Origin of the sequence: Amycolatopsis solani, from assembly GCF_033441515.1 — a bacterium.
Lineage (GTDB): Bacteria > Actinomycetota > Actinomycetes > Mycobacteriales > Pseudonocardiaceae > Amycolatopsis > Amycolatopsis solani.
Genome location: NZ_JAWQJT010000001.1, coordinates 3,688,450 through 3,802,748, shown reverse-complemented (window position 1 = coordinate 3,802,748; position 114,299 = coordinate 3,688,450). Strand labels below are relative to the sequence as shown.

99 protein-coding genes, 3 rRNA genes and 1 pseudogene (1 of these 103 running past the window's edge) are annotated in these 114,299 nt (G+C 71.0%); 57 read left to right on the top strand and 46 right to left on the bottom strand.

Translation table 11 applies throughout. The annotated features are described in order from the left end of the window. Positions 1 to 239 carry the end of a winged helix-turn-helix transcriptional regulator gene (locus tag SD460_RS18090; RefSeq protein ID WP_290056285.1) on the top strand. Its footprint begins 460 nt before the window's first position, so the window shows 239 of its 699 coding nt (coding positions 461-699); its start codon lies off the left edge, out of view; its stop codon occupies positions 237 to 239. An 82-nt stretch (positions 240 to 321) separates the two neighbouring features. Here SD460_RS18090 and SD460_RS18085 read toward each other — a convergent pair whose 3' ends face one another. Both SD460_RS18085 and SD460_RS18080 read right to left on the bottom strand, forming a co-directional pair. Then, positions 322 to 1,539, bottom strand: coding sequence for an RNA polymerase sigma factor (locus SD460_RS18085; RefSeq protein WP_290056284.1), 1,218 nt, complete (start codon positions 1,537 to 1,539; stop codon positions 322 to 324). Beyond that, positions 1,536 to 1,919, bottom strand: a complete 384-nt coding sequence (locus tag SD460_RS18080; protein ID WP_290056282.1) for a YciI family protein — start codon at positions 1,917 to 1,919, stop codon at positions 1,536 to 1,538. The genes SD460_RS18085 and SD460_RS18080 overlap by 4 nt, the downstream gene beginning before the upstream one ends. Before the next feature lie 127 nt (positions 1,920 to 2,046). Here SD460_RS18080 and SD460_RS18075 point away from each other — a divergent pair, with 127 nt between their 5' ends. Continuing rightward, positions 2,047 to 2,712: a maleylpyruvate isomerase family mycothiol-dependent enzyme gene (locus tag SD460_RS18075; RefSeq protein ID WP_290056281.1), complete on the top strand. Its 666-nt coding sequence runs from the start codon at positions 2,047 to 2,049 to the stop codon at positions 2,710 to 2,712. Between the two features lie 6 nt (positions 2,713 to 2,718). Here the strand turns inward: SD460_RS18075 and SD460_RS18070 are convergent, their stop codons facing one another. Beyond that, the gene (locus SD460_RS18070) at positions 2,719 to 3,339 is read right to left on the bottom strand and encodes an L-threonylcarbamoyladenylate synthase (protein ID WP_290056279.1); all 621 of its coding nucleotides are present in this window, start codon (positions 3,337 to 3,339) and stop codon (positions 2,719 to 2,721) included. Between the two features lie 601 nt (positions 3,340 to 3,940). Between SD460_RS18070 and SD460_RS18065 the strand changes: the two genes are divergently transcribed. Then, positions 3,941 to 4,456: a DUF899 family protein gene (locus tag SD460_RS18065; protein WP_290060675.1), complete on the top strand. Its 516-nt coding sequence runs from the start codon at positions 3,941 to 3,943 to the stop codon at positions 4,454 to 4,456. A gap of 179 nt (positions 4,457 to 4,635) precedes the next feature. Continuing rightward, the gene (locus tag SD460_RS18060) at positions 4,636 to 7,047 is read left to right on the top strand and encodes a sensor histidine kinase (protein ID WP_318306405.1); all 2,412 of its coding nucleotides are present in this window, start codon (positions 4,636 to 4,638) and stop codon (positions 7,045 to 7,047) included. A 45-nt stretch (positions 7,048 to 7,092) separates the two neighbouring features. Here SD460_RS18060 and SD460_RS18055 read toward each other — a convergent pair whose 3' ends face one another. Together SD460_RS18055 and SD460_RS18050 are read right to left on the bottom strand one after the other, a co-directional pair. Continuing rightward, on the bottom strand, positions 7,093 to 7,698 hold the full coding sequence (locus SD460_RS18055) for a response regulator transcription factor (protein WP_086860969.1): 606 nt from the start codon (positions 7,696 to 7,698) through the stop codon (positions 7,093 to 7,095). Between the two features lie 315 nt (positions 7,699 to 8,013). Then, positions 8,014 to 8,415, bottom strand: a complete 402-nt coding sequence (locus SD460_RS18050; protein ID WP_290060677.1) for a hypothetical protein — start codon at positions 8,413 to 8,415, stop codon at positions 8,014 to 8,016. Between the two features lie 229 nt (positions 8,416 to 8,644). Between SD460_RS18050 and SD460_RS18045 the strand changes: the two genes are divergently transcribed. Then, entirely contained in the window at positions 8,645 to 9,397 is a 753-nt protein-coding gene (locus tag SD460_RS18045) for a helix-turn-helix domain-containing protein (RefSeq protein ID WP_290060679.1), read from the top strand. A gap of 262 nt (positions 9,398 to 9,659) precedes the next feature. After that, complete coding sequence (locus SD460_RS18040) at positions 9,660 to 10,265, top strand: response regulator transcription factor (protein ID WP_290060681.1); 606 nt, start codon at positions 9,660 to 9,662, stop codon at positions 10,263 to 10,265. A gap of 186 nt (positions 10,266 to 10,451) precedes the next feature. Here SD460_RS18040 and SD460_RS18035 read toward each other — a convergent pair whose 3' ends face one another. The 3 genes from SD460_RS18035 to SD460_RS18025 all read right to left on the bottom strand — a co-directional run bounded on the left by SD460_RS18035 (position 10,452) and on the right by SD460_RS18025 (position 15,514). After that, on the bottom strand, positions 10,452 to 11,642 hold the full coding sequence (locus tag SD460_RS18035) for a sensor histidine kinase (RefSeq protein WP_318306404.1): 1,191 nt from the start codon (positions 11,640 to 11,642) through the stop codon (positions 10,452 to 10,454). A gap of 68 nt (positions 11,643 to 11,710) precedes the next feature. Beyond that, entirely contained in the window at positions 11,711 to 13,156 is a 1,446-nt protein-coding gene (locus SD460_RS18030) for a SagB/ThcOx family dehydrogenase (RefSeq protein ID WP_290060685.1), read from the bottom strand. Between the two features lie 51 nt (positions 13,157 to 13,207). After that, positions 13,208 to 15,514: a TOMM precursor leader peptide-binding protein gene (locus SD460_RS18025; RefSeq protein ID WP_318306403.1), complete on the bottom strand. Its 2,307-nt coding sequence runs from the start codon at positions 15,512 to 15,514 to the stop codon at positions 13,208 to 13,210. 300 nt (positions 15,515 to 15,814) lie between these two features. On the opposite strand from SD460_RS18025, the gene SD460_RS18020 reads away from it, so the two are divergent. From SD460_RS18020 to SD460_RS18010, 3 genes are all read left to right on the top strand, one after another. Continuing rightward, complete coding sequence (locus SD460_RS18020; protein WP_290060690.1) at positions 15,815 to 16,507, top strand: winged helix-turn-helix transcriptional regulator; 693 nt, start codon at positions 15,815 to 15,817, stop codon at positions 16,505 to 16,507. 151 nt (positions 16,508 to 16,658) lie between these two features. Further along, positions 16,659 to 17,234 carry a hypothetical protein gene (locus SD460_RS18015; protein WP_290060692.1) on the top strand — a complete coding sequence of 192 codons (576 nt, stop codon included), beginning with the start codon at positions 16,659 to 16,661 and terminating at the stop codon, positions 17,232 to 17,234. Further along, a complete protein-coding gene (locus SD460_RS18010) occupies positions 17,231 to 18,553 on the top strand; it encodes a copper resistance CopC/CopD family protein (protein ID WP_318306402.1) in 1,323 nt (440 codons plus the stop codon). Before SD460_RS18015 ends, SD460_RS18010 begins: the two co-directional genes overlap by 4 nt. 63 nt (positions 18,554 to 18,616) lie before the next feature. Here SD460_RS18010 and SD460_RS18005 read toward each other — a convergent pair whose 3' ends face one another. Beyond that, positions 18,617 to 19,291, bottom strand: a complete 675-nt coding sequence (locus SD460_RS18005) for a maleylpyruvate isomerase family mycothiol-dependent enzyme (RefSeq protein WP_318306401.1) — start codon at positions 19,289 to 19,291, stop codon at positions 18,617 to 18,619. A gap of 110 nt (positions 19,292 to 19,401) precedes the next feature. On the opposite strand from SD460_RS18005, the gene SD460_RS18000 reads away from it, so the two are divergent. The 3 genes from SD460_RS18000 (at position 19,402) to SD460_RS17990 (ending at position 22,310) form a co-directional block, all read left to right on the top strand. After that, a complete protein-coding gene (locus SD460_RS18000) occupies positions 19,402 to 20,121 on the top strand; it encodes an MgtC/SapB family protein (RefSeq protein ID WP_318306572.1) in 720 nt (239 codons plus the stop codon). A 119-nt stretch (positions 20,122 to 20,240) separates the two neighbouring features. Then, positions 20,241 to 21,083, top strand: a complete 843-nt coding sequence (locus tag SD460_RS17995) for a DivIVA domain-containing protein (RefSeq protein WP_290062914.1) — start codon at positions 20,241 to 20,243, stop codon at positions 21,081 to 21,083. A gap of 519 nt (positions 21,084 to 21,602) precedes the next feature. Next, a complete protein-coding gene (locus SD460_RS17990; protein ID WP_290062774.1) occupies positions 21,603 to 22,310 on the top strand; it encodes a CPBP family intramembrane glutamic endopeptidase in 708 nt (235 codons plus the stop codon). On the opposite strand, the gene SD460_RS17985 is transcribed toward SD460_RS17990, so the two are convergent. From SD460_RS17985 to SD460_RS17975, 3 genes are read right to left on the bottom strand one after another with little or no spacing between them, the layout of a single operon-like run. Further along, complete coding sequence (locus tag SD460_RS17985; protein WP_290062773.1) at positions 22,311 to 22,592, bottom strand: metal-sensitive transcriptional regulator; 282 nt, start codon at positions 22,590 to 22,592, stop codon at positions 22,311 to 22,313. 55 nt (positions 22,593 to 22,647) lie between these two features. Next, entirely contained in the window at positions 22,648 to 24,765 is a 2,118-nt protein-coding gene (locus tag SD460_RS17980; protein WP_290062772.1) for a heavy metal translocating P-type ATPase, read from the bottom strand. Continuing rightward, a complete protein-coding gene (locus tag SD460_RS17975; RefSeq protein ID WP_290062771.1) occupies positions 24,765 to 24,971 on the bottom strand; it encodes a heavy-metal-associated domain-containing protein in 207 nt (68 codons plus the stop codon). Before SD460_RS17975 ends, SD460_RS17980 begins: the two co-directional genes overlap by 1 nt. A gap of 78 nt (positions 24,972 to 25,049) precedes the next feature. Between SD460_RS17975 and cobF the strand changes: the two genes are divergently transcribed. After that, positions 25,050 to 25,817 (top strand): precorrin-6A synthase (deacetylating), encoded by a 768-nt coding sequence (gene cobF / locus SD460_RS17970; RefSeq protein ID WP_318306400.1) that lies wholly within the window; start codon positions 25,050 to 25,052, stop codon positions 25,815 to 25,817. Between the two features lie 53 nt (positions 25,818 to 25,870). On the opposite strand, the gene rrf is transcribed toward cobF, so the two are convergent. From rrf to SD460_RS17955, 3 genes are all read right to left on the bottom strand, one after another. Beyond that, positions 25,871 to 25,987 (bottom strand): 5S ribosomal RNA (gene rrf, locus SD460_RS17965). A gap of 71 nt (positions 25,988 to 26,058) precedes the next feature. After that, a 23S ribosomal RNA gene (locus SD460_RS17960) occupies positions 26,059 to 29,175 on the bottom strand. A gap of 311 nt (positions 29,176 to 29,486) precedes the next feature. Then, a 16S ribosomal RNA gene (locus tag SD460_RS17955) occupies positions 29,487 to 31,006 on the bottom strand. The 16S, 23S and 5S rRNA genes sit together here, the layout of an rRNA operon. A 445-nt stretch (positions 31,007 to 31,451) precedes the next feature. On the opposite strand from SD460_RS17955, the gene SD460_RS17950 reads away from it, so the two are divergent. Further along, positions 31,452 to 32,240: an alpha/beta fold hydrolase gene (locus SD460_RS17950; protein WP_290058367.1), complete on the top strand. Its 789-nt coding sequence runs from the start codon at positions 31,452 to 31,454 to the stop codon at positions 32,238 to 32,240. Then, the gene (locus SD460_RS17945; protein ID WP_290058368.1) at positions 32,237 to 32,995 is read left to right on the top strand and encodes an SDR family oxidoreductase; all 759 of its coding nucleotides are present in this window, start codon (positions 32,237 to 32,239) and stop codon (positions 32,993 to 32,995) included. The genes SD460_RS17950 and SD460_RS17945 overlap by 4 nt, the downstream gene beginning before the upstream one ends. On the opposite strand, the gene SD460_RS17940 is transcribed toward SD460_RS17945, so the two are convergent. Beyond that, complete coding sequence (locus SD460_RS17940; protein ID WP_290058383.1) at positions 32,980 to 34,515, bottom strand: IS1634 family transposase; 1,536 nt, start codon at positions 34,513 to 34,515, stop codon at positions 32,980 to 32,982. The two genes, SD460_RS17945 and SD460_RS17940, sit on opposite strands and share 16 nt — an antisense overlap. A gap of 153 nt (positions 34,516 to 34,668) precedes the next feature. Between SD460_RS17940 and SD460_RS17935 the strand changes: the two genes are divergently transcribed. From SD460_RS17935 to SD460_RS17915, 5 genes are all read left to right on the top strand, one after another. Further along, complete coding sequence (locus tag SD460_RS17935; protein WP_290058369.1) at positions 34,669 to 37,266, top strand: bifunctional FO biosynthesis protein CofGH; 2,598 nt, start codon at positions 34,669 to 34,671, stop codon at positions 37,264 to 37,266. 91 nt (positions 37,267 to 37,357) lie between these two features. Further along, positions 37,358 to 37,888, top strand: coding sequence for a DUF4232 domain-containing protein (locus tag SD460_RS17930; protein ID WP_290058370.1), 531 nt, complete (start codon positions 37,358 to 37,360; stop codon positions 37,886 to 37,888). A 112-nt stretch (positions 37,889 to 38,000) separates the two neighbouring features. Further along, positions 38,001 to 38,855, top strand: coding sequence for a HalD/BesD family halogenase (locus SD460_RS17925; protein WP_290058371.1), 855 nt, complete (start codon positions 38,001 to 38,003; stop codon positions 38,853 to 38,855). Between the two features lie 19 nt (positions 38,856 to 38,874). Beyond that, entirely contained in the window at positions 38,875 to 39,696 is an 822-nt protein-coding gene (locus SD460_RS17920) for a class I SAM-dependent methyltransferase (protein ID WP_290058372.1), read from the top strand. Beyond that, positions 39,693 to 41,456 (top strand): choline/carnitine O-acyltransferase, encoded by a 1,764-nt coding sequence (locus tag SD460_RS17915; RefSeq protein WP_290058373.1) that lies wholly within the window; start codon positions 39,693 to 39,695, stop codon positions 41,454 to 41,456. The genes SD460_RS17920 and SD460_RS17915 overlap by 4 nt, the downstream gene beginning before the upstream one ends. 109 nt (positions 41,457 to 41,565) lie before the next feature. Here the strand turns inward: SD460_RS17915 and SD460_RS17910 are convergent, their stop codons facing one another. Continuing rightward, positions 41,566 to 42,489, bottom strand: a complete 924-nt coding sequence (locus SD460_RS17910; protein WP_318306399.1) for an alpha/beta hydrolase fold domain-containing protein — start codon at positions 42,487 to 42,489, stop codon at positions 41,566 to 41,568. After that, positions 42,486 to 43,268 carry a class I SAM-dependent methyltransferase gene (locus tag SD460_RS17905; protein WP_290058376.1) on the bottom strand — a complete coding sequence of 261 codons (783 nt, stop codon included), beginning with the start codon at positions 43,266 to 43,268 and terminating at the stop codon, positions 42,486 to 42,488. The genes SD460_RS17910 and SD460_RS17905 overlap by 4 nt, the downstream gene beginning before the upstream one ends. A 198-nt stretch (positions 43,269 to 43,466) precedes the next feature. Here SD460_RS17905 and SD460_RS17900 point away from each other — a divergent pair, with 198 nt between their 5' ends. The 9 genes from SD460_RS17900 (at position 43,467) to SD460_RS17860 (ending at position 57,345) form a co-directional block, all read left to right on the top strand. Next, positions 43,467 to 45,704: a discoidin domain-containing protein gene (locus tag SD460_RS17900; protein ID WP_290058377.1), complete on the top strand. Its 2,238-nt coding sequence runs from the start codon at positions 43,467 to 43,469 to the stop codon at positions 45,702 to 45,704. Between the two features lie 6 nt (positions 45,705 to 45,710). Then, the gene (locus SD460_RS17895) at positions 45,711 to 47,891 is read left to right on the top strand and encodes a discoidin domain-containing protein (protein WP_318306398.1); all 2,181 of its coding nucleotides are present in this window, start codon (positions 45,711 to 45,713) and stop codon (positions 47,889 to 47,891) included. Positions 47,892 to 47,993: 102 nt separating this feature from the next. Then, positions 47,994 to 48,668 carry a winged helix-turn-helix domain-containing protein gene (locus SD460_RS17890; protein ID WP_290058379.1) on the top strand — a complete coding sequence of 225 codons (675 nt, stop codon included), beginning with the start codon at positions 47,994 to 47,996 and terminating at the stop codon, positions 48,666 to 48,668. Further along, positions 48,665 to 50,059, top strand: a complete 1,395-nt coding sequence (locus tag SD460_RS17885; protein ID WP_290058380.1) for a sensor histidine kinase — start codon at positions 48,665 to 48,667, stop codon at positions 50,057 to 50,059. Before SD460_RS17890 ends, SD460_RS17885 begins: the two co-directional genes overlap by 4 nt. 1,116 nt (positions 50,060 to 51,175) lie before the next feature. Then, positions 51,176 to 52,183, top strand: coding sequence for a LacI family DNA-binding transcriptional regulator (locus SD460_RS17880; RefSeq protein WP_290058381.1), 1,008 nt, complete (start codon positions 51,176 to 51,178; stop codon positions 52,181 to 52,183). A gap of 355 nt (positions 52,184 to 52,538) precedes the next feature. Then, positions 52,539 to 53,915: an ABC transporter substrate-binding protein gene (locus tag SD460_RS17875; protein WP_290058382.1), complete on the top strand. Its 1,377-nt coding sequence runs from the start codon at positions 52,539 to 52,541 to the stop codon at positions 53,913 to 53,915. Continuing rightward, positions 53,893 to 54,867 (top strand): carbohydrate ABC transporter permease, encoded by a 975-nt coding sequence (locus SD460_RS17870; protein WP_318306397.1) that lies wholly within the window; start codon positions 53,893 to 53,895, stop codon positions 54,865 to 54,867. Before SD460_RS17875 ends, SD460_RS17870 begins: the two co-directional genes overlap by 23 nt. Then, entirely contained in the window at positions 54,864 to 55,733 is an 870-nt protein-coding gene (locus SD460_RS17865; RefSeq protein WP_290060487.1) for a carbohydrate ABC transporter permease, read from the top strand. Before SD460_RS17870 ends, SD460_RS17865 begins: the two co-directional genes overlap by 4 nt. Positions 55,734 to 55,767: 34 nt before the next feature. Continuing rightward, entirely contained in the window at positions 55,768 to 57,345 is a 1,578-nt protein-coding gene (locus tag SD460_RS17860; RefSeq protein WP_290060486.1) for a glycoside hydrolase family 13 protein, read from the top strand. A 50-nt stretch (positions 57,346 to 57,395) separates the two neighbouring features. Here the strand turns inward: SD460_RS17860 and SD460_RS17855 are convergent, their stop codons facing one another. Next, complete coding sequence (locus SD460_RS17855) at positions 57,396 to 57,851, bottom strand: VOC family protein (RefSeq protein ID WP_290060485.1); 456 nt, start codon at positions 57,849 to 57,851, stop codon at positions 57,396 to 57,398. Between the two features lie 131 nt (positions 57,852 to 57,982). Between SD460_RS17855 and SD460_RS17850 the strand changes: the two genes are divergently transcribed. Then, complete coding sequence (locus SD460_RS17850) at positions 57,983 to 58,813, top strand: helix-turn-helix transcriptional regulator (RefSeq protein WP_290060484.1); 831 nt, start codon at positions 57,983 to 57,985, stop codon at positions 58,811 to 58,813. Here the strand turns inward: SD460_RS17850 and SD460_RS17845 are convergent. After that, on the bottom strand, positions 58,803 to 60,137 hold the full coding sequence (locus SD460_RS17845; protein ID WP_318306396.1) for an LVIVD repeat-containing protein: 1,335 nt from the start codon (positions 60,135 to 60,137) through the stop codon (positions 58,803 to 58,805). The two genes, SD460_RS17850 and SD460_RS17845, sit on opposite strands and share 11 nt — an antisense overlap. Before the next feature lie 104 nt (positions 60,138 to 60,241). On the opposite strand from SD460_RS17845, the gene SD460_RS17840 reads away from it, so the two are divergent. From SD460_RS17840 to SD460_RS17835, 3 genes and pseudogenes are all read left to right on the top strand, one after another. Continuing rightward, entirely contained in the window at positions 60,242 to 61,690 is a 1,449-nt protein-coding gene (locus SD460_RS17840) for a peptide ABC transporter substrate-binding protein (RefSeq protein WP_318306395.1), read from the top strand. Next, positions 61,591 to 61,806, top strand: a pseudogene (locus SD460_RS46975) (hypothetical protein); the annotation flags it as partial. The gene SD460_RS17840 and the pseudogene SD460_RS46975, both read left to right, overlap by 100 nt. Before the next feature lie 121 nt (positions 61,807 to 61,927). After that, entirely contained in the window at positions 61,928 to 62,071 is a 144-nt protein-coding gene (locus tag SD460_RS17835) for a hypothetical protein (protein WP_290060481.1), read from the top strand. Between the two features lie 104 nt (positions 62,072 to 62,175). Here SD460_RS17835 and SD460_RS17830 read toward each other — a convergent pair whose 3' ends face one another. Further along, positions 62,176 to 63,054 (bottom strand): LysR family transcriptional regulator, encoded by an 879-nt coding sequence (locus SD460_RS17830; RefSeq protein ID WP_290060480.1) that lies wholly within the window; start codon positions 63,052 to 63,054, stop codon positions 62,176 to 62,178. A 71-nt stretch (positions 63,055 to 63,125) separates the two neighbouring features. Between SD460_RS17830 and SD460_RS17825 the strand changes: the two genes are divergently transcribed. Then, positions 63,126 to 64,145 (top strand): SDR family oxidoreductase, encoded by a 1,020-nt coding sequence (locus SD460_RS17825; protein WP_290060479.1) that lies wholly within the window; start codon positions 63,126 to 63,128, stop codon positions 64,143 to 64,145. Here the strand turns inward: SD460_RS17825 and SD460_RS17820 are convergent. Both SD460_RS17820 and SD460_RS17815 read right to left on the bottom strand, forming a co-directional pair. Then, positions 64,142 to 67,099, bottom strand: a complete 2,958-nt coding sequence (locus SD460_RS17820) for an NACHT domain-containing protein (protein ID WP_318306394.1) — start codon at positions 67,097 to 67,099, stop codon at positions 64,142 to 64,144. The genes SD460_RS17825 and SD460_RS17820 overlap by 4 nt on opposite strands. 120 nt (positions 67,100 to 67,219) lie before the next feature. Continuing rightward, positions 67,220 to 67,954 (bottom strand): SDR family oxidoreductase, encoded by a 735-nt coding sequence (locus SD460_RS17815; protein WP_290060477.1) that lies wholly within the window; start codon positions 67,952 to 67,954, stop codon positions 67,220 to 67,222. Positions 67,955 to 67,975: 21 nt separating this feature from the next. Between SD460_RS17815 and SD460_RS17810 the strand changes: the two genes are divergently transcribed. Next, positions 67,976 to 68,605, top strand: a complete 630-nt coding sequence (locus tag SD460_RS17810) for a class I SAM-dependent methyltransferase (RefSeq protein ID WP_290060476.1) — start codon at positions 67,976 to 67,978, stop codon at positions 68,603 to 68,605. A 45-nt stretch (positions 68,606 to 68,650) separates the two neighbouring features. Here the strand turns inward: SD460_RS17810 and SD460_RS17805 are convergent, their stop codons facing one another. The 4 genes from SD460_RS17805 to SD460_RS17790 all read right to left on the bottom strand — a co-directional run bounded on the left by SD460_RS17805 (position 68,651) and on the right by SD460_RS17790 (position 73,465). Further along, positions 68,651 to 70,555, bottom strand: coding sequence for a S8 family serine peptidase (locus tag SD460_RS17805; RefSeq protein ID WP_290059808.1), 1,905 nt, complete (start codon positions 70,553 to 70,555; stop codon positions 68,651 to 68,653). Between the two features lie 222 nt (positions 70,556 to 70,777). Then, the gene (lpdA, locus tag SD460_RS17800; protein WP_290059809.1) at positions 70,778 to 72,169 is read right to left on the bottom strand and encodes a dihydrolipoyl dehydrogenase; all 1,392 of its coding nucleotides are present in this window, start codon (positions 72,167 to 72,169) and stop codon (positions 70,778 to 70,780) included. Positions 72,170 to 72,218: 49 nt separating this feature from the next. Next, on the bottom strand, positions 72,219 to 72,983 hold the full coding sequence (locus tag SD460_RS17795; protein ID WP_290059810.1) for a lysophospholipid acyltransferase family protein: 765 nt from the start codon (positions 72,981 to 72,983) through the stop codon (positions 72,219 to 72,221). Between the two features lie 77 nt (positions 72,984 to 73,060). Beyond that, positions 73,061 to 73,465 carry a nitroreductase family deazaflavin-dependent oxidoreductase gene (locus SD460_RS17790; RefSeq protein ID WP_290059812.1) on the bottom strand — a complete coding sequence of 135 codons (405 nt, stop codon included), beginning with the start codon at positions 73,463 to 73,465 and terminating at the stop codon, positions 73,061 to 73,063. A gap of 217 nt (positions 73,466 to 73,682) precedes the next feature. On the opposite strand from SD460_RS17790, the gene SD460_RS17785 reads away from it, so the two are divergent. The 10 genes from SD460_RS17785 to SD460_RS17740 all read left to right on the top strand — a co-directional run bounded on the left by SD460_RS17785 (position 73,683) and on the right by SD460_RS17740 (position 84,307). Continuing rightward, a complete protein-coding gene (locus SD460_RS17785) occupies positions 73,683 to 74,723 on the top strand; it encodes a LacI family DNA-binding transcriptional regulator (RefSeq protein WP_318306393.1) in 1,041 nt (346 codons plus the stop codon). A gap of 83 nt (positions 74,724 to 74,806) precedes the next feature. Further along, positions 74,807 to 75,940 carry a DUF993 family protein gene (locus tag SD460_RS17780; protein ID WP_290059816.1) on the top strand — a complete coding sequence of 378 codons (1,134 nt, stop codon included), beginning with the start codon at positions 74,807 to 74,809 and terminating at the stop codon, positions 75,938 to 75,940. After that, positions 75,940 to 76,752, top strand: coding sequence for a sugar phosphate isomerase/epimerase family protein (locus SD460_RS17775; protein ID WP_290059818.1), 813 nt, complete (start codon positions 75,940 to 75,942; stop codon positions 76,750 to 76,752). Before SD460_RS17780 ends, SD460_RS17775 begins: the two co-directional genes overlap by 1 nt. A gap of 166 nt (positions 76,753 to 76,918) precedes the next feature. Next, positions 76,919 to 77,590 (top strand): IclR family transcriptional regulator, encoded by a 672-nt coding sequence (locus SD460_RS17770; RefSeq protein ID WP_290059819.1) that lies wholly within the window; start codon positions 76,919 to 76,921, stop codon positions 77,588 to 77,590. Between the two features lie 47 nt (positions 77,591 to 77,637). Then, positions 77,638 to 78,348: a response regulator transcription factor gene (locus SD460_RS17765; RefSeq protein ID WP_290059821.1), complete on the top strand. Its 711-nt coding sequence runs from the start codon at positions 77,638 to 77,640 to the stop codon at positions 78,346 to 78,348. A gap of 2 nt (positions 78,349 to 78,350) precedes the next feature. After that, positions 78,351 to 79,670: a sensor histidine kinase gene (locus SD460_RS17760; protein WP_318306392.1), complete on the top strand. Its 1,320-nt coding sequence runs from the start codon at positions 78,351 to 78,353 to the stop codon at positions 79,668 to 79,670. A gap of 74 nt (positions 79,671 to 79,744) precedes the next feature. Beyond that, positions 79,745 to 81,136 (top strand): amino acid permease, encoded by a 1,392-nt coding sequence (locus SD460_RS17755; RefSeq protein ID WP_290059825.1) that lies wholly within the window; start codon positions 79,745 to 79,747, stop codon positions 81,134 to 81,136. Continuing rightward, positions 81,133 to 81,873 carry a carbon-nitrogen hydrolase family protein gene (locus SD460_RS17750; protein ID WP_290059827.1) on the top strand — a complete coding sequence of 247 codons (741 nt, stop codon included), beginning with the start codon at positions 81,133 to 81,135 and terminating at the stop codon, positions 81,871 to 81,873. Before SD460_RS17755 ends, SD460_RS17750 begins: the two co-directional genes overlap by 4 nt. Next, positions 81,870 to 83,561: a flavin monoamine oxidase family protein gene (locus SD460_RS17745; RefSeq protein WP_290059829.1), complete on the top strand. Its 1,692-nt coding sequence runs from the start codon at positions 81,870 to 81,872 to the stop codon at positions 83,559 to 83,561. The genes SD460_RS17750 and SD460_RS17745 overlap by 4 nt, the downstream gene beginning before the upstream one ends. An 80-nt stretch (positions 83,562 to 83,641) precedes the next feature. Continuing rightward, on the top strand, positions 83,642 to 84,307 hold the full coding sequence (locus SD460_RS17740; RefSeq protein WP_290059831.1) for a TetR/AcrR family transcriptional regulator: 666 nt from the start codon (positions 83,642 to 83,644) through the stop codon (positions 84,305 to 84,307). 115 nt (positions 84,308 to 84,422) lie between these two features. On the opposite strand, the gene SD460_RS17735 is transcribed toward SD460_RS17740, so the two are convergent. Further along, on the bottom strand, positions 84,423 to 85,148 hold the full coding sequence (locus SD460_RS17735) for a TetR/AcrR family transcriptional regulator (RefSeq protein ID WP_290059833.1): 726 nt from the start codon (positions 85,146 to 85,148) through the stop codon (positions 84,423 to 84,425). 67 nt (positions 85,149 to 85,215) lie between these two features. Here SD460_RS17735 and SD460_RS17730 point away from each other — a divergent pair, with 67 nt between their 5' ends. Together SD460_RS17730 and SD460_RS17725 are read left to right on the top strand one after the other, a co-directional pair. After that, positions 85,216 to 86,082, top strand: a complete 867-nt coding sequence (locus SD460_RS17730; protein ID WP_290059835.1) for an alpha/beta fold hydrolase — start codon at positions 85,216 to 85,218, stop codon at positions 86,080 to 86,082. Between the two features lie 81 nt (positions 86,083 to 86,163). Continuing rightward, positions 86,164 to 86,547 (top strand): hypothetical protein, encoded by a 384-nt coding sequence (locus tag SD460_RS17725; RefSeq protein ID WP_318306391.1) that lies wholly within the window; start codon positions 86,164 to 86,166, stop codon positions 86,545 to 86,547. Here the strand turns inward: SD460_RS17725 and SD460_RS17720 are convergent. Continuing rightward, complete coding sequence (locus SD460_RS17720) at positions 86,544 to 87,386, bottom strand: SGNH/GDSL hydrolase family protein (RefSeq protein WP_290062492.1); 843 nt, start codon at positions 87,384 to 87,386, stop codon at positions 86,544 to 86,546. The genes SD460_RS17725 and SD460_RS17720 overlap by 4 nt on opposite strands. Positions 87,387 to 87,497: 111 nt before the next feature. Between SD460_RS17720 and SD460_RS17715 the strand changes: the two genes are divergently transcribed. Continuing rightward, complete coding sequence (locus tag SD460_RS17715) at positions 87,498 to 88,733, top strand: PucR family transcriptional regulator (RefSeq protein WP_290062485.1); 1,236 nt, start codon at positions 87,498 to 87,500, stop codon at positions 88,731 to 88,733. Here SD460_RS17715 and SD460_RS17710 read toward each other — a convergent pair whose 3' ends face one another. The 5 genes from SD460_RS17710 to SD460_RS17690 all read right to left on the bottom strand — a co-directional run bounded on the left by SD460_RS17710 (position 88,734) and on the right by SD460_RS17690 (position 94,590). Continuing rightward, positions 88,734 to 89,252: a pyridoxamine 5'-phosphate oxidase family protein gene (locus SD460_RS17710; protein ID WP_290062486.1), complete on the bottom strand. Its 519-nt coding sequence runs from the start codon at positions 89,250 to 89,252 to the stop codon at positions 88,734 to 88,736. A gap of 2 nt (positions 89,253 to 89,254) precedes the next feature. Further along, positions 89,255 to 90,238 (bottom strand): LLM class F420-dependent oxidoreductase, encoded by a 984-nt coding sequence (locus tag SD460_RS17705; protein WP_290062487.1) that lies wholly within the window; start codon positions 90,236 to 90,238, stop codon positions 89,255 to 89,257. Further along, positions 90,235 to 91,422, bottom strand: a complete 1,188-nt coding sequence (locus SD460_RS17700) for an acetyl-CoA acetyltransferase (RefSeq protein ID WP_318306390.1) — start codon at positions 91,420 to 91,422, stop codon at positions 90,235 to 90,237. The genes SD460_RS17705 and SD460_RS17700 overlap by 4 nt, the downstream gene beginning before the upstream one ends. Before the next feature lie 4 nt (positions 91,423 to 91,426). After that, a complete protein-coding gene (locus SD460_RS17695) occupies positions 91,427 to 93,040 on the bottom strand; it encodes a class I adenylate-forming enzyme family protein (protein WP_438860831.1) in 1,614 nt (537 codons plus the stop codon). Positions 93,041 to 93,114: 74 nt separating this feature from the next. Beyond that, entirely contained in the window at positions 93,115 to 94,590 is a 1,476-nt protein-coding gene (locus SD460_RS17690) for a carotenoid oxygenase family protein (RefSeq protein ID WP_318306388.1), read from the bottom strand. A gap of 139 nt (positions 94,591 to 94,729) precedes the next feature. On the opposite strand from SD460_RS17690, the gene SD460_RS17685 reads away from it, so the two are divergent. Both SD460_RS17685 and SD460_RS17680 read left to right on the top strand, forming a co-directional pair. After that, positions 94,730 to 95,686, top strand: coding sequence for a winged helix-turn-helix transcriptional regulator (locus SD460_RS17685; RefSeq protein WP_290057551.1), 957 nt, complete (start codon positions 94,730 to 94,732; stop codon positions 95,684 to 95,686). Between the two features lie 71 nt (positions 95,687 to 95,757). Beyond that, positions 95,758 to 95,943, top strand: coding sequence for a DUF5302 domain-containing protein (locus SD460_RS17680; protein ID WP_086858770.1), 186 nt, complete (start codon positions 95,758 to 95,760; stop codon positions 95,941 to 95,943). Between the two features lie 51 nt (positions 95,944 to 95,994). Here SD460_RS17680 and SD460_RS17675 read toward each other — a convergent pair whose 3' ends face one another. After that, positions 95,995 to 96,918, bottom strand: a complete 924-nt coding sequence (locus tag SD460_RS17675; protein WP_290057550.1) for an MBL fold metallo-hydrolase — start codon at positions 96,916 to 96,918, stop codon at positions 95,995 to 95,997. A 90-nt stretch (positions 96,919 to 97,008) separates the two neighbouring features. Here SD460_RS17675 and SD460_RS17670 point away from each other — a divergent pair, with 90 nt between their 5' ends. Beyond that, positions 97,009 to 97,956, top strand: a complete 948-nt coding sequence (locus SD460_RS17670) for a LysR family transcriptional regulator (RefSeq protein WP_290057549.1) — start codon at positions 97,009 to 97,011, stop codon at positions 97,954 to 97,956. 45 nt (positions 97,957 to 98,001) lie between these two features. Here SD460_RS17670 and SD460_RS17665 read toward each other — a convergent pair whose 3' ends face one another. The 5 genes from SD460_RS17665 to SD460_RS17645 form a co-directional block, all read right to left on the bottom strand. Continuing rightward, complete coding sequence (locus SD460_RS17665; RefSeq protein ID WP_290057548.1) at positions 98,002 to 98,811, bottom strand: serine hydrolase; 810 nt, start codon at positions 98,809 to 98,811, stop codon at positions 98,002 to 98,004. Further along, the gene (locus tag SD460_RS17660) at positions 98,808 to 99,881 is read right to left on the bottom strand and encodes a Glu/Leu/Phe/Val dehydrogenase dimerization domain-containing protein (RefSeq protein WP_290057547.1); all 1,074 of its coding nucleotides are present in this window, start codon (positions 99,879 to 99,881) and stop codon (positions 98,808 to 98,810) included. Before SD460_RS17660 ends, SD460_RS17665 begins: the two co-directional genes overlap by 4 nt. 193 nt (positions 99,882 to 100,074) lie before the next feature. Beyond that, a complete protein-coding gene (locus SD460_RS17655) occupies positions 100,075 to 101,268 on the bottom strand; it encodes a kynureninase/PvdN C-terminal domain-containing protein (RefSeq protein WP_290057546.1) in 1,194 nt (397 codons plus the stop codon). Further along, positions 101,265 to 102,059 carry a tryptophan 2,3-dioxygenase gene (locus tag SD460_RS17650; RefSeq protein ID WP_290057545.1) on the bottom strand — a complete coding sequence of 265 codons (795 nt, stop codon included), beginning with the start codon at positions 102,057 to 102,059 and terminating at the stop codon, positions 101,265 to 101,267. The genes SD460_RS17655 and SD460_RS17650 overlap by 4 nt, the downstream gene beginning before the upstream one ends. After that, a complete protein-coding gene (locus SD460_RS17645; RefSeq protein ID WP_290057544.1) occupies positions 102,056 to 102,871 on the bottom strand; it encodes a PaaX family transcriptional regulator in 816 nt (271 codons plus the stop codon). Before SD460_RS17645 ends, SD460_RS17650 begins: the two co-directional genes overlap by 4 nt. A 48-nt stretch (positions 102,872 to 102,919) precedes the next feature. Between SD460_RS17645 and SD460_RS17640 the strand changes: the two genes are divergently transcribed. From SD460_RS17640 to SD460_RS17625, 4 genes are read left to right on the top strand one after another with little or no spacing between them, the layout of a single operon-like run. After that, positions 102,920 to 103,672, top strand: a complete 753-nt coding sequence (locus SD460_RS17640) for a creatininase family protein (protein ID WP_290057543.1) — start codon at positions 102,920 to 102,922, stop codon at positions 103,670 to 103,672. Further along, positions 103,665 to 105,176 carry a benzoate-CoA ligase family protein gene (locus tag SD460_RS17635; RefSeq protein ID WP_318306387.1) on the top strand — a complete coding sequence of 504 codons (1,512 nt, stop codon included), beginning with the start codon at positions 103,665 to 103,667 and terminating at the stop codon, positions 105,174 to 105,176. Before SD460_RS17640 ends, SD460_RS17635 begins: the two co-directional genes overlap by 8 nt. Continuing rightward, positions 105,173 to 105,865, top strand: a complete 693-nt coding sequence (locus SD460_RS17630) for an SDR family NAD(P)-dependent oxidoreductase (RefSeq protein WP_290057541.1) — start codon at positions 105,173 to 105,175, stop codon at positions 105,863 to 105,865. Before SD460_RS17635 ends, SD460_RS17630 begins: the two co-directional genes overlap by 4 nt. Continuing rightward, entirely contained in the window at positions 105,862 to 106,689 is an 828-nt protein-coding gene (locus tag SD460_RS17625; protein ID WP_290057540.1) for an enoyl-CoA hydratase family protein, read from the top strand. The genes SD460_RS17630 and SD460_RS17625 overlap by 4 nt, the downstream gene beginning before the upstream one ends. On the opposite strand, the gene SD460_RS17620 is transcribed toward SD460_RS17625, so the two are convergent. Continuing rightward, complete coding sequence (locus SD460_RS17620; protein ID WP_290057539.1) at positions 106,686 to 107,249, bottom strand: TetR/AcrR family transcriptional regulator; 564 nt, start codon at positions 107,247 to 107,249, stop codon at positions 106,686 to 106,688. The two genes, SD460_RS17625 and SD460_RS17620, sit on opposite strands and share 4 nt — an antisense overlap. A gap of 50 nt (positions 107,250 to 107,299) precedes the next feature. Here SD460_RS17620 and SD460_RS17615 point away from each other — a divergent pair, with 50 nt between their 5' ends. Next, a complete protein-coding gene (locus SD460_RS17615) occupies positions 107,300 to 107,962 on the top strand; it encodes an SDR family NAD(P)-dependent oxidoreductase (protein ID WP_290057538.1) in 663 nt (220 codons plus the stop codon). On the opposite strand, the gene SD460_RS17610 is transcribed toward SD460_RS17615, so the two are convergent. Genes SD460_RS17610 through SD460_RS17595 form a run of 4 tightly spaced genes read right to left on the bottom strand, consistent with a single transcriptional unit; the run spans position 107,963 to position 111,351 of the window. Next, positions 107,963 to 108,880, bottom strand: coding sequence for an SMP-30/gluconolactonase/LRE family protein (locus SD460_RS17610; RefSeq protein ID WP_318306386.1), 918 nt, complete (start codon positions 108,878 to 108,880; stop codon positions 107,963 to 107,965). Between the two features lie 10 nt (positions 108,881 to 108,890). After that, positions 108,891 to 109,547: a histidine phosphatase family protein gene (locus tag SD460_RS17605; protein WP_290057536.1), complete on the bottom strand. Its 657-nt coding sequence runs from the start codon at positions 109,545 to 109,547 to the stop codon at positions 108,891 to 108,893. Then, complete coding sequence (locus SD460_RS17600) at positions 109,547 to 110,602, bottom strand: phosphotransferase family protein (RefSeq protein ID WP_290057535.1); 1,056 nt, start codon at positions 110,600 to 110,602, stop codon at positions 109,547 to 109,549. The genes SD460_RS17605 and SD460_RS17600 overlap by 1 nt, the downstream gene beginning before the upstream one ends. Further along, the gene (locus tag SD460_RS17595) at positions 110,599 to 111,351 is read right to left on the bottom strand and encodes an SDR family oxidoreductase (protein WP_290057534.1); all 753 of its coding nucleotides are present in this window, start codon (positions 111,349 to 111,351) and stop codon (positions 110,599 to 110,601) included. The genes SD460_RS17600 and SD460_RS17595 overlap by 4 nt, the downstream gene beginning before the upstream one ends. 359 nt (positions 111,352 to 111,710) lie before the next feature. Here SD460_RS17595 and SD460_RS17590 point away from each other — a divergent pair, with 359 nt between their 5' ends. Further along, entirely contained in the window at positions 111,711 to 112,634 is a 924-nt protein-coding gene (locus tag SD460_RS17590) for a hypothetical protein (RefSeq protein ID WP_290057533.1), read from the top strand. Between the two features lie 17 nt (positions 112,635 to 112,651). On the opposite strand, the gene SD460_RS17585 is transcribed toward SD460_RS17590, so the two are convergent. Further along, entirely contained in the window at positions 112,652 to 114,286 is a 1,635-nt protein-coding gene (locus tag SD460_RS17585; protein WP_318306385.1) for an acyl-CoA synthetase, read from the bottom strand. Positions 114,287 to 114,299: the final 13 nt, after the last annotated feature.

Sequence of the window (114,299 nt, the reverse complement as noted above, 5' to 3'; positions counted from 1 at the left end):
TCGTCGAGGACGGCGCGGTCAAGGTCGGCGAGGGCCGGTTCGCGGGTGCCGACCTGGTCATCAAGGCCGTGCACGGCGCGGCGCTGCTGGACCTGATGAGCGGCCAGCTCCCCGCGCCGACGGCACTGCGCTCGGGCAAGATCGCGATCGAGGGCGAGCTGTCCGACCTGGAGCTGTTCGGCCGGCTGTTCCACGTCCCGGCGGCCCCGGAGCCGGCGACCGGCATCGTGGTCCGCTGACGTCCACATCGGACACCGCCGGCCCGCCCCGATGCCGTGAATGACTCATTCCTGTCGCCGGACGACAGGAATGAGTCATTCACTACATCCCGGGGCCGAGCCGCGCCGCTTTCGCTTGCAGGTAACGGCGTTCCGGGTCGCTCTCGGTCCGCTTCGCCGCCCGCAGGTAGAACTCCCGTGCCTCCGCCGCGCGGCCCGCGTCCTCCAGCAGGTGCGCGCGGACCGCGTCGGCCCGGTGCGCCACGTCGACGCCGTCGAGCAGCTCCAGCGCGGCTTCCGGGCCCGACACCTGCGCGACGGCCACCGCCCGGTTCACCGTGACCACCGGGCCCGGCATCAGCTCGCCCAGCACGCCGTAGAGCTCGACGATCTGCGGCCAATCCGTCGTTTCCGTACTCGGCGCTTCGTCGTGCAGCGCCGCGATCGCCGCCTGGACCTGGTACGGCCCGATCGGGCCGCGGCCGAGCACCGCACGGACCAGCTCGACGCCCTCCGCGATCATCGCCGCGTCCCAGCGGCCGCGGTCCTGCTCCGGCAGCGGGACCAGCTCGCCCTCCGGGCCGGTGCGCGCCGCCCGCCGCGCGTCCGTCAGCAGCATCAGCGCCAGCAGCCCGGCGACTTCGCCTTCGCCCGGGAGCAGGGCGCGCACCGCGCGCGTCAGCCGGATCGCCTCCGCCGCGAGCTCGACGCGCAGCAGGTGCTCCCCCGACGTCGCCGTGTACCCCTCGTTGAAGATCAGGTACAGCACCTGGAGCACCACGCGCAACCGCTCCGGAAAGTCCGCGGGCGACGGTTCGCTGAACGTCGAGCCCGCCGCCGCGATGCTCTCCTTCGCCCGGGTGATCCGGCGCGCCATGGTCGCCTCGGGCACCAGGAACGCGCTCGCGATCTGCGCCGTGGTCAGGCCGCCGACCGCGCGCAGCGTCAGCGCGACCTGCGACGGCGGCGAAACCGCCGGGTGGCAGCACAGGAACAGCAGCGACAGCGTGTCATCGGACTCGGCGGGCCGCTCCTCCCCGGGACCGGCGACGACGGCGGCCGGCTCGCGCACAGCGACCGTCTCTTCGCGACGGCGACGGGCGCTTTCGCTGCGCCAGAGGTCGGTGAGCCGCCGGGTGGCGACCGTGACGAGCCAGCTGCGCGGGTGGTCCGGCACCCCGTCGACCGGCCACTGCTCGCTCGCCGCGAGCAGGGCCTCCTGCACGGCGTCCTCGCAGGCGTCGAACTGGCCGTACTTGCGGACGAGCACGCCCAGCACCTGCGGCACCAGCGGCCGCAGGACCTCGGCGACGCCGCTCACGCCATGGGGACTTCGGTTTCGGCGTCGGCGAAGAAGACGACCTCGCGCACTTCGATGCCGAGGCCGTCGACGGCGGCGTCGGGGATCAGCGCCGCGAGCTCGACGGCGCGGTCCTTGCTCGCGCACTCCACGAGGTAGTAGCCGGCGAGGAATTCCTTCGATTCCAGGAACGGCCCGTCGGTGACCGCGGGCAGGCCCGAGCGCACCCGCACGACGGAGCTGTCGGCGACCGCGCCGAGCGCCTGCGTGCTGATCATCTCGCCGGATTCCCTGATCGTGCGGATGAAATCCTGGTGCCCGGTCATGATGGTGTCCATCTCGGCCTCGGACAGGTTCGCCATCACGTCGGGGTTCAGGTACATCGCCAGCAGGTACTTCACGCCCGCTCCCTTCGTCCGTGCGGATGAACATAGCCGAGGCGGACGTCGCAACCGCGGAGTGGAGCCCCCGCGAGCCCGCCTGCCAGCCTGGACCCGGGCAGTCCCGGACCCCAGGAGGGCGGCACCGATGGCCGACGTGTTCACGGACCTGCAGACCGAGACGGAGGCGCTGGCCGAGCTGGCCGAACGCCACGGGTACGGTCCCGGCCCGAACATCACCGGGCACTTCGCCCGGTTGACGTCGACCGCGCGGCTGGTCCGGCTCAGCGTCGAAAACCCGGGCGCCTTCGGCGTCACCCCGCAGATCTCCTACGACTCGCTCGACGAGGCCATCCTGATCTGGCTGATCGAGCAGCGGAAGGCCAACGCGCTGCTGGCCTCGGCCCCACCGGAGCCGGAGCTGCCGTGGAGCGACGGCCCCCTGCGCCCGTCGGTCCTCGCCGCGGCCGTGCTGACCGAGGTCTTCGCCGGCGGCCAGGACATCGCCGACCTGTTCGGCGTCCACCCCCAGCGTGACGACGCCATCGGCCACGTCGCGTACTACGGCGTCCGGACCAGGGATCGGGCCTACCGGCGCCACCAGGAGACGCCGCCCGCGAAGCCGTTCCGCTTCGAGCTGACCGCCCCGTCGGGAACGCGCTGGGACTTCGGCCCGGAGAACGCGACCGACCGCGTGAGCGGACCGGCGGAGGACTTCTGCCTGCTGGTGACCGGCCGCCGGTTCGCCGAAGAGCTGGACCTGACGTTCACCGGGCGCCACACCGCCGAATGGCTGGAACTGCTGGAGAGCTGACCGCCGTCACTCGAACGGGGCAGGGTCACCGGCGCCGACGCGCAGGATCTCCGCCTCGCCCGAGGAGAAGTCCACCACGGTCGTCGGCTCGACCCCGCAGTCCCCCGAGTCGAGGACCGCTTCGAGCTGGTTGTCCAGCTCTTCCTTGATCTCCCAGCCCTGCGTCATCGGCTCGCCCTCGCCGGGCAGCAGCAGCGTGCTCGACAGCAGCGGTTCACCGAGCTCGGCGAGCAGCGCCTGGGTGACGCGGTGGTTCGGGATGCGCACGCCGACGGTCTTCTTCTTCTCGTGCATCAGCCGCCGCGGCACCTCCTTCGTGGCGGGCAGGATGAACGTGTAGCTGCCGGGGGTCGCCGCCTTGATCGCGCGGAAGACCGCGTTGTCGACGATGACGAACTGCCCGAGCTGCGCGAAGTCCTGGCAGACCAGCGTGAAGTGGTGCCGGTGGTCCAGCTTGCGGATGCTGCGGATCCGGTCGAGCCCGTCCCGGTTCCCCGGCCGGCACCCGAGCGCGAAGCACGAGTCGGTCGGGTAGGCGATCAGCCCGTCGCCGCGGAGGATTTCGACGACCTGGCCCAGCGACCGCTTCTGCGGGTTCTCCGGGTGCAGGTCGAAATAGCGTGCCATGGGCCGAGCCTAGGGTCGCCGGCCCACACCGGCACGGCGGGCCCGCTCCACCCGGCACGCGTTCGGCCCCGCGGGACGCCACACCCCGCACGCCGGGTGGTCGCTTACCGGTCGAGGGGGTCGCGAATGACTCATTCGGGACCACCGAAGCCCCCAATGACTCATTCGCGACCCCCACCACCGACCAGCACCCCGCGCAAGCCCGCCACGCCCGGCCGCAGCCACCACACCCCGCGCGCCCAGGTGGCACCTCGCCAAGCCCAGGGTCGCGAATGACTCATTCGGGACCACCGAAGCCCCCAATGACTCATTCGCGACCCCCACCACCGACCAGCACCCCGCACCCGACCCCCGCGACACCACACCCCGCACGCCCGGCGCCCCCTCGCCAAACGTCGTGAATGACTCATTCCTGTCGTCCGACGACAGGAATGAGTCATTCACGTCATCCGGAGCCGGAGCCCGCAGCCGCGCCCGACCAAGCGAGCAGCGACACGCGGGTCCGCGTCTCCTAAGGTGCGGTTCCCCGCCCGAACGCTGGGCTCCCGCACCGGCACCGGCTCACAATCCGCTGTGGGACCACAGCCAGGGAGGACGAGTCATGACGGAGCTGACCGTGCCGGAGCTGGATCGCCCCCGCGTCGTCGCCGGGGCCGAGTACCTGTTCGAGGGGGCGCGGGGCCGGGTTTCGCTGGCCGGGCTGTTCGGCGGTCACCAGCGCCTGGCCGTGCACCACCCGATGGCCGACCACAGCGGACCCGCCGACCTGGTACCGACCGCCGACGTCGCGGCCGCGCTGGACGATCCCGGCCTGCTGCTGGTGCTGGTGTCCCGCGCGCCCTACGCCAAGGTCGAGCAGTACCGGCGGCACCTCGGCTGGGACGTCGCCGCGTTCTCGGCCGCGGGCACCCGGTTCACCGACGACTTCCCGGCGACCCGGCACATCCCCGGGGCCGCGGGTGGCGACTCGTGGGACGACGACGAGTCCGGGCTGAGCTTCTTCCGGCTGGCACAGGGTTCGGTCCTGCACACCGGGTCCGTCGCGGTGCCCCGCCTCGACTTCCTCGGGCTGCTCGCGCACGCCTTCGGGTTCCCGCCCGCACCGGGCGGCCGCTGAGCGTCCGTCCACTCCGTTTCCCGGCGTCCGAACGGCCGCCGGGACCGTTCTGCGCGCTTTCGCACCGTTTTCGGCGCGCTCCCGTGAGTTAGGATCTACCGCACGCCATGCACACCGCGTCCAGGTTCCGGCCTCCCGAGCGGACCGGCCGCCGCGCAGACTCCGGGGGGTCCGCACTGATGTCTCCGGTCGCCGCACTCGAGCCCCCCACCGGGCGCTCAGCGACCGCCGAACCGCGCGGGACCACCGCGGCGGACCGGCGTCCACGGCTGGCCACCTACCTGGCCGCGGCCATCGTCGTCGTGGTCGTCGCCGGGTTCGGCGTGGTCGGCGTGGTGAACCTGCTGCCGACGTCGGTCGACGGCCTGCACGCGGTCTACGCGATCGCCGCCGTCGCCGGGCTGCTCGCGATCCAGCTGCTGTGGTTCAGCCGCCCCGGGGCCCAGCTCGACTCGGCGACCAGCCGGGTCCTGCTCGGCGTCATGGTCGTGCTGGCCTACCTGCCCATCCTGACCTTCGGCGTCTACTGGGCGGACATGCCGGACTTCGTCGGCGGCGCGGCCCTGCTCGTGCTGCCGCCCCGGTGGGCCTGGCCCACGCTCACCGCGGTCTGCCTCAGCGTCGTCTTCGTCTACTGGTTCTTCGACGCCCCGCCGCTGTCGGCGATCTACAACGGGCTCGCGGCCGCCTTCTACAGCTTCCTGTTCTACCTGCTGGCCCGGCTCGTCCGGCTGGTCAACGAACTGCACCAGGCCCGCACCGAACTGGCCCAGCGCGCGGTCGCCGAGCAGCGCCTCGCCTTCGCCCGCGACCTGCACGACCTGCTCGGGCTGAGCCTGTCCGCGATCGCGCTCAAGGGCGAGCTGGTGCACCGCCTGATGCGCAAGTCCGCCGACCGCGCCAAAGCCGAGCTCGCCGAGATCACCGCCACCGCGCAGCGCACGCTCTCCGACGTCCGGGCCGTCTCCCACGGCTACCGGGAGCTTTCGCTGGAAAAGGAGTCGCGGACGGCCGAGACGCTGCTGTCGGCCTCCGACATCGCCGTGCAGATCCACCTCGACCAGGGCGACCTGCCCGTCCAGGCCCGCACGCTGCTCGCCCGGGTGCTGCGCGAAGGGGTCACGAACGTCCTGCGCTACAGCGAAGTCGAGCACTGCGAGATCGACGTCCGCCACCACGACGGCAAGGTCACCCTCGAAATCGTCAACGACGGGGTCACCGCGGACGAGGCGGCGCTCGCCCCGGACAGCAAGCTGACCGCCCTGCCCGACGAGGTCGCCGCGCTCGGCGGCACGGCCACCGTGAAGGCCGGCGCGGACGGCCGGTTCCGGCTGCGCGTCGAGCTCCCGGTGGCCGACCGGACCGTGCGACCTACCGCGCCCGAAACGAAGCGGTCGGCGAGCGAGTCGAAGCGGATCCGCTGGCTGCTGCCGGCGTGCATGGCCATCATGGGGTGCGGCGCGACCGTGCACGTGCTCCAGCTGACCACCCAGGCGTGGGAGGTGGCGCTGGTCGTCGGCTGCGTGGTGGCGTTGCTGGCCCTGCAGTTCTCGTACTTCAACCGGCCCGCGACGCAGCTGCGGTCGGGCCAGAGCTACGGCATGCTCTTCGTCCAGGTCTGCCTGACCTACCTGCCGCTGCTGCCGCTGGGCGCGAACTGGGTCAGCGTGCCCGGGCTGCTGATCGGCAGCGGGCTGCTGGTCCTGCCGCCGGTGGCGGGCTGGGCGTTCTTCGCGGTGAACATCGCCGCCTACGCGGAGATCCAGCGGTTCTCCGGCGCGGACATCACCTCCACGGTCTTCTACACCGCCGCGACCGTGATGACGGGGCTGGCGGTGTTCGGGCTGCTGTGGCTGGTGCGGCTGGTGACCGAGCTCGACAACACCCGCCGCCGGCTGGCCGAGATGGCGCTGGCCGAAGAGCGGCTGCGGTTCGCCCGCGACCTGCACGACCTGCTCGGCATGAGCCTGTCCGCGATCGCGCTGAAGAGCGAGCTGACCGCGCGGGTGCTGCCACTGGACCGCGGCCGCGCCGCCGAGGAGCTGACCGAAGTCCTCGGCCTGACGCGGCAGGCCCTCTCCGACGTCCGGTCGGTCGCCAGCGGCTACCGCGAGCTGTCCCTCGACAGCGAGTCCCGCACGGCGAAGTCCGTGCTGGTGGCCGCCGACGTGCGGGTGCGGATGGAGATGCTCGAGGACGAGCTGCCGATGCCGGTGCGGACGGTGCTGGCCGTCGTCCTGCGCGAAGGCGTCACGAACGTCCTGCGGCACAGCCGGGTGGAGAGCTGCGAGATCGCCATGCGCCGCACGGACAACGGGATCTGCCTCGACATCGTCAACGACGGCGTCGAGCGCAACGGCGACGGGCCCCGCCCCGCGAGCCGCGAGACCGAGGAGGCCGCGGTACCGGAAGAACCCGGCCCCGCGGTGCCCGAACCGCGGCGCCCGCGGGCCGTCGCGGCGCCGCGGGACACCTCGCCGGGCAGCGGGATCGGCAACCTGTCGCACCGGGTCGCCGACCTCGGCGGCGAACTCACCGCCGGGGTCGAGCCGGACGGCCGCTTCCGGTTGCGCGCGGTCGTACCGGTCTGAACCACGGAAATACTGGTCTGTACCTTTTCCCCGGACCGCGGGCGGTCAGAGCCAGCCGGACTCCTCGGCGATGCGGATGGCGTCGACCCGGTTGCGGGCGTTGAGCTTCGCGACGACGGTCGTCAGGTAGTTCCGGACCGTGCCGGCCGAGAGGTACAGGCGCGCGGCGACTTCGACGGTCCCGTAGCCCTGCGCGGTCATCCGCAGCACGTCGAGCTCGCGGCCGGTGAGCGGGCAGTCCACCGTGTCCCAGGCGGCGAGCGCCAGGTCGCCGTCGACCATGCGGCGGCCGGCGAGGACCCCGCGCACGGCGTTGGCCAGCTTGTCGGGCGGCGCGTCCTTCAGCAGGAAACCGCCCACTTTGGCGTCCAGGGCGCGCCGGAGCGTCCCCGGCCTACCCAGGCTGGTCAGGATGAGGGTCCGGCACTCCGGGAGCTGTTCGTGCAGCTCACCGGCCGCGGTGAGACCGTCCTTGCCCGGCAGGTCGATGTCGATGACCGCCACCTGCGCCTGCTTCGCCTTGGCGGTGGGCAGGATCTCCAGCCCCGACGCGACCTCCGCGACGACCTCGATGTCGGGCTCCAGCCGCAGCAGGGCGACCAGCGCGCCCCGCACGATGTGCATGTCCTCGGCAACCAGCACTCTGATCACGGGTGCCTCCGCACTCACGATTCCCCAGAAGCTCAGTTAAACATTCTGCTTGACGAATCGGTTGCACCATTCGGGCACCACTTTGCCGCCGCCGCCGCGGAAATACACCGGCACTGGTAAGCGCCAGGTTAAAAATGCCGCGTCGCGACCGGACGGCTACCGGCCGTGACGAGCGGACCGGCGGTACGGTTGGAAAGTCCCCCGCCGGCGACTGTGGACACTCGGGCCCTCCACATGCGACGAGCCGGTCGCGCCGGACGCGGGAGGCATCCGCCGGGACCGGCTCGGCACCGTCAGGAACAGGGCAAACACTCCTCAGGCCGCTTCGAGGAGGTCCATGTTGCAGATGGTGCCCATGACGGGGCGGACGTCGGCGCCGCGGTTGCTCCACTGCTCGAAGCGGTCGATGGCCAGATCGGTCACGGTCTTCTCGAACTCGATTCCCATATCGGCGAAAAGCGCGCGGACGTCAGCAGAAACCTGTGCGGACATTTTTGCTCCCAGTGGCGAAGATGATTGCTTCACGTGCCATAAATCGTCGCCGACGGACGCAACGACAGCCAGTGCCCGCATCATCGGGGCGCTGTGGCTTACACATGGTCCGTGCGGTTCCGGGGAGAGGGCCGAACGGCCTAACAAGAAGTCGAAAGAGGAGCGGATCACGCCGATTTCGTGACCAAGCGCGGTCAGTCGACTGCGCTTTGCCATCACCTTCACGGGTGACGCATGCCCGGCACACCCCGGCTACCCCCGCCGGAGCCGCGCAAACGGGGCATGTGCAAAACGCATGTCGACCACCGGCGAAATCCACGTCGACCGGTGCACAGAGCACTTAAGAAGTAGACGCCAACGGATCTACAGTTTTAGCCGAAATCAATTCCCGCACCGGGTGCCTTCGCCGGGAAGGCGATCGGGCGGCACTCCTCGACCGGAGGGACGGCCCACCATGGATGAGATCGTCCGGCAAGCCGTGGCACGAGCCATCGTGACCATGCGAGACAACCTGGGCGAGCGGCTCACGATCGACGACCTCGCCCGCGCGGCCATGTTCAGCAAGTTCCACTTCACCCGCGTGTTCCTGCGGGTCACCGGGCTCTCGCCCGGCCGGTTCCTCTCGGCCCTGCGGCTGGCGGAGGCGAAACGCCTGCTCGCGACCACCGTCATCTCGGTGGCCGACATCAGCCACCAGGTCGGGTACAACAGCGTCGGCACCTTCAGCGCGCGGTTCAGCGGCAGCGTCGGCGTCTCGCCGTCCGGTTACCGCCAGCTGCACGGCATGGCGCCGCGGATCGCCGACCGGCAGGCCGAGCCGGGTTCGGGCGCCACCGTGCGCGGGCAGCTGCGCCTCTCCTCGCCGGCCGACGTCGGGCCGGTGTTCATCGGGCTCTTCAGCGCCCGCATCGCCGAGGGCACCCCCGCCCGGCACGTGGTCGTGCCCGGTCCCGGGCCATACGCGCTGGCAGACGTGCCGCTCGGGTCATGGTACGTGCTGACGCACGCGTTCGGGACCTGCGCGCTGGACGGCAACCAGGCGTTGCGGCCGTTCACCGGCCTCACCGGGCCGGTGCACATCCAGCGCGGCGTCACGGCGAGCCTGGCCGACGTGCGGCTGCGCCCGCGCCACGGCTTCGACCCGCCGGTCCTGCTGGCCCTGCCCGACCTGCGCCAGGCCGCCGTTTCGCGGTCGCTGGCGAGCTGAAGGACGAACTGGGGAGTCGCCGCCCCGCCGGGTCCGGGGGCGGCGTGATCGACTGGGGAGCACCCGCGGCCGTTCGGCCCAAGCTGCCGTCATCGGCCGCGGGATTGCGGGCACGTGCCTATCTCGGGTAAGTGCGCAGGAATTGAGGGGCATTCTCCCGCGGTGCGCGATCGGGGTTTCACTTCCGGGAAACTCCGGCGATGCCGGGCAATGGCGTACAATTACCGTTCGGAGTCGTCGGACTGGGGTGCGAGGTACCGTCGTGATCAAGGTGTTGCTGGCCGAGGACATGCACATGGTCCGCGGCGCGCTCGTCGCCTTGCTGAACCTCGAATCCGACATCGAGGTCGTCGCCGAGGTGTCCACGGGGGATCAGATCCTGCCCGCCGCGAAGTCGGCCCAGCCCGACGTCGCGATCATCGACATCGACCTGCCGGGCAAGGACGGCCTGTCCGCCGCGATCGAAATCCACGAGAGCCTGCCGGACGTCCACACGCTGATCCTGACCAGCCTCGGCCGGCCGGGCACGGTGCGCCGGGCGCTGGACGCCAAGGTGAACGGCTTCCTGCTCAAGGACTCGCCGTCGGACAAGCTGGCGAACGCGGTCCGGTCGGTCGCGATCGGACGCCGGGTCATCGACAGCGAACTGGCGCTCGCCGCCTGGGAAACCGACGACTGCCCGCTGACCCCGCGCGAGATCGAGATCCTCTCGCTGGCGGCACGCGGGCGCACGGTCGCCGACATCGCGTCCGAGCTGTTCCTGTCCGCCGGAACGGTCCGCAACTACCTGGCCGCCGTGGTGACGAAGCTGAACGCCCGCAACCGGGTCCACGCCATCCGCATCGCCACCGAAGCCGAGTGGCTCTGACCACCCCGGTCCCGGAAAGCGCTTTCGCCCGCCCGCTCGCCCGCTCTCCCCGAGCGCCCCAATGTGGCCTTCGGTGCGTCTGACGCACCGAAGGCCGCCTTGGGTGCGTCTGACGCAACCAAGGCCACATTGGGGCGCTTGGGGCGGAGCGGAGGCGGCGAAGCGAGCGAAGCGGCGGAGCGGGCGTTAGCTTGCGCGGGGGCGTTCCTGCCGTAGCGAGCCGACCGGGATGGCCACCAGCAGGCGGTGGGTGCCGTCCGGGCCCACCTCCGTGGTCAGCGTGCCGTTCATCGCCTCGACGCGGTCGCCCAGGTTGCGCAGGCCCGCGCCCGAGCCCTCGCCGCTGCCCGCGCCGTTCGCGCCGTCGTTGACGATCTCCAGCCAGGCCGTGCCGTCCTCGGTGCTCACCGAGAACGCGCACCAGCTCGCGGTGCTGTGGCGCACCACGTTCGTCACCCCTTCGCGCAGCACCGTCCCCAGCGTCGTGGCCACCGGCGGGGGCAGCTCGCCGATGCCGGACCGGGCGACCGTCACGCGGGTGCCCGCCGCGCTCAGGACGTCCGCCGCCGCGCGGCACTCGTCGTCCAGCGACAGCTCGCGGTAGCCCGCCGCGATCGTGCGGACGTCGGCCAGCGCGCGCCGGGACATCACGAGCAGTTCGGCCAGTTCCGCCTTGGCCAGCTCCGGCTTCCCGGGCACGAGGCGATCCACGAGTTCACCCTTGAGGGTGATGGCCGAAAGGCTCAATCCCAGCAGGTCGTGGAGGTCTCGGGAGAAGCGCATGCGTTCCTCGGCGATGGTCCGGCGCTTCAGCTCGCAGACCTCCCGCGCCCGGCCGGCGACCACCCGCGCGGCCGTCCCGAGCCCGAACAGCGACAGCGCCGCCACGCCGGCCGACACCGCACCCCCGACTCCCGCGTCGAACAGGCCTGCAGGCCAGCCTGGCACCGCCGAAACGATCCCCGCGACGACGCACGCGAGCAGCGCCCAGGGAACCGCTCTGGCCGGCGGGGACACCAGCAGCAGGCCGCCGGCGAAGAACCCGCTCGCGGTGCTCCACGGCTCGCCCAGCCACAGCAACGGCCCGAACCCCAGCGTGGCCTGCACGGTCAGGGCCAGCCACGGGCGCCGGGCGCGGCCGCGGGCGAACCAGCGCAGGTGCCCGGCCACCAGCCCCGCCGCACACGCCAGCGCGACCGGCCGCAGGAACCACGCTTCGGCACCGGTGAGCACGGGCAGGACAGCGAGCAACGCCACGCCGGCGGCGGCCGCGGCCTGCGCGCCGAGCACGAGCGCGCGGGAGTCCCGCCGCTCGTCCGCGAGCGGCGCGGCCCGCCTCCGAAAGCGCAGCCCGCGCACCCGCACCGGATAAACCACGGCCCCTCCCGCGTCACCCCGCACCCCAGTGTCACCAAGGTAACAGGGCGAACCCCCGGATTCAGGGGTCAACCGACCCCGGGGAAGTCGAGGACGCACTCGCCGACGCTCACTTCGGCGGGCCACTCCAGCTTCAGCGACCGGTCGACGCGGTCGCCGGCGTCGACCGGCACGGCGTGCGCGGCGAGCCCCATCGCCTTCGCCGTGAGGTACAGGACCTGCTGGAGCGCGCCGACGTGCAGCAGCGTCGTCGCGTACGCGGCGCTGCCGAGCACCCACGCGATCCGCGACATCCGCGCGGTCATCGTCAGCAGCACCGACGGCCGGCGGTGGCTGCCGGCGCCGATCATGGCCAGGTCCAGCATGCCGTCCAGGGCCACCGCGTCGTCGTTGATGAGCGTCAGCGTGTGCCACAGCGGGTCGTAGTGGTAGATCCCGCGGCCGAGCCCCGCGCACCGGTTGACGGCGACGTAGATTTCGAGCTCGTACAGGCAGGCGACGCTGAAGTACGGCCGCTGGGACGCCTCGTGGCCGGGCCCGCCGGGCAGGTAGGTCGGCCCGATCGACCGGACCCGCGCGGCGCGGAAGAGGAACTCCCCGATCTGCTCGGCCGACAACGCGCGTTCGGTGACCTCGGGGCACACGTGGTCTTCTTCGAGCAACGTGCTCAGCGTCGGGTCGGTCGCCTTGAGCACCGCCGGGTCCGGGCGGTGCAACGGGAAGGTCGGGCCCGCGCTGATCTGCTTGACCACCGGCGGCTCGGCGCCGGTCCGGCGTGGCCCCGGTTCCGACGGCCCGCCCTTCTGCCACGTCCGGCTGCGCGCGTGGAACATCAGGTCGTCGGGTGACCAGGGGGCGAGGTCGTCGTCGCCGTCTTCGGCGAACTCCGCCCAGTCGTCGGCCGCCAGCACCACGCCGGCCGCCACCAGGAACGCCGCGATGTCGGCCACCACCGCTTCGGCCAGCCCGGTGGTCTCGGCGACCTGGGCGACGGTGACCGGCCGGGCCAGCGACGACGCCACCGTCACGGCCGGCGGGCGCAGCAGCGCGACCCGGTAGCGGGCGCGGGGCGACTCGAGCAGCAGCCCGCCGCTGTCCGGCCGCATCGCCGAGAACCGCGAAAGCTTGATGAGCCTGCCGGGCGGCACCGGATCGGTCGAGAAGACCGGGAACTGCGTCACCGGGATCGCCGACAGCAGCGGCCCGCGGCCGTCGTTGAGCGCCAGCGAGTGCACGACCGAGCCCGACAGCCGGTTGAGGGCCTTGCGCAGCGCGCCCGCCCAGGCTTCGGCGCCACCGGCCGCCGACGAGGCGAGGTTGCCCATCGAGACCGGGCCGAGCACCATCCGGCCCAGTGACTCGCGGACCGGGCCGGGAATGCCCGCCAGTTCGTACTCACCCCACCAGGTGATCGCGACGATCGTGTCGTCGTCCCCCGCCTCCAGCAGGGTGTCTTCGGTGAGGGACCAGAGCCGGACGGTGTCCGGGATCCCCTCCGGGCGGTCTGCAGGCAAGGCCAAACTCCTCAAGCGGACAACGAACAACGAGCTCCCGCACGGGGGCGCTCACAGGAACATCGGGAACGGGTTGAGCCGCTCGTAGGGGGTCGGCGCCGCCAGCCTGCCCAGCGCGACCGGGACGTCGAAGAGCCGGCCGGGCGCGAACCGGGCCCAGAACGGGCGCAGGCCGGGGACGAGCACCTTGACCACGGGGATGCCGACGTCGGGGCGGGTCTGGTCGAGCACCAGCAGTTCCAGGCCGGCGCGGTCGAACACCCGGCCCAGCGCTTCGACGTCGTCGCGGACGTCGGGCCGGTTGACGAACGGGAAGTCCGCGGCGGTCCGCATCCGCTCCCCTGCGGCCGGCCGCAGGTACGGCTGGTTCGCGACGGTCGCGTAGGCGAGCCAGCGCCGCGCGTCCGGGTCGTCGAGCCCGTGCCCCGACTGGTGCACCACCGGCAGCATCTGGTTGAGCTCGGTCACCGCGCGGCGCACCGCGATCCGCGGGTCGAGGTGCGCGCCGAAGCCCATCATGATGTCTTCGTGCGGGCCGTCGGTCCGCCGCGAAAGCGCGACGGTCACCGGGATCCCCAGGTCGGCGGTCACGTCGAGGACCCACATCTCCCGGCCGATCGCCGCGTAGTTGCCCGCCATCTCCTCCAGCCACGCGTCGGAGAAGGACGCGAGGTCGACGCCCGGCACGGGGGTGCGGTTGTACCACCACAGCGCCACGGCGTCGCGTTCGACGAGCTCGAGCGCGCCCTGCAGGATCGCGTCCTCCAGGCTGCTGCCCGCCGCCGCGCCGTTCGAGTCGGCGCGCACCCCGGCCGTCGCGCTCTCCCGCGGCGTCCCGTAGTACAGGTAGGACGTCGGCAGGAGCCGACGGCGGCCGGACGTCGACCACACCGGCGTCCAGTCGGTGCGGGCCGCCGGGTCGAACGGCTCGGGGACGTGCTGGAAGTCCGCGTGCGCGCGGTTCCAGGCGGCGCGGTCGGCGTACTGCCGTCCGGCGAACAGCATGCAGTCGTTGGGGTGGACGGCTTGCTCGCCCAGCTCCTCGTAGGAGCCGCGGATGCGCAGCTCGTCGCCCTGGTAGTTGCCCGAGAACCGTTCCGCCGCCTCGCAGAGCGCGCTGACCTCGGCGTCGAGCGGGCTGACGCCCTTGCCGCCGTTCTCGCAGCGCAGCCCGGCGCGCAGCGCGGCCATCCCGGTGATGCCGCGGGCGACGTTGGGCCCGGAGCGGTAGGCGTTGGCGAACGGCGGCGCGGCCGGGTCCGGCTGGATCTCCTTGATGATCCCGGTGACCGGGCTGATCAGGTGCCGGTGCCGTTCGAGCATCTGCGACGGCGTCGCCGTGCGGTGCCCGCCGCCCCCGGTGGTCGCCTTCTTCGCCGGTTGCAGCGTCACCGGGCGGACCGAGCGCCACGCGACCTGCCACGGGTCGCCGCAGCCGGGGCACTGCGGGCGGCGGCGCAGTTCGTGGAGCCTGCCCTGCAGGTCCAGGGTGTCGAGCGTCCACACGCACTGCTGGCCGTGGTAGCGGTACCCGGCCACCCACTTGGCGGCCTCCAGCGCGACGAGGTGTGCCGCGGCCGAGGTGAGCGGCGGCAACGCCGGCATCGGGCGGCGGGCCGGGCCGGCGTGGCCCAGCTCCTCCTGCACGCACGCTTCGGCGTGCCGGTGGCCCCACAGCCGGTGGGTCAGGCAGTGCCAGCAGGCCCCGGCCGGCTGCAGCACCGGGCCGATCCACACCTGGGCCCCGAACGGGCGCGCCAGCAGCCACGGCCGCCCGGCCCGCCGGTGCTCGGCGTCGACCACGGCCAGCCGCGGGTCGAGGTAGTCGGCGCACAGCACGACCGACAGGTCGGCGGAGCCGGCGGCGGTGCGCACCACCCCGAGCCCGGCACCGGCCAGTGCCCGCTCGACCGCACCCGGGTCGACGCCGTCGGCGCTGTCGCCGACCGCGGTCAGCCGCACGGTGCCCTGCCGTGCGGCGACGAGGTCGGCGTCCACACCGCACGCGTCCCAATAGGCCAGTGCGCGTTCGTCACCGAGCCGGTCTTCGTCGCTCTGGCTGCGCAACGTCACCAGCCCGGCGTCGACCAGCTGCGCCAGCAGCGCGGCGACCTCTTCCGGTGCCATCCCGCCGGGCCGGTCACGGAGCAGCCCGTCGAGGTCGTGCGTACCGTCCAGCAACGCCGCGAGCGACTCGATCTTCGCCCCGCGCATCGCGATCACGCCCTGTTCGGAGAACAGGTACGCGCCCTTGCCCGCCCTGACCTCGGCCCGCAGGTGGCGCCGGAAGGCCGGGGCCCGCGCCGGCACCGCGCCGCCGTCTTCCGGGACCCGTGCGTTGACCGCTGTCGTGCGCATGGGTTCTCCTGCCGGTAGCCGGATGGAGCGGGACGAGAATCTGAATCCTGCTCCACCCGAGGTCTACTCAGCCAGTGCGGCAAACACGGAGAAGTCATGCGAAACGCATGGGTTGACATGGGAAACGCACGGTGGGCCGGTGCGGGACTCACTGGCCGCGCACGGCGCTCAACCGTCACCGTAGACAGCGACGCCCGCGGCGGAACGGTGCGTCACGGGGCACCGTAACCGACCTCGCGGCCCTGCGCGATTCGGGGGTGGTGCCCGGTCTGGCACCCCGACACAAGTGAGGACCCGAGTATGCCTACCTCTGCTCGCACCTACGGACAGTTCTGCGGCCTGGCCCGGGCGCTCGAGATCGTCGGCGAGCGCTGGTCGCTGCTCGTCGTCCGTGACCTCATGCTCGGGCCGAAGCGGTTCACCGATCTCCAGCGCACCCTGCCCCGCATCCCGGTGAGCATCCTGACTTCGCGGCTCAACGAGCTCGAAGAGTCGGGTGTGGTCCGCCGCCGGGTGCTCTCGCAGCTGGACGCGGGCGTCGTCTACGAGCTCACCGAGTACGGCACCGAGCTCGACCACATCGTGCTCGACCTCGGCCTGTGGGGCTCGCGGTCGCTGACCTACCCGAAGCCGGACGAGGTCTTCACGCTCGACACCGCGATCATCTCGCTCTACACGACCTTCCAGGAGGAGGCCGCCTCGGGCGTGCACGTCAACTACGAGCTGCACCACCCGGGCGACATGGTCGTGCACGCGATGGTCGACGACGGCGCGCTCAAGGCGTCCGCGGGCGCGCTGCCCGCCGCCGACCTGGTGATCGAGCCGCAGGGGCCGGCGCTGCTGGACCTGCTGAACGGCAACCTCTCGGCGCCGGACGCGATCGCCAGCGGCAAGGTCCGCGTCGAGGGCGACCCGGCGCACCTGGACCTGTTCACCCGCCTGTTCCGCGTCCCGCCGGCGCCGGACCGCCCGACCGGTCTCGTCGCGCACTGACCGGGTGCGCGCCGCCGGCCCCGCCCGCGGCGCGCAATCGGCCCATCGGCGTGGTTTCCCTGGTGGAATGCGCAATCCGGAGTAACGGATATCGCCCCGCGGACGGCTATCGTCGACGCACACCTTCGCCTTCGGAAGACCTGGGGTTCGCATGTCGACGTCCGAAATCGCCCGGCCGACCGGGTTCTTGGGCGGCCTCAACAGCCGCTACCACAACCGCGCGCTGGCGGTGTTCATGCTGATCGTGCTGGCCCACTGGGCCGAGCACATCGTCCAGGCCGTCCAGATCTACGGCTTCGGCTGGCCGACCTCGAAAGCCCGCGGCGTGCTCGGCATGCCGTTCCCGTGGCTGATCTCGCAGGAATGGCTGCACTACGGCTACGCGCTGGTCATGCTGGTCTTCCTGTGGGTCCTGCGGCACGGGTTCGCCGGCCGGTCGCGGCAGTGGTGGAACCTCGCGCTGGGCATCCAGTTCTGGCACCACATCGAGCACCTGCTGCTGTTCATCCAGGCGCAGAGCGGCTGGCGGCTGGCCGGGCAGAAGGTGCCCACCAGCATCATCCAGCTGCTGGTGCCGCGGGTGGAGCTGCACCTGTTCTACAACACGATCGTCACCATCCCGATGATCGTCGCGGTCATCCTGCACCGGCGCGCCTCGGCCGCCGAGCGCGAGATCACCGGCTGCTACTGCGGCGCGCCGAGGCGGCCCGAGCTCGCCGCGTCGTGAAGCGCGCGCTGGCCCTGCTGGCCTTCCTCGCCGGCTGGCTGCTGCTCAGCGCCACCCCCGCTTCGGCGCACGTCGAAGTCGTTTCGTCGACCCCCGGGGACGGCGCCCGCCTGAGCGCGGCGCCGCCGGCGGTGTCGGTCACCCTCTCGGAGAACATCGGGATCCAGCCCGGGTCCATCAAGGTCGTCGACCTCGCGGGGAACCAGGTCGACGCGGGACCGGTGTTCCAGCCCGGCGAGGACCCCGAGCAGGTCGCCGTGAAGCTGCGGCCGGACGTCCCCGACGGCAGCTACCTGGTCGAATACGCGTTCGTCTCGGCCGACTCGCACCCGGTCCGCGGCACGTTCGCGTTCGTGGTCGGCACCGGCCCGCTGGTGACGTCGGCGGGCGCGGTGTCCGCGGCCACCGGCACCGACGGCGTCGTCGACGCGGCCTCGACGTCGGTGCGCTGGCTGGCCTACCTCGGCGTCGTCCTCCTCGGCGGCGCGGCGTTCCTGGTCCTGTGCCGCCCGGCCGGCCGCACCGACCGCCGGGCCCGCCGCCTGCTCACCGCCGGCGCGGGCCTGGTCGCGGCGGCCACCGTGGCGGCGTTCGTGCTCCAGGGCCCGTACGCGGCCGGGCGGGGCATCGGCGCGGTGTCCGACACGGGGCTGCTGGCGGACACACTGCGCGTCGCGTACGGGAAGCTGCTGCTGCTCCGGCTGGCGGCGGTGGCCGTGCTGGTGTTCCTGCTGCCCCGGCTGCTGCGGCCCGGGCAGCCGGACAAGCTGCGGGCCCGCTACGAGAACCTGACGATGGTGACGGGCTTCGTCGTCCTGCTGACGTTCTCGGCCACCGGCCACCCGGTGACGGACCCGGTCATGTTCGTCTCGGTCACCGCGGACCTGGTGCACTTCGGCGCGATCGCGGTCTGGGCGGGCGGCCTGGTCCAGCTGGCCCTGTGCCTGTACCGCCCGGCCCCGGGCGAAGACCTGGTCCCGGTCGCGGCGCGGTTTTCCCGCATCGCGGCGGGCGCGGTGACGGCGGTCGCGATCAGCGGCGCGGTACTGGCGTTGCGGATCATGCCGACGCTGTCCGCGCTGTGGACCACCGAGTTCGGCCTGCTGGTGCTGCTGAAGATCGCCGGGCTGGCGGCGCTGCTGGCGGTGGCGAGCCGGTCGCGGGCGGCGGTGCGGCGCAGCGTGGGCGAACCGCCCGAAGGGACCACGAAAACGGTCACCCTCCGCCGCCTGCGCGGCGCGGTGGCGGTGGAGGTCCTGCTCAGCGTGGTGGTCCTGGCCCTGGCGGCGCTCCTGACGGTCACCCCGCCCGGCGGATGACGTGAATGACTCATTCCTGTCGTCCGACGACAGGAATGAGTCATTCACTACGTTCGGGCGCGCTCAAACCCCAGGTCGGAGCGGTGGCGAGAACGGGCCCCACGTGAACGCGGGCAGCCAGCGCGCCGGCGCCGCGCTCCAGTCCAGGGCCGCGAGCTGGCCCAGCGACCGACGTCCGGCCAGCGCCCGGTACAGCTCGTGGGCCGGGGCGGTCACCGAGATCCCGGGCCGGCCCGGGCCCGCCGTCCACGCCGAGCCACCCGTCGTGCGAAGCCGGACCGGCGGCAGGCCGCGGCCGGCGACCGAACCCGAAAAGCCGCGGACCAGCACGTCGAAGCTCGGCGCCCACGCCAGGTGTTCCACCGGCGGCGGGACGCCGAGGGCCGCGCGCAGGTCCAGCTCGTGCGTGTAGGCGTCCATGACCAGCACTTCACCGCTGCGCCCGCCCGCTTCGGCGAGGCGCCGGTCGAGTTCGTCGCCGATCTCGTCCCAGCGGTCGAGCAGCTCGGGGACCTCCAGCGGCCCTTCACGCGGGGGCAGCACCCCGCCGTGCCGCGCGAACACGCCCTCGGCCTTCTCCAGGACGTGGCCGACCAGGTCCGTGACGGTCCACTTCGGACACGCCGGGACCGGGCGGCGGTGCGTGCCGGGCCGCCCGTCGAGCAGCGCGCGGATGTGGCGCCGCACCTCCGGGTACCCCACGAAGTCCGGCGCCGGGACCGGCCGGGTCGCTGTCACGCGCTCACCTCACCCTGGCACGATCGGTCCTGTCGACCCAGTATCCCCTGGTGACGGCTTCGCGGTTCTCCCCGCGTGCCGTCGGCCGAAGCGAACAGGAGGTCACGACCTTGTCCACACTGTGGTCCACGTCGGCGCAGTGGGAGCTGCTGCCGCCGGTGCTGCTCGCCCTCGTGCTGAGCGTCGCCATCGGGCTCGAGCGCGAGGCGGGCATGAAGGCCGCCGGGCTGCGGACGCACAGCCTGGTCGGCGTCGGGTCCGCCGTGTTCATGCTGGTGTCGAAGTACGGCTTCGCCGACCTGCTCGGCCTCGACCACGTCTCGCTGGACCCGTCGCGGATCGCCGCGCAGATCGTGTCCGGCATCGGCTTCATCGGCGGCGGCCTGATCTTCGTCCGCCGCGACGCGGTCCGCGGCCTGACCACGGCGGCGACGATCTGGGTCACCGCCGCGATCGGCACGGCGTGCGGCGCCGGGCTGCCGGTGCTCGCCGTCGGCACGACGATCGCGCACTTCGTGGTGACCCGCGGCTTCCCACCGCTGCAGCGGTTCGTCGCGCGCCACCGCCGGGAGCCGCCGGTCCTGCAGCTGAGCTACCTCGACGGCCACGGCGTGCTGCGCGCGGCGCTGGCCACGTGCACCGGGCGGGGCTGGTCGGTGCACCACGTCGACGTCGACCACGAGTCGCTTTCCGAGGAGGGACAACGGATCGCGGTCGTCACCCTGCGCCTCGACGGCCGCGGTGATCTCTACGACCTCGCCGCCGAACTCGCCGAGCTGCCCGGCGTGCGCAGCACGTCCACCGGCGCCGGCGAACCGCTCGACGAATGATCGCCCGCCCGGGCAGCGCGCTGCGGCGGGTTTGCGGCACACTGGGGTGACACCGGATTCCCCGGCCACGCAAGGAAAAGGTGCGGCCGAGGAAAAACCATCCAATTCGGAGGTGAGGCATGGCCCCCGGCGGCGGCGAGGACGTGGCACGGTTCGACCTGGCGTGGCGCGGGTTCAACCGCGCACAGGTCAAGGAATACGTCGACTGGGCCGAGGCCGAGATCCGCAGGCTCACCGCCGAACGCGACGCCGCCCGGCGGCGCGGAGCCGAGCTCGCGGAGCAGAACGGTGAACTCCGCGTGAAGATCGACCGGATCAGCCGCACCCCGATCGCCCCGGACGCCCTCCAGGAGCGCTCGCGCCGGATGATCGAGCTGACCCGCGAAGAGGCGACCGAAATCACCGCGCAGGCAACGGAAACCGCGGCGCGCATCGTCCGCGAGGCGGAGGCCGAGGCCGTCCGGCTGACGGCGGAGGAACGCCGCCTGGTGGCCGAGGCGGAGGCCGAGCGCGACCGCCACCGCGCCGAGCACGAAGAACTGATCCGCGCGGCCGAGCAGCGCCGCCGCGACCTCGACGAAGCGGCCGCGCACCGCCGAGCCGAGCTGGAAGAGGACCACAAGCGCGCGATGACGATCCGCCGCGCGGAGGCGATGCGCGAGCTGGCAGCGCAGGACGAGGCAGCCCGCGCGAAGGCGGATCAGCTGGTAGCCGAGGCGGCCCAGCGCGGCGAAGCGATGGTCGGCGCGGCCGAACGCGAGGTCGCGGCACTGAACGAGGTCCGCGACAAGCTGCACGCGAGCCTGACGGGCTGCCGAACCCTCCTGACAGAGGCGGCGGTGGCCCTGGACGACCGCCCGGCCCCGTTCGACCCGGAAGCGACGTTGCCGATGCCGATGTCGAAGAGAGTCCCGGTCCAGCGCCGCTCACCAGCGGACAACCTCGCCGACCCGGTCAGCTGACGTTGGCTTGGGCTTGGGCGGTGGGGTCGCGAATGACTCATTCGCGACTCCACCCAACCCGCGCCCGGCCAGCCCGCACTACCACGCCGCGCAACAAGCCACCCGCGGCAGCGTCGCCAATGACTCATTGGGGACCTCCCACGCCTCCAATGACCCATTCGCGACCTCACCCAGCCCGCGTCCGGCCAGCCCGCGCCGCTGGACCACGCGACGAGCGACCAGCGGCGACGTCGCGAATGACTCATTCGGGACCTCCAACGCCCCCAATGACCCATTCGCGACCCCACCCAGCCCGCGCCCGGCCAATCCACGCCGCTGGACCACGCAACGAGCCACCAGCGGCAGCGTCGCGAATGACTCATTCGGGACCTCCAACGCCCCCAATGACCCATTCGCGACACCACCCAGCCCCCGCCCGGCCAGCCCGCACCGCCAGACCACGCGACGAGCGACCAGCGGCAACGTCGCGAATGACTCATTCGCGACCCCCAGCGCCCCCAGAACCCCAGGCGTCCGCCCTTGAGCGAGGCCGTCCCCTTCCCACCGCGCCGCGTCTTCGCCCTGGTCACCGCGATCATCACCCTCGCCGCGGCCACCACGCTCGCCAACCGCGTGCTCCCCGGCTGGGCCTACCCCGTCTGCGGCCTCACCGCCGCCCTCATCCTCGTCGCCCTAGCCCGCGCCGCCGGAATCGACTGGGCCGACCTCGGCCTGAGCACCCTCCGCCGCCCCGCTCTCGTCGGCCTCGCCGGCGCCGGGCTCATCGCCGTCGTCTTCGGCGTCGCGCTCGCCGTGCCCTTTCTCCGGACCGTCTACCAAGACGGCCGCGTCGGTGACCCCGACCTCGGGCAGCTGCTGTGGCTGACCTGCGGCCGCATCCTGTTCGGGACCGTGCTCATCGAAGAGGTCGCCTTCCGCGGGGTGCTGCCCGCGCTCTTCGGCGCGACCGACGACCGCTGGCGCTGGCCGCCCATCCTCTGCTCGGCCGCGCTCTTCGGGCTCTGGCACGCCCTGCCCGCGCTCGCCATCGGCCGCAACGCCGCGGTGCACGCCGCCTTCGGGGCGACGCCCGTGGTCGTGCTGCAGGTGCTCGCCATGGCCGCGGCGGGGGTCGCCGGCATCTTCCTGCACTGGTGGCGGCACGCCGGGCGGGGCGTGCTCGCCTCCGTCATCGTGCACTTCACGACGAACGCCGGCGGGCTCACCCTCGCCGTACTGGTGCGATAGCTAGGAGCGGACCAGCCGCGCGATCGCGTCCGACGCCTCGCGCACCTTGAGGTCCGCTTCTTCGCCGCCGGAAGCCGCCGCCTGGACGACGCACGTCGCCAGGTGCTCGTCGAGCAGCTCCAGCGAGAACGACTGCAGTGCCTTCGTCGCCGCCGACACCTGGGTCAGGATGTCGATGCAGTACTTGTCCTGCTCGACCATGCGCTGCAGCCCGCGGATCTGCCCCTCGATCCGGCGCAAGCGCTTGAGATAGGCCTCTCGCTCGGTGCTGTACCCCGTCATCGCCAACCTGTCCCCTCGTCCGCGTCCCTGACCACCGACTATACCCTCCGGGGGTTCAGCGGAAGTGGCGCAGCCGGAGGCTGTTGCTCACCACGAACGCCGACGAGCACGCCATCGCCGCGCCCGCGATCATCGGGTTCAGCAGGCCGAGCGCCGCGAGCGGCAGCGCCGCCACGTTGTACGCGAACGCCCAGAAGAGGTTGCCCTTGATCGTCGCGAGCGTGCGGCGGGCCAGCCGGATCGCGTCGGCCGCCACGCGCAGGTCGCCGCGGACCAGGGTCAGGTCGCTCGCTTCGATCGCCGCGTCCGTACCCGTGCCCATCGCCAGGCCCAGGTCCGCCTGGGCGAGCGCGGCCGCGTCGTTGACGCCGTCGCCGGCCATCGCCACCACGCGGCCCTCGGCCTGCAGCCGCTTGACGACGTCGACCTTGCCCTCCGGCAGCACCTCGGCGGCGACCTCGTCGATGCCCGCCTCGGCCGCGATCGCCCGGGCCACACCCGCGCTGTCGCCGGTCAGCAGCACCGGCGTCAGGCCCAGTTCCCGCAGCTCGGCGACCGCTCGCGCGGACGTCGGCTTGATCGTGTCGGCGACGACCAGGGTGCCGCGGACCTCGCCGTCCCAGGTCACGCCGACCGTCGTCCCGTCACCCGCCGCGCGCCCCACGCTGACCGTGCGCCCCTCGACCACGCCGGTCACGCCGACGCCGGGGGTGCCGCGGAATTCCGTGACCGCGGGCAGCGCGCCGAACCGCGCGCGGGCGGCGTCGGCGATGGCGCGGCCGATCGGGTGCTCGGACGCGGCCTCGACGGCGCCCGCCAGCCGGAGCGCTTCGCCGTCGCCCTCGACGAGCGTCATCCGCCCGGTGGTGACGGTGCCGGTCTTGTCCAGCACCACGGTGTCGACGCGGCGGGTGGACTCGAGCACCTCGGGGCCCTTGATGAGGATGCCCAGCTGGGCGCCGCGGCCGGTGCCGACGAGCAGCGCCGTCGGCGTGGCCAGGCCGAGCGCGCACGGGCAGGCGATGATCAGCACGGCGACGGCCGCGGTGAACGCCGCTTCCGTCGCGCCGCCGGTGGCCAGCCAGACGACCAGCGTCGCGAGCGCCGCGAACACGACCGCCGGGACGAACACCGCCGAGACGCGGTCGGCGAGCCGCTGCACCTCGGCCTTGCCGTTCTGCGCGGCCTCGACCAGCCGGGCCATCTGCGCCAGCCGCGTGTCGGCGCCGACGCGGGTGGCGCGCACGAGGAGCCGCCCGCCGGAGTTCACGGTGGCGCCGGTGACCGCGTCGCCCGGCCCGACCTCGACCGGCACGGACTCGCCGGTCAGCATGCTGGTGTCGACCGCAGACCCGCCCTCGGTGACGACGCCGTCGGTGGCGATCTTCTCGCCGGGCCGCGCCACGAAGACGTCGCCGGGGTGCAGGTCCGCCACCGGAACCAGGTGCTCTTCGCCGTCGCGGAGGACGGTGACGTCCTTCGCGCCGAGGTCCATCAACGCGCGCAGGGCGGCGCCGGCGCGGCGCTTCGACCGCGTCTCGAAGTAGCGGCCGGCCAGGATGAACGTCGTGACGGCGGCGGCGACCTCGAAGTACAGGCTGTCACCCGCCATCCCGGAGCTGATCAGCTCGAAGCCGTGGCGCATGCCGATCTCGCCCGCCATGCCGAACAGCAGCGCGTACAGCGACCAGGCCGTCGCGGCGACGACGCCGAGCGAGATGAGCGTGTCCATCGTCGCGGTGGCGTGCCGGAGGTTGACCGCGGCGGCGCGGTGGAACGGCCACGCGCCCCAGCTCACGACCGGCGCGGCGAGGGCGAGCGAGACCCACTGCCAGTAGTCGAACTGCCAGGCCGGGACCATCGCGAGGGCGATGAGCGGGACGGTCAGCGCCGCCGAAAGGAGCAAACGCTTGCGCAGCGTGGGCGCCTCGTCCGGCGCTTCGGGCTCGGGGAGCCGCGCGGAGTACCCGGCGGCTTCGACCACGGCCGTCAGGTCCTCGACCGACAGCGCGCTCGGGTAGCTGACCTGGGCCTTTTCGGTGGCGTAGTTGACCGTCGCGGTGACGCCCTCGACCTTGTTGAGCTTGCGCTCGACGCGGGAGGCGCAGGACGCGCACGTCATGCCGCCGATGGCGAGCTCGACGCGCTCCGCGGTGGTCGCTTCGGCCGGCATCAGGCGACCAGGCGGTATCCGGCCTCGGTGACGGCCGCCGCGACCGCTTCGGCGGTCAGCGGGGTGTCGCTGGTCACGATCACGCGCCCGCTCTCGAAATCGACGTCGACCTGCCGGACCCCGGCGAGTTCGGAGACCTCTTCGCGGACCGAGGTGGCGCAGTGTCCGCAGGTCATGCCCTCGACGGTGTAGGTCGCTTCGGTCATGTGAAGGTCCTTTCGCTCTCCCTCCTTTATACCCATCGGGGGTAGGGGTTCTCCACCGGGCCCCGACAGACTCGAAGCATGCGCAAGCTCTACGCGATCGGGATCGGTGCCGGCGACCCGGAGCACCTCACGGTGCAGGCGATCGACCGCCTCAACCGCGTCGACGTCTTCTTCGTCCTCGACAAGGGCTCGGAGAAGGCCGACCTGGTGCGGCTGCGGCAGGAGATCCTCGACCGGTTCGTCACCCGCGCGGACTACCGCGTGGTGCTGGCGGAGGACCCGCCCCGCGACCGCACGCCGGTGGACTACCGGGCCGCGGTCGCCGACTGGCACGCGGCGCGCGCGGAGGTCTACGAGCGGCTGATCCGGTCCGAGCTGGGTCCGTCCGGCACGGGAGCGTTCCTGGTGTGGGGCGACCCGTCGCTGTACGACAGCACGATCGCCTTGATCGAGGCGGTGCTCGCGCGGGGGAACGTCGAGTTCGAGTACGAGGTCGTTCCGGGGGTCAGCAGCATCTCGGCACTGGTGGCCCGCCACCGGACGACGATGAACCAGATCGGCCGGGCGGTCCAGCTGACGACGGGCCGCCGGCTGGCCGAGGGCTGGCCGGACGGGGCCGACGACGTCTTCGTGCTCCTGGACGCCCACACCACGTTCGACCGCTTCACCGGCGAGGGCTTGCAGATCTTCTGGGGCGCCTACGTGGGTACACCGGACGAAATCCTGCTTTCGGGCCCGCTGACGGCCGGCTTGGCCGACGAGATCCGCCGCGTCCGGACGGCGGCGCGGGAGCGCCACGGCTGGATCATGGACACGTACCTGCTGCGCCGGCCGGTCCGGAAATAGCGAAAGGCCCCGGGAGAACCGAAGTTCTCGACCGGGGCCTTTCGTTTAAGTAAGTTCGGCGGTGTCCTACTCTCCCACAACCCTTCGGTTGCAGTACCATCGGCGCTGTCAAGCTTAGCTTCCGGGTTCGGAATGGGACCGGGCGTTTCCCTGACGCTAAAACCACCGAAACACTCCGAAACAACACACACTGTCACCAGCGTGGTGTTTCAGAACCGTAGAGTGGATGCGCAACATCTTCGTAGACAAGTCCTCGGCCTATTAGTACCAGTCAACTCGACAACACATTACTGTGCTTCCATTTCTGGCCTATCAACCCAATGGTCTATTGGGAGCCTTAACCCACAAAGGGTGGGATACCTCATCTTGGAACAGGCTTCCCGCTTAGATGCCTTCAGCGGTTATCCCTTCCGAACGTGGCCAACCAGCCATGCCCTTGGCAGAACAACTGGCACACCAGAGGTTCGTCCGTCCCGGTCCTCTCGTACTAGGGACAGCCTTCCTCAAGTATCCTACGCGCGCGGCGGATAGGGACCGAACTGTCTCACGACGTTCTAAACCCAGCTCGCGTGCCGCTTTAATGGGCGAACAGCCCAACCCTTGGGACCTACTCCGGCCCCAGGATGCGACGAGCCGACATCGAGGTGCCAAACCATGCCGTCGATATGGACTCTTGGGCAAGATCAGCCTGTTATCCCCGGGGTACCTTTTATCCGTTGAGCGACACCCCTTCCACCAGGAGGTGCCGGATCACTAGTCCCGACTTTCGTCCCTGCTCGACATGTCTGTCTCACAGTCAAGCTCCCTTGTGCACTTGCACTCAACACCTGATTGCCAACCAGGCTGAGGGAACCTTTGGGCGCCTCCGTTACTCTTTAGGAGGCAACCGCCCCAGTTAAACTACCCATCAGGCACTGTCCCTGAACCAGATCATGGCCCGAGGTTCAGATTCCCAATTCGACCAGAGTGGTATTTCAACAACGACTCCACACCCACTAGCGTGAGCGCTTCACAGTCTCCCACCTATCCTACACAAGCCGAACCGAAAACCAATACCAAACTATAGTAAAGGTCCCGGGGTCTTTCCGTCCTGCCGCGCGTAACGAGCATCTTTACTCGTAGTGCAATTTCGCCGGGCCTGTGGTTGAGACAGCCGGAAAGTCGTTACGCCATTCGTGCAGGTCGGAACTTACCCGACAAGGAATTTCGCTACCTTAGGATGGTTATAGTTACCACCGCCGTTTACTGGCGCTTAAATTCTCAGCTTCGCCCCGAAAGGCTAACCGGTCCTCTTAACGTTCCAGCACCGGGCAGGCGTCAGTCCATATACATCGTCTTGCGACTTCGCATGGACCTGTGTTTTTAGTAAACAGTCGCTTTCCGCTGGTCTCTGCGGCCACCCACCCCTAGCTTGCAAGAAGCTTCAGGATGTTTGGCCCCCCTTCTCCCGAAGTTACGGGGGCATTTTGCCGAGTTCCTTAACCACAGTTCACCCGATCGCCTTGGTATTCTCTACCTGACCACCTGTGTTGGTTTGGGGTACGGGCCGTGCATGCACTCACTAGAGGCTTTTCTCGGCAGCATAGGATCACTCTACTTCGCCTCAAACGGCTACGCATCACGTCTCAGAGTATATAAAGCACGGATTTGCCTATGCTTTCTCCTACACGCTTACACCAGGACAACCATCGCCTGGCGGAGCTACCTTCCTGCGTCACCCCATCGCTTGACTACTACGAAATCAGGTCCCACGCTCCACAATGCCAACTAGGCCCGAAGGCTTCGCCGGCACGCTTCGGGTGGTTAGTATCAAACGCCTCGTCATGGGCGCACATGCTCGGGTACGGGAATATCAACCCGTTGTCCATCGACTACGCCTGTCGGCCTCGCCTTAGGTCCCGACTTACCCTGGGCGGATTAGCCTGGCCCAGGAACCCTTGGTCATCCGGCGGCAGAGTTTCTCACTCTGCATTCGCTACTCATGCCTGCATTCTCACTCCCACACCCTCCACGACTGGCTTCCGCCGCCGCTTCCCTGGATGCAGGACGCTCCCCTACCCATCAACACGACTAGATGTTCGCCTCAAGGACGAACACCGATCTATTGTGTCAATGACACAGCTTCGGCGGTGTGCTTAAGCCCCGCTACATTGTCGGCGCAGGACCACTTGACCAGTGAGCTATTACGCACTCTTTCAAGGGTGGCTGCTTCTAAGCCAACCTCCTGGTTGTCTGGGCAATCCCACATCCTTTCCCACTGAGCACACACTTAGGGGCCTTAGCTGGTGTTCTGGGCTGTTTCCCTCTCGACGACGAAGCTTATCCCCCGCCGTCTCACTGCCACGCTCTCACTAACCGGTATTCGGAGTTTGGTTGATTTCGGTAACCCGGTAAGGCCCCTAGACCATCCAGTAGCTCTACCCCCGGCAAGAAACACGTGACGCTGCACCTAAATGCATTTCGGGGAGAACCAGCTATCACGGAGTTTGATTGGCCTTTCACCCCTACCCACAGCTCATCCCCTCAGTTTTCAACCTAAGTGGGTTCGGGCCTCCACGACGTCTTACCGTCGCTTCACCCTGGCCATGGGTAGATCACTCCGCTTCGGGTCTAGACCACGCGACTCATTCGCCCTATTCAGACTCGCTTTCGCTACGGCTACCCCACACGGGTTAACCTCGCCACGCAGCACTAACTCGCAGGCTCATTCTTCAAAAGGCACGCCATCACCCAAAGGCTCTGACGGCTTGTAGGCACACGGTTTCAGGTACTCTTTCACTCCCCTCCCGGGGTACTTTTCATCTTTCCCTCACGGTACTCGTCCGCTATCGGTCTTCAGGAAGTATTTAGGCTTACCGGGTGGTCCCGGCAGATTCACAGCAAATTCCACGAGCTCGCTGCTACTCGGGAACACCACCAAGGTCCTTGCAACTGGTTTTCGCGTACGGGGCTCTCACCCACTCCGGCCCGCCATCCCAAGCGGTTCCACTAACACACGTGATCATTCCGAGGACTGTCAGATCCTCGACGCTGGGTCCCACAACACCGCACATACAACGCCTGACAGCTTGACATATGCACGGTTTAGCCTCTTCCGCTTTCGCTCGCCACTACTCACGGAATCACGGTTGTTTTCTCTTCCTACGGGTACTGAGATGTTTCACTTCCCCGCGTTCCCTCCACACACCCTATATATTCAGGTGCGGGTAACACCACATCACTGGTGCTGGGTTTCCCCATTCGGAAATCCTCGGATCACAGCTCGGTTGACAGCTCCCCGAGGCTTATCGCAGCCTCCTACGTCCTTCATCGGCTCCTGAAGCCAAGACATCCACCATGTGCCCTTAACAACTTGACCACAAAGATGCTCGCATCCACTCTACAGTTCTCAAACACCACACCAGAAACAAACGTCCCTAGGGGGGTAAGCCCCTCGGCGTGTTGCCTCAGGACCCAACAGTGTGCCAGGAACATGCCCGCGCCCAACTCGGAAGGCGGCTTTCCACGCGGAACCGAAGCCCCGCAGTACTAGCCGGCGACCTCATCGCCACGCGAACACTTAGACCAGTAGTTCCACAATTCCTTGAGCAACCATCGCAGCAATACAGTCGATCGCTAAGTGATGGCCACTCCCAGACTCTATGAGCTGGGATGTGTTGTGCTCCTTAGAAAGGAGGTGATCCAGCCGCACCTTCCGGTACGGCTACCTTGTTACGACTTCGTCCCAATCGCCAGTCCCACCTTCGACCACTCCCTCCCCGAAGGGTTGGGCCATGGGCTTCGGGTGTTACCGACTTTCATGACGTGACGGGCGGTGTGTACAAGGCCCGGGAACGTATTCACCGCAGCGTTGCTGATCTGCGATTACTAGCGACTCCGACTTCACGCAGTCGAGTTGCAGACTGCGATCCGAACTGAGACCGGCTTTAAGGGATTCGCTCCACCTCGCGGTATCGCAGCCCTCTGTACCAGCCATTGTAGCATGTGTGAAGCCCTGGACATAAGGGGCATGATGACTTGACGTCATCCCCACCTTCCTCCGAGTTGACCCCGGCAGTCTCCCACGAGTCCCCGCCATAACGCGCTGGCAACGTAGGATAAGGGTTGCGCTCGTTGCGGGACTTAACCCAACATCTCACGACACGAGCTGACGACAGCCATGCACCACCTGTACACCAACCACAAGGGAAGCCCCATCTCTGGGGATGTCTGGCGCATGTCAAGCCCAGGTAAGGTTCTTCGCGTTGCATCGAATTAATCCACATGCTCCGCCGCTTGTGCGGGCCCCCGTCAATTCCTTTGAGTTTTAGCCTTGCGGCCGTACTCCCCAGGCGGGGCGCTTAATGCGTTAGCTACGGCACGGACAACGTGGAATGTCGCCCACACCTAGCGCCCAACGTTTACAGCGTGGACTACCAGGGTATCTAATCCTGTTCGCTCCCCACGCTTTCGCTCCTCAGCGTCAGTATCGGCCCAGAGACCCGCCTTCGCCACCGGTGTTCCTCCTGATATCTGCGCATTTCACCGCTACACCAGGAATTCCAGTCTCCCCTACCGAACTCAAGTCTGCCCGTATCGACCGCACGCTCCACGTTAAGCGTGGAGATTTCACGGCCGACGCGACAAACCGCCTACGAGCTCTTTACGCCCAATAAATCCGGACAACGCTCGCACCCTACGTATTACCGCGGCTGCTGGCACGTAGTTAGCCGGTGCTTCTTATCCAGGTACCGTCACTTGCGCTTCGTCCCTGGCGAAAGAGGTTTACAACCCGAAGGCCGTCATCCCTCACGCGGCGTCGCTGCATCAGGCTTGCGCCCATTGTGCAATATTCCCCACTGCTGCCTCCCGTAGGAGTCTGGGCCGTGTCTCAGTCCCAGTGTGGCCGGTCACCCTCTCAGGCCGGCTACCCGTCGTCGCCTTGGTAGGCCATTACCCCACCAACAAGCTGATAGGCCGCGGGTTCATCCTGCACCGCCGGAACTTTCAACCACCCACCATGCGGTAGGTAGTGATATCCGGTATTAGACCTCGTTTCCAAGGCTTATCCCAGAGTGCAGGGCAGATTACCCACGTGTTACTCACCCGTTCGCCACTCATCCCCACCCGAAGGTGGTTCAGCGTTCGACTTGCATGTGTTAAGCACGCCGCCAGCGTTCGTCCTGAGCCAGGATCAAACTCTCCAACAATGAATAGTTTAATCGAGGCAAATTTTACTTGCTCTCAAAGGAACCTCATACGAGGTTTCATATATAAGCTCTACTGGCTTAGTTCACTAGCACACTGTTGAGTTCTCAAGCAACACACCCCGAGTCGCACCGCCGTCAAGCGGCCTTACTCGAAGCGAGTTATTTCTAGCAGTTTTTGGTGGGCCACCCACTCAATCGCTTCTGCGAGAGCTTGGTTCGTGTCCCTGCCGCTCGGTTTCCCTGGCGACTTGGAGAACTTTACATGCCCCGAAAGGGCCCGAAACAGGGGGGTCCCTTAACAAGATCAGCGCAGGTCAGACCCCATGACGGAGCCCGTCCACGGCCCAGTGTGCCCCGAACCGCCCGCGAGCGCCAGGCAAAAACATTGCTCCGAGTACATTGCACCGTATTGCTCCGCGCTAGTGCTCCGCTTAACGTCGGCCGCATGAACCTCGCCTACGACGACCTCGGCCCGCGGGACGGACGCCCGGTCCTCCTGGTCCACGGCCACCCCTTCGACCGCTCGATGTGGCGACCCCAGGCCGAGTACCTGGCCGAGCGGGGCCACCGGGTGGTGACCCCCGACCTCCGCGGCTACGGCGACTCCGGGAGCAGCGACACCAAGACCGGCCTCGACGTCTTCGCGCACGACCTCGTCGAGCTGGCCGACCACCTCGGGCTGGCGAGCTTCGTCCTCGGCGGCCTCTCCATGGGCGGCCAGATCGTCATGCAGCTGGTGCGGGACCACCCGAGCCGGGTCAGCGCACTCCTCCTGGCCGACACCTTCGCCGGCCTCGACACCCCGGCGGCCAAGCAGGCGCGCCTCGACACCGCCGCGAGGATCACCGAGCAGGGCATGGACGCCTACGCCGACGAGCTCCTCCCCAAGATGATCTCGAAGCAGACCCGCGCGACCAGGCCCGACGTCGAGGCCCACGTCCGGCGCATGATGCGCACCGCGCCGAAAGAAGGAGCCGCGGCCGCGCTGCGCGGACGTGCCGAGCGCCCCGACTACACGCCGGCGCTCTCCCACATAGCCGTGCCGACCCTGGTCGTCGTCGGCAGCGAGGACGAGTTCACGCCGGTCGCCGACGCCGAGCTCATCCACCGCGAGGTCCCGCGTTCGACCCTGGTGGTGATCGAAGGCGCGGGCCACCTGCCTAACCTGGAGCGCGAGACCGAGTTCAACGACGCCCTCGAAACGTTCCTCAAGAGCAGCGGAGCAACTCCATGACCCAGCAGACCGTGTTCGTGACCGGCGCCAGCGCCGGCTTCGGCGACGCCATCGCGCGCCGGTTCGTCGCCGAGGGCGCCCGCGTGATCGCCGTCGCCCGCAGCGCGGACAAGCTCGAGAAGCTCGCCGGCGAGCTCGGCGACGCCGTCCTGCCCGTGACCCTCGACGTCAGCGACCCCGACGCCGTCAAGAACACCGTCGAAAGCCTGCCGGACGACTGGAAGACCGTGGACGTCCTGGTCAACAACGCCGGTCTGGCGAAGGGCCTCCAGCCCGCCCACCAGGCCGTCCTCGACGACTGGGACCAGATGATCGCGACCAACGTCCGCGGCCTCGCGCACGTCACGCGCGCGCTGCTGCCCGGGATGGTCGAGCGCGGCCGCGGCCACGTGATCAACATCGGCTCGATCGCCGGCACCTACCCCTACCCCGGCGGCAACGTCTACGGCGCGACCAAGGCGTTCGTCCACCAGTTCAGCCTCAACCTGCGCAGCGACCTGCACGGCACCGGCGTCCGCGTGACGAACGTCGAGCCCGGCATGGTGGGCGGCACGGACTTCTCGAAGGTCCGCTTCGACGGCGACGCCGCGAAGGCCGACAAGGTGTACGAGGGCACCACGCCGCTGACCGCGGAGGACGTCGCCGAGTCGGTGTACTGGGCCGCCAGCCAGCCGAAGCACGTGAACATCAACGTCATCGAGCTGATGCCGGTGGTCCAGAGCTTCTCGGCCCTGCAGATCTACCGGGAGAGCTGAAAGAGGGAGAAGAGCGCCTGCTGCTCCGGGTCCGACCCGGTCAGCAGGCGCTTGGTCCGCGGCCGCCCGCCGGTCGACGGGTACGTCAGCACCAGCTCGCCGATGCCCGCGAGCCGGTCCAGCAGCTCCCGGACCGACAGGTTCATGCCCGCCCGGTCCGCCTCGCGGCGCATCAGGTGGGTCACCGTCGCCGCCAGCACCGACACCAGGCCGTGGGCCGCGATCCGCGCGCGCGTCCACTCCCAGCGCGGGGTCGGGCCGGTCAGCGCGGGCCCGGTCAGCCAGCGGAACGTCGACTCCAGGTGAGTGCGCGCGCGGTAGGCCGTGACGACGTCGCCGACCGGCCAGTCCCGGTCGGTGACCAGGACCTGCTTGCCGAAGAACTCGTCGTCCAGCCGGGCCACCGCGGCGGAATCGATCCGCCGTTCCACCCGGATCTCGCCGGGCCGGGTGCCGGTGAGCACGGCGGTGAGGACGCGTTCGATGCGCCGCCCGCGTGTGACCCGGCCGATTTCGGCGTGCACTTGCGCGCGGTCGCCGCGGTGGGTGCCGGCGGCCAGCGCCGCGGCCAGGCCGTCCAGCTCGCGGGTGGTGGTGGCCAGCTCGTCGGCGAACGCCCGGGACTGGGCCGCGTGCAGGGTCGCCGAGTGGGTCAGGACCACCCGGCGGCGGACGCCGTCGACGACCGCGTGCGTGTCGAGCGCGGTGAGGCCGGCGAACCGCTCGGGGTCGACGCGCTTGCGGGCCGACGCGGGCTGCGTCAGCAGCTCCGGGTGGTCGGTCAGCGGCAACGAGCCGACGAACCCGCTGCGGGAACCGAGGTCGAGCTGCGCGGCCTGCCCGGCGTGGAAGACCAGCGTGGCCGGGCCCAGCTCGCCGGTCAGCGCGGCGAACGTCGGGGCGTTGTCGCGGCGGTACAGCCGCGAGGCCAGCGGGATGGCGCCGTCGCGGGTGACGCGCAGTCCCACGCCGGCGAGCACCTCCCGGCAGGCCGAGGGCAGCGTGCAGTCCGCGGGGGCGAACACGGCGAACTGCGGGACGTCGACGGCGAGGGCTTCGTGGTCGTCGAGCGTCTCGAGGACGGCGGTGGAAACGGTCTCCTCGATCCCCGCGATCCGCTCCGGGGTCAGGCGTTCCAGCGTCCGCCACAGACCATCCACTGTGGACAGCCGGACCAGGTCCGCGGCCGGGCTCGCTTCCCACCACTGCGCGATCGGCGTCTCCGGCGCGGTCGCGCGGTGCAGCACCGCGACGGCCAGGCTCGACCCCAGCGACGGCTTCGACCGCACGACGTCGTCGACGCGGCGGACGAAGTCCAGCCGGGACAGCGTCGCCCACACCGCGGCGACGTCGCCGTACGTCCGGTGCGAAGCCGACGCCGGTTCGCCACCCGGGACGGCGCGGGCGATCTCGTCGGCCGTGCCGAGATAACGCTGGGTCACCACCCGGGGCTTGCCGTCGACCCGGGCGGACTCCGCCAGGTAGTAGTACGTCCGGCCGCCGATCTTCTTGCCGACCACTGATGCCACCCTTTAGGTAATACACCCCGGACAGGTGATCGACAACCCGCCGAGCGCGCTGACCTGCGACGACGATCACGTCCGCGTTCCACCCCAGCCAGGTGCGGAACGCACACTGGCTGGTCGCGCGAGGACGGTCCTAGCGTGGGTGGAATGGGACCCGAACCCGACGCCACCGCCCCGACCGCCTCCGCGATGCGCCGCGCGCTCGCCCGGGCGCGTGACGGGAAGACACTCGACGTAGCCGAAGCGGCCGTCCTGCTGCACGCCCGCGGCGAAGACCTGGGGAAGCTGTCCGAGTACGCGTCGCGCATCCGCGACGCCGGCCTGGCCGAGGCCGGGCGCGCCGGCATCATCACCTACAGCCGCAAGGTCTTCATCCCGCTGACCCGCCTGTGCCGCGACCGCTGCGGCTACTGCACCTTCGTCACGGTGCCGGGCCGGCTCGAATCGCCGTTCCTCTCCCCGGACGAGGTCCTCGACATCGCCCGCAAAGGCGCGGAGATGGGCTGCAAGGAAGCCCTCTTCACGCTCGGCGACCGGCCCGAGGACCGCTGGAAGGCCGCGCGCGAGTGGCTGGACGCGCACGGCTACGACGACACGCTCTCCTACGTCCGCGCGATGGCCATCCGCGTCCTCGAGGAAACCGGCCTGCTGCCGCACCTCAACCCGGGCGTGCTGACCTGGCAGGACTTCCAGCGGCTCAAGCCGGTCGCGCCGTCGATGGGCATGATGCTGGAGACCACGGCGACCCGGCTGTGGTCCGAAAAGGGCGGGCCGCACTACGGCTCGCCGGACAAGGATCCGGCGGTCCGGCTGCGGGTGCTCGAAGACGCCGGGCGCAGCTCGGTCCCGTTCACCACCGGTGTCCTGATCGGCATCGGCGAGACGTTCGAGGAACGCGCGGACGCGCTGTTCGAGATCCGCAAGGTCGCCAAGACCTACGGCGGCATCCAGGAAGTCATCGTGCAGAACTTCCGCGCCAAGCCGGACACGAAGATGCGCGCGACCCCGGACGCCGACCTCGAAGAGCTCGCCGCGAACATCGCCGTCGCCCGGCTGGTGCTCGGGCCGAAGATGCGCATCCAGGCACCGCCGAACCTGATCGGCAGCCAGTACGACCTGATGATCCGCGCCGGCATCGACGACTGGGGCGGCGTCTCGCCGCTGACCCCGGACCACGTCAACCCGGAACGCGCGTGGCCGCAGATCGACGAGCTCGCCCGCCGCACCGAGAAGGCCGGCTTCGAGCTCAAGGAACGGCTCACCATCTACCCCGAGTACGTCAAGGCCGGCGAGCCGTGGCTGGACCCGCGGATCACGCGGCACGTCGCCGCGCTCGTCGACTACGACACCGGGATGGCCCGCGAGGGCGCGATGCCGGTCGGCATCCCGTGGCAGGAGCCGGACGGCGGCTGGCAGGAGTCCGGGCGCACCGACCTGCACACCGAGATCGACACCACCGGCCGCACCGAAGACCGCCGCAGCGACTTCGACTCCGTCTACGGGGACTGGAAGGAGATCGGCGACCGGATCAAGACCGGGCCGCAGAAGTTCGACTCCACCGTCCTGGAAGCCTTGCGCAGCGCGGAAAAGGACCCGGCCGGGCTGTCCGACGACGCCGCGCTCGCGCTGCTGCACGCCGAGGGTCGCGAGCTGGACGCGTTCACGAAGCTCGCCGACGACCTGCGGCGCGAGACGGTCGGGGACGACGTCACGTTCGTCGTCACGCGGAACATCAACTTCACCAACGTCTGCTACACGGGTTGCCGCTTCTGCGCCTTCGCGCAGCGTCGCACCGACGCCGACGCGTACACGCTCTCGCTGGAGCAGGTCGGCGACCGCGTCGACGAGGCGTGGGCCGCGGGCGCGACCGAGATCTGCATGCAGGGCGGCATCCACCCGGACCTGCCGGGCACCGCGTACTTCGACCTCGCGGCCGAGGTCAAGCGCCGTCAGCCGGACATCCACCTGCACTCGTACAGCCCGATGGAGGTCGTCAACGGCGCTTCGCGGACCAACCTGTCCCTTCGCGACTGGCTGATCGCGGCGAAGGAGTCCGGGGTGGACTCACTGCCGGGCACGGCGGCGGAGATCCTCGACGACGACGTCCGCTGGGTGCTCACCAAGGGCAAACTGCCGACGTCGGAGTGGATCAAGGTGGTCACGACGGCGCACGAGGTCGGGCTCCCGACGACGTCGACGATGATGTACGGCCACGTCGACACGCCCGCGCACTGGGTCGCGCACCTCAAGCTCCTCGCCCGGCTGCAGCGGGAAGGCCTGGAGAAGCACGGCAAGCGCGGGTTCAGCGAGTTCGTGCTGCTGCCGTTCATCCACCAGAGCTCCCCGATCTACCTCGCCGGGCTCGCCCGCCCGGGCGCGACGCAGAACGAGAACCGCGCGGTGCACGCGCTGTCCCGGCTGCTGCTGCACGGCATGATCGACAACATCCAGAGCTCCTGGGTCAAGCTCGGCACCGAGGGCAGCCGCGCGGTGCTGCAGGGCGGCGTCAACGACATCGGCGGCACGCTGATGGAGGAGACGATCAGCCGGATGGCGGGCGCGTCGAACGGGTCGTACAAGACGATCAGCGACATGCGCGAGATGGTCGAGCCGCTGGGCAGGCCGCTGGTGCAGCGCACGACGGGGTACGGCCGCCCGTCGGCCGAGCGCATCGCCGCGGCGGAGGCTTCGGACGGCGTCGCGACGGCGGTGCGCAAGCCGCTCCTGCCGTTGCTGACCCCGTGAGGTGACGTAGTGAATGACTCATTCCTGTCGTCCGGCGACAGGAATGAGTCATTCACGGCATCCGGCGCCGGGCCCGCTAGTCTTCCGGCGCATGGGGGTTTCTCGCATAGTGCCGTTGTCCGTGCTCGCGCTCCTGGCCGGCTGCGGCAGTCCGCCACCCGCTCCGGTGCCCACAGTGACGGCGAGTCCCAGTCCGACGTACGCGCCGCCGCCGTCGAGCGGGCTGTCCCTTTCGGTCGGACCGGTCGAAGCCGGGCTCGGGCACCGCGCCAGCGTGCTGACGCTGACCAACCGGGACAGCCTGCCGCGGAAAGTGACCGGCTACCCGGACCTGAAGGTGCTGGCGAGTGACGGCACACCGCTCGACGTCAAGGTCGAGCACGGAACCTCATACTTCGCGCGGGACCTCGGCCCGCAGGACCTGACCGTCCGGCCGGGCGAGCACGTCGTGGCCGTGCTCGCCTGGTCGGCCACCGTCACCTCCGGCGACACGCGCACGGGTGCGGCGATTTCGGTGGTGCCCGTCGCCGGCGAAAGTGCGCAAAAGCAGCCCCTCGACACCGATCTGGGCACCACGGACACCGTCACGCTCAGTTCGTGGGCGACCGGAATCGGCGGTTGATGACCTTGTGTCACCGCTCACAAACGCACGGGTGACCACACCGGATTTGTGCTACCACTTTCCTTTCACGACCAGGGCAAGCACCGAAGCTTCACCTGCCGGAAGGACTTCGATGAGCACCTCCGTGGACGCGTTGGGCATGGTCGACACCGAGCGCTACCCGCTCACCGATCCGGGAAGCGCCGCCTGGCGGGAAATCGTCGGCCGCACCCGCGCGGACCTGGCCGAAGCCGGCTGCAGCGTGCTGGCCGACTTCGTCCGGCCGGAACTGCGGGAGGTGCTGCGCACCGAGTGCGCCGAGCTCGAGCCGCACGCCTACACGAAGATCGAAAAGGTCAACGCCTACAACACCGCGGTCGGCGAGCCGCTGCCCGAAGACCACCCCGGCCGGACGATCATGGAACGCGGCAACGCCTTCGTCGCCCGCGACCGCATCCCCGCGTCGTCGATCATCGACCGGCTCTACACGAGCCCGTTGTTCCAGCGGTTCGTCGCGGACTGCTTCGACCTGCCCGAACTGTACGAACTCGCCGATCCCCTCGCCGGGCTGACGCTCAACGTGATCGCGCCCGGCCGCGCGCACCCGTGGCACTTCGACACGAACGCCTACACCGTGAGCATGCTGACGCAGGCCGCGGAAGCGGGCGGCACCTTCGAGTTCTGCCCGGGCATCCGGTCCACCGCTGACGAAAACTTCCCCGCGGTGCGGGCGGTCCTCGCCGGTGACACCCGCCTGGTGCGGCGGCTGGACCTCCGGCCGGGCGACCTCCAATTGTTCAAAGGCCGCTTCGCCTTGCACCGGGTCAGTACGGTGGAGGGCGCGATCGCGCGGCATTCCGCGATCTTCGCCTACAGCGAGCGCCCGGGGGTGATCGGCAGCGCGGAGCGGACCCGCCAGCTCTTCGGCCGCGTCCTGCCGGCCCACCTCGCCGGGCACACCGTCCGCGGCGACGAACTGCTCGACTGAGAGATCAGGAGCCTGGCCCGTGCCTTTCGACTCGACCGGCAAGATCTCGTTCGACCACATCTACACCGCGCCCGACCCGCGCCCGTTCTTCGGGACACTGCGGCGCGTGGACTACCACATCCCGCAGCTGGCGAAGCCGTACTTCGCGAAGCTGATCGACGAACACCCCGCGGAGCGCCCGACCGTGCTCGACGTCGGCTGCTCCTACGGCGTCAACGCCGCGCTCCAGCGCTGCGACGCCACGATGGACGACCTGTACGCCCACTACACCGACCCGGCCGTGGCCGCGCTCGGCCACGCGCAGCTGATCGAGGCGGATCGGGCCCGGATCGTCGACGACGGCGGCCCGCGGTTCTACGGCCTGGACGCGTCGGCCCCCGCGCTCGAGTACGCGCTTTCCGCCGGGTTCCTCGACGAGGCGATCCACGCCGACCTCGAGCGCGACGACCCGGACGGCACCCAGCGGAAGCTCCTCGACGACGTCGACCTCGTCGTCTCCACCGGCTGCGTCGGCTACGTCACCGAGAAGACCATCACCCGGATCGCGCGCGGCGCGCGGCCGTGGATGGCGCACTTCGTGCTGCGGATGTTCTCCTACGACCCGATCGCCGAGAGCCTGGCCGAGCTGGGCTACGAGACCGCCGAAGTCGGCGGGGTGTTCCGGCAGCGGCGGTTCGCCTCCGCCGAAGAGCAGGCGCAGATCCTCGACACCCTCGACGCCGCCGGCGTCGATCCGACCGGGCTCGAGTCCGAAGGGTGGCTCTACGCCCGGTTGTTCGTTTCCCGCCCCGAAGGCGCGGCCGCCTTGGCCACCGCGCTCGAAACCCACGAAGAAGGATGATCGTGAGCAGTCCGGAATGGTCCACCCGCACCTTCGGCAACGAGGATCGGCTCCCCCGCGTCCCCGTTCCCACGCTGGAGGACAGCGGCCGCCGCTTCCTCGAGTGGTGCGCCCCGCTGCTGACCCCGGACGAGCTGGCGGAGACCGAAGCGGCCGTCGCGGAGTTCCTGGCCCCGGGCAGCCCCGCGCACGGGTTGCAGGCCGCGCTCGAGGAGTACGACCGTTCGCCCGGCGTGCGCAGCTGGCTCGACACGTTCTGGCCGTACCGCTACCTCGGCCGTCGCGACCGGATCGCGCTCAACGCCAACTTCTTCTTCCTGTTCCAGGATTCGCCACTGGGCCAGGTCGAGCGCGCGGCCGAGCTGACCGCGTCCGCGGTGGACTACAAGCTGAAGCTCGACGAGGAGCTGGTGCCGCCGGTGCGGGTGCGCGGTGTGCCGCAGTCGATGGTGCAGCACAAGTACCTGTTCTCGGCGACGCGCATCCCGGGCCAGGTGCTCGACACCGCGCGCACGCCGTACCGCGAAGGCTGGGAAGGGCCTTCGCGGGAGCGGCACATCGTCGTGTTCCACCACGACACGCCGTTCCGGCTGGACGTCATCGCGGGCGACGGCCGCCCGTACTCGCCGGCCCAGCTGGCGGAAGCGCTGCACGCGATCCTCAAGGACGACCACGTGGCCGAGGTGCCGCCGGGGCACTTCACGACGAAGGCGCGCGCGGACTGGGCGGTCTCGCGGACCGCGTTGATCGACGCGGGCAACGCGGCTTCCCTGGAGACGATCGAGACGGCGCTGTTCTGCCTGTGCCTGGACGACTTCGCGCCGTCGGACACCCTGGAGGCGAGTGACCGGCTGCTGTACGGCGACAACCGCTGGTACGACAAGGCCGTTTCGCTGATCGTCTTCGAAGACGGCACCGCGGGGATCAACGTCGAGCACTGCGAACTCGACGGCACCACGATCCTCGGCTTCACCGACGCGCTGCTGAGCGGCTCGCGGGAGGCCCGCGAGCCGGCTTCGGGCGTCCCCGGTTACGAGCCGATCGACTTCGCGCTGACCGACTCCCTCCGCGAAGACGCGCTCGCGGCCGGGATCGCCTTCCGGGCGTACGCGGACGCGACCGCGACGCAGACGGTGTCGTTCGATTTCGGGGCCGACCGGGCCAAGGAGCTCGGGATGTCGCCGGACGCGTTCGCGCAGATGTCGTACCAGCTGGCACACCGCCGCGCGAAGGGACTGACGGGGGCGACGTACGAGTCGATCGCCACCCGGCAGTTCCAGAACGGCCGCACCGAAGCCATGCGGGTGGTGACCCCCGAGGTCGTGCGCTTCGCCGACGTCATGACCGACCCGGCGGCGTCCGACGAGGAGAAGCGGTCGGCCTTCCGCGCGGCGGCGGCGAAGCACGTCGCCCGTGCGAAGGAGTGCCAGGCCGGTGACGCACCCGAGCAGCACCTGTGGGAGCTGCAGCTGATCGGGAAACGCCGCGGGGACACCTCGGACCCGGCACTGTATTCGTCGCCGGGCTGGCTGAAGACCCGCGACGACTACCTGAGCACCAGCTCGGCCCCGTCGGTCAACATCCAGTACTTCGGGTTCGGCTCGACGAGCCCGCAGTGCATCGGCATCGCGTACGTGCTCCTGCCGGACCGCTGGAACATCTACCTGAGCACGCCGAAGCACGTGTCGGCGGAGATGCACCGCTTCGCCGGAGACCTGGCGGTCGCGGTCCGGGAACTGCAGGCCCTCCTAGCCGAGTAGGCGAGCGCCCCAAGGCGGCCTTGGTTGCGTCTGACGCACCGAAGGCCGCCTTGGGTGCGTCAGACGCACCGAAGGCCACATTGGGGCGCTTGAAGCGGGAGCTGAGGCCCTACTGGCCGAGTAGGCGGCGCAGCCAGGTCAGCCGGGCGGCGCGCGCCGCCCGGCTGATCGACGCCTTCGGGGCCAGGGAGTCGAAGCCGTGGAAGCCGCCCGGCCACACGTGCAGCTCGGCCTCGCCGCCCGCCTGCCACAGCCGGGACGCGTACGTCACCACCTCGTCGCGGAACGTCTCCGCCGTGCCGACGTCCAGGAACGCCGGGGGCAGGCTGGACAGGTCCTCGGCGCGGGCCGCGGCCGCGTACGGTGGGACGTCCGCGGTGCCGCGGCGGTCGCCGAGGTAGGCCGTCCAGCCGACGTTGTTCGCCGTGCGGTCCCACAGGCCGCGGCCGTCGAGCTCGAGCGCGGACGGGGTGTCGTTGCGGTCGTCCAGCATCGGGCAGAGCAGTAGCTGGCCGGCCAGTGCCGGGCCGCCGCGGTCGCGAGCGAGCAACGCCGTGGCCGCCGCGAGGCCGCCGCCCGCGCTGATCCCGCCGATCAGCAGCCGGCCCGGGAGGTGCTCGGCCGTCCAGACGAGACCGGTGTAGCAGTCCTCGACCGGCGCCGGGTACGGGTGCTCCGGCGCCAGCCGGTAGCCCGGCGAAACGACGGTCAGGTTCGCCTCGGCCGCCCAGTCCAGCAGGTTCGGCACGTCCGCGCCGAGGTGGCTGCCGACGATCGTGCCGCCGCCGTGGACGTAGTACAGGACGCCCGCGCTCGAAGCCGGCGCCAGCACCAGCAGCGGGACGTCGCCCGCGTGCTCCTCCGAGACCCGGTGCGCCGGGAACGCGGCGGCCAGCTCCTCGACCGTCTTGTGCTCGGCGGCGTTCAGCGCGCGGCGGCCGGGGATGTCGGCCGGGGACGCCAGCGGCGGGCGCAGGGCCCGCAGCTCCTCGACGACGGGCGCCAGCTCCGGGTCGAACGGCGGCGGCGTCACGTCGTGGGGTCCGAGACCACGAGCACCAGCGACCCTTCGAACGTCTCCTGCTCGCGCAGCTTGCCGTAGCGGCGGTCCCACGTGCCGTCGTCGAGGTCGTGCTGCAGTTCCGCGGCGAAGCGGTGGTGCACGCGGTCGTCGACGAAGCTCCACGCCGAGCACGACAGCCGCGCGCCCGGGTCCAGCAGCCGTTCGGGCCGCGCGTAGTAGGCCTCGTTGAAGCCGTCGGTGCAGTCGCTCGGGATGGGCACGCCGATGATCGACGTGTGCCCGCCGAGCCCGTCGGCGATGTCGTCGACCGGCGGGTAGCGCCGGGCCTCGGTTTCGATCACCTCGGGCGCGTAGTCGAGCAGCCAGAACCGCCGCAGCAGGGCCGGGTCGCAGGTCAGGACGGCGACCGGGCCGCGCGTGACGCGGCGCGTCTCCTTCAGCCCGAGCCAGAGGTCGTTCCACTGGTGCACGCTGAACGTGCTCATCGCGCCCTCGAACGCGCGGTCCGGGAACGGCAGCTTCTCGGCGACGGCGTCCACCGCGGGCGGCAGGCCGGCCGGGCGCTGCGCGCGCATCGACGCCGAGGGCTCGACGGCGGTCACTTCGCGGTCTTCGGGCTCGTACGCCCCGGCGCCCGCGCCGACGTTCAGCACGGTTCGCGCGTCGCCCAGCGCGTCGAGGAGGTACTGGCCGATGCGCGGGTCCGGCTTGCGGTAATCGGTGTACACGCCACCGATCGCGCCGTAGTCCGCGTCCCCTGCGCTGCCGTCAGCGCGTCGCTGGCTCATCCCCAGAAACTATCAGCGCGTTCCCCCGTCGGCGGCGTTGCTCCGCGAGGCGTAAGCGGGCGTCGGACATCCGGCGGCCTCGTCACTTCCTGTCGCAAACTTGCGTAAGTTCGTTCAACTATTGCGGATTCTTGTCCGGGATTCGTATGATCCCGGTCACAGAGGTCCCCACCTGCTGCGGAAAGGCCAGTGCCGCCCATGTCTCCCAGCTCTGTCTTCAGCGCGCCCAAAATCCGTTACGGCGCATTAGCCGCGGCGGTGATCGCCGCCGCCGGGCTCACGATCGCCGCCGCACCGGCGGAAAGCACGGCGCTCGCCGCCGGTCGCGGTGCGACGGTCCCCTTCCTGGAACAGGAAGCCGAATCCGGCGCCACCAACGGCTCGGTCATCGGCCCGAACCGCGCCGCGGGCACCCTCGCCGGCGAAGCGTCCGGCCGGAAGGCGGTGACGCTTTCCGGCCAGGGCCAGTACGTCGAGTTCACGCTCACCGCGCCGGCGAACTCGATCGATTTCCGGTACAGCGTCCCGGATTCGGTGAACGGCACGATCTCGCTGTACGTCGGCGGAACGCACAACCGCGATATCGCCCTGACGTCGAAGTGGGCCTGGTACTACGGCTCGTACCCGTTCACGAACAACCCCGGTGACGGCCACGCGCACCACTTCTACGACGAGACCCGCGCGCTGCTCGGCACGTCGTACCCAGCGGGCACGAAGATCAAGCTGCAGGTCGACGCGGGCGACGTCCCGGCGACCATCGACCTCGCCGACTTCGAGCAGGTCGGCGCCGCTGCCACCCGGCCGTCGAACTCGGTGTCCGTCACCGACTACGGCGCCACCGCGGGCGACACGAGCGACGACGCGGGTGCGTTCGACTCCGCCGTGGCAGCCGCGAAGAGCCAGGGCAAGGAGGTCTGGATCCCGTCCGGCACCTTCATCCTCGGCCACCACATCACCGTCGACCAGGTGACGATCCGCGGCGCCGGGCCCTGGTACTCGGTGCTCACCGGCCCGCGTGCCGGGATCTTCGGCAAGGGCGAACCGGCCAGCTGCGGGACGTCGACCTACCCCGGCAACGCGGCCGTGCCCGGCACGAGCAGCGCGGTGAAGCTCTATGACTTCGCGATCATCGGCCAGGTCGACGCCCGCGTCGACTGCGACCAGTCCAACGCCATCGGCGGCGCGCTGGGCGGCGGCTCGGTCGTGCAGAACCTGTGGCTGCAGCACACGAAGGTCGGGTTGTGGCTCGACGGGCCGTTCGACGGGCTCACCGTGTCCGGCAACCGGATCCTCGACCAGACTGCCGACGGGCTGAACCTGCACCAGGGCATCAGCAACGTCACCGTGACCAACAACTTCCTGCGCAACACCGGCGACGACGGCCTGGCGATGTGGTCCGAGCACGACGCCGACCACCACAACACGTTCTCCTTCAACACCGTGCTGCTGCCGATCCTCGCCAACAACATCGCGATCTACGGCGGGCACGACAACACCGTCGCCGACAACGTCGTGGCGGACAACCAGGACCAGGGCGGCGGCATCCACATCGCCAACCGGTTCAGCGCGGTCCCGCTGGCGGGCACCACGACGGTCGCGCGCAACACCGCCGTCCGCACCGGCGTGCTCGATTCGAACTGGCAGTTCGGCGTCGGCGCGCTGTGGTTCGACGGCCGCGACTCCGCGATCACCGGCCGCGTCGACGTCACCGACCTCGACCTGCAGGACAACAACTACGAAGCCATCCAGTTCATCGACAGCGCCACCACCGACGTGCACTTCACGAACGTCCGGATCACCGGTGCCGGCACGTTCGCGTGGCAGATCCAGGCCAAGCCGAGCGGTTCGGTGAAGAACGTCGTCGCGACCGGGGTCGGGCGTGCGGGCGTCTACAACTGCATGGGCCCGGACGCGATGGCGGGCCTGGCCGACCAGGGCGGCAACTCGGGCTGGACGACGACGTTCTGCGGCTCGTGGCCGACGCCGGTCTACGGCTCGGACAACGGCGGCGGCACGACCACCACCACTCCCCCGACCACGACTCAGCCCACCGGGCACCTCGCGCTGCGCAAGAGCGTCAGCGCGTCCGGCTCCCAGGGTGGCTTCCCGCCGGCCAACGCCGTCGACGGCGACGCGAACTCCTATTGGGAGAGCACGAACAACGCGTTCCCGCAGTCGGTGACCGTCGACTTCGGCAGCACGGTCAGCGTTTCGCGGCTGGTGCTCAAGCTGCCGCCTTCGTGGGGTGCGCGGACGCAGACGATCTCGGTCGACGGCGTCAAGGCGGCCGCGAGCTACACGTTCGACCCGGCGTCCGGGAACACCGCCACCGTCAGCCTCCCGGCGACGTCGGCGCGCACCCTGCGCCTGACCTTCACCGGCAACACGGGCTGGCCAGCCGGGCAGCTGTCCGAACTCGAAGCCTATTCGTCCTGAGAGGTGATGACGATGTCCCGCATCCCGGCCCTGCTCGCCGCCGCGCTCGCCGCGTCCGGCCTGGCGGTGCTGTCCGGCGGCACGCCCGCCGCGGCCGCCACCTGTCCCACGACCGCATCCGGGGGCGCGAGCGTGCCGTTCCGGACGGTCGAGGCCGAGTGCTCGGCGACCACCGGTTCGGCCGTCGGCCCCGACTACACGCAAGGCAGCATCGCGTCTGAAGCCTCCGGGCGGCAGGCCGTGAAGATCACGACCGGTCAGTACGTAGAGTTCACGCTGCCCGCGGCGGCGAACTCGATCAACGTCCACTACAACCTGCCCGACGGTTCGTCCGGCCGGCTTTCGGTGTCGGTCAACGGGTCCAAGCTCGCGCTGCCCGTGACGTCCCGCTACACCTATGTGGACACCGGCTTCATCACCGGCTCGAAGACCCACCACTTCTTCGACGACGCACGCGTGCTGCTCGGGCAGAACCTGGCGGCGGGGGCGAAGGTCCGGGTACAGGTTGATTCCGGTGACGTCGGCCAGGCGACCATCGATCTCGCCGACTTCGAGCAGGTCGGCGGTGCGGGATCGAAGCCGGCGAACGCCCTTTCGGTGACCGACTACGGAGCCACGGCGAACGACTCCTCGGACGACACGCAGGCGTTCCGCACCGCGCTTTCGGCGGCCCGTTCGCAGGGTCGCGAAGTCTGGGTTCCGGCCGGCCGGTTCGAAATCGGCTCGGCGCTGCAGATCGACCAGACCACCGTCCGCGGCGCCGGCCAGTGGTACACCGTGTTGCACGGCAACAACATCTTCAACAACGGCAGCGCGTCCGGCAACATCAAGCTGTACGACTTCGCGGTCTTCGGCGACGTCACCGAACGCAACGACGGCAGCCCGGACAACGCGTTCCACGGCGTCCTGGGCACCGGTTCGGTCGTGAGTGGACTGTGGATCCAGGACACCAAGTGCGGGCTGTGGCTGATGAACGGCGCGTCCTCGAACCTCACCATCGAGAACAACCGCATCCTCGACACGCAGGCCGACGGCGTGAACTTCGACGGCGCCGTCACGAACTCGACGTTGCGCAACAACTACCTGCGCAACAACGGCGACGACGGGCTCGCGCTGTGGTCCAACGGGCAGGCCGACTCGGGCAACTCGCTGGTGAACAACACGGTCGTGCAGCCGAACCTGGCCAACGGCATCGCGTTGTACGGCGGTTCGAACAACACGGTGAGCGGCAACCTCGTCCAGGACACCAACGCGCTCGGCGGCGGCTACCTGGTCGCGAACCGGTTCAACTCGGTGCCGCTCGGCGGCACGGTGACGCTGTCGAACAACACCGCGCTGCGAGCCGGGGCGCTCGACCCGAACTGGCAGTTCGGCGTCGGCGCGCTGTGGTTCGACGCGCGTGACCAGGCGATCACCGGCGTGACGATCCGGGTCACCGGGTTCACCGCGATCCAGAGCCCGTACGAGGCCATCCAGTTCATCGACGGCAACGGGCAGGGCAAGCAGATCCAGGGCATCACCATCGACGGCGTCTCCGTGCAGGGCGTGGGCACGTTCGTGGCGCAGTCGCAGACGCAGGGGTCGGTGTCGATCAGCAACCTGACGGCGTCCGGCGTCGGCGTGACCGGGACGTACAACTGCCCGTACCCGGCGTCGATCCCGAAGATGACCTTCGGCGGATCCGGCAACAGCGGCTGGACCGGGACCTGGGGCGACTGCTCGTCCTGGCCCGCGCCGAACTCGGGTCCGCCGCAGCCGCCGCAGTCCGGCAGCAACATCGCGAAGGGCAAGGCGATCAGCGCGTCGGCCTCCCAGGGCGGGTTCCCGCCGTCGAACGCCAACGACGGCAACGCCGACACGTACTGGGAGAGCGCGAACAACGCGTTCCCGCAGACGCTGACGGTGGACCTGGGCGCGGCGGCGTCCATCACCAAGGTCACGCTCAAACTGCCGCCGTCCTCGGCGTGGGGCGCACGGACGGAGACGGTGACGATCTCCGGCAGCACGGACGGCGGGACGTACACGACGCTGGTGGGCTCGCGCGGCTACGCGTTCGACCCGGCTTCCGGCAACACGGCGTCGGCCTCCTTCACAGCGACGTCGCAGCGTTTCGTGCGGCTGACGTTCACCGGCAACACCGGCTGGCCCGCGGGTCAGGTCTCCGAGTTCGAGGTGGCGGCCGCCTAGTGTGACGAAACGGCACGGCGGCTCGACGGTTCCGCACGGAACCGCCGGGCCGCCGTCCGGCCTGCATTAACCTCGCCGGGAGATCATCTCCGGGGAGGGCCGATGCCGCGTCTGCTGCTGGTGGAAGACGACCAAGCGCTGGCCGAAGCGCTTTCGCTGGCCTTGCGCGCGCTCGGCCACGACGTCGTCCACGCGCCCACCGGCGAGCAGGCGCTCACCGCGCTGGCCGGGGCCGAATTCGTCCTCCTCGACGTCATGCTGCCGGGCATCGACGGCTTCGAGGTCTGCCGCCGGATCCGGGCCCGCAGCCGGCTGCCGATCGTCCTGCTGACCGCCCGCGGCGACCCGATCGACGTCGTCGCCGGGCTCGAATGCGGCGCCGACGACTACGTGGTGAAGCCGGCGGAGCCCCGCGTGCTGGACGCGCGGATCAAGGCGATCGGCCGCCGGGCGCGGCCCGCCACGCTCGAGGCCGGGCTGCTGCACGTCGGCGACCTGGCGATCGACCCCGCCGCGATGAGGGTGACCCGGGGCGGGGAAGAGCTGGCGCTGACCGCCACCGAAATCCGGCTGCTCGTCGAGTTCGCCGAGCACCCCAACCAGGTCCTGAGCCGGCAGACGCTGCTCAAGCGCGTCTGGGACTACGGCTACGTCGGCGACTCGCGGATCGTCGACGCGGCCGTCGCGCGGTTGCGCGCGAAGGTCGAGGACGATCCGGCCAACCCGGTCCTGCTGCGCACGGTCCGCGGCCTCGGCTACCGGCTGGTGACGAAGTGAGGCTCCCGGCCGTCAGTTTGAGAACGCGGATCGTGGCCGCGATCGTCGGGGTGACCACGACGGCGACAGCGGTCATGGCGTACGCCGCCTACCAGGTGCAGGCGGACGAGGCACTGGGCCGGTTCGCCGTCTCCGCCGTGGCCAATTCGGGCGCCGACCGGCAGCTGCTGGTGGAGTTCTCGAAGGTCGGCACCGAGGGGTGGCTCGACCGCATCCGGATCGGCTCCGACCCGGACTGGGCGATCGTGACCGAGCGGCCCGGCGGTCCCCTCGACGTCGTGCGCGGCGCGGAAGGCCCCATCGCGGTGCCGGACAAGCTCGCGATGCTGGGGACCGTGCGGGCGGGCCTGTTCGAACAACGACGGCCCGAGCAGTTCGGCAGCGCCTACGCCCGGGTGCCGGGCACCGGCCGCAAGGTGTTCTTGGTCAACGCGAACCTGCCCCTCCCCGGCTACCACCTCGTGCAGTTCTTCGACTTCAGCCAGTTCGACGACGACCTGACCGCACTGCGCTGGAGGCTCGTCCGCACCGCGCTGGTGGTCAGCCTGCTCGGAGCCGGCGTCGCGCTGCTGATCGGGCGGCGGATCCGGCGTCCGATCAAGGCGTTGTCCGCGGCGGCCGACGAGTTCGGCGCCGGCGCGCTCGGCACGCGGGTGCCGGTCAAGGGGCGGGACGAGGTGGCCTCGCTGGCCGGGTCGTTCAACGCGATGGCCGCGCGGCTCGGCGCGTCGATCGACGAGCTGCACGCGAAGGACCGCCAGCAGCGGCGGTTCGTCGCCGACGTCGCCCACGACCTGCGGACCCCGCTCGCGTCGATGATCGCCACCGTCGACACCCTCGACCACGCCGAACCCGCCACGCGCACCCGCGCGGCCGAGATCCTCGGCACCCAGGCCCGGCGGCTGGCGAAGCTCGTCGAGGACCTCCTCGAGATCGCCCGGTTCGACGCCGGGAAGGCCGACCTGCGGGTGGCGCCGGTCGACCTCGCGGACCTGGTCGCCGACGCGGCCGAGGTCACCGGGGTCGAGGCCGCCGTCACGGCGAGCGGGGACGTCACCGTCGTCGCCGACCCGCGGCGGGTGCACACCGTCGTGGCCAACCTGCTGGGCAACGCCGTCCGGCACGGCTCTGCGCCGGTCACGGTCACCCTCGACGGCACCGGCGACGACGTCGTCGTGCGCGTCGCCGACGCGGGCCCCGGTGTCCCGGCCGACCTGCTGCCGATCCTGTTCGACCGGTTCGCCCGAGGCGACCACGCGCGTCAGGCGACCGAGGGCAGCGGGCTCGGGCTGGCGATCGCGCGGGAAAACGTGCTGGCGCACGGCGGATCGCTCACCGCGCACAACGACGGCGGCGCCGTGTTCACCGTGCGGCTGCCCAGGACCGCCTGACTCCCGGTCAGTTCGCGCGGGTGCTGCGCGTCGAAGTACGGCAGCGGCAGGTACGCCAGCAGCGCCGCGGTGGCGAGCAACGGGAGCGGGCGGACGGCCGGGCTCAGCCACAGCACCACGGCGAGGTTGGTGACCAGCAGGAACCCCCAGCGTGCCCAGTCCCACCCGGCGAAGGCCAGCAACGCCGGTGCCGCGACCGCCGCGACGGCGAGCGCGTCGAGGCGTTGCAGCAGGGCGCCGGCCACGACCACGGCGAGGATCGGGGCCAGGTACCGCAGGACCTCGGTGACCGAATACAGCTGCCAGCTCTGGCTCTGGGTGCGTTCGAACAGCGCGAGCGCGTCGGCTCGCGGGGTGAAGTCCGCGGTGGCCAGCGCTTTTTCGAGCCTCGCGACCGCGCCGGGACTCGACGCGGGCAGGATCAGCACGGCGAGTTCCGCCACGACCGGCGTGACGAGCAGCTTCGCCGTGATCCGCACCGAGGACCGCCGCAGGAGGACGAGCGCGAAGAGGGGAAGCACGGTGAGCGCCGCGATCTCGTGGGTGAAGACCGCGGCCGTCAGCAGCCCGGACGCCAGCGCGGGCCGGCGCGGCAGCTGCCACAGCGCGGCGAACAGCAGCAGGTAGAGGGCCTGGTCGAAGTAGCCGACCTCGTGGAAGAGGAAGCCGCCGGACGGCAGGAGCAACCAGCCGATCACGAGGAGCCGGTGGCCGGGCTGCCGGGCGCGGGCGAACGCGAAGGCGAGAACGCCGAGCAGCGCGGCGAGGACGGCGAACGCCGCGGCGGCGAAGACCCAGTACGCGTAGCCGGTCGCGAGGGCGAGCGGGTGGAGCAGGGTGCCGACGAGGAACCGGCGGTGGAAGCCGTCGGTCAGCGAGACGGCTTCGAGCGTCACGGCCCAGTCGCCCGGCAGCCGGAAGCCGCGGTAAGCGGCGAGGAGCAGGGCGAGCGCGAAGAGGGTGTGGAGCCCGCGAGTGGTGGTGGCGCGGTCGAGGGTGCTGGTCACGAGAGCCAAGCTAGGAACGGGATGTGCGTCCCCCGCGACCGTTGATCGACAGTTCCTCGCCGGTATGGCACGTCGTACTTTTGCGCTCGGTTGCTGTAAAGTTTCACCCATGACGCGTCGTCTTGCCGAAGTCGCCCGCCAGGTCGGGGTCAGCGAAGCCACGGTCAGCCGGGTGCTCAACGGCCGGTCCGGGGTGTCCGCCAGCACCCGCGCCGCCGTGCTCACCGCGCTGGACGTGATGGGGTACGAGCGGCCGACCCAGCTGCGCGGCGAGCGCGCCCGGCTGGTCGGGCTGGTGCTGCCCGAGCTGCAGAACCCGATCTTCCCGGCGCTGGCCGAGATCATGGGCAACGCACTCGCCCAGCAGGGGTTCACGCCGGTGCTCTGCACGCGGACCGCGGGCGGGGTGTCGGAGGCGGAGTACGTCGAGCTGCTCCTGCAGCAGCAGGTGTCGGGCGTGGTGTTCGCCGGCGGGCTGTACGCGCAGGCGGACGCGGTCCACTCGCACTACCACCACCTCGTCGAGCGGCGGCTCCCGACGGTGCTGATCAACGCGGCGGTCGAGCACCTCGGCCTGCCGCAGGTGTCGTGCGACGACGCCGTGGCGGTCGAGCAGGTCGTCGGGCACCTGAGCTCGCTCGGGCACGAGAAGATCGGCCTGGTGCTGGGCCCGTCGGACCACGTGCCGTCCCAGCGCAAGCTCGCGGCGTTCCAGTCGTACGCGGCGAAGCTGGGGTTGCCGGTGCTGGACGAACTGGTCGAGCACGGCATGTTTTCGATCGAGGGCGGCCACGCGGCGGCGGCCCGGCTCTACCCGCGCGGCGCGACGGCGGTGCTGTGCGCGAGCGACCTTTTGGCACTGGGCGCGGTCCGCGCGGCCCGGCGGCAGGGGCTCACGGTGCCGGACGACGTGTCGGTGGTCGGCTACGACGACTCGGCGTTGATGAACTGCACCGACCCGCCCCTGACGACGACCCGCCAGCCGATCGAGGCCATGGGCCGCGCGGTGGTGGAACTCCTGGTCAAGCGCATCAACGGCGGCGAGGTGGCGGCGGAGGAGCTGCTGTTCGCCCCGGAACTGGTGGTCCGCGGCTCGACGGCCCGCCGCATCGGCTGACCCTCCCCCTCGCCCGATGTCGTGAATGACTCATTCCTGTCGTCAGACGACAGGAATGAGTCATTCACGTCATCCCGGCCCGGCTCGAGCACCCCGCTCGCCGTCCCCACCCCCAGGCCGCAGCGGGGCCCCGACGTCGCGAATGACTCATTCGCGACCTCCAACGTCCCGAATGAGTCATTCGCGACCCCCCGGCAGCGCGACCCGCCGCGAGCCGTCGTGCCCGCCAGCCCAGCCGCTCGCGCCCTGTTCGTAACTTGCAAATTCTCGTCGGGTTATTGCGTCGATCTGGTCCACCCCTTTATGGTGACCGCAATCACGTGACAGCCGTCGCGACCCCGAGAAGAGGCTTGAGATGAGCAGTCCCTGGTCCCGAACCGTCTCCCGCCGCATGTTGTGCCTGCTCACCGCGGGCGGCCTGGCGCTCTCGCTCGCCGCGTGCGGTGACGGCGACAACGCCGCGCAGTCTGGCGGCAAGGTGAAGATCACGGTCACCGGGCAGCCGCCGACCAGCCAGCCGTTCGAGCGCAGCGTGTTCGACGCCGACGTCAAGGAGTTCGAGGCTTCGCACCCGAACATCGACATCGATCCGCACGAAGGCTTCATGGACCCGAAGACCTTCTCCGCGAAGCTCGCCGGCGGGCAGCTCGAAGACGTCTACTACGTCTACTTCACCGACCCCGCGCAGATCATCACGCGGCACCAGGCCGCCGACATCACGGAAGCCGCGAAGAGCGTCCCGCACATCAACGACATCAAGCCGGAACTGCTCGACAACTTCCGGGACGCCGGCGGCAAGCTCTACGGCCTGCCGACGATGAACTACACGATGGGGCTCGTCTACAGCAAGCCGCTGTTCCAGAAGGCCGGGCTCGACCCGAACAAGCCGCCGCAGACCTGGGACGAGGTCCGGGACGCCGCCAAGAAGATCACCGCGCTGGGCAACGGGGTCGTGGGCTACGCCGACTACAGCAAGAACAACCAGGGCGGCTGGCACCTGACCGGCTGGCTCTACTCGATGGGCGGCGACATCGCCCGCAAGGACGGCGACAAGTGGGTCGCCGACTTCAACAACGACAAGGGCAAGAAGGCCCTCCAGTACCTGCACGACATGCGCTGGACCGACAACTCGATGGGCGCCAAGCAGCTCCTCGAAGCCACGGACGTGCAGCGGATGATGGGCTCCGGCCAGCTCGGCATGTACATGGCCGCGCCGGACAACGTGCCGGTGCTGGTCAAGCAGTTCAACGGCAAGTACGAGGACTACGGCATCGCGGGCATGCCCGGCGGCGAGGGCACCCTCCTCGGCGGCGAGGGCTACATGGTGAACCCGAAGGCGTCGCCGGAGAAGATCAAGGCCGGCCTCGAGTGGATCCAGTGGAAGTACCTCAACCCGGACCGCTTCGAGAAGCACATCCAGCAGTACGTCGACGGCAAGCAGCCGGTCGGCCTGCCCGCCGAGCCGACCCCCGACGTCTGGACCGGCGCGGTCCGCGAGCAGCAGCTGGCGCTGAAGGCCAAGTACGCCAACGTTCCCGCACAGAACTTCCAGTCCTACGTGGACACCACGAGCAAGATCAAGGGCAGCATCGAGCCGCCGAACGCGCAGCAGATCTACGCCGCGCTCGACAGCGTGATGCAGGCCGTGCTCACCGACCAGAACGCGAACATCGACCAGCAGCTCTCGTCCGCCGAGTCGAAGGTCAACAGTGTCCTCGCCCAGGTCAAGTAGCCTCCTCGCCTGGCCCGCGACGTCCTCGTCGCGGGCCGGGCGCCCGGCCGTCTCGCCGGAAGAACGCCGCCGCACCACGCTCAAGCGCAAGATCAAGGAAAACCTCACCGCGTACGGCCTGCTGTGCGCCGCGCTGGTGGTGTTCGCCTTGTTCTCCTGGTACCCGATCGTGCGCGGTGTGCTGCTGAGCTTCCAGCAGGTGGACTTCGTCAACGCGCCGACGTGGGTCGGGTTCGACAACTTCGCGAAGCTGTTCGAAGACCCGCTGTTCGGCGTCGCCTGGCGCAACACGCTGCTGTTCACCGGGCTCGCGCTCGTCTTCGGCTTCGCCGTCCCGTTCCTGACCGCCGTGCTGCTCAACGAGATCCGGCACGCGAAGGCGTTCTTCCGGCTCGCCGTGTACCTGCCGGTGATGCTGCCCCCGGTGGTCACGGCGCTGATGTGGAAGTGGTTCTACGACCCGGGGCCCGGCCTGTTCAACTCCGCGCTCGGCGCGGTCGGCCTGCCCGGCGGCCAGTGGCTCGACTCGTCCGGCACCGCGATGCTGTCGCTGGTCTTCGTCTCGACGTGGGCCAACATGGGCAGCACCACGCTCATTTACCTCGCCGCACTCGGCACGATCCCGGGCGAGCTCTACGAAGCCGCGGAACTCGACGGCGCCGGGGTGTGGAAACGCTTGCGGCACGTGACTTTCCCGCAGACCCGGTTCGTCCTGCTGGTGCTCCTGCTGCTGCAGGTCGTCGCGACCATGCAGGTGTTCACCGAGCCGTATGTGATGACCGGCGGCGGGCCGGACGACTCGACGGTCACCGTGCTGCTCCTGCTCTACCGCTACGCCTTCGTCTACAACGACTTCGGCTCGGCGAGCGCGATGAGCCTGCTGCTGTTCGTGGCGCTGGGCGTGTTCTCGGCGTGGTACGTCCGGCTGACGCGGAAGGCGGACCAGTCATGAGAACCCTCGTTTCGCCCAGCGCGTTGCGCAGCCCGCGCGGCAAGGTCGTCTACGGCGTCGTCTTCGCGTGCACGCTCGCGGTCTTCGTCATCGCCTTCATGTTCCCGCTCTACTGGGCGATCACCGGCGCGCTGAAGTCCCCGCAGGAACTGGCGCAGACACCGGCGACACTCGTCCCGCACGAGTGGCACCCGGAAACCTTCGCCGACGCGTGGAGCCAGCTCAACCTGGGCAAGTACTTCCTCAACACGCTCGTCGTCGCCGGCGGCGCGTGGCTGGCGCAGCTGGCCATCGACGTCCCGGCCGCGTTCGCGCTGTCGAAGCTGCGACCCAAGTTCGGCAACGTCGTGCTCGGGCTGATGCTGGCGACGCTGATGCTGCCGGCCACGGCCCTGCTCGTCCCGACGTACGTGACGGTGACGGACCTGCCGCTGCTGCACCTCAACCTGATCAACTCACCGACCGCGGTCTGGCTGCCCGCGGCGGCGAACGCGTTCAACATCTACCTGCTGAAGCGGTTCTTCGACCAGATCCCCGACGAACTCATCGAAGCGGCGCGCATCGACGGTGCCGGGCCGGTGCGGACGCTCTGGAAGATCATCCTGCCGATCTCGCGGCCGATCCTGGCCGTGGTTTCGATCCTCGCGGTCGTCACCGCGTGGAAGGACTTCATCTGGCCGCTGCTGGTGTTCCCGGACACCGAAAAGCAGACGCTCTCGGTGATGCTGCAGCGGGTGGCGATCGACATGCCGCTCAACGTGCTCGTCGCCGGGATGGTTTTGGCCAGCCTGCCGATGGTGGCGCTGTTCCTGGCGTTCCAGCGGCAGATCCTCGCCGGGCTCACCGCCGGAAGCATCAAGGGCTGAGGGCTTTTCCACAACGACTAGGAGGGGCACTTTCGTGACCGACAAGACCGGCTGGTGGCGGAGCGCGGCCATCTACCAGATCTACATCCGCAGCTTCGCGGACGGCAACGGCGACGGCGTCGGCGACCTCGCCGGCGTCCGCGCCCGGCTGGACCACCTGGCCGACCTGGGGATCGACGCGATCTGGTTCACCCCCTGGTACCCGTCCCCGATGGACGACGGCGGCTACGACGTCGCCGACTTCCGCGACATCGAGCCGCTGTTCGGCACGCTCGCCGAGGCCGAAGAGCTGATCGCGGAGGCGCACGCGCGCGACATCCGGGTGATCATCGACATCGTGCCCAACCACGCCTCCGACGAGCACCGGTGGTTCCAGGCCGCGCTGGCGGCGGGCCCGGGATCGCCGGAGCGGCAACGGTTCTGGTTCCGGCCCGGCCGCGGCCCGGACGGGTCCGAGCCACCGAACAACTGGAAGTCGCGCTTCGGCGGGTCCGCGTGGACGCGCGTACCCGACGGTGAGTGGTACCTGCACCTCTACAGCTCGCGCCAGCCCGACTTCAACTGGGACAACCCGGAAATCCGCGCGGAGTTCGAGGACGTGCTGCGGTTCTGGTTCGACCGCGGGGTCGACGGCTTCCGCATCGACGTCGCCGACGGGCTCGTCAAGGACCCGCACCTGCCCGACGTCGAAGACGGCGACGAGACGCCGTTCTCCGACCAGGAGGGCCTGCACGAGATCTACCGCTCGTGGCGCAAGATCGTCGACAGCTACCCGGGCGAGCGGGTGCTGGTCGGCGAGATGTGGCTGCCGGACATGTCCCGCGCGGCGCGCTACCTGCGCCGCGACGAGCTGCACTCGGCGTTCAACTTCGACTTCCTGGTCTGCCCGTGGGACAGCAAACGCTTCCGGGACGTCATCGACCGGACGCTGAAGGCGCACGACGAGGTCGGCGCGCCGGCGGCGTGGGTGCTGTCGAACCACGACGTCACGCGGCACGTCACGCGCTACGGCCGCGAGGGCGATACGGGGTTCAGCTTCGCGAACCGGCTGCACGAACTGCCGGTGGACCGCTCGCTCGGTACCCAGCGGGCGCGGGCGGCGGCGCTGCTGACGCTGGCCCTGCCCGGCGGGCTGTACGTCTACCAGGGCGAGGAGCTGGGCCTCTGGGAGGTCCTGGACATCCCGGACGAGCTGCGCCAGGACCCGGTGTGGGCCCGCACGAACGGCGCCGACCCCGGCCGCGACGGCTGCCGCGTCCCGATCCCGTGGTCGGGCACCGAGCCGCCGTTCGGTTTCGGTTCGGGCGGTGCGTGGCTCCCCCAGCCCGAGGAGTGGCGCGAGTACACGGCGGAGGCCGAAGCGGCGGATCCGGAGTCGATGCTGTCGCTGTACCGCGCCGGGCTCCGCCTGCGGCGGGACCTCCCCACGGGCTCGCTCGAGTGGCTCTCGTCGGGCGAAGGCGTGCTGGCGTTCCGCATCGGGGCGGAGTTCACGTTCGCGCTGAACTTCTCGGACACCCCGGTGCCGCTCCCGGCGGGCGAGGTCCTGCTCGCCAGCGGTGCGGTCACGGACACCCTGCCGACGGACACCGCGGTCTGGCTGCGCGGCTAGGACGCACCGGAGGCCGTCGCCGAGCGAACCCGGCGGCGGCCTCCGGTGGATCAGCGGATGCGCTCGGACAGCTCGAACATGTTGCCCCACGGGTCGCGGAAGAACGCGAGCCGCGCGCTGATGTCGGCGATCTCGAACGGCGGGTTGACGATCTCCACCCCGCGCTTGCGCAGCTCCGCGAGGGTTTCGTCGACGTTCTCGACCGACAGGCAGACGTGGTTGTAGCCGTTGACCGACAGGCTCGCGTCGACGTCGTCGAACCGTTCCCGGTCCGTGGCGCCGGGACCGCCGAGGATTTCCAGGTGGAAGTCGTCCTGGGTGGGCGGCAGCACGTAGGCCAGCGTCAGGTCGCCGTAGGGCCAGGTCTGCAGGACGCGCCAGCCCATCGTGTCGACCCAGAACGCGCGGGCCGCCTCGAAGTCGGGGTAGCGGATCCCGGTGTGGTGCCCGCGCATGGACGCGAAGGGCGACGCGGGGTCCTGCGGCGGGGTGGCGGGCAACGGCATGGTCAACTCCATCGGTCGAGCGGATGGTTCCCATTACGGCCTGCCCGGGCCGTCCCGTGAAGGCCGGTCGTGGCCCTGCCAGTACCACCCAGAACGTGCTCCACCGCGCTGCAACGGGTCATAATCCGGACATGACGACCGGTGGCGACCTGCGCGGCTTCCTCACTTCGCGGCGCGCGGCGCTGACCCCCGAGGAGGTCGGCCTGCCCAGTCCGGCCACGGCCCGGCGCGTGCGGGGACTGCGCCGGGAAGAGGTCGCCAGTCTCGCCGGGGTGAGCGTCCACTACTACGTCAAGCTCGAGCAGGGCCGCGCCGGCAACGTCTCCGGGCAGGTGCTGGCCGCGATCGCGCGGGCGCTGCGGCTCGACGACGTCGAGACCCGCTACCTCCGCTCGCTGCTGCAGCCGGGCCGCCACCCGGCGCCCGCTCCGCCGCGGGCCCGGCCCGCGCTGCGGTCGATGATCGGCGCGCTGGACGTGCCGGCCGTCATCCACGGCCCGCACCTGGAGGTGCTCGCCGTCAACCACGCGGGCAAGGCGCTGCTCGACGACTTCGAGGCGATGCCGGTCGCGGAGCGCAACACCGCGAAGTGGATGTTCCTGAACCCGCGCGCTCGCGTCGTCTACCGCGACTGGGCGCGGATCGCCGCGGACGTCGTCGCGGTGCTGCGGGCGGGACCGGCCGACGACGCGCTGTCGCGGATCGTCGGCGAGCTCAGCACGCGGTCCGCGGAGTTCGCCGCGTTCTGGGCCGACCACCGGGTGGCCGAGCACCAGCACGGCGTGAAGCGGTTCTTCCACGAGTCGGTCGGCGATCTGACGCTCAACTGGCAGACGCTGCACCTGCCGGACAGCCAGGGGCAGAGCGTCATCGTCTACAGCGCGGACACGGGGTCACCGTCCGAGGAGAAGCTGCGCCTGCTGGCCAGCTGGACGGCGACCCCCGCGCCGGTCACTTCGTGAGCTGCAGGATGTCGACGCCGCGGGCGTTGTCCGCGACGTAGACGTACTTGCCGTGCCAGTACGGGGCCCACGCGCTCGCGTCGCCCGGCCGGTAGTACGCGATCTGCCGCGGGTTCGTCGGGTCGCTGACGTCGAGGAACCGCGTGCCCTGCGAGTAGAACGACTGCACCAGGACCTTGCCGCGGACGTCGAAGTAGTGCGCGGAGCAGTCGTCGGACGCCGGGTCGCCGCCTTCCTGGCCGTTGACGCTCCAGGTTCCGACGCTCTCCAGGCGGAACGGCTGCGCAGGCGTCGAGCGCCAGCCTTCGCCGTTGTAGGACCCCTTCAGCGACGAGATCGTCAGGACGCCGTCGCCCGCGCAGCCGTCGACGAAGTTCTCCTCCGTCGCGTAGATCAGGTCCTGGCCGCGCCACGCGCCATCGCCGACTCGGTGGCCGGCCGGGTGGAAGCTGTTGTGCATGAACCGCGAGGGCGCGGCCGTCTCGGCGATGCCGCCGCCGGCGTACGGGACCGGCTCGTGCGCGGTGGCGCGGCGGATCTTGCCGGACAGCGGGTCGCGGTGGATCCCGGACGTCCAGTAGCCGCGCACGCCGCCGCGGCCGGACACCCAGGCCACGCCGTTGTCGTCGACCTGGACGTCGTGCACGTAGTCGGTCTTGCCGTCGTTGCGGGCCAGCTCGATGGGCTGCGGGTTCACCTTCGGGTGCCGCGGGTCGCGGATGTCGGTGACCCAGATCGGCCGGCCGCCCCAGTCGGCGGGCTGGTCGTCGGCCTTCGCCGGGCCGCCGGTCCAGAGGTAGCGGCAGCCGTCGACGCAGCTGGTGGTGTGGCCCGCGGGCACCTTGACGTAGCTGAGGATCGACGGCGCCTCGGGCTTCGAGACGTCGACGACGTAGATGCCGGACTCGCCGGTGTGCGTGGTGCCGCCGTAGGCGCGCGGGTCGCGGGAGAGGAACACCAGCTTGCGGTCCTGGTCGACCTCGGTGTCCTCGGTCTCCCACAGGCCCGGCAGGCTGACCTGGCCGACCAGCTTCGGCGCGGCCGGGTTCTTCGTCAGGTCGTAGACCTTCAGCCCGAACTCGCCGGACACGACCATGACGTCGCGGCGGCCGTAGTCGAGGAAGCCGATCGAGATGGCGCCGGCCGCGTCGGGCACGTTGCCGACGGACTTGACGTTCTTGATCGCGCCCGGGTCGCCCAGCGTGCGGGCGGCGGGGGTGGCGGGTTTGTCGTCCTCGCCGCAGGCGGCGGCCGGGAGCCCGGTCGCGACCAGCGTGGCGCTGACGGTGACGGCGGCGAAGCACGACCGCAACCAGGTGCGCACGCGAAACCTCCCAGAACGCTCAGAGCGTGACCACGGGGACGTTACGACGGAGATCAACCGGACACAACCGTCTTTTGTTGGCTCTTGACTGGTAGGACTGGCGCATGCGCTTGCTCGTCCTGCTCGCCGTCCTCGTCCTCGCCGTCACGGGCTGTTCCGGCGCCGACCCGGCCCGGCCCGGCGTGCTGTCCGTCGGCATCCGGGAGCCCGCGACGCTGCTGCCGGCGGACCTCGCCGACCAGGCTGGCCGGCTGGTGACCGGCGCGCTGTGGACCCCGCTCGCCGACTACGACGCGGCGTCCGGCAAGGTCACCCCGCGCGCGGCCGAGTCGATCGAGAGCACCGACCGCGTGCACTGGACGGTCAAGCTGCGGCCCGCGACCTTCCACGACGGCACCCCGGTGACCGCCCAGTCCTATGTGGACACCTGGCGGGCCATCGCCGCGGCGCGCTGGGTGTCCTCGCCGGTGTTCACGAAGCTCCTGCGCGCCCGCGAGATCACGGCGCCGGCCCCGGACACCATCGCGCTGACGCTCGACCGCCCGTCCGGCCAGGTCCCCGCCCTGCTCTCGGCACCGGGCCTGGTGCCGCTGCCGGCGTCGGTGCTGACGTCCCGCGACTGGAACGCCTTCGCCAAGGCCCCGGTCGGCAACGGCCCGTACCGCCTGGACGGCGGCTGGCACCCGGGCTCGGGCGGCACGCTCAAGCGCGTCGGAGCCGGGAAGGCCGAGGAGATCGAGCTGCGCGTGGGCGAGCCCGGAGCCCAGTACGACGCGGTCAAGGCGGGCACCCTCGACCTCGCGACCGAGGTCCCCGGCGAGAAGCACGAAGCCATGCACGCCGACTTCGGCGACGGCAGCCACGCGACGTGGGCGCTGCCGCAGGCGGGTTACCTGGCGTTCCCGGTGACGAACCCGAAGTTCTCCGACGCGACGGTCCGCCACGGCTTCGCACTCGGTGTGGACCGCGCGGCGCTGGAAGCGGGCCCGCTCGCGCACCAGGTCGACCCGGCCAAGGCCCTGCTGCCGCCGGCGGACGCCCCCGGCGAGCGCTCCGGCACGTGCCGCCCCTGCAGCTTCGACGCGGCGGCGGGCAAGGCCCTGCTGAAGCAGGCGGCCTTCCCGGGCGGCGCGACCGTCTACTTCGGACCCGGCGCGGAGGCGTGGACGCGCACGCTGGTCGTCGGGCTCCACAAAGCATTGGACGTTTCCGTGACGGCACAGGCGTCCCCGAACGCGGGCCCGCTCGACGGACCGTCCACGGTGGACGTCAAGCCGGCGACGGCGAGCCCGTACGAGCTGTTGTCCCTGCTGGCTTCGGAGTCGGGGTACACCGACGAGGTCTTCATGCAGAACCTGGCACTGGCCGACGCCGCGGCGACCCCGGAGGAGGCGGGCGAGCTGTACCGGCTGGCGGAGAACCAGCTGCTGCGCGACCTGCCGGTGGCCCCGCTGTGGTCGGGCCACGGCCACGCGGTCTGGTCGCCGCGCGTCCGCGACGTGACGACGACGCCGTTCACCGGCCCGGTGCTGGCCGGAATCGCGGTCTCGTGACCTGGGACCCGGCCACCCCGGCGGAGGTGGCGGCGTTGTTCGCCGAAGTCACCACGCCGTGGTGGATCGCGGGCGGCTACGCGATCGAATTCGCCGTGGGACAGGCGTTCCGCGCGCACGCCGACGTCGACGTCCTGGTCCTCCGGCGCGACCAGGCGGCGGTGCAGGCGGCGCTGCCGTCGTGGGAGTGGTGGGCGGCCGACCCGCCCGGCCGGAATCCCCTATCTGGCCCCGGAAGTGCAGCTGTACGCCAAGTCCCGCGGCACCCGCCCGAAGGACGAGCAGGACTTCACCGCGGCGCTGCCGGTGCTCGACGCCACCCAGCGACGCTGGCTCGCGACCGCCCTGCCCCCGGACCACCCGTGGCGCACCCGCCTCTAGGCCCGTATCGAAGTGGCCTCGTAGCGCAAGTGGGTGGCCGGCTGGTCGTGAGTGTTTAGGACGGTTCTAACCGTCCTAAACACTCACGACCACTGGCACCGGGACTAGACCGTCGCGTGCTCGGCCAGGGTTTCGATGAACGCGCTGGTCAGCGGGTCCGGGGCCGCGCGTGTGTACGCGACCAGCGGCCGCTGGACCGGCACGCTCGGGCGCAGCACCCGGCCGTCGAAACGGGCGGGCAGGACGTTCGCCGGGACCAACGCCGGGCCGAGGCCGGCTGCGGCCAGGATCGGGGCCGCCGCCGTCTGCTCGGTGCGGACCGCCGCGCGGGGGCGGAAACCCGCTGCCGCGCAGGTCGCGTCGACCAGCTCCGCCAGGCCGTTGCCCGGCGCGTAGTGCACCCACGCGCAGTCCGCCAGCGTCGCCAGGTCGACCACGCCCGTCTCGTCGTCCTCCGAAGCGCCGTCGGCGGGCAGTACCACGACGAACTCCTCGACGCCCAGCTCCCGCACCGGCCCGGTCCAGTCGCCCGGCCGCGGGCCGAGCGCCACGTCGGCCTCGCCCGCCGCCATCGCTTCGCGCAGCTCGTCGGCGTGCCGGAACTCGATCAGCCGGACGTCGACCTCGGGCCGGTCGCGCCGCCACACGCGCAGCGCGGGCGGCAGCACGCCGAGGCTCACCGAGTACACCGTCGCGACCTGCAGCTCGCCCGCCGTCGTCCCGGAGGCGAGCCGGGCCGCGCACCGCGCGCGCTCGGCGTCGGCCAGCGCCGCCCGCGCGTGCGGGAGCATCGCGCGGCCCATCGGCGTGAGCCGGACGGCCCGCGGCAGTCGTTCGAGCAGCGGCCCGCCGAGGCCGCGTTCCAGGGCCCGCATCTGGTGCGACAACGCCGGCTGTGTCACGTGCAGTTGCTCGGCGGCGCGGGTGAACGAGCCGGTGTCGACCACCGTGACCAGGTACTCCAGCTGCCGCAGGCTTGTCATGAACTGAGCTTATCGACTTGGTGACAAGTAAGCCTTGGACTTATCACAACAGGCTGACCAGGCTGAGAGTCATGAAGCGCAAGACAGCACTCGTCGCCGGGGCCAACGGGATCATCGGCCGGAACCTCGTCGAGCACCTGCGAGCCGACGGCGGCTGGGACGTCACCGGCCTCTCCCGCCGGGGCGGCCCAGGCTCGATAGCCGTCGACCTCCTCGACGCCGCCGACACGCGGGCGAAACTGAGCGGACTGGACGGCACGACGCACCTGTTCTACGCCGCCTACCAGGACAAACCGACGTGGGCCGAGCTGGTCCCGCCGAACCTGGCGATGCTGACCAACTTCGTCGACGCAGCGGTTGCGGCCGCGCCCGGCCTCGAGCACGTCAGCATGATGCAGGGCTACAAGGTCTACGGCGCCCACCTCGGCCCGTTCAAAACCCCGGCGCGCGAGACCGACGCGGGACACCTGCCGCCGGAGTTTAACGTCGACCAGCAGCAGTTCCTCGAGCGGCGCGCGGGATCGTGGACGTGGTCGGCGATCCGCCCCTCGGTGGTCGGCGGCACGGCACTGGGCAACCCGATGAACCTCGCGCTGGTGATCGCGGTGTACGCGTCCATCTCGAAGGAACTGGGCGTGCCCCTGCGGTTCCCCGGCAAGCCCGGCGCGTACGACAGCCTCCTGGAGATGACGGACGCGGGTCTCCTCGCCTCGGCGACGGTCTGGGCGACGGGCCGCCAGGGCGCGTTCAACATCGCGAACGGCGACCTGTTCCGCTGGCGCGAACTGTGGCCGAAACTGGCGGCGTACTTCGACCTGGAAGTCGCGCCACCACTGCGGATGTCCCTGGTGGACGTCATGGCGGACAAAGCTCCACTGTGGACGTCGATGGCCGCCCGCCACGGGTTGTCGGCGTCCTACGCGGACGTTTCTTCATCGTGGGCGTTCGCCGACTTCGTGTTCGGCTGGGACTACGACGTGTTCGCGGACACGTCGAAGTCGCGCCGGGCGGGGTTCCACGAGTACGTGGAGACGGAGCAGATGTTCTACCGGCTCTTCGACGAATTCCGGAAGGCGCGCGTGATCCCCTAGCGCGCTTCCCGGCCGGCGATGACCGTCGACCGGGCGCGGAGCACGCTTTCGTCGAAGCTGCGCAAGTCGCGGAACGGATTGGCGATCTCACGCACCCGGCGGTCGAGGAGCCGCCCGAGGAAGATCGTCAGCGCGGCCACGACGAGCGCTCCCGGCACCAGCGCCGTCGGCCCGATCCAGTCCAGGAGCGACGTCACCGCGTACGCCACCACACCGGGCAGCGAAAGGACGAGGAAGAAACCGCCCCAGGCGAGGGCCACCCGCTGGACGTCCAGCGCCGGCAGGAGTTCCGCGACCGTCGCGGCGAGCCAGCGGAACGTGGTGGTCGAGAAGCTGACGAGGAGGAAGAGCAGGAACCCCAGGGCCGCGACCGACGTGGCCCACCCGATCCACGGCGCCGTCCACGGCCACCAGCCGGTCGCGCTTCCCGTCGCCCGCACGGCGCCCAGCAGGTACGGCCCCAGCAGCGAGGCCACCATGGCGAAGAGCGCCACCGGCCGGAGGACGACCGGTGCCTTCGGGTCGTGGTCGAAGGTCTGCCACTGGGTTTCGTCGGCGCGGAACCCGGGCGCGGACAGCCTGACCACCAGCCGCACCAGGACGGCGGCGGGCAGCGTGTCGAGCAGGTTCCGGTAGCCGATGCCCACGCCGGCCCGTGCGAAGAGGAGCTGCGCGAGCCGGCGCGACCGCGCGGGGTCCGCCCGGTGGATCGCCACCAGCAGATCGTCGTTCCGCAGGTACTCCCGGACCGGGATGCCGAGCGACCGGGCGGCGCGCTCGAGGTCGAGATCGAGCCTCGTCAGCTTCGTCCGGTCGTACTGCCGGGACGCGCCCAGCACCCCGATCGGCATGGCGAGCCGCGGGTCGACCCCGGCGCCGTCGTCCGGCATCCTCGTCGCGAGCCGATCGTCGATCAGGTAGCCGACCCGGCCCATGACCTCGGTGAGCCGCCCGGCGCGGCCGGGGGCGAACGGCACCCACAGCCAGTCGTGCCGCCGGCTCGCCGGGTTCCCGGCCTCGGCGCGAAGCAGTTCGTCCTCGACGTCCGGGCTGCGCACCAGCACGGCCAGGCGCCACGCGGCCCGCACGGCGACATCGCTTTCGTCCCACAGCAGCCCGGCCAGTGCCAGGCCGGCCGAGGCCGTCCCGATCGCGGCGATGTCGTCGACGGCTTCGAGCGATCCCGTTTTCGCGCGTTCGGCGAGCACCGGGATCGCGAGCTCCCCGGTCGCCCGCAGGGCCACTCGCGCGGCGGGGACCCACGTCGCCAGATCGCTCAGCGTCTCGACCGCCCCCCGCAGCCGCGTCGCGGCCAGCGCGTGGATCGCGAACCCCTGCCGCTGCAGCGCGGCCTGGGTCAGGCGCCTGAGCAGCGCCTTCCCGCGCGGTCCCGGGTCGGCCGCGACCGCTCCCAGCGCGACCGTGCCGGGGGTGTCGCCGGTGGCGGCGCCGCGAAGCGCCGTCTCGAAGTGCCGGAGCACCGACTCGGCCAGTGCCTCGTCGATCTGCCGCGCCTCGGCCAGGCATTCGAGGGCCAGGAGCTTGCCGCGTTCGTCGCCGTCGAAGATCTTCGCCACGACCGGCGTGCAGTCGCGGTGGGCGCCACCGCACCAGAGCTTGACCGTCTCGCGCCAGCGGCCGGGGTTCTCCTCGTACAGCGCCAGCAGCCGCTCGGGGCTGTCCGCGAGTTCCATCGCGGCCAGGTACTCCTGGAGCGTCAGGTGCGGGAATTCGTAGAGCAGGTTCCCTTCGTCCACGCGCACCAGCAGACCGCTGCGGTCGACGATCTCCTCGAGCAACGCGGCGGCGTGCGCCGCGTCCAGGTTGAACCGGGCGAGCACCCGGGTGATGTTCGCGAGCAACTCGGCTTCCGACACGGTCCGGCGATCGGTGCCCGGCGCCATGGCGCCCTGGGCCTGGAGCGCGATGGACCGCAGGGCCATCGCCTTGTGGCCGGCCTTGTAGGTGGCCAGGCCGCGCGTGCGTCCCAGCTCGGAGTCCCGGCGCAGCAGGTGCTGCACGGCCATTTCGTAGAACTCGGCGCGCGAGCCCGGCAGCACCGGCCCGACCCCGGGATCCGCGTCGTGCAGCGAGGCGATCATCGTGAGCAGCAGCGGGGTCCGGGCCAGCAGCAGGACGGGCGGGCTCGCCCGCAACCCGGCCATCATCCGCTCGACCTCGTACCGCGCGTCGCGCTCGGCCCGTTTCGAGGTGAACCACAGCCTCAGGAACCGGCGGATGGCGGCGTCGTCGAAACCGGCCACCCGGACCTCGTGGTCGAAATCCGGTCGCAGTTCGTAATCGTAAACCGCCTCCCGGCAGGTGACGACGATCTGGCAGCCGGGCCACTTCTCGGCGAACTCCTTGAGTTCTTGCGTGACTTCGGCCCGGCGGTCGGTCACGATTTCGTCGAGGCCGTCGAAGAACACGCTCAGCAGGCCGTCCGCCAGCGCGCGATCCAGGAACCGCTCCGGTTTCTTCACCCCGCACCGGCCGAGCGCGCCCGCGACGAGGTCCCGCGGGCTGTCCGCGCCGCGGTTGCGGCGGAACAGTTCGACGAACACGGGGACGCGCGCGAAGTCGGCGGGCCGGTCGGCCCACTTCACCATGGAGTACTTCAGCAGCATCGACTTTCCCGCGCCCGCCGGGCCGAGGACGACCGTCCGGGTCCGGTGCCGGATGCTCCCGTAGATGTCTTCGCGGCGGCCGTCCACCTCGCTCTGGAGCGGGACGTAGACCTCGCTGACCGTGACCTTGCTGGTCGCCAGGAAGCCGAGCGCGTGGCTGTCGCAGGTCTTCTTCACGCCGGCGGTGTACCGCCGCAGTTCGCGCCTGGTCAGCGTCCGGCGCCGGCTGCGGAACACGGCGGGCCAGAAACGCTGTCCGAGGTGTTTCGCGCCTTCGCCGAGGAATTGCTTGGCCAGAAAACCGGCGAGCGCGAAAGTCGCGGCCACCGCGGCGGCATAGGTCCATTGAGCGGGCACGGCGAACCCCTGGTCGACGGATTTCCGGTGTACCAAGCGGGGTGCGGGCCGTCGACCCCCGGGGTGCTACTTCACCTGAACGCAGGAGCCCTAGCCGCGGCCGATGAACGGCATCGTCGTCGCCGTGACGGTGAGGAACTGGACGTTCGCGTCCAGCGGCAGCCCCGCCATGTACCGCACCGCGTCGGCGACGTGCCGGACGTCGAACGTCGGCTCCGCGAGGATCCGGCCGTCCGCCTGGGGAATGCCCGCCGCCATGCGTTCGGTCATCTCCGTCGCCGCGTTGCCGATGTCGATCTGGCCGCAGGCGACGTTCCAGGCGCGGCCGTCCAGCGAAATCGACCGGGTGAGCCCGGTGACCGCGTGCTTGGTGGCCGTGTAGGCGACGCTCGCGGGCCGCGGCGCGTGGGCGGAGATCGAGCCGTTGTTGACGATCCGGCCGCCGCGGGGGTCCTGGTCCTTCATCAGCCGCACGGCTTCGCGGGCGCAGAGGAACATGCCGGTCAGGTTGACGTCCACGGTCCGCTTCCAGTCCGCGACGGACAGGTCGGCGATCGTCCCGGCCGCGCCGATGCCGGCGTTGTTGACGAGCAGGTCGAGCCGTCCCCACGCCTCGCGGACGGCCGCGAAGAGCGCATCGACCGACTGCTCGTCGGCGACGTCGGTGGGGACGACGAGCGCGCCCTCGAAGCCCTCGGCGGTTTCCTCGAGGGCGGCGGCCCGGCGCCCGGCCAGCGCGACGGACCAGCCGTCCTCGAGCAGGGCCCGCGCCACCGCCCGCCCGATCCCCGATCCGGCCCCGGTGACCACCGCCGTCTTCGCCATCCCGCCTCCTAAACTGCTCGTATGGGACTTCGCGAGAATTTCCGAGCCGGGCTCGCCCGGCAGCTCGGCCACCCTAGCGGCCTGCGGGGCCGGGTCGTCGGCGCGATGCTCAACCGCCGGAACCGCGAGGCCGTGGTGAAAGCGGTCGCCGCGCTCGAGCTGACCGGCGGCGAAACGGCACTGGACATCGGGTTCGGCGGCGGCCTCGGCCTCGGCCTGCTGCTGCCGTCCGCCGCCCGCGTGCACGGGGTGGACATCTCGGCGACGATGCTCGACCGGGCCCGGGGAACCTTCCGCGACGAGATCGCGGCCGGGCGGCTCGTGCTCGACGAGGGCTCGATGACAGCGCTGCCCCTCGGGGACGCTTCGGTCGACGCGATCGTGTCGACGAACACGATCTACTTCGTCGCGGACCTGGACGCCGCGCTCGCCGAGGTCGCGCGGGTGCTCACCCCCGGCGGGCGGTTCGTGCTCGGCATCGGCGACCCGGACCTGATGGCGCGGTCGCGGATGCTGACCGACAACGGCTTCCGCATCCGGCCGGTCGCCGAGATCGAAACCGCGCTGGCCGCGGCGGGGCTGAGCTTGCGCAAGCACGAGCGGTTCACCCACGGCGGCCTCGGCTTCCACCTGCTGAGCACCGCGAAATGACGAAAGAGGGCCCGGCGCGTGCCGGGCCCTCTTCGCGGGAGTTGCCTACTTCGGCTGGACGCCCAGCGCGGCCAGCGCCGGGCCGGCCATGATCACGCCGGAGCCGGTCACCGTGTCGAAGCCGGACGCGCCCAGGTCGATCGCCGAGGACACCAGCGCCGAGCGGATCTGCGCCGGGGTCGCGGTCGGCTTGCCCGAGAGCAGCAGGGCCGCGATCGCCGCCGCGTGCGGGGCCGCCGCCGACGTCCCGAAGAACGGCTGGAAGCCGGTCACCGAGGTCGCCACGCCGTCCGCCGCCGTGATGTCCGGCTTGTTCCGGGTCGTGCCGCCGGTCGAGGAGACGTTGCCCGGGGTGATCGCCGTGCCGTCGGCGTTGTAGAAGAGCTTGCGCTTGCCGTCGGAGGAGAAGCGCTCCCACTTGCTCGACGCGCTGAACAGACCGGGGTACGGGCCCGCCGGGTTCGCCGGGTCACCGGTCTCCAGCGGACGGCCGAACGCCGGGCCCGCCGGCGCCGCCGCGACGCTGAACGCGTTCGCCGCCGCCGAGTGGCCGTTCGTGACCCCGTTGGTGCTGAAGGCCTTCAGCGAGCCCGAAGCCACGAACCGGCCGCGGATGACGTTCAGCGCGATGAACCGGTCGGCCCCGCTGTACTTGACGACCGCGACCTTGTAGCCGGAACCGGTGGTCGGCACCGAAGCGATCTCGTACGGGTTCTGCGAGCCGGACTGGCCGTTCTCGCTGGAGGCCACGACGCTGCCCGAGGAGTTCAGGATGAACAGGTCGTAGTCGTTGGCGGACTTGCCCCACGGGTCGGACCAGAACAGCGTCACCGGCTTGCCGAGCGAGCCGGCCGAAAGTGCGTCGAAGTTCTGCGTGGTGCTGCTCGGGTCGAAGTCGTGCGGGGTCCCGGTGACGCCGCTGATCTTCGTCGAAGACGCGCGGAAGTCGCCCTCGTAGTACCCGCTGGTGCCGTCGGTCGCGTTGCCCGAGTTGCCGGCCGAGGAGAAGTACAGGACGCCGGCCGCGGTCACGTCGTTGACCGCCTGCGCGACCTGCGTGTCCTGGAACGGCGACTCGTCGAAGTAGGAGACGTCGTCGACGATGATCTGGCACTTGCCGGTGGTGCGCAGCGCGCGGATGTTCGCGGCGAAGCTGGCCTCGCTGGTGAACGCGGTGGCGAAGCCGAGGGCCGCGTTGGGCGCGAGGTCGTGGATGATCTCGAGCATCGCGGTGCCCTCGTCGCCGCTGCCCTTCTGGCCGGAGAGGACGTCCACGGCGGGCAGTTCGCCGGCGCTCTGCGACTTCGCGAGCGAGTCGACGCCGTCCGAGAGCACGCACACCTTGATGCCGGAGCCACTGACGCCGTAGGTGGTGCGGGCAGCATCGGCACCGTGCGCTTTGTCCCCTTCGGACACCTGCGTCGCGGCGGCGGCCTGCGCGGCAACGGCCTGCCGCAGATCCCGGTTGCCCGGCTCACTCCAGGTGGTGGCCTGCGCGGCGGGCTTCACTTCGGCGACGTCGGCGCGGCCGGCGATCGCGTCCACAGCGGACAGCGGCAGGTCGGCGCGGACGGCCCCGTCCGGCGCGGTGTAGCGGACAGTGCCACCCGCCGCCCGAACGGCGTTGGCGACGGCCTTGCCGGACGCGGCGATGTCGACCGCGACGGTGCCGGCGCCGCTGACGCCCACCCCGGAGCGGTAGTCGGGCAGCTTCGCGGCGAGCGACCGGTCGGCCCGCAACCGCTTCTCGACGACCAGCTGGCTCGATTGCTTGCGTTCGGCCGGGCTCAGGCTCTTCTTGATGCTCTGCAGGGCGCTGATGCCGGCCTCGGTGCGCGCGGCGGCCGCGTCCACCGTGGACGGCTGCGCCGCGGAGACGCCCGTGGTCAGCAGCAACGCGCCGACCGTCAGCGGAACCGCGTGCGCGGCAACCCGGCTGAATCTCACCATCGATGTCTCCCTGTGATCCTCGGTCACTCGACCGGGTGTAATGGGGAGAATCTAAGGAGTGACCGGGCAGGGAACCACCGACCAAAGTCTGGATCGCGCCACCGTCCACATCCTGGAACGACCAGGCGCGGCGCACGGGGAAGCGCACCCGGACTTCATGAGGTGGTCACGTTGTCGTGAGTGTTTAGTCGGGTTAGAACCCGACTAAACACTCACGACCACTTACATGTTGATCATGTGCCCGGCGAGCCCGTGCACGGCTTCCTTCACCGCTTCACCCAGCGTCGGGTGCGCGTGCACGTTCCGGGCCACCTCGTGCACCGTCAGATCCCATTGCTGCGCCAAAGTCAGCTCGGGCAGCAGCTCCGTGACGTCCGGCCCGATCAGGTGCCCACCGATCAGCTCGCCGTGCGTGCCGTCGCTGATCAGCTTCACGAACCCGCCCGCGTCGCCCAGCCCCTGGGCCTTCCCGTTGGCCGTGAAGGGGAACTTCGCGACCCGGACGTCGAAGCCCTTCTCCCGGGCCTGCTCCTCGGTCCACCCGAAGCTGGCGATCTGCGGCTGGCAGTAGGTGGCCCGCGGGATCATCGGGAAGTCGAGTTCCATCGTCTCGGCACCGGCGATCGTCTCCGCCGCCACAATCCCCATCGACTCGGAAGCGTGCGCCAGCATCAGCTTCGCCGTCACGTCGCCGATCGCGAAGATGTGCGGGACGTTCGTGCGCCCGCGGCCGTCGATCGCGATCGCGCCGCGCTCGGTGAGCGCGACACCGGTCTTCTCCAGCCCGTACCCCTCGACCCGCGGCTGGAACCCGATCGCCTGCAGCACCTTGTCCGCGGTGAGCACCTGCTCACCGTCCTTTTCGGACGACACAGTCACCCGAACCGAAGAACCCGAGTCGTCGATCGACTCCACCCGAGTCGAGGTCAGCACCTTGATCCCGAGCTTCCGGTACCGCCGCGCCAGTTCAGCCGAAACCTCGGCATCCTCCAACGGCACCATCCGATCCAGGAACTCCACGATCGTCACATCGACGCCGTAGTTGTGCAGCACGTAAGCGAACTCGACGCCGATCGCGCCCGCCCCGGCGATCACGATGCTCGACGGCAGCTCACTCGACAGGATCTGCTCTTCGTACGTGACCACCCGGGAACTACGGGAAGTCCCTGGCAGCAACCGCGTGGTCGCCCCGGTGGCGATGATGCAGTGCCCGAAGGTGATCTGCGACCCGTTCACCTCGAGCGTGTGATCGTCGACGAACGTCCCGTGCCCGTCGAACTCGGTGATCTTGTTCTTCTTCATCAGGAAGTGCACGCCCTTGACGCGCCCGTCGGCGACCTTCCGGCTCCGCTCGTAAGCAGCCGTGTAGTCGACCCGGATCGGGCTGTCGGACGAAATGCCGAACGCCTTCGCCTCCTGCGTCACGACGTGCGCCAGCTCGGCGTTGCGCAGCAGCGCCTTCGACGGGATGCACCCGACGTTCAGGCAGACCCCGCCCCAGTACTTCTCCTCGACCACCGCAACGCTCAACCCCAGCTGCGACGCGCGGATCCCCGCCACGTAACCGCCGACGCCCGCCCCCAGGACCACGACATCAAAGTGTTGTGCACTCATACCCCAGAAACTACCCCGATGGGCAGACGCAAGCGGGGTGACGCGGAACTCAGGCCGCGAGGGGCCGCCGCTCGCCGCGGATCGACTCCAGCAACGTCGTCACCTCGCCCATGATGCGCGCCGTCGCTTCCTCCAGCACCTCGCGGGTGAGCGGGCGGTCACGCAGGTCGGACAGGTCGACCGGCGGGCCGGCGACCAGCTCGACGGTCTTGCGCGGGAACACGCGGGGAAACCACGCCGTCGACGGCAGCAGGTGGTGGGTGCCCCAGTTGGCCACCGGGATCACCGGCGCGCCGGTTTCCAGCGCGGCGCGGACCAGGCCGGTCTTGCCGCGCATCGGCCAGCCGCCGGGGTCCTTCGAAAACGTGCCTTCCGGGAAGACCGCGACGCATTCGCCCGCCCGCACCGAGGCCACCAGGTCGCGGTAGGCCTCCGCGGCCGTCGCCGCGCCGCGGTAGACCGGGATGTGGCGGCCCGAGCGCATCACGCGGCCGACCACCGGCAGGTTCCACAGCGAGGCCTTGGCCAGGTAGCGCGGTACGCGGCCGGCGGCGAGGCAGAACGCGGTGAGCGTCGTCGGGTCGGCGAACGAGAGGTGGTTCGACGCGACCAGCACCCCGCCGGCCTTCGGGATGTGGCGGGAGCCGCGCACGCGGAACCGGGTGGTCTGCGCGAGGAACTGCCAGACCACCTCGATCGCGAAGCTGTACCAGGCGCCACGGCCGGCGCGGGCGAAGCGCCGGCCGTAGGCGATCATCTGGCGTCGGGTGAGCAGCTCACCCTCGTGGTCCAGGGCGGTCCAGCGGTCGGTCATGAACGTCATTCGTAGCCGAAGACCGCCCGGTTCGGCCCCGCCGCGCGCCGAACGCGGCGCAGATCACACTTCGATTTTCACTGGCGTTCGAGGACCACCACGGGGATCTCGCGGTCGGTCTTCTTGGCGTAGTCGTTGTAGTCCGGCCAGACGGCGGCGAGCTTCTCCCACAGCTTCGCGCGCTCCTCGCCCTCGGCCGTGCGGGCGCGGGCGGTGAACTTGTCCGCCTTCACCTGGACGCCGACCTCGGGGGTCTCGACGAGGTTGAAGTACCAGCCGGGGTGGTTCGGCGCGCCGCCCTTGGAAGCCACGATCACCGGGTTGCCGTCGACTTCCTGGTAGATCAGGGCGAACTTGCGCTCCTGGCCGGTCTTGCGGCCCTTGGTGGTCAGCACCAGCGTCGGGACGCCTTCCTTCCACTCGTGCCCGACCTCGCCGTCGGTCTCCTCGTAGCGGCGGACGTGCTCGTCACCGAACAGCATGCGTGGTTCCTTTCGCGGTCGATCAAGCAGTGGCGTACTCACTACTTGAAGGTTCTCCTTGTTTGCAACACACGCACCGCGGCCGATCTTCCCGACGGTTTCACTCGAACGGGTCAGGTCCCCCGAGCAGCGGCTTCTCCGGAGACACCCTCCTCCCAGTAGATTGCACCGACCGAGCACGCGGAGACCCCCGAAACCGATCTTGGAGGAGCCAGCCATGAAGGCCCGGCCGCACGTGACACTCGAAGACGTGGCACGCAGCGCGAACGTCTCGCTCGCGACGGCGTCGCGGGTGCTCAACGGCACCGCGTCCGTCCGCGCCGACCTGCGGGAGCGGGTGTCCGCCGCCGCGGCCGAGCTGGCCTACGCCCCGAACGCGCACGCGCAGGCCCTCGCGGGCGGCACGCACCGCACGGTCGGCGTGATCTGCCACGACGTCAGCGACCCGTACTTCGCCGCGATCGCCGGCGGGGTGATGCGGGTGGCGACCGACAACGGGCTGCTCGTGATGCTGGCCGGCACGTTTCGCGACCCCGACCGGGAGGTCGCCTACGTCTCGACGCTGCGCGCGCAGCGGGCCGCGGCGATCCTGCTGATCGGCTCGGCGTTCGAAGACCGGACGTGGGAACGCGCGATGGCCGCCGAACTGGAGCCGTACCGCCGCGGCGGCGGGCAGGTCGCGGCGGTCAGCCGCCACCGCGGGCTCAAGATCGACACCGTGCAGCCGGACAACAAGGGCGGCGCGGCGGCGCTGGCCGACGCGCTGGTCGGCCTCGGCCACAAGCGGTTCGCGGTGCTCGCCGGCCCGCGGCGGCTGAGCACCGTCATCGACCGGCTGGCCGGGTTCACCGACGCGCTCGCCGCCCACGGCATCACCTTGCGCGAGGACGACGTCATCGAGGGCGCGTTCACCCGCGACGGCGGCTACGAGGCGACGAAGCAGCTGCTCGCCGGCCGCAAGCGCAGGCTGCCGACGTGCGTTTTCGCCGTCACCGATGTGATGGCGATCGGCGCGCTGACGGCGTTGCGCGAGGAAGGCCTCTCGGTGCCGGGCGACATCTCGGTGGCCGGCTTCGACGACATCCCGGTCGTGCGCGACCTCGCCCCGGCGCTGACCACCGTGCGGCTGCCGCTGGAGGAGCTCGGTGAGCGGGCGATGGACCTGGCGATCAAGGGCTCCGCGGGCACCCGGCCGCGGACGGTCCGGCTCTCCGGCGAAGTCGTGCTGCGCGAAAGCACCGGACGCCCCAAGCGCTGACCCGGTCGGGCCTTGTCGTGCTTCGGCACAGGCCCTACCGTGGTTTTGGGAAAGCGCTTTCTGACTGTCTCCGGAGGTCTCCGATGCTCGTGCTCCCGGTGCCCGGCGGCGGATTGCTGGACTGGACGCCGTCGGGGCCGCCGCTCCCCGGGCCGCCGGGGACACCGCCGTCGTCGCGGATCGTCTACGCCGCCGCGCACGTGGTGGCGGACGCGCTGGCCGACAAGCCGGACACCATCGACTGGGACACGACGCTCGCCTTCCGCGAGCACCTCTGGTCGTGCGGCCTCGGCGTCGCGGAGGCGATGGACACCGCGCAACGCGGCATGGGTCTCGATTGGCCGGCCACCCGAGAGCTCGTGACGCGCACCGGCGCGGCCGCGGCCGGACGGCGGTGGTGCGCCGGCGTCGGCACCGACCAGCTGCCACCGGGACCGGCGACCATCGCGTCCATTGTGGACGCCTGGCGCGAGCAGCTGGACCTGGTCGGCGGCGCGGGTGCGATCCCGGTGGTGATGGCCAGCCGGGCGCTCGCCGCCGCGGCCACCGGACCGGACGACTACCGCGCGGCGTACGGAAAACTGCTGTCCGAGGCGGGCGGCCCGGTGCTGCTGCACTGGCTGGGCGAGCAGTTCGACCCGGCGCTCGCCGGTTACTGGGGCCACGACGACGTGCGCGCGGCCGCCCGCGAGCTGGCAGCGCTCTGCACCGAGCACGCGGGCACGATCGCCGGGGTGAAGGTCTCGGTGCTGGACGCCGCCGTGGAGACCGAATTCCGGCGCGCGCTGCCGGCCGGCGTCGCCTGCTACACCGGCGACGACTTCAACTACCCCGAGCTCATCGCGGGCGACGACCACGGCCACAGCGAGGCCCTGCTCGGCATCTTCGACGCGATCGCCCCGGTGGCCGCGGCGGCCCTGCGTAGTTTGGACGACGGCGACCCCGCCGGCTTCCACGCGCGGCTCGACCCGACCGTGCCGCTGTCCCGCGAGATCTTCCGCGCGCCGACCCGGCACTACAAGACCGGCGTCGTCTTCCTGGCGTACTTGAACGGCCACCAACGGCACTTCCGGATGCTCGCCGGCCAGGAATCGGCGCGCACGATCACGCACCTGGCGACCCTGCTGCGGCTCGCCGACGAGGCGGGCGCGCTGGCCGACCCCGACCTGGCCGCCGCCCGGATGCGGCCGCTGCTGCTGGCCGCCGGAGTGGCGTGATGGACGAGCGGCTCAGCCTCAACCAGATCACCACCAAATCCTGGTCGCTGCCTGAAGCGGTGGCGGGCTGCGCGGCGGCGGGCGTCGGGTGGATCGGGCTGTGGCGGGACAAGGTCGCGGAAACCGGCGTCGGCGAAGCCGCGCGGCTGCTCGAGGAGCACGGGGTGCGGGTTTCGTCGTTGTGCCGCGGCGGGTTCTTCACCGGCGTGACCCCCGACGGGTCTCCTGTGGACGGTGTGGCGCAAACCCGCGAGGCGATCGACGAAGCGGCCGCGCTCGGCGCCGGTGTCCTCGTGCTGGTGGTCGGCGGGATCGCGGGCCACGACCTGGCGGGCTCCCGCCAGCGCGTCGCGGACGCGGTCGGCGAGCTGGCGCCGTACGCCGGCGAGCGCGGGGTGCGGCTCGGCCTGGAGCCACTGCACCCGATGCAGTGCGCGGACCGGTCGGTGCTGTCCACTGTGGACCAGGCACTGGCGATCGCGGCCGAGCACCCAGCCGAGCAGGTCGGCGTGATCGTGGACGAGTTCCACGTCTGGTGGGACCCGCGCATCGAGGAGTCGATCGCCGCGGCGGCGGGACGGATCGCCGGCTTCCACGTGTGCGACGTGCTGGTGCCGTTGCCCGACCCGCTGCTGGGCCGCGCCCTGCCGGGCCACGGCCCGATCGACCACCGCCACCTGCGCGCGCACGTCGAGGCGGCGGGGTACGCGGGACCGATCGAGGTCGAGGTGTTCAACGCGGAGCTGTGGTCCCGCCCGGGCTCGGAGGTCCTGGCGGAGACGATCACGGCGTTCGAGCACCACGTGGCCTGACCCCGCCCCGCCCGCCAAACGACAGGAATGAGTCATTCACGTCATCCGACGACATGAATGAGTCATTCACGGCACCGGGCCGCTGCGACATCCGAGCGACGCAAACCCAGGGCGGTCCATACCGCGGTACGCTTGGTCCGTCCAGCGGACTTGGGGAGGTCGCGCGATGACGATGGACCACCACGGCGACGAGGGCGCCGTCCGGAGTGTGCTGCGGGCCTTCGACCTGCTCGCCCTCTTCACCGAACACCGCCGGACCTGGGCGGTCAAGGACCTCACCGCGGCCAGCGGCCTCGCGAAGACCACCGTGCTGCGGCTCGTCGCCACCTGTGAACAGCGCGGGCTGCTCTGGACGCGGCCCGACGGGCGAATCACCGTCGGGCCCGGGATGCTGCGGTGGGCGCAGCTGGCGAACACCGCCTGGCAGCTGCCCGAGCCGGTGCGCCAAGTGTTGCGGGACCTCGCGCTCGAATGCCGGGAGACCGTCAACCTCTACGTCCGCAGCACCTCCGTGGTGGTCTGCGTGGCCCAGCAGGAGGGGCCGCTCGCCATCCGGCACGTCGGGCGGGTCGGGGACGAGCTGCCGCTCGGGTTCGGGGCCGCCGGGCGGGTGCTCGACGGCGCCGAGGGGGCCGCCGTCAGCCACGGGGAGCCGGAAGCCGGGGCGTCCAGCGTCGCCGTGCCGGTGCACGACGGGGACGGGCGGGTGCTCGCCGCGCTGGCCGTCACCGGTCCCAGCGGCCGGTTCGGGCCCGCCGAAGTCGCTGCGGTTACCGAAGCCGCCGCCGGTGGTTCGCGGCGGATATCGCAGATCGGCCTCGGCACCCGGACGGAATAGGCCACACTCGGCCGGAATCCGGCGAGCCGTTGGTTAGGCTTCCCGGCATGCCGAACCTGCTGGTGGTGGAAGACGACGCGGCGATCGGCAGCGTGCTCGAATCGACCCTGCGCCTGCACGGTTACCAGGTGTGCTGGCGGCGTGACGGGCGGACCGCCCAGCAGGCCGCGGAAGCCGGCGACTTCGACCTCGTCCTGCTCGACCTCGGCCTGCCCGACCTGGACGGCGTCGAGGTCTGCCGACGGCTGCGGAGCTCGCTGCCCGCCGCCGTGCTGGTCATCCTCACCGCCCGGCAGGAGGAAATGGACGTCGTCGTCGGCCTCGACGCCGGTGCCGACGACTACCTCACCAAGCCCATCCGGCTGGGCGAGCTGCTGGCCAGGGTGCGCGCGCACCTGCGCCGCGGCGCGCCCACCGGGGCCCGGCCGCCGGTGACCGTCGGCGAGCTGACCGTCGACATCGCCGGCCGCCGCGCCACCCTGCACGGCCGCGAAGTCGTGCTGCGCGCGAAGGAGTTCGACCTGCTCGCGCGGCTGGCCGAGCAGCCCGGCATCGCGGTCAGCCGCGAGACGCTGATGGCCGAGGTCTGGGACGCGCACTGGTACGGCTCGACCAAGACCCTCGACGTGCACATCGCGGCCGTGCGCCGCAAGCTCGCGTCGGTCGCCGGGCCGGACGCGGAGGTGCCCCGGATCGCCACCCTGCGCGGGCACGGCTACCGCCTGGAGGACCCAGCCCGGTCCGCGGCCGAAGGCTAGCCGTGCGCCGCCGGATCATCTCGCTGACCGTGCTCGCCGCGCTGGTCGCGACCGCTCTGTTCGCGCTGCCGCTCGGCATCGCGGTGATGCAGTACTACCGCGACGACACCAAGGCCGACCTGGAGCGGGCCGCGGACGCCGCCGCGCTCGCCGTCTCGGAAGACCTGAGCGCCGGCCGGACGCCGATCGTCCCGCCGTTCGACGAGGACGACGACGAGATCGGCGGCGAAGTCGGGGTCTACGGCCCGGACGCGCGGCTGCTCGCCGGGCACGGTCCCGCCGTCGGCGGCCCGATCGAGCACCGGGCGGCGAGCGCCGCCGTCGACGTCGTCATCGACCAGGAAGGCGACGAAGTCGTGCTGGCGGTCCCGGTGCTCAGCGGCTCCCGCGTGACCGGTGTGGTCCGCGCCGCGCTGCCGATGGCGGAACTGCGCTGGCGGGTGGTGCTGACCTGGCTCGGCATGGCCGGGCTCGCGGTCGCGGCGATCGGGGTGAGCTGGCTGCTGGCCCGGCGGTTCACGACCCGGCTGGTGCGGCCGCTGGAGGAGCTCGCCGCGGCCGCCGGACGGCTCGGCGACGGCGACTTCACCGCTCGCTCGCCCCGCCCCGGCATCGCCGAAATCGACCAGGTCGGCGAAGCGCTGGACGCCACGGCGGCCCGCATCGGCGAGACGCTGGAGCGGGAGCGCGCTTTCTCCGCGGAGGCGTCGCACCAGCTGCGCAACCCGCTGACTGGGCTGCGCCTGCAGCTCGAAGCCGCGCTGGAGACCCCGTCGGCGGATCCGTACGACGCGATCCGCGCCGGGATCGCCTCGACCGACCGGCTGGAACGCACCATCGAGGACCTCCTGGCGCTGGGCCGCGAACGCCGGGCCCCGCGCGCGGAGCTCGACCTCGACGCACTCCTCGACGAAATCCGCCAGGCCGGCGAGGGTCTGCTCGCCCCGCACGGGCGAGCGCTGCGGATCACCCGCCACGAACCGCCGCCCGCCCGGGTGGCGGCCGCGGCGGTCCGCCAGGTGCTCGGCGTCCTGCTGGACAACGCGGCGACGCACGGGCGCGGCACGGTCACCGTGGTGGCCCGCGACGCCGGTGACGCGCTGGCCATCGACGTCGCCGACGAGGGCCCGGACCTGGGCGAAACCGATCCGTTCGCGACCGCGCCGAGCGACCACGGGATCGGCCTGCGGCTGGCGCGCAGCCTCGCCGAGGCCGAAGGCGGCCGGCTCCGGTTGAGCCGGCCCGCGCCGCCGACGTTCACCCTGCTCCTGCCCGCGGCCGAGCAGAACGAATCGCCACGATCCGCGCCTGCTGTGCAATGAATCACCTGTGATTCATCTGTACGCGCAATGTTCCCCTGTTTTGCGGGCTGAAGACGGCAGATACGGTCGTCGGCATGACTCTGCGAGCCGCGACGGTGCGGCGGAAACCGGTCGCCGACCTCGTCGCCGAAGGTGATCATGGCACGTTGAAGCGATCGCTCGGCCTCGGCCAGCTCACCATGCTCAGCATCGGGGCGACGCTGGGCAGCGGGATCTTCGTCGTGCTCGGCGAAGCCGTCCCGGTGGCCGGGCCGGCGGTGGTGCTCTCGTTCGTGCTCGCCGGGATCACCGCGCTGTTCTCCGCGCTCTCCTACGCCGAGCTCGCCGGCATGATCCCGCTGTCGGGTTCGTCGTATTCCTACGCCTACGCCACCCTCGGCGAGCTCGTCGCCTGGGTCTGCGGCTGGTGCCTGATCCTCGAATACGGAGTTTCGGTGGCCTCGGTCGCCGTCGGCTGGGGGCAGTACCTTAACGAGCTGCTGCGGCTGACGTTCGGCTTCGCCATCCCGGACGCGCTGAGCCAGCCGCCGGGCTCGGGCGGGATCGTCAACGTGCCCGCCATCGTCGTGGTGCTGCTCGCGATGGTCCTGCTGCTGTCCGGCGCCAAAGAGAGCGCGCGGGCCAACACGATCATGGTCGCGGTCAAGATCGGCACGCTGGTGCTGTTCTGCGCGATCGCGTTCAGCGCGGTGCGGGCCGCGAACTTCACGCCGTTCCTGCCGCTCGGGCTGGCCGGGCTGAGCGCCGGCGGCGCCAAGCTCTTCTTCTCCTACATCGGGTTCGACGCCGCCTCGACGGCCGGTGAGGAGGCGAAGAACCCGCAGCGCGACCTCCCACGGGCGATCCTGCTGTCGCTCGCCATCGTCACCGTCCTGTACTGCCTGGTCGCCGTGGCCGCGGTCGGCGCGCTGCCGTGGCAGCAGTTCGACGGCCAGGAAGCCGCGCTGTCGCACGTCCTCGGCGTCGTGTCGGACAACCCGCTCTGGGCCGCGCTGCTGGCCGTCGGCGCGATCGTGGCCATCTCCAGCGTGGTGCTGACCGTCCTCTACGGACAGACGCGCATCCTGTTCGCGATGTCCCGCGACGGCCTGGTGCCGGGCGTCCTGTCCAAAGTAGACGCCAAGAGCGGCTCGCCGCGGGTGAACACCCTGGTGGTCTCCGGCTTCGTCGCCGTGCTGGCCGCGTTCATCCCGCTGGGCAAGCTGGCCGACGCGACCAGCATCGGCACGCTGTTCGCGTTCGGGCTGGTGAACGTCGCCGTCCTGCTGCTGCGCCGCCGCCAGCCCGACCGGCCGCGCTCGTTCCGCGTGCCGTTCTCGCCGGTGACGCCGGTGCTGGGCGTGCTGTGCTGCGCGTACATGATGCTCAGCCTCGACGGCGCCACCTGGGTCGTCTTCGGCGGCTGGATGGCGCTCGGTCTCGTGCTCTACTTCGGTTACGGGATCCGGAAGTCGAGGCTGGCATGAGGGTCGCGATCCACCAGGGGCCGTTCGAAGCCCTGCCCCGCGTCGACGCCGACCTCCTCGTCACCGCGGAGATGAGCACGACGGGCTACCACATCGGCGCGCGCACGCACGAACTCGCCGAACCCGCCGACGGACCCACCGCGGCCAGGATGGCCGCGGTGGCCAGGGAAACCGGGACCGCGCTCGCATACGGCTACCCGGAAACCGACGGCAAGCACGTCTACAACAGCGTCCAGCTCATCGATCCGGCCGGACGACGGACGAACTACCGCAAGACGCACCTGTTCGGCGACCTCGACAAGGCGTGGTTCACCCCGGGCGACGAGCCGGTCGTGCAGGCCGACGTCGCGGGCGTCCGGATCGGACTGCTGATCTGCTACGACATCGAATTCCCCGAGCTGGTGCGGGCGCACGCGCTCGCCGGCACCGAACTGCTGGTCGTGCCGACCGCGCTGATGAGCCCGTACGAGCTGGTCGCCGACACGCTCGTGCCCGCGCGGGCCTACGAAAGCCAGCTGTTCGTCGCCTACGCGAACCGCTGCGACACCGAGCGGGAGCTGACCTACTGCGGCCGCTCCTGTGTGGTCGCCCCGACCGGGGAAGTACTGGCGCGCGCCGGATCCGGGCCGGAGCTCGTGCACGCCGACGTCACGCGGGAAGCGCTGGCCGCGTCCCGCCTGGAGAACACCCACCTGGCCGACCGACGGCCCGAACTGTACCGGGGAACCACCGCATGACCTCCGCCGTCCCGACCGCGATCCACCACGAAGAACCGCCCGGCCGCCCGATCACGATGTTCGGCCCCGACTTCCCGTTCGCCTACGACGACCACCTCGCCCACCCGGCCGGGCTGGGCTCGGTCCCGGCGGAGCGGCACGGCACCGAGGTCGCGGTGATCGGCGGCGGCCTGTCCGGCATCGTCACCGCGTACGAGCTGATGAAGCTGGGCTTGCGGCCGGTCGTCTACGAAATCGCCGAGCTCGGCGGGCGGTTGCGGACCGTGCGCTTCCCCGGCTGCCCGGACGACGTCGTCGCGGAGATGGGCGCGATGCGCTTCCCACCCGCGTCGACCGCGCTGTACCACTACATCGACAAGGTCGGGCTCGAGACGACGCCGTTCCCCAACCCGCTCGCGCCCGGGACGCCGAGCACCGTCGTCGACCTGAAAGGACAGAGCCACTACGCGCGGACGCCCGCGGACCTGCCCGCCGTCTACGGCGAAGTCGCCGCCGCCTGGGACCGGACGCTCGCCGACCACGCGTCCTTCGCCGAGATGCAGACGGCGATCCGCGACCGGGACGCAAAGACGATCAAGCGGCTGTGGAACGAACTCGTGCCGCGGCTGGACAACCAGACGTTCTACGGCTTCCTGTGCGACTCGCCCGCGTTCGCCTCCTTCCGCCACCGCGAGATCTTCGGCCAGGTCGGCTTCGGCACCGGTGGCTGGGACACCGACTTCCCCAACTCCATCCTGGAAATCCTGCGCGTGGTCTACACCGGAGCCGACGACGAGCACCGCAGCATCGTCGGCGGCAGCCGGCAGCTGCCGTTGCGGCTGTGGGAGCACCAGCCGGAAGAGATCGCTTTCTGGCCGTCCGGCACGAGTCTCAGCTCGCTGCACGGCGGCCGCCCGCAACCCGGCGTCGCGCGGCTGCACCGGACCGCGCCGAACAACATCACGGTGACCGACACCGAGGGCCACATCCGCACGTTCCCCGCGGCGGTGTTCACCGCGCAGAGCTGGATGCTGCTGTCCCAGATCGAATGCGACGCCGAGCTGTTCCCGATCGACCACTGGACGGCGATCGAGCGCACGCACTACATGGCGTCGTCGAAGGTGTTCGTGCCGGTCGACCGGCCGTTCTGGCTGGACCGCGACCCGGTGACCGGCCGCGACGCGATGAGCATGACGCTCACCGACCGGATGCCGCGCGGCACCTACCTGCTCGGCGACGACCCGGCGGCGCCGGCGGTCATCTGCCTGTCGTACACGTGGGCCGACGACTCCCTGAAATGGCTGCCGCTCCCGGTGTCCGAGCGCGTCGAGGTGATGCTGCAGTCGCTGCGCGAGATCTACCCGGGCGTCGACGTCCGGCGGCACATCATCGGCGACCCGGTGACCGTGTCGTGGGAAGCGGAACCCCACTTCATGGGCGCGTTCAAGGCCAACCTGCCGGGGCACTACCGCTACCAGCACCGGCTGTTCACGCACTTCGTGCAGGAGCAGCTGGAGCCGCGCTACCGCGGCCTGTTCCTGGCGGGCGACGACGTCTCGTGGACGGCGGGCTGGGCCGAAGGCGCGGTGCAGACGGCGCTCAACGCGGTGTGGGGCGTGCTCAACCACTTCGGCGGCACCACCGATCCGGCGAACCCCGGCCCGGGAGACGTCTTCGCCGACCTCGCCCCGATCACGCTCCCGGACTGAGCGTGCCCCGATCGTGGCACCGGGTCCGGCATCGTGCGGACCGAGCTGCCCGGCGCAACCGCCCGTGCGACGATGGGGCCATGACCACCGAGCCGGCGCCGAGATGGCGAAGACTGGAACCGGACGAACGGAAGGAGCAGATCTACGCCTGCGCCGCGCGGCTGTTCGGTGAACGCCCCTACTCCGAAGTGTCCACTTCGGACATCGCCGCGGCGGCGGGTGTCGCGCGGGGGCTGATCAACCACTACTTCGGCACGAAACGCGAACTGTACCTGGAAATCATCCGGCGCGCGCTGACCGTGCCGCGGCTGGCCGTCGAGATCCTGCCGGACGGGCCGCTCGAACTGCGGGCCGACGTCGCCATCGAGTGGTTCCTCGACATGGTCACCAGCCAGGAGCGGATGTGGCTGGCCGCGATCGCGCCCGAGGGCATCGGGCGCGACCTCGAGGTGGAACGGATCCTCGAAGAAGCCGACCGCGAGTCCGCCGACCGCGTGCTCGAGGCCGTCGGGCTGTCCAGCGAAAGCGACCACGGGCCCGAACTGAACGCGCTCGTCCGCGCGTTCGGCGGGATGGTGAAGGCGGCGGGCCGGGAGTGGCTCGTGCGCGGGTCGCTGACGCGGGAGCAGGTGCACCTGCTGCTGTCGAAGTCGCTCGTGACGCTGGTCGGCGAAATCTTCCCGGCGATACAGGGGGTGCCGTCGCACGACGGGCCGCCGTCGCCGCGCCAGGGCGGTCGCGAATAGACCGAAGCCCCCGACGCCACGAGGGGGAGGAGGGCGCCGGGGGCTTCGGGTCGATGGGCGAACCACCGACGCGGTTCCACGGTACGCCGGGGCGCTGTCAAGTCGCTGTCAACCCTCAGCTGTCCGCTTCGCGAAGTTCGGCCAGGCGGTGGGCGAGGCCGTCGAGGCACCGGCCGACCGCGTAGTCGTAGAGCTGGGCGTAGTAGCCCGCGGCCAGGTCGGGGTCGCCCATCAGGTCGTGCATCGCGTTGCCGAGCTCGGCCATGCCCGGCAGGTCGGTGCGCTGGCGGTAGGTCGCGTACTCCTCGGTGTTGTCGATCCGCAGGGCGAGCGCGCCGTCGCGGTCGTCCTCCATCGCGACGAACTGGCACGCGGTCATCAGCAGCAGGTTGTAGGCGAGCACGCTCTCCCGGCCGAACCCGGCCTGGAGCAGCACGCCGATGCCGGCGTCGATGCTGCGCGTGGCCGCCTGGACCGACGGGCCGAACAGCGCCAGCCGCCGCGCGCAGCCCGGGTAGGTCCGCAGCAGGGCGCGCAGGCCGGCCAGCAGCTCGGTGAACCACTCCGCCCACGGCAGCCGTTCCTCCGGCAGCTCCAGCAGGCCGACGACCCGGTCGACGACGGCGTTCACCACGGCGTCGCGGTCGCCGACGTGGTGGTAGATCACCGCCGGATAGGCCTCGACGGCGCGGGCGAGCTCCCGCAGTGTCCAGTTGTCGAGGCCGCGCTGGGCGGTCAGTTCCGTGGCCGCGGCGATGATGCGGTCGGCCGTGAGCGCCGGCAGACCTGCCGCGGCCCGTGACCGGGGGCGCTGGCCAGTGCCCGAGGATGAGGGAGGCATGGGGCGTAACGGTAACCGCACAGCCCGTGCCGGTGCCAGCTTCGGTTGCGTGAGGCAGGATCGGGGTATGCCACGCGCACAGGCCAACGGGCTCGAGCTCGAGTACGACACGTTCGGCGACCCGGCGGCCCCGCCGCTGGTACTGGTGATGGGCCTCGGCGCCCAGATGGTCACCTGGGAGGACGACTTCTGCGAGCTGCTGGCCGGCCGCGGGTTCTTCGTCGTGCGGTACGACAACCGGGACGTCGGGCTCTCGACCTGGCTCGACCACCTGCCCGCGCCGGACCTGGCCGCGCTCGCCGCGGGCGACCTGACGACGGCGCCGTACCTGCTGTCCGACCTGGCCGACGACGCCGTCGGACTGTTCGACGCGCTCGGCATCGGACGCGCGCACGTCGTCGGCGCGTCGATGGGCGGGATGGTCGTGCAGCAGCTGGCCATCGACCACCCGGACCGGCTGCTGTCCGTCACGTCCATCATGTCGACCACCGGCGACCCCAGCGTCGGCCAGGCCGAGCCGTGGGCGCTCGGGCTGCTGGCGCGCCCGCCGGCGTCGACCCGCGAGCAGGCGCTCGCCGACAGCGTCGAGGGCTACCGGCGGCTCGGCTCCCCCGGCTACCCGGACGACGAGGCGTTCCTGCTGGCCAAGGCCACATTGCACTACGACCGCGCCCGCCACCCGGTGGGCACGCTCCGCCACGCGGCGGCGGTCGTGGCCTCCGGCGACCGCACGGCGGGCCTGCGCGAAGTGCGGCTGCCCGCCCTGGTCGTCCACGGCGACGCCGACCCGCTGATCGACGTCAGCGGCGGCAAGGCGACGGCGGCGGCGATCCCGGGCGCGGAGCTGCTCGTCATCCCGGGCATGGGCCACAACCTGCCGCGCGCGGTCTGGCCGGAGATCGCCGAAGCGATCGGGCGCGTGACGGGTCAATAGCGCGTCAAGATCCCGGGCCGGGGTGTAGGGAATGTGTCCTGGCTCATGTTCTCGCGGAGCGCCGGCGGTCTTACTGGACGCATGAGTGGTGGCTTCGGGTTCCCGTTCGGGTGCGTGGCCGCGGTCGTCGCGGTGGTGCTGGCGGACGCCGCGGGCGCGACGCGGTTCCCGTGGTACGCGCTGGTGACGCTGGGTCTGGTGGTGCTGCTGACGGCGTACTGGAGCACGGTGCCCGCCGCGATCGGGGTCGCGGCGGTGGCGTGGGCGCTCGATTCGGGATTCGTGCTCGGCCGCGCCGGCGAGCTGGTGTTCGGTGGAGCGTCGGCGCTGGCGGCGGGCGTGCTCGCCGCGGCACTCGCGGTGGGAGCGGTGGCCCGGGTGCGGCCGGCGCCGGTGCGGGTGCCGGCCCCGCGCCGTCCGGCGGAGGTCCCGGCCCACCGGCCGCACCTGACCCGGGCGGGCTAGCCGCCGATCGACGTGGCCACCAGGGCGCCGATGTTGCGCATGCCGGTCGCGTTGGGGTGCAGCGGGGCCGCGACCGCGGTCGGGATCACGCTCTCGAACCACTTCACGCCCGGCAGCTTGCACACGTCGTGCCCGATCGACGCCGTCCGGACGTCGACGTACCGCGCGTTGTGCGCCGCCGCCTGGCGGGCCAGGGCCGCGTTCGTCTTGTCGATGCTGCCTTGGATGTAGTTCGCGTCACGGGGGGTCAGTGGCGCGATCGGCCAGCACCCGTTGCGCGGCAGGTACGTGCCGTAGCCGGCGACGAAAACGGCCGCGTTCGGTGCCTTCTGGTGGATCGCCTCCAGCAGCGCGCCCCACGTCGGCTCGAACGCCGCGATCTTCTCGGCCAGCTGGTCGTGGCCGCCGGCCGTGAAGCGGTCGACGCAGTCCGGGGTGATGCCGGGGAGCAGGTTGATGCAGCTGGTCGCGGCGCCGACCAGGCCGACGTCGTTGCCGCCGATGGTCACCGTGACCGTCCCCGTGGCCGCGCCGAGCGCGCTCAGCTGCGGCGGGACCGCGCCGGTCTCCGTCGACTGCGGTGCGTACATGTCCGCGGTCGTCGCCCCGGAGCACGTGACGTCCTTGAGCGGGACGCCGAGCCGTGAAGCGGCGACGTGCGGGTAGTTCGCGAGTGACCGCAGGCAGCCCGGGGACGAGAGGTCCGGGGGCAGGATGAGCGGGCCGGCCGCCGCCGAGTCCCCGAGAGCCACGTACTCACCGCTCGCGGCGGCCGCGGTGCCCGCCGTCGTGAGCGTCAGCGCGGTGACCAAGATCGTGATGAACGCCGTTGTCCGCACTCGCACGCCGTCCTCCTTGACGTTGTGCCGATGACTGGTCTCCGTGACACCATCGGCACCGCGGGTGGCCGCATTGACTGGGAATCCGGGCAGAGAACGAGGGGATCGGTTGTGACGGAGCACAAAACCGGCGCGGATCTGGCCCTCGGCGGGCAGCGGGTGCACGAGCGGCTCACCCGCGACGAGCCCGAACTGATCGCCCGGGTGCTGGCGCGCATCCAGGCCGAGGTCGCGGACTACCGGCGGCTGCCGGTGGAGGAGCTGGCCGGCGACATCGCGGGCATCACCCGGCAGGCCGTGCGGGCGTTCGCGCGGTGCCTGCGCGAGGACCGCGAGCTCGACGACGCCGAGCTGCGGCAGATCGGCGCGTCCGCGGTGCGCCGGGCCGAGGAGGGCTTCCCGCTGGAAGCCGTGCTGAACGCCTACCACGCCGGCGCGCGGGAGATCTTCGCCGTCGGCTCGGCCGAAGCGGGCGGCGCGGACGTCGCCGACCTCCTCGAAGTGGCCGACCGGGTGCTGACCTGGGTCGGCACCGTCACCGGCGCGGTCACCCGCGGCTACCTCGAAGAGCTGCGCACGAAGGTCGGGCAGGAGCACACCGCGCGGCGCACGCTGCTGTCGGTGCTGGCCGACGGCGGCCCGGTCGACGTCGTCGCCCGCAGCGCCGGGATCACGCTGCCGGCGCGGTACCTGGTGCTGAGCGTCGAGCTCGGGCCGCACGCCGACGAGGCCACGCCGGGGGTGGACGCCGAAATCGCCGTCCGCCGCAAGCTGCGCCGGTTCCTCGCGGCGTTCGAACACGCCTGCGGCGACGGCGTGCTGGCGTCCCTCGACGGTCCGGGCGGGCTGGTCCTGCTCCCGCTCACCGGGCGGCTGGCGGAGCTCGAGGGCCGGCACGCGGTCCTCGACGCGGCCGGGCGCGCGGCGGGCGTCGACGTGCTCGCGGCGGCCGAAACGGCGGCACCGCCGGAGGTCCGGGAGGTGGCCGGGCAGACCGCGGAGGTGCTGGACGTACTGCGCTGGTTCGGCCGCGAGCCGGGCCTCTACCGCCTCGACGACGTCCTGGTGGAGTACCAGCTGACCCGCCCGGGCGCCGCGCGGGACCGCCTGGCCGCGGTGCTCGCCCCGCTGGACGCGCACCCGGAGCTGCTGGAGACGCTCTCGGCGTACCTCGAGCTGGACACGAACCGCCGTCGCACGGCCACCCGCCTGCACGTCCACCCGAACACCGTCGACTACCGCCTGCGGAAGGTCCGCGACCTGACGGGCATCGACCCCCTCCACCCGGCCGGCCTGCCGCGCATCATCGCGGCCCTCGCCGCCCGCCGGGCGTCGTCGACCCGATGATCAGGGGGCGAAGTCCCAGCGGGAGGCGCCGTAGGGCTCGGCGCCGGCGACGCCGATCGCCCGGTGCAGCGTGAGCCGGTACAGGAACCACGGCGCGGGTCCGGCGCTCGGCGCCATGAACGACGCGTCGAAGCCGCCTTCGTACACCGTCGCGGGCCAGCCGCCTTCGCGGTAGACGGCCGCCACGGGCTCGAGGGTGGCGGGGTCGGCGACGGGCTCGGCCTCGCCCTCCATCGTGAGGTCGAGACCCTTCAGCCGCACCGAGACGCTGCACGCCGGGTTCGCCGCGAGGTTGCGGGCCCGGCGCGTGCCGGGCCCGCTCACGAAGTACAGGGCGTCGTCGACCCAGATCGCGCCGACGCCGGCGGCGTGCGGGCGGCCGTCGGGGCGGACGGTCCCGACGAAGAACGTCAGGTCCTCCTTGGGGGTCTGGGTGGCGAGGAGGTCGCGCGCCCTGCTCCACGGCAGCGCCGGGGAGCCGTTCCGGTCGAGGTTCTTGGTCTTCGTCGGTTCGCTCATGCCTACGCGTCGAACGGGACGACGGCGGATCGACACGCGGCGAGGGTTTTCGCGCCACCGGGGTCGTCGTCCGAGGTCGCGGGCACGATCGCCAGCTCGTCGATCCCGGCCGCCGCGTACTCGGCGGCCTTCGCGGCGATCTCCCCCGGCGAACCCAGCAACCCGACGACGGCGATGGCCTCGACGGGCACCGCGGCGAGCAGCTCACGCGGGTGCGGCCGGGTGCGCGCGAAGTCGACGAGGTCACCGAAGCCCGCCGCGCGGAACATCTCGCCGTACCCGGGCGCCGCCAGGTACCCGACCACGCCGCGACGCAGCTGTTCGAGCGACGCCGCGTCCGGGTCCACCGCGCCGACCACCCACGCGGCCACCGGCGGCGGCGCCACCCCGGCCCGCGAAGCCGCCTCACGAAGACCGCGCACCAGAGCTCCGGCCGCGGCCGGGCTGACCAGGTTGACCACCATCCGGTCGGCGTGCCGCGCGGCGACGTCGAGCGCCCGCGGGCCGAACGCGGCGATCGTCAGCGGCGATTTCGGCGCGGCGAGGCGCAACCGGTACCCCCGCGACCCCACCACCGAGCCGTCCACAGTGGACTTTTCGCCGGAAACCAGCTGCCGCACGGCGATCGCGGACTCTTCGAGCGCGGTCGCCGCGCGCGCCCGGGATCGCCCGTGCCAGCCGCGCACCACGACGTCACTGGACGTGCCGAGCGCGACCCCCGTCGGCCGGCCGGTCAGCGCCGCCACCGACGCGACCCCCATCGCGATCGTCGCCGGGTCCCGCACGGTCACCGCGAGCGGCCCGAACGTCAGCGAGAGCGAAGAAGTCGCCGCACCGATCGCCGTCCCCAGCGCGAACGCGTCCCACGTCGCCATCTCGCCGATCCACAGCTCCGGGTACCCGGCGGCCTCGGCGGCGCGCGCGGTTTCCAGCGCCTCTTCCGGCGGGCGGTCCTGCCAGAGCCCCAGCGACACGGAAAGCCTCACGCGGTGACCACCATCGTGACCACGGTGGTGAACGAGCCGCCGACGTTGAGCGTCAACGCCGTCCGTGCGCCCTCGACCTGTGTCTCGCCCGCTTTCCCGGTCACCTGCCGGGAAACGTCGTGCAGCATCCGGACGCCGGTGGCGCCGACCGGGTGGCCGAGGCCGATGAGGCCGCCGCCGGGGTTGATCCCGGCCGCGTCGAGGCCGCCCTCGGCGATGAACCGGCCGCCGTCCCCGGGCGGGGCCGCACCCAGGTGCTCCAGCGCGACCAGCCCGGTGATGGTGAAGCAGTCGTGCAGCTCGACGACGTCGAGCGCGTCCGGCCCGGCCACGCCCGCGCGCTCGTAGGCGTCGACGACCGCGCCGCGCAGGTGCGGGAACAGGTACTCGGTACCCGCGGAAAGCTTTTCGGCCAGGCCGATGTGGGACGTGCGGTGCCCGAACCCCGCGATCCGCGGGAACCCGCCGCCGAGCCGCTCGGCGAACGCGGGTGAGGCCAGCACGACCGCCGCGGCGCCGTCGGTGATCCGGCCGCAGTCCTGCTTGCGCAGCCGGCCTTCGATGACCGGGTTCAGCTCGTCGTCGGGCCCGAAGGCACCGCCGGGGAACCGCCAGTCGCGGGCCTGGGCGAGCGGATTCCTTGTCGCACGGTCGAAAGCGTGCGCCGCGAACTGCCCGAGGTGCTCGGGATCGAGCCCGTACCGCTCGTCGTACGCGGAAGCGACGTCGGCGAAGAGCGCGGGCCACGGGAACTTCGCGCCGACGGCCTCGTGCCCGGCCCACGCGGCGGACCCGAGGTGCTCGGCCGCGCGCTGCCCGTCGACGTTGCGCATCAGCTCGACGCCGACGACCAGCGCGAGGTCGTAGCGACCCGCCTCGATGTCGGCGCACGCGGCGAGCACCGCGGTGCTGCCGGACGCGCACGCGGCTTCGTGCCGGGTCGACGGGACGCCGTCCAGCTCCGGGACGGCGGCCACCAGCAGCCCGCCGAGCTGGGCCTGCCCGGTGAACAGCTCGGCGGCGAGGTTCCCGACGTGCGCGACCTCGACGTCTTCGGGCACGACCCCGGCGTCGGCGAGGGCGGCGGGCACGACCTCGGCCAACAGCTCGAGGATCCCGCGCCCCTCCTTCGCGAAGTTGCGCGCGAAATCGGTCTGCGCCCCGCCCAGCACGAACACCGTCATGGCCTCACTCCAGACTTTCCCGCAGCTTCCGCTTCAGGATCTTCCCCACCGGGTTGCGGGGCAAGGCGTCGGCGTACTCGAGCCGTTCCGGCAGCTTGAACGCGGCCACCTTCCGCTCTCGCAGGTACGCGACCAGCTCCTCGAGCGACGGCTTCCGCGCGCCCGGCACGACGACCGCGCACACCCGCTCCCCCATGGCGTCGTCCGGCACGCCGATCACACCGACGTCGGCGACGTCCGGGTGCCCGGCCAGCAGGCCCTCGACCTCGGCGGGCGAGATGTTCATCCCGCCGCGGATGACCAGGTCCTTCGTCCGGTCGACGTACTTCAGGAACTCGCCGCGCGCACCGGCGATCTCGAAGACGTCACCGGTGCGGAAGTGCCCGTCGTCGTCGAAGGACGACGTGTCCAGCGGTTCGCCCACTGACGTCAGATAGCCGGCGAACACCGTCGGCCCGGCGATGTGCAGCTCACCGGGCCGCCCGGGCTCGGTCACCTGCTCGCCGGTGACCGGGTCGTGCAGCCGCACCGACGTCCAGCCGGCGACGGGCGTCGACCAGCTGACGCCGGCGGCGTAGTTCGGGAAGTAGCTCGCTCGCTGGTCCGGGTCCGGGATGTCGACCGGGCCGGACAGCAGCGCGGTGCCTTCGTTGGAGCCGAAGAAGTTGATGATGTCGATGCCGTACCGCTCGGCCCAGGTGCGCACGAGCCACGGCGACAGCGGCGCCGAGCCGGAGCCGATCTTGCGCAGCGCCGAGATGTCCACTCCGGACAGGATCTTCTCGTTGTGCAGCAACATGGTGAGCAACGCCGGTGGCGCGAGCGTGTACGTCACGCGTTCGGCGGCCAGCTGCCCCAGGAACACCGGGAGGTCGAACGGGTGGTGCGGGACGAACACGGCGCCGGTCAGCAGCCAGGGCAGGAACATCCCGCCGATGCCCGCCATGTTCGTCATCGGGAACGGCGAGAGCAGGACGTCGTCGCGGGTGATCCCCGCGGCCTGGACGCAGCCGCCCGCCGTCGCGAGCCAGTCGCCGTGGCAGCGCGGGACCGCTTTCGGCTCGGCTTCGGTGCCGGACGTCCAGCAGATCGTCACGCAGTCGTTGACGTCGGTGTCGAGCGTGGACAGATATGCGTCCAACGTGGAGCGATCGGACAGTGGTTCTTCGGGCCAGGCCAGGGCGCCGGCCGGTTCGTCGTCCCCCCGGGCGACGACGAACCGGACCGACGGCGCCGCAGCGCCGATGAGCCCAAGGGCCGCCCCGGCGAGCTCGTGCTCGCCGTATCTGGAAGCGGTCACCACGGCGACAGCTCCGGTGCGCCGGCACATCGGACCCGTCTCGTGCTCCCGGTAGGACACCGGGAACGGGGTGACCACCGCACCGATCCGCACGATCGCGAGGAACGCCTGGACCAGGGCCGAGCAGTTCGGCAGCTGCACGGCCACGACGTCACCTGCTCGCACCCCTCTGGCGAGCAGGAACGCGGCCAGGACGTCGACGCGTTCGTCGAGCCGGTTCCAGGTCCACCGCACCGGGTCGCGTCCGACCAGTGCGGTGGTGTTCGGTGGATCGACCAGCGCGAGACCCTCCGGGTCGGCACTGACCCGCTCCTTCACGAGCCGGTCGATCGTCTCCGCACTCCACCATCCCCGCGTCCGGAAGTCCCGGGCGCGACCCTCTCGATGGCATCTCATGAACGGAGGTTTTCCAGCTGGTCCGCCCGGACCCAGGTCGCGTGAAAACCGAGCGGAACCCGCTGGGGCAACAGGACCCTGGCCACGGGTCCGGCAGCGAGATCGGCGGCGTCGAAGATGTCCAGTTCCGAGCGTCCCTCGCGCTCGTCCTGCACGAACGTCACCAGATGACCGTCCGCCGAATCGGCGGCCGCTCCTTCGCGGGGTGCGAACGGAGCCTCACTGCCCCACCGGCCGGGACCGAACCGGTATTCGGTCTTTGCGCCGGCAAGATTGTCGTAGCGCACCAGCCCGTCGAACTTCAGCGTCGACTCGGGCGAGATGTGCACCGCGTAGGAGTACCGGTTCCGCCGTCCGACGCCGCGGGCGTCGACGGTCGGGAACTCGGTGTTGGCGTCGTCGAGCGGCTCTTCGTGGCACGCGCCGGTCCGCAGGTCGAAGCGGTAGCGGTGCAGCTGGGCGTCGAGCCGCAGGTAGGAAAGCATCTTCGCGAGCGGGGTGTGCGCGTCGGCGCGCGGCGCGGGCTTGCGCACCCGGCAGACGTCGAGGACGACCTCGTCGCCCTGCTCCCAGGCGTTGACGACGTGGTAGATGTAGCACGGGCTCGCTTCGAACCAGCGGATCTGGCTACCGTTCCCGTAGCGTGGCATGACGCCGAAGCGGCTCGGCATCGAGCGGTCGAAGTGCAGCTTGTGCCGCCCCTGCTTCGCCGCTTGCAGGTCCTGGACCAGCGGCAGGTCCATCAGCACGGCGTAGCGCTCGGTGATGGCCATGTCGTGCGGCAGGCGCGGGCCGGGCAGCTCGATCTCGGTGGTGTTCACGACCTTGCCGTCCGCGCTGATCACGCCGTAGCGCAGGTACGGCGGGCGCGGGCCGTAGTCGAACCAGAACAGCTCGCCGGTGGCCTCGTCCACCTTGGGGTGGGCCATCATGTCGCCGACCAGCGTGCCGAGGAAGTCGTCGGCACCCAGCGTCTCCAGCGAGAGCGGGTCGACGCCGTACGGCGAGCCGCACAGGTACCAGGTGGCGAGGATCCGGCCGCGGTGGAAGACGACGTCGGTGTTGGCGTTGTCCTTGAGGCCGAGGCCGTGCGCGTTGCCGAACGGGTTGTTCGCCGGGTTCTCCATGACGCCGGTCCAGAGGCCCTTGCCGGCCGCGGACTCGGCCTCGAAGGCCTTCGTGCGGACCCAGCGGTTGCGGTAGCGCGCCTTGCCGTTCTCCAGGTGGACGGCGTGGATCATGCCGTCGCCGTCGAACCAGTGGTAGCGGCCTTCCGGGGCGAACCGCGGGTTGGGGCCGTTGCGCAGGTAGACGCCGTTGAGGTCCTTCGGGATCTCACCGATGACCTGCAGGTCTTCGGCGTCGATCTCTTCGCTGACCGGGGCGTAGACGCCGAGCAGGTAAGGGTTGGGCTCCTCGGCCGCGTCCGCCGCACGGGCCACCATCAGCGGCTGTTCGGAGGTGCTGGTCATCGGGCTGCTCCCTGGCTCTCGGGCTCACCGCGCTGGCTGATGGGGACGAGACTATGATTTGTGTAGTCAGGTGTCAATAGGCTTCTTTTGGTGTAGTCAGGTGTACGCTGAGGCCGCTACTTAGCAAGGGGGAAGTTCGGTGACCGAGGCGACCGCACACCGCGTCCGGCCGGCGGGGGATCCGCTCCGCAGAGCACTGGAGCTGGTCGGCGACCAGTGGACCCTGCTCATCCTGCAGAGCCTGTTCCTGCGCTTCCGGCGCTACGAAGAGCTGCGGCTGCGCCTGGGCATCTCGCCGACGGCGCTGTCCGGGCGGCTGCGGGACATGGTCGAGGCGGGCATGCTCACGCGCGTCCCCTACCGCGACGCGCGCCGCACGCGGCACGAGTACCGGCTCACCGAGCGCGGCCTGGAGCTGTGGCCGCTGCTGATTTCGATCTGGGCCTGGGAGCGCGAGTGGGTCGAAGGCCGCCGCGAGGTGCTGCCGACGCTGATCCACCTCGACTGCGAGCTGGCTACATCAGCGCCGCTCGGGTGCGCGGCCTGCGGGCGCCGGGTCGACGCCCGTGACGTGCGGGCTTCGCGCCTGGACAGCACGGGGGTCGCGGCCGCGACGGCGTCCAAGCGCTTCCGCCGCAAGGACGCCGAGTCGCTGGCCGGCGACCCGATGATGTTCTTCCCCGACACGATGGAGCTGCTCGGCGACCGCTGGTCGACCGGCCTGCTGGTGTCGGCGCTGCTCGGCTGCCGGCACTTCTCGGAGTTCGAGCGCGAGCTGGGGATCGGGCCGAGCGTGCTCTCGGGCCGGCTGAGCAAGCTCGTCGAGGTCGGCGTGCTGCGGACCGGGACGGCGAAGACCCGCACGGACGCGCGCGACTACCGCCTGACCGCGAAGGGGCTGGCGTTCTTCCCGGCGCTGGCGTTCATCGCGGAGTGGTCGCGCGGCTTCGAGGTCACGGGCCAGGAGCCGGACATCACACTGCACCACGTCGAATGCGGCAACCGGCTGCAGCCGATCCTGCTGTGCGACCACTGCGGCCGCCCCCTGACGCGCAAATCGGTGCAGTTCGGCGGAGTTCCGTCCCCGAAACGCTGAAATCGACTCGCCAAGCGGGTGCGCGGCTGACAGGCTGGAGCGGTCACACGTCGTCGTTTTCGGAGGTAGTCATGAGTGAACCGACCCCGTCGCCCAGCGGCGAGGAGGACGACGTCAAGCGCAAGTTCCGCGAGGCGCTGGAACGCAAGCAGGCCCACGCCCGCTCCGGCGCGTCCCACGAGAACGGCGGCGGCAAGAACCAGCACGCCCACGGCCCGGCGGCGAACAAGCGGACGTTCCGCCGCAAGAGCGGCTGAGTCTTCTTCTTCGAAGGCCCCCACCTCGCTTGGTGGGGGCCTTCGCCGTGTCTACGGGACGAACGAGCCCAGGTGGTCGAGGACCACGAACGCGCTCGCCGGGCTCGCCGCCGCGACGGCTTTCCGCAGTGCCTCGAGGCCGCCCGCGTCCTTGACCTGGCCGAGCGGCAGGTCGAAGTCGTCCCAGTGCGTTGGCGCCACGTACCGCGGATTGCCCAGGACGCGCAGCAGGCGCGGGACGTACTGCGTCACCTTCGCGCCGCCCGCCGGGAGGCACACGACGTCCGGGCGCAGGCCCGCCAGCTCGGACTCGACGTAGTTCGAGCCGCCGAAGTTCAGCACGCTCGCGCCGGCGCCGGTCACCTGGTAGGCCAGCGTGCCGCCCTCGACCAAGTCCTCGATCACGCGCGGCCGGTCGCGGCGGGATAGAGGCCGTGAACCCGGGAACGGGACCCGCGCCCGGTCGCCGGTCGCCGAGTGCAGTGAGCGCAGGACGCGGATCGAGTAGCCGTCGAACGTCAGGTCCTCGCCGCCGCTCGCGACCGCCAGCTGGTCCTCCGGTGCGCCCAAGGCGGCCATGAGACTCAAATGGGTCTCGGTGCCGATGACCGTCGCCCCGGTGCGTTCGGCCAGGTAGGGGACGTCGGTGAGGTGGTCGTAGTGGCCGTGGGTGACGAGGATGTGGTCCGCCCTCAGTTCGCCGCGGTCGAGGAAGCCGTCGATCAGCGCGCGGTTCACCGACAGCGGCGTCTTCGGGTCGGCGCCCGCCGGGGTGTACGTCCCGGTCTTGAACCGCGTCAGCCACGGGTCGACGAGGATCGTCTTCGCCCCGGCCCGGATCTCCCACCCGTTGTTCCCCCACCAGCGAACCGTCAGTTGCGATGAGCCGGTGCTCGCGGCCGCCGGTCCGGCGCCCGCCATGATGGCCGCCGCCGCGGCCCCCGCGCCGAACAGCCCGCGCCTGGTGAATCCCATGTCCATACCGGACACCCGACCACGGACGGCGGACCGCTGTCCAAGATCGATCCGTCGGCATGTCGATAGGTGGACGGCTATCGTCGCAGCGTGGACCACCTCCGTTCGCTGCGGTACTTCCTCGTCGTCGCCGACGAACTCCACTTCGGCCGCGCGGCCGAGCGGCTCGGGATCGCGCAGCCGCCGTTGAGCCAGCGCGTCAAACGGCTGGAAGCCGAGCTCGGCGCGAAGCTGTTCGACCGCGGCCGCCGCGTCACGCTCACCGAGGCCGGCGAAGTCCTGCGCGCCGAAGCCCGCGAGCTGCTTTCCCGCTGGGACCGGATGACGTCGCTGGTCGTGAAGGCCGACCGCGGCGAGCTCGACGCGGTGCGCGCGGGCGTCCCGCCGGAGCTGCCCGGGCCGGTCCTCGCCGCGATCCTGACGGCGTTCGCCGCGCGGTACCCGGCCGTCCGGCTGGACCTGCAGGAGCTGACGACCGCCGAACAGACCCGGCTGCTCGCCGACCGGCAGCTCGACGTGGGCCTGCTCCAGCTGCCGGTCGACGTGGTCGACCTGGAGCTCGGCCCGGCCATCGACACGCCGCTGGGCGTGGTCCTCCCCCGGGATTCGCCGCTGGCCCGCCGCGCCCCGCTGACACTGGCCGACCTCGCGGGCGAAGGCCTGGTCCACGCTCCCCGCGCGGCGGCCCCGGGCAGCTACGACGCCCTCCTGCGCACGTGCTGGGACCACGGCTTCCGCCCGGCGGCGATCCACCACGCGCGCAACCCGGAGTTCGCGTTGGGCCTGGTGCTGGCCGGTCACGGCGTCGCGTTCGAGCCGGGCCCGCGCAAGGAGCCGCGCGTGGTGTGGCGGCCGCTGGAGGGCGAGGTGCTGCGTTCGCGGATGGCGTTCGCGTGGCCCCCGTCGAGCCCGCACCCGCAGGCACCGAAGCTGGCGGAGCTCGCGGCCGGCGTCCTCGGCGGCGACGGGGTGTCGCGGATCGTGCCCCCGGCCCCAGCCGGCGCGCGCCCCTGGGACGTGTTCTACGACCGCCAGTGAAAAAGCCTCGTGAGTGTTTAGTCGGGTTCTAACCCGACTAAACACTCACGACCCGCGCAGGTGCGAGACTGCCGCCCTCGCTGCGTCGCCGATGGCGCGGTCGATGTCCGGACGGCGCAGCGTCTCCGCCCCGCCCACTGTGAACACCGCGATCGCGTACGAGACCCCGTCCGGGTAGGTCGCCACCCCGATCTCGTTCCGGATCCCCGGCATCGTGCCCGTCTTGCCCGCCACCGCGACCTCCGGCGGGAACCCCGCCGTCAGCCGGTGCCAGCTGACCTGGGCCGACATCCACTCGCGCACCGGCGCGCCCGCCGGATCGGCCCAGATCGCCGCCAGGAGGGTGGTCATCTCGCGCGGGGTGCTCGCCGAAGTCCGCGACGGGTCGAAAGCCCGCAGCGGACGACCCGCCTCGGTGTCCTCGATGATCGTGCGCAGCACATCCCGCGGCGCGCCGATGACCGACGTCCGCGTGAGGCCCAGCTCGGCCAGCAGTGAGCGCACGTTCGCCACGCCCACGCGGTCGAAGAGCAGGTCCGCCGCGGTGTTGTCCGACACCGAAAGAGCCAGCCGGGCCGCGTCGCGCAGGCTGTACGAGACGTCGTCCGCGAAGCCCGCCGAGCCGGTGCCGCCCAGGCGGTCCGCGGCGGACGCGCGCACCCGGTCCGTGGGGTCGAGCAGTCCCGCCGCGACCTGCCGGGCGAACTCGAACGCCAGCGGCACCTTCACCACCGACGCCAGCACGACCGGCGAATCGGCGCCTACACCGGTACCGGCGGCGGAATCGAGACGGCGGGCGTGCAGGAACCCCTGCACGCCCGCCGTCGCGAAGATCTCTTCGGGAGTCGGACTCACCCGGCCATGATGGACCGCAGCCTGCCGATCTCCGTCATGCGCCGCTCCGCGAGCCGGTCCGCCGCCGTCGCCGGGGGCACGCCCTCGGTCTCGGCCAGCTTGAACACGGCCTTCGTCGTGTCGAAGATGGCGGTCGTCTTGCGCTTGGCGCGGTCGAAGTCGAAGCCGTGGCGCTCGTCGTCGACCTGGATGACGCCGCCGGCGTTGACCAGGTAGTCCGGCGCGTACAGGATGCCGCGGTCGGCCAGCTGCTTGTCGATGCCGGGGTGCGCGAGCTGGTTGTTCGCCGCGCCGCAGACGACCTGGGCGCTCAGCAGCGCGACCGTCTCGTCGTTGAGCGCGCCGCCGAGGGCGCACGGGGCGAAGACGTCCAGCTCGGTGCGCAGCAGGGCGTCCACATCGGACACCACCCGGATGTCCGGGTAGATCGACTTGGTGCGCTCGATCGCCGGTGCCCACACGTCGGTGATCGTCACCTGCGCGCCGGCCGCCACCAGGTGCCCGACCAGGATGTGCCCGACCTTGCCGACGCCGGCCACGCCAACGCGCTTGCCCGCCAGCTCCGGGCTGCCCCAGAGGTGCTCGGCCGAGGCCCGCATGCCCTGGTAGACGCCGAACGCGGTGAGCACCGACGAGTCGCCCGCGCCGCCGTCCTCCGGCGACCGGCCGGTGACGAAGCGGGACTCGCGGGCCACGATGTCCATGTCCTGCACGTACGTGCCGACGTCGCACGCCGTGATGTAGCGGCCGCCCAGTGACTGCACGAAGCGCCCGAACGCGCGCAGCAGCGCTTCGGACTTCAGCGTCTTCGGGTCGCCGATGATGACGGCCTTGCCGCCGCCGAGGTCGAGGCCGGCCAGCGCGTTCTTGTAGGCCATGCCCTTGGACAGCGCGAGCACGTCGTCGAGCGCGTCCGCTTCGGTGGCGTAGGGGTGGAAGCGCGTCCCGCCCAGTGCGGGGCCGAGCGCGGTGGAGTAGATGCCGATGATGGCCTTCAGGCCACTGGCTTCGTCGTGGCAGTACACGACCTGTTCATGCCCGGTGCCCCGGCTGAACACTCCTTCGGTCACGGTGGTGACTCCTTTGTCTCCCGCGCCCGGTTCGTGGCCGGGACGCGCTCCAAGGTTTCCAGGGGCGCGAGGCGGAGGTCGTCCGCCCGAGTGCGATTTCCCCGGGATCAACCTAGATCCCCGCCGTCCGCCGGACCAGTGGAGGTCCCGCGATACGGACCGGTAACCCCCGGGTTAGGGGGTACCTCAGGGGTCAGCCGCGGACCACCGAGCCGAGGGTGGCCATCGCCGTCTCCAGCTGGGTGTCCGAAAGGTACGGAGCCGGGCCGAAGCGCAGGTAGGGCCCGCGGCTGTCGGTCCAGACGCCTTGGGAGGCCAACGCGGCCTGCAGGCCGGCCGCGTCCGCGCACCGCAGCGAGAGGAAGCCGCCGAGCCGGTCCAGCGGCGTCTCGTAATCCCGCGTGACGACGTCCGCGGGCAGCGCGAGCTTGTCGAACACCGACGCGAGCAGGCCCACCTGGTGCTGCGAAACCTCGCGGAGGAACTCGGGCGTGAGGCCCTGCTCGGCGAAGAACCGCTGGACCCGGGCGCCGCGGTAGTGGCTGGCCGGGTCGTAGGTGGCGCCGGCGAAGCGGTCGCCGCCGATGGCGTACGGGACCGCGCCGGGGTGGCGCTCGTCGGCCAGCGCCCCGAACTCGGCGTACCAGCCGGTGATCACCGGCCGCAGCTCCTGGGCGTGCGCGGGCAGCCGCAGGAAGCAGTTGCCCTCGCCGAGCTGCAGGTACTTGTAGCCGCCGCCGAGCACCCAGGCGTTGGTGAGCCCGAGGTCGTGCAGCGGGAACGGCACGACGCCGAGCGCGTGGTAGGCGTCGACGACGAGCTCGATCGAGCGGCTGCGGCAGGCGTCGGCGAGGTGCGCGAGCCCGGGCACGAGCCGCGACGTCTCGAACAGCACGGCCGAGACGAGCACCGCGGCGGTGTCGTCGGTGACCTCGGCGGCGACGCGCTCGGCCAGCGTGGGCACCGGGTCGAGCGGCACCCGGACGATCTCGACGCCCTCCTCCTCGAGCCGGGCGAACTGGCGGCGCAGCGTGTGGAACTCACCGTCGGTGGTGACCAGCCGTGGTCTTCGCGGCAGCTCCATCGCGGACAGGAACCGCAGCACGAGGTCGTGGGTGCTCGCGCCGAGCGCGTACTCGCCGTGCGGGTCGCCGAGCAGCTGCCGGAACCCGGCGCGCAGCTCGTCGGCCTTCGCGAAGGCGCGCTCCCACTTCGCGTCGACGTCGCGGGCGGCGTCCGCGAAGGACTCCAGCAAACCCTCCTCCGCGACGTCGGGCCACGCCTGGTGCGAATGCCCGGACAGCAGCAGGCGATCGGCCACCGCGAACCGGGAGTAGTGCGCGGCCAGCGTGTTGTGGTCCGCGCGGACGTCGTCGAGGGTGGTCACAGTCGGCTCCGTACTGCCCAGAGATCGGGGAACATCGGCTGGAAAAGCGTGGTACGCAGGTAGGTCGCGCCGGATGAGCCCCCCGTTCCGGTCTTGTCGCCGATGGTGCGTTCGACCATCTTCACGTGCCGGTAGCGCCACTCCTGCATCCCTTCGTCGAGATCCACCAGACATTCCGCGACGACCGACGGTCCGCCGTCGTCGCTGTACACGTCCAGCAATATCGCCTGCAGGGCCGGAGACGGCTCCACCGGTCGAGTGACGTCTCGATCACACTCGACGGAATAGCCAGAAGCCTTGAGGTACGCCAGAAAAGAGTCGAACAACGACGGCCGGGCCATCGCGTCGGCAATGCGTTTCCGCTGCTCGCCGCCTTCGGGGTAGTGCGCGAACACGCGCTCGTCGCGCCGCCCGAGTACGGCTTCCAGCTCGCGGAACTGCGCCGACTGGAAGCCGCTGGAGGCGTCCAACCGGGCGCGGAAGCTCGTGAACTGGCTGGGCGTCATCGTTTCCAGCACGTCGATCTGCGCGACGGCGACCTTGAGGATCGTGAGGATCCGGCGCAGCGTGCGCATCGAGTGGGCGGTGTTGCCCGCTTCCAGGTTCTGCTGCAGGAATTCCGCCTCGTGCAGGATCTGCTTGAACCACAGCTCGTACACCTGGTGGATCACGATGAACAGCAGTTCGTCGTGCTCGTCCGACCGCAGGCGCTGGGCGTTCAGCACTTCGTCCAGCGCGAGGTACGAGGTGTAGCTCAGGGCTTCCTGAGTCGCGGAGCTGGTTTCGGTCATCCCTTGGTCACCTCGTCGAAGTGGCGCTGCGCGGGTCTCGCGAGCGCGGTGTACAGATCGTGGAACAACTCGACCGCGGCCGCCCGGCGATCCGGTGCGGACACCAGGTCGGCGGGCAGTTCCGGGTCCAGGGACGGGAACGCGCGGAAGGTGTGCACCAGCCGGGTCCGCACGTCGAAGGCCTCGGCGTCCGGGACCTCCTTCCGCGCGTACCCGGCGAACTGGTCGACGAACCCGGCGTACCGCGCGGCCAGGTCGTCGAGGTCCCAGGCCCGGCCGGCGAACCGGCGGACGTCCAGCGCGGCCGACGGCCGGCCCAGCAGCAGCCCGGCGTGCTCGGTGACGTCGAGTTCGCCGAGCAGCGCCAGCACCTCGGCCTCGCGGTCGTGCGGGGCTATCCAGGTGCCGTCCTGGTAGGGCCCGAAGCCGAGGAACCGCAGCCGCCGGACCAGGCGTTCCCTGGCTTGGCGGCGGCTCTCCGGGATGCTCTGCCACAGCACGGTCCACTCGCCGGCGGCGCGCTCGCGGCGGCCGAGGGAGAAGATCCGCTGGTCACCGTCGGCGAGCAGGGCGATGGTGCGCCGGGTCAGCGAGTAGTGCACGGTCCGGCCTTCGCGGTGGCGCTGGAGCAGGCCGCGGCGCACCAGCCGGGTCAGCGCGATGCGGGCCGCGCCGTCGGAGAAGCCCAGCTCCGCGAGCACCGCGACCAGGCCGCCCGACCACACCCGGCGGCTCTCGCGTGGCCGCACGTAGCTGCCCAGCAACGTCACGACCAGGTCCTGAGGACCGGTTTCGAAGGCGTCGGCGGGCATGGGCGCAACTCTATACACCTCAGGCCGCTGCGGTGTAGCTTGATTTGCGTGACGTACTTCGCGGACCTCACCTCCCGGCAGGTCGCCGCCCTCGCGGACGGCTCACGCGTACCGGTGCTGCTGCTTCCGCTGGGTGCGGTCGAGCCGCACGGGCCGCACGCGCCGCTGGGCACGGACCCGCTGATCTCGCGCGGCATGTGCGAGCGCGCGGCCGAACGGCTCGCGGCCGATGAGGACGTCCACGTGCTGGTGCTGCCGGAGGTCCCGTACGGCGTCACGCGCTTCGCGGCCGGGTTCGCCGGCGGCGTCCACATCGGCGAGGAGACGCTGCACGCGTTGCTGGTGGACATCGGGGCCGCGCTGATCGGCCAGCGGTTGCGCCGGATCCTGCTGGTCAACAACCACTTCGAGCCCGCGCACCTGGTCACGCTGCGGCGGGCGGCGGAGACGCTCAACTTCGCCTACGACGGCAAGGTCGCCCTGCTCGACCTGGTCCGGCGGCGGCACGCCGAGCGGCTGACCGAGGAGTTCCGGTCGGGCGAGTGCCACGCCGGGCGGTACGAGACGTCGCTGGTGCTCGCCGACCGGCCCGAGCTGGTCGACCAGGCACTCATGCGGACGCTGCCGCACGTGCCGGTCAGTCTCGCTTCGGCCCCTTCCGACGGCGGTTTCCTCGAAATGGGGATGTCCGACGCGTACTGCGGCAAGCCCGCGGAAGCGACGGCGGAAGAAGGCGCGGAGACCTTCTCGACGTTGACCGATCTGCTGGTGGAAGCGATCCGGGAGCTGGCCCGTGAGTGAGCCGTTCAACCTCGCCACGCACTTCCTCGACCGGCACGTGGCCGCGGGCCGCGGCGATCGCACCGCCCTGATCGTCGGGGATCGCTCGGTGAGCTACGCGGCGCTGGCCCGGCTGGCCAACCAGGCCGGGCACGTGTTCCTCGACGCCGGTGTCCGAAGTGGACAGCGGGTCCTGCTGGCGCTGAGCGACGGCGAAGAGTTCGTCGCGGCCTGGTACGGGGCCCAGAAGATCGGCGCCGTCACCGCCGAGGTGTACCCGTTCCTGCAGCCCAAGGACTACGCCTACTACCTCGGGTACACCGAAGCCGTGACGGTGCTCGCGGACGCCGTCACGCTGCCCGCGTTGCGGGAGGCGGGGGCCCGGAATCTGCTGGTCACCGGGGTACCGGAGGAGGACCTGCGGCCGGGCGAACGTCCCTTCCGGACGTTGCTCGACACCGCGCCGGACACGCTGGACGCCGCACCGACCACTGTGGACGACGTCGGCATCTGGAAGTTCACCACCGGCAGCACCGGCGCGCCCAAGGCGTGCGTGCACCCGTTGCGGAGCCCGAAGGAAAGCTTCGAGCGGTACGCCGTCCAGGTGCTCGGGCTGCGGGAAGACGACCGGGTCCTCGCCGTGCCCAAGCTGTTCTTCGGCTACGCGCGCGACCTGGTGGCGATGTTCCCGTTCGGCGTCGGTGCCGCGGGGATCGCGTTCCCCGAACGCAGCACGGCCGACCTGATCTTCGAGCTGATCGCCCGGCACCGGCCGACGGTACTGGTCAACGTGCCGACCATGATGAGCGCGATGGTCGCCCACCCGGCCGCGGCGGAGCAGGACCTGAGCTGCCTGCGGATGACGACGTCGGCGGGCGAGGCGCTGCCCCCGGAGCTGCACCGGAAGTGGGACGCGGCCTTCGGCGTGCCGGTGGTCGACGGGATCGGTTCGTCCGAGGCGTACCACATCTACCTGTCGAACCGGCCGGGCCGGGCGCGCGCCGGGACGCTCGGCACCCCCGTCCCCGGTTACACCGCCGAGGTCGTCGACGAGCTCGGGAACCCGTTGCCCGACGGCGAAATCGGGCCGCTGCGGGTGACCGGGCCGACGATCGCGCTGGAGTACTTCGGCGATCCGGAGAAGTCCGCGCGCACGTTCGACGGCGACACGCTGACCTCCGGCGACCTCTTCAGCCGCTCCGAGGGCTTCTTCCGCCACCACGGCCGCGCCGACGCGCTGCTCAAGGTCGGCGGCGTGTTCGTCGCGCCCGGCGAGATCGAGGACTGCCTGCTGGGGCACGAATCCGTGGTGGACTGCGCTGTGGTCGGCCACGAGGTCGACGGCCTGGTCGTGCCACGCGCGTACGTCGTGGTGCGCGCCCCCGTGTCCGCCGACGAGCTGAAGGACCACGCGAAAGCCCACCTGGCCAAGCACAAGTACCCCCGCGAGGTGGTGTTCGTGACCGAACTTCCCCGTACCGCCAACGGAAAGCTCGACCGGCGCGCGCTGGCGGCCCGCCCGTGAGCCGGCTGGTCGTGGTCACCGGCGGCACCCGCGGCATCGGCGCGGCGATCGCCGAGCGGTTCCGTTCCCTCGGTGACACCGTGCTGGCGCCGGGCCGCGCCGCGTGCGACGTCACCGACGAGGAGGCGGTTTCCGCGTACTTCGCCTCGGCGGGGCCGGTCGACGTCCTGGTGAACAACGCCGGGATCTCCTCCAGCGCCCCGGCCGCGAAGACCACTTTGGACGATTGGCACCGCCAGCTGGACGTCAACGCCACGGGTGCTTTCCTGTGCACGCGTGCGGTGCTGCCGGGAATGCGCGAACGCGACCGCGGCCGGATCGTCACGGTCGCGTCGACCGCGTCGCACGCCGGCTACCGCTACACGGCCGGGTACACGGCGTCGAAGCACGCGGCGCTGGGTCTCGTGCGCGCGGTGGCGGCGGAGCTGGCCGGCACCGGTGTCACGGCGAACGCGGTGTGCCCGGCGTTCGTCCGCACCGACATGACCGCTTCCTCGGTGGCGCGGATCCAGGAGCGCACGGGCCGGTCCCCCGGCGACGCCGAAGCGGCGCTGGCGGCGGCCTCCCCGCTCGGCCGGCTGCTGGAACCCGCGGAGGTGGCGTTCGCCGTCTCCTTCCTGGCGGCGCCCGAAGCCGCCGCGATCAACGGCCAGACCCTCGTACTCGACGGCGGAGGAATACAACGATGAGCCCGTTCCGCGCGACCGCACCGCTGACGAAGGAGTGGGACCACTTCGAGTTCACTGTGGACAGCGGCGTCGCCACGGTCACCTTCACCCGGCCGGACAAGCTGAACGCGCTGACCTTCGACGTCTACGCCGACCTGCGCGACCTCGTGCTGGAACTGCCGCAGCACGAAGACGTCCGAGTGCTGGTGATCACCGGCCAGGGCCGCGGGTTCTGCTCCGGCGGCGACGTCGAGGAGATCATCGGCGAGCTCCAGAAGTTCGAGACGGCGCAGCTGCTGGAGTTCACGCGCATGACGGGCGCGGTGGTGAAGGCCCTGCGCGAGTGCCCGATCCCGGTGATCGCGGCGGTCAACGGCGTCGCGGCGGGCGCGGGCTCGGTGATCGCGCTGGCGAGCGACTTCCGCCTGCTCGCGGAGTCGGCGAAGTTCGCGTTCCTGTTCACGAAGGTCGGCCTGGCCGGCGCGGATATGGGCTCGGCGTACCTGCTGCCGCGGCTGGTCGGCCTGGGCCGCGCGACGGAGCTGCTGATCCTGGGCGACAAGCTCCCGGCAGCTCGTGCGCTGGAGATCGGCTTGGCTTCTCAAGTGGTCCCGGACGCCGACCTGGCTTCAACGGCCTCGGCGTTGGCCCGCCGCCTGGCGGACGGCCCGGCACTGGCGTACGCGACGACGAAGGTGCTGCTGACCCGCGAACTGGACATGGACCTGGGCAGTGCGATCGAGCTGGAAGCGATCACCCAGGCACTGCTGATGACGGCCAAGGACCACAAGGAGTTCTACGCGGCCTGGTCCGCGGGCCGCGAGCCGCGGTGGACGGGCCGCTAGAGCAGTTCGTCGGCGAGCGCGTCGGCCAGCTCGTGGCCCGACCCGGTGAGTGCGCTGTAGACGATCGGGCCGAACAGCGCGTCCAGCAACGCATCGGCGCCGAGCCGCGGTGATATCTCGCCCGCGTCGATCGCGCGCGTGATCAGGTCGCGTTCCTCGGCCCGGCGCGGCCCGAGGTAGCGCTCCTGAAGACTGGCGGCCGTGGCCGGGTCGTGCTGGGCCTGGGCGAGGAGCGCGAGCAGGACCTTGCCCGCCGGGTCGCCGGTGACGAAGCCGGCGAACGCGCGCAGGTACGCGCGGATGCTCGCCGCTGTCGGCTTTTCCGGGACCGGCAGCTGCTTGGTGGCGTCGTCGATGAGCGTGTCGAGCAGGATCTCGACCTTGGACGGCCACCAGCGGTAGATCGTCTGCTTCGCGACGCCGGCCTCGCGCGCGATCGCCTCGATGGTCAACCCGGCGAACCCGTGCTCGACGAGCAGATCGTCGGCGGCGTGCAGCACGGCGAGCCGGGCGGCCTCGTCACGCCGGTTGCCGGAGCGCGCCCTGGGCGGGTTGGACATCGGGCCACGATAGCGTGTTACTGTCTAGACGCAACGTCGCGTCTAGACAAATGGAGATCCCCGTGCCCGAAGCACTCGTCATCGGCGCCTCCCGCGGCCTCGGCCTGGTCCTGGCCCACGAACTGAGCCGCCGCGAATGGCAGGTCACCGCCACGACCCGCGGCACCACTCCCCCGGGCCTGAGAGTCGAGACCCTGGAGATGACCGACCCTGCCGACCTGACCGCCCTGCGCTCGCGGCTGAGCGACCGGCGGTTCGACCTGCTCTTCGTCAACGCGGCCATCGACCGCGGCGACCTGCCGATCGGCGAGGTGCCGACGGAGATGTTCACCGAGGTGATGATCACGAACGCGTTGAGCCCGCTGCGGGTGCTGGAAGCCCTGCGCGAGCTGGTCGTCCCGGGCGGAACGGTCGCGGTGATGTCGTCGGAGCAGGGCAGCATCACGCGCAACACCGAGGCGGGCTACGAGCTGTACAAGGCCAGCAAAGCGGCGCTCAACCAGCTGATGCGCAGCTACGCGACCCGGTACGACGGCGACGGGCACACGAAGCTGCTGATCGACCCGGGCCACAACCGGACCCGCTTGGGCGGCCCGGACGCGCCGCTGTCACCGGAGGAGTCGATCCCGTTGGTGGTCGACGTTCTCGAGGCGGAGGCGGGAAAGCCCGGACTCCGGTTCCTGGACCGGCACGGCGAAGCCGTGCCCTGGTAGTCACCCGAGCGCGGTGGTCACCGCGATCGCGTTCTCCTCCAGCGACCCGAAGTACAGCTGCCCCTGCCACTCGCGGACGCCCACCAGCATGTGGAAGCCGTCGATCTCGCCGCGCAGTTCGCGGACCACCTTGCCGTCGGCCGACACGCCCAGTACGCCCACCTCGCGGCCGGGGCTGGGCTGCAGCGACGTCGGCAGCCGGCGGACACCCGCGCGCAGGAACGCCGGGAGCTTGCGCACCACGTCCAGCGCCGCCACCTTCGGCGACGCCTGCGTGATCCAGATCAGGCCATCCGTACCCGTCGAGATGTTGTCCGGGAAGCCCCGCAAACCATCGACCAGGACGTCGACGCGACCGTCCGAAAGGGACACCCGAGACACCCGGCACGCGCCCGTTTCCGCCACCGCCACGAACGACTCGTCCGGGGCCAACGCCACGCCGTTCGCGAACTGGAGGCCGTCGAGCAGCAGGTCGATCGAGCCGTCCGGGGAACGCCGCAGGAGACGGCCGCCCGCGGTCTGCTCGATCAGGTCGTCGCGCCAGTTGTCGATGCCGAAGCGACGGGAGGAGTCCGTGAAGTACACCGTCCCGTCCGAACCCACCGCCGCGTTGTTGCAGAACACGAAGTCCAGCCCCAGCGCCGACGTCGCCAGCACCGACGGCGTCCCGCCGGCCAGCGGGACCACCAGCAGCCCGGCGCGCGCGTCGCAGATCAGGAGCTCGTCCTCGCCGTAGAGCTCCAGGCCGAGAGGGCGGCCGCCGGTGTCGGCCACGACGTCGATGCGGCGGCCGTCCGGGGACAGGCGCAGGATGCGGCCGTCGTCGACGCCCGTGTAGATCCGGCCTTCGCCGTCGACCACGACGTCTTCCGGGCCGTGGCCGTTCACCGGGTGGATCGTGACTTCGCCGAACCGCATCGGACGTCTCCTACCGGTAGGTGAGCAACGAAGCCGCGTCGGCCTCGAAGTGCGGGTGTTCGTTGAAGGACAACAAGGTGACGCCGCCGCGGCCGGAGACCAGCTTCGTGATGCCGCCGTTGACCGTGACGCGGTTGAGCTTCAGCAGACCGGCTTCGGGGGTGCCCATCAGCAGGCCGCAGACCGTGGCGATGACGCCGCCGGAGGTGAACACCAGCGCGTGCTCCCCCTTGCCCAGCGAGGCCACCAGATCCGCGAGCGCGTCGCGGCAGCGGGCGGCGAACGCCGGCCACGTCTCGGCGCACGGCCCGCCGGTGCCCGCCGTCGTCCACGCGGTCAGCGCCGCGTCGAGTACCCCTTGGTACGCATGGGAATCCTCCTGCGGCGCACCGCCCGCGTGGTGGCGGGCGATGTCGACGTGGTCGTACTCGTTCCAGCGCGGGTCTTCGACCACCGGGACGTCGCTGCCCAGCACCTTGAGCGCAGTCGCCGCGGTGTCCCGCTGCCGCGCCAGCGAACCCGACCGGACCTGACTGAAGGAGACGTTGCGGCGCAGCAGTTCCGCACCGACCACAGTGGACTGCTCGAAGCCGCGCGGCGACAGGGCGTCGTAGTCGGCCGCGCCGAACGACGCCTGCCCGTGCCGGACCAGGTAGATCGCGCCCACTACACGCTTCCCTTCGCGATGATTTCCCGGCAGCGCCAGTCCAGGTAGCCGACGAACTGCCAGAAGTCCTTGAACGCCGGGTTGCGCGTGGCGCCCTCCCGGTACCGCCGGTACAGCTGCTGCAGCACCGCCGCGAGCCGGAACAGGCCGTAGACCTCGTAGAACCGCCAGTCGCCGATCGCGAGCCCGGTCCGCTCGGCGTACCGCGACACGAACTCCTCGCGCGTGAACATGCCGGGCACGTGCGTCGGCTGGCGGCGGCTCGCCTTCATCACGTCGTCGTCATCGGCCTGCACCCAGTAGGCCAGCATGCTGCCCAGCTCCATCAGCGGGTCGCCGAGGGTGGCCATCTCCCAGTCGAGCACGCCGGTGATGTTCAGCGTCGACGGGCCGTCCAGCACCAGGTTGTCGAGCCGGTAGTCGTTGTGGATCAAGCAGATCTTCACCTCGGCGGGCTGGTTCTCCGCCAGCCACGAGCGCACCTCGGCGAAGTCGCCGACGTTGTCCGTGCGGGCCGCCGTGTACCGGTCCGACCAGCCGCGGATCTGGCGCTCGACGTAGCCCGCGCCCTTGCCGAGGTCGGCCAGCCCGGCCTTCTCGACGTCGACGGCGTGCAGGTCGACCAGCCGGTCCACGACCTTGCCCGACAGCGCCCGCGCCCGGTCCGCGCTCAGCTCCAGACCGGCGGGCAGGTCGCCGCGCAGGATCAGGCCGTCGAGCTTCTCCATGACGTAGAAGTCGCCGCCGAGCACGCTCTCGTCGTCGCCGAAGGCCAGCATCCGCGGCACGTACGGGAACACCGGCGCGAGCGCGTGCTGCACGCGGTACTCGCGCCGCATGTCGTGCGCCGACGCGGCCTTGTGCCCGGCCGGCGGGCGGCGCAGGATCAGCTCGCGGTCCGGGTAGGTCAGCAGGTACGTCAGGTTCGACGCGCCGCCGGGGAACTGCCGGACGCGCGGCGGCTCGTCGCCGAGGCCCTCGAGCTTCGTCGTCAGCCAGGCGTGGACCGCGGCCGCGTCGAAGGCGTCCTCCTCACGCACCTCGACGGTGGTCACGCGAACCTCCGCAGGATCGAGGCCGGCACCACGCGCATCGCGAGGCTCAGCGGCACCCAGGGCCACGCGGGGACGTAGGCGCGCCGCGGCTCGGCCTCGATCGCCTTGGCCAGCGCCTTGGCGCCGCTCTCGGCCCGGGCGAGCAACGGGTTCTTGCCGATCCGGTCGTTCATCTCCGACTCGATGTAGCCGGGCCGGACGTCGGTGACGGCGATGCCCTTGCGCTTGAGCTCCAGCCGGGTGCCGTCGACGAACGCCGAGATGCCCGCCTTCGAAGCGGCGTACGCGGTGAGGTTGCCCGGCAGCCCCCGGATGGCGCTGAACGACGAGACGACCGCGAGGTGCCCCGCGCCCTGCTCCCGGAAGATCCCCGCGGCCGCTTCGATCTGCGCGGCGGCCGAGACGAAGTTGACCTCCAGGGTCTGGCGGTTGGCGTCGAACCGGCCCTTGCCGACCGGCTGCCCCTTCCCGAGCCCGGCGTTCACAATCACCCGGTCGAGGGACCCGAGCTCGGCGCGGAACTCCTCGAAGACGGCGAACACGCGGTCGTGGTCGGTGACGTCGAGGGTGCGCGTGACGACCTTGATCCCGGGGTGCGCGGCTTCGAGTTCCTTGGCGAGGTTCTCGAGGCGCTCGGTGCGTCGCGCGCACAGCGCCAGGTTGCGCCCCTTCGCCGCGAACCGGCGGGCCATACCCTCGCCCAACCCGCTGCTGGCGCCGGTGATCAGGATGTTCTTCCGGAGCGTCATGGACCGGATGCTACCCGTTGGTAATAAGACCGGTGGCCCGGCGCTGGGGGCGTCGCCGGGCCACCGGTCATCGCGCGGCCACACCGGCCGGTCGCACAACGCGGCCGGGTGAACCGGAGCCGTTGTCCACGGCTTCTCGGCCCGCGCCCGGGTGGTCCGTGAGGGGGAGGCGGGGCCACCGGCGCGGGCAAGTCATACAAGCGCGTCCGGCCTGGCCGGGGCAATGGTTCACAGTTGCCAGTACTAGCCCGTTCGCCCCAGCGGACCGCCTGGCGAAGAGGGACGCGGTCGGGGCGGGGAATCCTGCTAACGTGCTCCGTGTCGGGGATCGTCGGGGGACGGCACGGGGCGGATCGGCAATGGCGGGCAGCACGGCGGGCGACGAGAACGGGCGCACCGCGTTCGCCACGCAGCTGCGTGCGGCCATCGCGACGAGCGGGCTGTCGCTGGACCGGATCCAGGCCCGCCTGCGGGCCCGCGGCGTCGTCGTCAGCGTCACCGCCCTCAGTTATTGGCAGTCTGGCAAGCGCCAGCCCGAACGGCAGAGTTCGCTGTCGGCCGTCCGTACGTTGGAAGAGATCCTGGACGTCCCGGCCGGCGCCCTGCTCGGCCTCCTGCCCCCGCCACGGCCCCGTGGCGGCGCCGGGAAGCGCCACGCGGGCGGCGAGCCGATGTCGTTCCCGCTCGAGGTGCTGCAGCCGTTGCTGGACAAGGTCGGCGCCCCGAACGCGCTGGAGCGCCAGCACCCGCTGAAACTGGTCGGGCTGCACGACCTGTGCGAAATCGCCGCGGACGGCGGCCAGCGCGCGGTGACGGCCCGCGCGGTGTTCCAGGCGGTCTCGGACGGCCAGGACCGCTGGCTGCTGGTGTACACCCAGGACGATCCCGCGGCGGGCGCTCCGGAGCTGCACGCGGTCCGCAACTGCCGGATCGGCCGCGCCGAGGTCGACGAGGCACACGGACTGATCGTCGCCGAGCTGCTCTTCGACCAGCCGATCAACCGCGGCGAGACGCACTTGATCGAGTACACGCTGACGAACAGCGGGCCGCCGTACCCGGAGTGCCGCAACACCCACTACCGCGAGTTCCGCCGCCCGGTGCGGGAGTACCTGCTGGAGGTCCGGTTCGCACCGGGCACCGCGCCGGAGCGGTGCTGGCAGTACTCGCGCAACGGGTCGACGGGCTCACTCGCCCGCCGCCCACTGAAGCTCGACGGCGGCGACGGCGTGCACGCGGTGGCACTCGACTTCGGCCCCGGGGTGTTCGGCATCGACTGGGACTGATCGGCGGGCCCGGCCCGTCAGGAAAGCTTGGTACGCAACACCTTCCCGGTCGCGTTGCGCGGCAGCTCGTCGAGGAACTCGACGTCCCGCGGCACCTTGTACCGCGCCAGGTTCGCCTTCACGTAGTCGCGAAGTTCGTCGGCGTCCAGTGAAGCGCCGTCGGCGAGCACCACGAACGCCTTCAGCCGCTGGCCGAACTCCGGGTCCGCGACCCCGATCACCGCCGCCTCGAGCACGTCTTCGCGCTCCACCAGGAGGTTCTCCACCTCGATCGGGAACACGTTCTCGCCGCCGGAGACGATCATTTCGTCGTCGCGGCCGTCGATGAACAGGAGGCCGTCGGCGTCGAAGTGGCCGACGTCGCCGCTGGAGAGCAGGCCGTCGATGATCTCCTTGTGGCGGCCGTCGGTGTAGCCGCCGAAGCTCAGGCCGCTGCCCACGAACACCCTGCCGGTCACGTTCGGCTCCGTGATGCGGCGGCCGTTCTGGTCGTATAGCGCCACTTTGCAGCCGACCGGCGCGCGGCCGACCGTGCCCGGGGCCTTCCGCCAGTCCTCCGGCGTCGCCACCGTCGCCACCGCGACCTCGGTCGAGCCGTACAGGTTGTGCACCACGGGCCCGAACGCCTCGTTCGCGCGGTTGCCCAGGTCCGGTGACAGCGCCGAGCCGGCGACGAAGATGATCCGCAACGCCGACGTGTCGTACTTCGCGCGGGTCTCCTTCGGCAGGTCGACGATGCGCTGCAGCATCGTCGGCACCAGCACGAGCGCGGTGCACTTGTGCTCGGCGACGCCCTTCAGCGCCTCTTCCGGGCTGAACTTGCGGCGCATCACGACCGTCGAGCCGAGCGCGAAGGACAGGATGAACTGCGAAAGCCCGGTGCCGTGGAACAGCGGCGCGCCCATGTACGTGGCTTCGTTCGACCGCAGCGGGATCCGGTCGAGGAACTGCGCCGACGCCAGCGCCGAGGTGTGCGGCCGCGGCGCGCCCTTCGGCGTGCCGGTGGTGCCGCTGGTCAGCAGCACGAACCCGCCCGGCTTGGCCGGCGCGGGCCAGGGCCGGTCGTCGGTGCTGGCGATGATCTCGCTGAGCACCGGCACGTCGCGGCCGGACAGGTCGCTGTCCGGGTCGACCCAGGCGAGGTACCGGTCGACGCCATCGGGCATCGCGTCGAGCAGGCCGGTGAACTCCTGGTCGTACACGAGCGCGGTGACGCCCTCGCGCTCGGCGACGTCGGCCAGCTGCGGCTTGGCGAACCCGGTGTTCATCAGCAGCAGGCGGACGCCGAGCTTGCCCGCCGCCGCCATCGTGAGGACCAGGCCCCGGTGGTCGCGGCAGAGCGCGGCGACGACCTGGCCCGGCTCGATGCCGCGCTCCGACCACGCCCTGGCCAGCGCGTTCGACTGGTCGTCGAGCTGCTTGTAGGTGAGCGGCCCGAGCTCGTCGACGATGCCGACGGCGGTCGGGTCGCGGCGCGCGGAGATGTGGTTGGCGCCGGCGAACGGCCCGAACTTGCGGATCGCCACCAGCGAGCGAACCCCCTCGTCGAGCCGGGGGAAGGGAACGAGCCCCGCGCGGCGCATCACGTCGACGCTGCGGGCCGTCTCGGCCACCTTGTCCGCCACCTGCGTGGCGAGCTCGACCAGGCTCATCCAGGCACCTCCG

Bases quoted from the DNA above. Each gene is read 5' to 3' on its own strand.
- SD460_RS18075 (WP_290056281.1), top strand. From the start codon at position 2,047: ATGGCCGACGTGTTCACGGACCTGCAGACCGAGACGGAGGCGCTGGCC.
- SD460_RS18070 (WP_290056279.1), bottom strand. From the start codon at position 3,339: ATGGCACGCTATTTCGACCTGCACCCGGAGAACCCGCAGAAGCGGTCG.
- SD460_RS18065 (WP_290060675.1), top strand. From the start codon at position 3,941: ATGACGGAGCTGACCGTGCCGGAGCTGGATCGCCCCCGCGTCGTCGCC.
- SD460_RS18060 (WP_318306405.1), top strand. From the start codon at position 4,636: ATGTCTCCGGTCGCCGCACTCGAGCCCCCCACCGGGCGCTCAGCGACC.
- SD460_RS18045 (WP_290060679.1), top strand. From the start codon at position 8,645: ATGGATGAGATCGTCCGGCAAGCCGTGGCACGAGCCATCGTGACCATG.
- SD460_RS18025 (WP_318306403.1), bottom strand. From the start codon at position 15,514: ATGCGCACGACAGCGGTCAACGCACGGGTCCCGGAAGACGGCGGCGCG.
- SD460_RS18020 (WP_290060690.1), top strand. From the start codon at position 15,815: ATGCCTACCTCTGCTCGCACCTACGGACAGTTCTGCGGCCTGGCCCGG.
- SD460_RS18015 (WP_290060692.1), top strand. From the start codon at position 16,659: ATGTCGACGTCCGAAATCGCCCGGCCGACCGGGTTCTTGGGCGGCCTC.
- SD460_RS17995 (WP_290062914.1), top strand. From the start codon at position 20,241: ATGGCCCCCGGCGGCGGCGAGGACGTGGCACGGTTCGACCTGGCGTGG.
- SD460_RS17985 (WP_290062773.1), bottom strand. From the start codon at position 22,592: ATGACGGGGTACAGCACCGAGCGAGAGGCCTATCTCAAGCGCTTGCGC.
- SD460_RS17980 (WP_290062772.1), bottom strand. From the start codon at position 24,765: ATGCCGGCCGAAGCGACCACCGCGGAGCGCGTCGAGCTCGCCATCGGC.
- SD460_RS17975 (WP_290062771.1), bottom strand. From the start codon at position 24,971: ATGACCGAAGCGACCTACACCGTCGAGGGCATGACCTGCGGACACTGC.
- cobF (WP_318306400.1), top strand. From the start codon at position 25,050: ATGCGCAAGCTCTACGCGATCGGGATCGGTGCCGGCGACCCGGAGCAC.
- SD460_RS17950 (WP_290058367.1), top strand. From the start codon at position 31,452: ATGAACCTCGCCTACGACGACCTCGGCCCGCGGGACGGACGCCCGGTC.
- SD460_RS17945 (WP_290058368.1), top strand. From the start codon at position 32,237: ATGACCCAGCAGACCGTGTTCGTGACCGGCGCCAGCGCCGGCTTCGGC.
- SD460_RS17935 (WP_290058369.1), top strand. From the start codon at position 34,669: ATGGGACCCGAACCCGACGCCACCGCCCCGACCGCCTCCGCGATGCGC.
- SD460_RS17930 (WP_290058370.1), top strand. From the start codon at position 37,358: ATGGGGGTTTCTCGCATAGTGCCGTTGTCCGTGCTCGCGCTCCTGGCC.
- SD460_RS17925 (WP_290058371.1), top strand. From the start codon at position 38,001: ATGAGCACCTCCGTGGACGCGTTGGGCATGGTCGACACCGAGCGCTAC.
- SD460_RS17915 (WP_290058373.1), top strand. From the start codon at position 39,693: ATGATCGTGAGCAGTCCGGAATGGTCCACCCGCACCTTCGGCAACGAG.
- SD460_RS17905 (WP_290058376.1), bottom strand. From the start codon at position 43,268: ATGAGCCAGCGACGCGCTGACGGCAGCGCAGGGGACGCGGACTACGGC.
- SD460_RS17900 (WP_290058377.1), top strand. From the start codon at position 43,467: ATGTCTCCCAGCTCTGTCTTCAGCGCGCCCAAAATCCGTTACGGCGCA.
- SD460_RS17895 (WP_318306398.1), top strand. From the start codon at position 45,711: ATGACGATGTCCCGCATCCCGGCCCTGCTCGCCGCCGCGCTCGCCGCG.
- SD460_RS17890 (WP_290058379.1), top strand. From the start codon at position 47,994: ATGCCGCGTCTGCTGCTGGTGGAAGACGACCAAGCGCTGGCCGAAGCG.
- SD460_RS17880 (WP_290058381.1), top strand. From the start codon at position 51,176: ATGACGCGTCGTCTTGCCGAAGTCGCCCGCCAGGTCGGGGTCAGCGAA.
- SD460_RS17875 (WP_290058382.1), top strand. From the start codon at position 52,539: ATGAGCAGTCCCTGGTCCCGAACCGTCTCCCGCCGCATGTTGTGCCTG.
- SD460_RS17865 (WP_290060487.1), top strand. From the start codon at position 54,864: ATGAGAACCCTCGTTTCGCCCAGCGCGTTGCGCAGCCCGCGCGGCAAG.
- SD460_RS17855 (WP_290060485.1), bottom strand. From the start codon at position 57,851: ATGCCGTTGCCCGCCACCCCGCCGCAGGACCCCGCGTCGCCCTTCGCG.
- SD460_RS17850 (WP_290060484.1), top strand. From the start codon at position 57,983: ATGACGACCGGTGGCGACCTGCGCGGCTTCCTCACTTCGCGGCGCGCG.
- SD460_RS17840 (WP_318306395.1), top strand. From the start codon at position 60,242: ATGCGCTTGCTCGTCCTGCTCGCCGTCCTCGTCCTCGCCGTCACGGGC.
- SD460_RS17830 (WP_290060480.1), bottom strand. From the start codon at position 63,054: ATGACAAGCCTGCGGCAGCTGGAGTACCTGGTCACGGTGGTCGACACC.
- SD460_RS17825 (WP_290060479.1), top strand. From the start codon at position 63,126: ATGAAGCGCAAGACAGCACTCGTCGCCGGGGCCAACGGGATCATCGGC.
- SD460_RS17815 (WP_290060477.1), bottom strand. From the start codon at position 67,954: ATGGCGAAGACGGCGGTGGTCACCGGGGCCGGATCGGGGATCGGGCGG.
- SD460_RS17810 (WP_290060476.1), top strand. From the start codon at position 67,976: ATGGGACTTCGCGAGAATTTCCGAGCCGGGCTCGCCCGGCAGCTCGGC.
- SD460_RS17805 (WP_290059808.1), bottom strand. From the start codon at position 70,555: ATGGTGAGATTCAGCCGGGTTGCCGCGCACGCGGTTCCGCTGACGGTC.
- lpdA (WP_290059809.1), bottom strand. From the start codon at position 72,169: ATGAGTGCACAACACTTTGATGTCGTGGTCCTGGGGGCGGGCGTCGGC.
- SD460_RS17795 (WP_290059810.1), bottom strand. From the start codon at position 72,983: ATGACCGACCGCTGGACCGCCCTGGACCACGAGGGTGAGCTGCTCACC.
- SD460_RS17790 (WP_290059812.1), bottom strand. From the start codon at position 73,465: ATGCTGTTCGGTGACGAGCACGTCCGCCGCTACGAGGAGACCGACGGC.
- SD460_RS17785 (WP_318306393.1), top strand. From the start codon at position 73,683: ATGAAGGCCCGGCCGCACGTGACACTCGAAGACGTGGCACGCAGCGCG.
- SD460_RS17780 (WP_290059816.1), top strand. From the start codon at position 74,807: ATGCTCGTGCTCCCGGTGCCCGGCGGCGGATTGCTGGACTGGACGCCG.
- SD460_RS17775 (WP_290059818.1), top strand. From the start codon at position 75,940: ATGGACGAGCGGCTCAGCCTCAACCAGATCACCACCAAATCCTGGTCG.
- SD460_RS17770 (WP_290059819.1), top strand. From the start codon at position 76,919: ATGACGATGGACCACCACGGCGACGAGGGCGCCGTCCGGAGTGTGCTG.
- SD460_RS17765 (WP_290059821.1), top strand. From the start codon at position 77,638: ATGCCGAACCTGCTGGTGGTGGAAGACGACGCGGCGATCGGCAGCGTG.
- SD460_RS17755 (WP_290059825.1), top strand. From the start codon at position 79,745: ATGACTCTGCGAGCCGCGACGGTGCGGCGGAAACCGGTCGCCGACCTC.
- SD460_RS17750 (WP_290059827.1), top strand. From the start codon at position 81,133: ATGAGGGTCGCGATCCACCAGGGGCCGTTCGAAGCCCTGCCCCGCGTC.
- SD460_RS17745 (WP_290059829.1), top strand. From the start codon at position 81,870: ATGACCTCCGCCGTCCCGACCGCGATCCACCACGAAGAACCGCCCGGC.
- SD460_RS17740 (WP_290059831.1), top strand. From the start codon at position 83,642: ATGACCACCGAGCCGGCGCCGAGATGGCGAAGACTGGAACCGGACGAA.
- SD460_RS17735 (WP_290059833.1), bottom strand. From the start codon at position 85,148: ATGCCTCCCTCATCCTCGGGCACTGGCCAGCGCCCCCGGTCACGGGCC.
- SD460_RS17730 (WP_290059835.1), top strand. From the start codon at position 85,216: ATGCCACGCGCACAGGCCAACGGGCTCGAGCTCGAGTACGACACGTTC.
- SD460_RS17725 (WP_318306391.1), top strand. From the start codon at position 86,164: ATGAGTGGTGGCTTCGGGTTCCCGTTCGGGTGCGTGGCCGCGGTCGTC.
- SD460_RS17710 (WP_290062486.1), bottom strand. From the start codon at position 89,252: ATGAGCGAACCGACGAAGACCAAGAACCTCGACCGGAACGGCTCCCCG.
- SD460_RS17700 (WP_318306390.1), bottom strand. From the start codon at position 91,422: ATGACGGTGTTCGTGCTGGGCGGGGCGCAGACCGATTTCGCGCGCAAC.
- SD460_RS17690 (WP_318306388.1), bottom strand. From the start codon at position 94,590: ATGACCAGCACCTCCGAACAGCCGCTGATGGTGGCCCGTGCGGCGGAC.
- SD460_RS17680 (WP_086858770.1), top strand. From the start codon at position 95,758: ATGAGTGAACCGACCCCGTCGCCCAGCGGCGAGGAGGACGACGTCAAG.
- SD460_RS17675 (WP_290057550.1), bottom strand. From the start codon at position 96,918: ATGGGATTCACCAGGCGCGGGCTGTTCGGCGCGGGGGCCGCGGCGGCG.
- SD460_RS17650 (WP_290057545.1), bottom strand. From the start codon at position 102,059: ATGACCGAAACCAGCTCCGCGACTCAGGAAGCCCTGAGCTACACCTCG.
- SD460_RS17645 (WP_290057544.1), bottom strand. From the start codon at position 102,871: ATGCCCGCCGACGCCTTCGAAACCGGTCCTCAGGACCTGGTCGTGACG.
- SD460_RS17625 (WP_290057540.1), top strand. From the start codon at position 105,862: ATGAGCCCGTTCCGCGCGACCGCACCGCTGACGAAGGAGTGGGACCAC.
- SD460_RS17620 (WP_290057539.1), bottom strand. From the start codon at position 107,249: ATGTCCAACCCGCCCAGGGCGCGCTCCGGCAACCGGCGTGACGAGGCC.
- SD460_RS17615 (WP_290057538.1), top strand. From the start codon at position 107,300: ATGGAGATCCCCGTGCCCGAAGCACTCGTCATCGGCGCCTCCCGCGGC.
- SD460_RS17610 (WP_318306386.1), bottom strand. From the start codon at position 108,880: ATGCGGTTCGGCGAAGTCACGATCCACCCGGTGAACGGCCACGGCCCG.
- SD460_RS17595 (WP_290057534.1), bottom strand. From the start codon at position 111,351: ATGACGCTCCGGAAGAACATCCTGATCACCGGCGCCAGCAGCGGGTTG.
- SD460_RS17590 (WP_290057533.1), top strand. From the start codon at position 111,711: ATGGCGGGCAGCACGGCGGGCGACGAGAACGGGCGCACCGCGTTCGCC.
- SD460_RS17585 (WP_318306385.1), bottom strand. From the start codon at position 114,286: ATGAGCCTGGTCGAGCTCGCCACGCAGGTGGCGGACAAGGTGGCCGAG.